The 115343-nt window shown below is 38.5% G+C and carries 134 protein-coding genes and 10 pseudogenes (1 of these 144 running past the window's edge); 126 read left to right on the forward strand and 18 right to left on the reverse strand.

What is annotated here, in order from left to right:
- Positions 1-73: 73 nt before the first annotated feature.
- The 18 genes from NDM98_RS00005 to NDM98_RS00085 all read left to right on the forward strand — a co-directional run bounded on the left by NDM98_RS00005 (position 74) and on the right by NDM98_RS00085 (position 10349).
- Positions 74-400: a hypothetical protein gene (locus NDM98_RS00005; protein ID WP_251602874.1), complete on the forward strand. Its 327-nt coding sequence runs from the start codon at positions 74-76 to the stop codon at positions 398-400.
- Positions 397-744, forward strand: a complete 348-nt coding sequence (locus NDM98_RS00010) for a hypothetical protein (RefSeq protein ID WP_251602880.1) — start codon at positions 397-399, stop codon at positions 742-744. The genes NDM98_RS00005 and NDM98_RS00010 overlap by 4 nt, the downstream gene beginning before the upstream one ends.
- Positions 745-991: 247 nt before the next feature.
- Positions 992-1231: a hypothetical protein gene (locus tag NDM98_RS00015; protein ID WP_251602882.1), complete on the forward strand. Its 240-nt coding sequence runs from the start codon at positions 992-994 to the stop codon at positions 1229-1231.
- 62 nt (positions 1232-1293) lie between these two features.
- Positions 1294-3282 carry a hypothetical protein gene (locus NDM98_RS00020; RefSeq protein WP_251602885.1) on the forward strand — a complete coding sequence of 663 codons (1989 nt, stop codon included), beginning with the start codon at positions 1294-1296 and terminating at the stop codon, positions 3280-3282.
- Position 3283: 1 nt separating this feature from the next.
- The gene (locus NDM98_RS00025) at positions 3284-4390 is read left to right on the forward strand and encodes a hypothetical protein (RefSeq protein WP_251602888.1); all 1107 of its coding nucleotides are present in this window, start codon (positions 3284-3286) and stop codon (positions 4388-4390) included.
- A complete protein-coding gene (locus NDM98_RS00030; RefSeq protein ID WP_251602891.1) occupies positions 4387-5088 on the forward strand; it encodes an MBL fold metallo-hydrolase in 702 nt (233 codons plus the stop codon). The genes NDM98_RS00025 and NDM98_RS00030 overlap by 4 nt, the downstream gene beginning before the upstream one ends.
- A gap of 9 nt (positions 5089-5097) precedes the next feature.
- Positions 5098-5271 (forward strand): hypothetical protein, encoded by a 174-nt coding sequence (locus tag NDM98_RS00035; RefSeq protein ID WP_251602894.1) that lies wholly within the window; start codon positions 5098-5100, stop codon positions 5269-5271.
- Complete coding sequence (locus NDM98_RS00040) at positions 5268-6032, forward strand: DnaD domain protein (RefSeq protein ID WP_251602897.1); 765 nt, start codon at positions 5268-5270, stop codon at positions 6030-6032. The genes NDM98_RS00035 and NDM98_RS00040 overlap by 4 nt, the downstream gene beginning before the upstream one ends.
- Positions 6032-6367 carry a replicative helicase loader/inhibitor gene (locus tag NDM98_RS00045; protein WP_251602900.1) on the forward strand — a complete coding sequence of 112 codons (336 nt, stop codon included), beginning with the start codon at positions 6032-6034 and terminating at the stop codon, positions 6365-6367. The genes NDM98_RS00040 and NDM98_RS00045 overlap by 1 nt, the downstream gene beginning before the upstream one ends.
- On the forward strand, positions 6360-7667 hold the full coding sequence (dnaB, locus tag NDM98_RS00050) for a replicative DNA helicase (RefSeq protein WP_251602904.1): 1308 nt from the start codon (positions 6360-6362) through the stop codon (positions 7665-7667). Before NDM98_RS00045 ends, dnaB begins: the two co-directional genes overlap by 8 nt.
- An 11-nt stretch (positions 7668-7678) precedes the next feature.
- Positions 7679-7879: a DUF6011 domain-containing protein gene (locus tag NDM98_RS23370; protein ID WP_285803860.1), complete on the forward strand. Its 201-nt coding sequence runs from the start codon at positions 7679-7681 to the stop codon at positions 7877-7879.
- On the forward strand, positions 7863-8042 hold the full coding sequence (locus NDM98_RS00055) for a hypothetical protein (RefSeq protein WP_251602907.1): 180 nt from the start codon (positions 7863-7865) through the stop codon (positions 8040-8042). The genes NDM98_RS23370 and NDM98_RS00055 overlap by 17 nt, the downstream gene beginning before the upstream one ends.
- Entirely contained in the window at positions 8035-8202 is a 168-nt protein-coding gene (locus NDM98_RS00060) for a hypothetical protein (RefSeq protein WP_251602910.1), read from the forward strand. Before NDM98_RS00055 ends, NDM98_RS00060 begins: the two co-directional genes overlap by 8 nt.
- A complete protein-coding gene (locus NDM98_RS00065; RefSeq protein WP_251602912.1) occupies positions 8199-8729 on the forward strand; it encodes a Holliday junction resolvase RecU in 531 nt (176 codons plus the stop codon). The genes NDM98_RS00060 and NDM98_RS00065 overlap by 4 nt, the downstream gene beginning before the upstream one ends.
- Before the next feature lie 91 nt (positions 8730-8820).
- A complete protein-coding gene (locus NDM98_RS00070) occupies positions 8821-9315 on the forward strand; it encodes a hypothetical protein (RefSeq protein ID WP_251602914.1) in 495 nt (164 codons plus the stop codon).
- 8 nt (positions 9316-9323) lie between these two features.
- Complete coding sequence (locus tag NDM98_RS00075; RefSeq protein WP_251602916.1) at positions 9324-9485, forward strand: hypothetical protein; 162 nt, start codon at positions 9324-9326, stop codon at positions 9483-9485.
- A 59-nt stretch (positions 9486-9544) separates the two neighbouring features.
- On the forward strand, positions 9545-9697 hold the full coding sequence (locus NDM98_RS00080) for a DUF3954 domain-containing protein (protein WP_251602919.1): 153 nt from the start codon (positions 9545-9547) through the stop codon (positions 9695-9697).
- Positions 9698-9776: 79 nt separating this feature from the next.
- Positions 9777-10349 (forward strand): sce7726 family protein, encoded by a 573-nt coding sequence (locus tag NDM98_RS00085; protein ID WP_251602934.1) that lies wholly within the window; start codon positions 9777-9779, stop codon positions 10347-10349.
- Here NDM98_RS00085 and NDM98_RS00090 read toward each other — a convergent pair.
- Positions 10312-11409 carry a beta family protein gene (locus NDM98_RS00090; RefSeq protein ID WP_251602937.1) on the reverse strand — a complete coding sequence of 366 codons (1098 nt, stop codon included), beginning with the start codon at positions 11407-11409 and terminating at the stop codon, positions 10312-10314. The two genes, NDM98_RS00085 and NDM98_RS00090, sit on opposite strands and share 38 nt — an antisense overlap.
- 377 nt (positions 11410-11786) lie before the next feature.
- On the opposite strand from NDM98_RS00090, the gene NDM98_RS00095 reads away from it, so the two are divergent.
- From NDM98_RS00095 to NDM98_RS00300, 43 genes and pseudogenes are all read left to right on the forward strand, one after another.
- Positions 11787-12182, forward strand: a complete 396-nt coding sequence (locus tag NDM98_RS00095) for an ArpU family phage packaging/lysis transcriptional regulator (RefSeq protein ID WP_251602940.1) — start codon at positions 11787-11789, stop codon at positions 12180-12182.
- A 452-nt stretch (positions 12183-12634) separates the two neighbouring features.
- Entirely contained in the window at positions 12635-13330 is a 696-nt protein-coding gene (locus tag NDM98_RS00100) for a hypothetical protein (protein WP_251602943.1), read from the forward strand.
- Entirely contained in the window at positions 13330-13602 is a 273-nt protein-coding gene (locus tag NDM98_RS00105; protein ID WP_251602946.1) for a hypothetical protein, read from the forward strand. The genes NDM98_RS00100 and NDM98_RS00105 overlap by 1 nt, the downstream gene beginning before the upstream one ends.
- Positions 13603-13605: 3 nt before the next feature.
- On the forward strand, positions 13606-14031 hold the full coding sequence (locus tag NDM98_RS00110; protein WP_251602949.1) for a protein-export chaperone SecB: 426 nt from the start codon (positions 13606-13608) through the stop codon (positions 14029-14031).
- A 116-nt stretch (positions 14032-14147) separates the two neighbouring features.
- Positions 14148-14573 carry a hypothetical protein gene (locus NDM98_RS00115; protein WP_251602952.1) on the forward strand — a complete coding sequence of 142 codons (426 nt, stop codon included), beginning with the start codon at positions 14148-14150 and terminating at the stop codon, positions 14571-14573.
- Positions 14574-14848: 275 nt separating this feature from the next.
- The gene (locus tag NDM98_RS00120) at positions 14849-15091 is read left to right on the forward strand and encodes a hypothetical protein (protein WP_251602967.1); all 243 of its coding nucleotides are present in this window, start codon (positions 14849-14851) and stop codon (positions 15089-15091) included.
- A 95-nt stretch (positions 15092-15186) separates the two neighbouring features.
- On the forward strand, positions 15187-15843 hold the full coding sequence (locus tag NDM98_RS00125; protein WP_251602982.1) for a hypothetical protein: 657 nt from the start codon (positions 15187-15189) through the stop codon (positions 15841-15843).
- A gap of 140 nt (positions 15844-15983) precedes the next feature.
- Complete coding sequence (locus NDM98_RS00130) at positions 15984-16280, forward strand: hypothetical protein (RefSeq protein WP_251602985.1); 297 nt, start codon at positions 15984-15986, stop codon at positions 16278-16280.
- Positions 16281-16344: 64 nt separating this feature from the next.
- Positions 16345-16860, forward strand: a complete 516-nt coding sequence (locus NDM98_RS00135; protein WP_251602988.1) for a ParB N-terminal domain-containing protein — start codon at positions 16345-16347, stop codon at positions 16858-16860.
- A gap of 8 nt (positions 16861-16868) precedes the next feature.
- Positions 16869-17897 (forward strand): DNA cytosine methyltransferase, encoded by a 1029-nt coding sequence (locus NDM98_RS00140; protein WP_251602991.1) that lies wholly within the window; start codon positions 16869-16871, stop codon positions 17895-17897.
- A 133-nt stretch (positions 17898-18030) separates the two neighbouring features.
- Positions 18031-18273: a hypothetical protein gene (locus NDM98_RS00145; RefSeq protein WP_251602994.1), complete on the forward strand. Its 243-nt coding sequence runs from the start codon at positions 18031-18033 to the stop codon at positions 18271-18273.
- Between the two features lie 45 nt (positions 18274-18318).
- Positions 18319-19188 (forward strand): phage terminase small subunit, encoded by an 870-nt coding sequence (gene terS / locus NDM98_RS00150; RefSeq protein WP_251602997.1) that lies wholly within the window; start codon positions 18319-18321, stop codon positions 19186-19188.
- Positions 19184-20476 carry a PBSX family phage terminase large subunit gene (locus NDM98_RS00155; RefSeq protein WP_251608827.1) on the forward strand — a complete coding sequence of 431 codons (1293 nt, stop codon included), beginning with the start codon at positions 19184-19186 and terminating at the stop codon, positions 20474-20476. Before terS ends, NDM98_RS00155 begins: the two co-directional genes overlap by 5 nt.
- Positions 20477-20479: 3 nt before the next feature.
- Positions 20480-22012, forward strand: a complete 1533-nt coding sequence (locus NDM98_RS00160) for a phage portal protein (protein ID WP_251603000.1) — start codon at positions 20480-20482, stop codon at positions 22010-22012.
- The gene (locus NDM98_RS00165) at positions 22005-22925 is read left to right on the forward strand and encodes a phage minor head protein (protein WP_251603004.1); all 921 of its coding nucleotides are present in this window, start codon (positions 22005-22007) and stop codon (positions 22923-22925) included. The genes NDM98_RS00160 and NDM98_RS00165 overlap by 8 nt, the downstream gene beginning before the upstream one ends.
- 25 nt (positions 22926-22950) lie before the next feature.
- Positions 22951-24048 (forward strand): XkdF-like putative serine protease domain-containing protein, encoded by a 1098-nt coding sequence (locus NDM98_RS00170; protein ID WP_251603007.1) that lies wholly within the window; start codon positions 22951-22953, stop codon positions 24046-24048.
- A gap of 30 nt (positions 24049-24078) precedes the next feature.
- Positions 24079-25011: a phage major capsid protein gene (locus tag NDM98_RS00175; protein ID WP_251608830.1), complete on the forward strand. Its 933-nt coding sequence runs from the start codon at positions 24079-24081 to the stop codon at positions 25009-25011.
- Positions 25012-25014: 3 nt separating this feature from the next.
- On the forward strand, positions 25015-25389 hold the full coding sequence (locus tag NDM98_RS00180) for a YqbF domain-containing protein (RefSeq protein ID WP_251603010.1): 375 nt from the start codon (positions 25015-25017) through the stop codon (positions 25387-25389).
- Positions 25389-25781, forward strand: a complete 393-nt coding sequence (gene yqbG, locus NDM98_RS00185) for a protein YqbG (protein ID WP_251603013.1) — start codon at positions 25389-25391, stop codon at positions 25779-25781. The genes NDM98_RS00180 and yqbG overlap by 1 nt, the downstream gene beginning before the upstream one ends.
- Positions 25778-26131 (forward strand): DUF3599 family protein, encoded by a 354-nt coding sequence (locus NDM98_RS00190; RefSeq protein WP_251603016.1) that lies wholly within the window; start codon positions 25778-25780, stop codon positions 26129-26131. Before yqbG ends, NDM98_RS00190 begins: the two co-directional genes overlap by 4 nt.
- Positions 26128-26640 carry an HK97 gp10 family phage protein gene (locus tag NDM98_RS00195; RefSeq protein WP_251603019.1) on the forward strand — a complete coding sequence of 171 codons (513 nt, stop codon included), beginning with the start codon at positions 26128-26130 and terminating at the stop codon, positions 26638-26640. The genes NDM98_RS00190 and NDM98_RS00195 overlap by 4 nt, the downstream gene beginning before the upstream one ends.
- Positions 26641-26651: 11 nt before the next feature.
- Positions 26652-27110: a phage portal protein gene (locus NDM98_RS00200; protein ID WP_251603022.1), complete on the forward strand. Its 459-nt coding sequence runs from the start codon at positions 26652-26654 to the stop codon at positions 27108-27110.
- Entirely contained in the window at positions 27107-27367 is a 261-nt protein-coding gene (locus tag NDM98_RS00205; protein WP_251603025.1) for a hypothetical protein, read from the forward strand. Before NDM98_RS00200 ends, NDM98_RS00205 begins: the two co-directional genes overlap by 4 nt.
- The gene (locus NDM98_RS00210; protein WP_251608832.1) at positions 27325-27480 is read left to right on the forward strand and encodes a YqzN/YkzM domain-containing protein; all 156 of its coding nucleotides are present in this window, start codon (positions 27325-27327) and stop codon (positions 27478-27480) included. The genes NDM98_RS00205 and NDM98_RS00210 overlap by 43 nt, the downstream gene beginning before the upstream one ends.
- Positions 27477-28824 (forward strand): annotated as a pseudogene (locus NDM98_RS00215) (phage tail sheath family protein). The gene NDM98_RS00210 and the pseudogene NDM98_RS00215 overlap by 4 nt, the downstream one beginning before the upstream one ends.
- Positions 28825-28827: 3 nt before the next feature.
- Positions 28828-29271 carry a phage tail tube protein gene (locus tag NDM98_RS00220; RefSeq protein ID WP_251603028.1) on the forward strand — a complete coding sequence of 148 codons (444 nt, stop codon included), beginning with the start codon at positions 28828-28830 and terminating at the stop codon, positions 29269-29271.
- A gap of 88 nt (positions 29272-29359) precedes the next feature.
- On the forward strand, positions 29360-29836 hold the full coding sequence (locus tag NDM98_RS00225) for a phage tail assembly chaperone (protein ID WP_251603031.1): 477 nt from the start codon (positions 29360-29362) through the stop codon (positions 29834-29836).
- 201 nt (positions 29837-30037) lie between these two features.
- Positions 30038-32599 (forward strand): tape measure protein, encoded by a 2562-nt coding sequence (locus NDM98_RS00230; RefSeq protein ID WP_251603034.1) that lies wholly within the window; start codon positions 30038-30040, stop codon positions 32597-32599.
- On the forward strand, positions 32481-35924 hold the full coding sequence (locus tag NDM98_RS00235; RefSeq protein ID WP_251603037.1) for a peptidoglycan DD-metalloendopeptidase family protein: 3444 nt from the start codon (positions 32481-32483) through the stop codon (positions 35922-35924). The genes NDM98_RS00230 and NDM98_RS00235 overlap by 119 nt, the downstream gene beginning before the upstream one ends.
- The gene (locus tag NDM98_RS00240; protein ID WP_251603052.1) at positions 35917-36588 is read left to right on the forward strand and encodes a LysM peptidoglycan-binding domain-containing protein; all 672 of its coding nucleotides are present in this window, start codon (positions 35917-35919) and stop codon (positions 36586-36588) included. Before NDM98_RS00235 ends, NDM98_RS00240 begins: the two co-directional genes overlap by 8 nt.
- A gap of 8 nt (positions 36589-36596) precedes the next feature.
- Positions 36597-37593: pseudogene (locus tag NDM98_RS00245) on the forward strand (XkdQ/YqbQ family protein).
- Positions 37590-37859 (forward strand): DUF2577 family protein, encoded by a 270-nt coding sequence (locus tag NDM98_RS00250; protein ID WP_251603055.1) that lies wholly within the window; start codon positions 37590-37592, stop codon positions 37857-37859. The pseudogene NDM98_RS00245 and the gene NDM98_RS00250 overlap by 4 nt, the downstream one beginning before the upstream one ends.
- A 14-nt stretch (positions 37860-37873) precedes the next feature.
- Positions 37874-38290 (forward strand): DUF2634 domain-containing protein, encoded by a 417-nt coding sequence (locus NDM98_RS00255; RefSeq protein WP_251603058.1) that lies wholly within the window; start codon positions 37874-37876, stop codon positions 38288-38290.
- Positions 38291-38348: 58 nt separating this feature from the next.
- Positions 38349-39355 (forward strand): annotated as a pseudogene (locus NDM98_RS00260) (baseplate J/gp47 family protein).
- Positions 39342-39920, forward strand: a complete 579-nt coding sequence (locus NDM98_RS00265; RefSeq protein ID WP_251603061.1) for a putative phage tail protein — start codon at positions 39342-39344, stop codon at positions 39918-39920. The pseudogene NDM98_RS00260 and the gene NDM98_RS00265 overlap by 14 nt, the downstream one beginning before the upstream one ends.
- A complete protein-coding gene (locus NDM98_RS00270) occupies positions 39917-40192 on the forward strand; it encodes a hypothetical protein (RefSeq protein WP_251603064.1) in 276 nt (91 codons plus the stop codon). Before NDM98_RS00265 ends, NDM98_RS00270 begins: the two co-directional genes overlap by 4 nt.
- Positions 40192-40417, forward strand: a pseudogene (locus NDM98_RS24815) (terminase); the annotation flags it as partial. The gene NDM98_RS00270 and the pseudogene NDM98_RS24815, both read left to right, overlap by 1 nt.
- Before the next feature lie 48 nt (positions 40418-40465).
- Complete coding sequence (locus tag NDM98_RS24860; protein ID WP_506324398.1) at positions 40466-41839, forward strand: XkdV family phage structural protein; 1374 nt, start codon at positions 40466-40468, stop codon at positions 41837-41839.
- A gap of 53 nt (positions 41840-41892) precedes the next feature.
- Positions 41893-42159, forward strand: coding sequence for a hypothetical protein (locus NDM98_RS00280; RefSeq protein WP_251603070.1), 267 nt, complete (start codon positions 41893-41895; stop codon positions 42157-42159).
- A gap of 21 nt (positions 42160-42180) precedes the next feature.
- The gene (locus NDM98_RS00285) at positions 42181-42633 is read left to right on the forward strand and encodes a YomQ N-terminal domain-containing protein (RefSeq protein WP_251603073.1); all 453 of its coding nucleotides are present in this window, start codon (positions 42181-42183) and stop codon (positions 42631-42633) included.
- The gene (locus NDM98_RS00290; RefSeq protein ID WP_251603076.1) at positions 42626-42766 is read left to right on the forward strand and encodes an XkdX family protein; all 141 of its coding nucleotides are present in this window, start codon (positions 42626-42628) and stop codon (positions 42764-42766) included. The genes NDM98_RS00285 and NDM98_RS00290 overlap by 8 nt, the downstream gene beginning before the upstream one ends.
- Before the next feature lie 67 nt (positions 42767-42833).
- Positions 42834-43259, forward strand: coding sequence for a phage holin family protein, TcdE/UtxA-related (locus NDM98_RS00295; protein ID WP_251603079.1), 426 nt, complete (start codon positions 42834-42836; stop codon positions 43257-43259).
- The gene (locus tag NDM98_RS00300) at positions 43256-44329 is read left to right on the forward strand and encodes an N-acetylmuramoyl-L-alanine amidase (RefSeq protein WP_251603082.1); all 1074 of its coding nucleotides are present in this window, start codon (positions 43256-43258) and stop codon (positions 44327-44329) included. Before NDM98_RS00295 ends, NDM98_RS00300 begins: the two co-directional genes overlap by 4 nt.
- Positions 44330-44466: 137 nt before the next feature.
- On the opposite strand, the gene NDM98_RS00305 is transcribed toward NDM98_RS00300, so the two are convergent.
- Positions 44467-44877 carry a DUF3997 domain-containing protein gene (locus tag NDM98_RS00305; protein WP_251603085.1) on the reverse strand — a complete coding sequence of 137 codons (411 nt, stop codon included), beginning with the start codon at positions 44875-44877 and terminating at the stop codon, positions 44467-44469.
- 79 nt (positions 44878-44956) lie between these two features.
- Between NDM98_RS00305 and NDM98_RS00310 the strand changes: the two genes are divergently transcribed.
- From NDM98_RS00310 to NDM98_RS00325, 4 genes are all read left to right on the forward strand, one after another.
- Positions 44957-45781, forward strand: coding sequence for a hypothetical protein (locus NDM98_RS00310; RefSeq protein ID WP_251603088.1), 825 nt, complete (start codon positions 44957-44959; stop codon positions 45779-45781).
- A gap of 297 nt (positions 45782-46078) precedes the next feature.
- A complete protein-coding gene (locus NDM98_RS00315) occupies positions 46079-46219 on the forward strand; it encodes a hypothetical protein (RefSeq protein WP_251603091.1) in 141 nt (46 codons plus the stop codon).
- A 71-nt stretch (positions 46220-46290) separates the two neighbouring features.
- Complete coding sequence (locus tag NDM98_RS00320) at positions 46291-46476, forward strand: hypothetical protein (protein WP_251603094.1); 186 nt, start codon at positions 46291-46293, stop codon at positions 46474-46476.
- Positions 46473-46718, forward strand: coding sequence for a helix-turn-helix domain-containing protein (locus NDM98_RS00325; RefSeq protein ID WP_251603097.1), 246 nt, complete (start codon positions 46473-46475; stop codon positions 46716-46718). Before NDM98_RS00320 ends, NDM98_RS00325 begins: the two co-directional genes overlap by 4 nt.
- Here NDM98_RS00325 and NDM98_RS00330 read toward each other — a convergent pair.
- A complete protein-coding gene (locus tag NDM98_RS00330) occupies positions 46706-47101 on the reverse strand; it encodes a hypothetical protein (protein ID WP_251603100.1) in 396 nt (131 codons plus the stop codon). The genes NDM98_RS00325 and NDM98_RS00330 overlap by 13 nt on opposite strands.
- Before the next feature lie 148 nt (positions 47102-47249).
- Here NDM98_RS00330 and NDM98_RS00335 point away from each other — a divergent pair, with 148 nt between their 5' ends.
- The 3 genes from NDM98_RS00335 (at position 47250) to NDM98_RS00345 (ending at position 48724) form a co-directional block, all read left to right on the forward strand.
- A complete protein-coding gene (locus tag NDM98_RS00335) occupies positions 47250-47588 on the forward strand; it encodes a YhjD family protein (RefSeq protein ID WP_251603103.1) in 339 nt (112 codons plus the stop codon).
- Positions 47589-47651: 63 nt separating this feature from the next.
- Complete coding sequence (locus NDM98_RS00340; protein ID WP_251603106.1) at positions 47652-47867, forward strand: LexA family protein; 216 nt, start codon at positions 47652-47654, stop codon at positions 47865-47867.
- A 638-nt stretch (positions 47868-48505) separates the two neighbouring features.
- Positions 48506-48724 carry a hypothetical protein gene (locus NDM98_RS00345; protein WP_251603108.1) on the forward strand — a complete coding sequence of 73 codons (219 nt, stop codon included), beginning with the start codon at positions 48506-48508 and terminating at the stop codon, positions 48722-48724.
- 46 nt (positions 48725-48770) lie between these two features.
- On the opposite strand, the gene NDM98_RS00350 is transcribed toward NDM98_RS00345, so the two are convergent.
- On the reverse strand, positions 48771-49112 hold the full coding sequence (locus NDM98_RS00350; RefSeq protein ID WP_251603110.1) for a DUF2606 family protein: 342 nt from the start codon (positions 49110-49112) through the stop codon (positions 48771-48773).
- Positions 49113-49264: 152 nt separating this feature from the next.
- On the opposite strand from NDM98_RS00350, the gene NDM98_RS00355 reads away from it, so the two are divergent.
- The 15 genes and pseudogenes from NDM98_RS00355 (at position 49265) to NDM98_RS00425 (ending at position 61693) form a co-directional block, all read left to right on the forward strand.
- Entirely contained in the window at positions 49265-49585 is a 321-nt protein-coding gene (locus NDM98_RS00355; protein WP_251603114.1) for a hypothetical protein, read from the forward strand.
- A 161-nt stretch (positions 49586-49746) separates the two neighbouring features.
- Complete coding sequence (locus tag NDM98_RS00360) at positions 49747-50514, forward strand: YncE family protein (protein WP_251603118.1); 768 nt, start codon at positions 49747-49749, stop codon at positions 50512-50514.
- On the forward strand, positions 50468-50707 hold the full coding sequence (locus NDM98_RS00365) for a YncE family protein (protein WP_251603120.1): 240 nt from the start codon (positions 50468-50470) through the stop codon (positions 50705-50707). The genes NDM98_RS00360 and NDM98_RS00365 overlap by 47 nt, the downstream gene beginning before the upstream one ends.
- Entirely contained in the window at positions 50704-51387 is a 684-nt protein-coding gene (locus NDM98_RS00370) for a response regulator transcription factor (RefSeq protein ID WP_251603123.1), read from the forward strand. Before NDM98_RS00365 ends, NDM98_RS00370 begins: the two co-directional genes overlap by 4 nt.
- The gene (locus NDM98_RS00375) at positions 51384-52790 is read left to right on the forward strand and encodes a sensor histidine kinase (protein ID WP_251603126.1); all 1407 of its coding nucleotides are present in this window, start codon (positions 51384-51386) and stop codon (positions 52788-52790) included. Before NDM98_RS00370 ends, NDM98_RS00375 begins: the two co-directional genes overlap by 4 nt.
- Before the next feature lie 95 nt (positions 52791-52885).
- Positions 52886-53476, forward strand: coding sequence for a copper resistance CopC family protein (locus tag NDM98_RS00380; RefSeq protein ID WP_251603129.1), 591 nt, complete (start codon positions 52886-52888; stop codon positions 53474-53476).
- A 130-nt stretch (positions 53477-53606) separates the two neighbouring features.
- Complete coding sequence (locus NDM98_RS00385) at positions 53607-54275, forward strand: GntR family transcriptional regulator (protein ID WP_251603132.1); 669 nt, start codon at positions 53607-53609, stop codon at positions 54273-54275.
- A 52-nt stretch (positions 54276-54327) separates the two neighbouring features.
- A complete protein-coding gene (locus tag NDM98_RS00390) occupies positions 54328-55335 on the forward strand; it encodes a TRAP transporter substrate-binding protein (protein WP_251603135.1) in 1008 nt (335 codons plus the stop codon).
- Positions 55332-55811: a TRAP transporter small permease gene (locus tag NDM98_RS00395; RefSeq protein ID WP_251603138.1), complete on the forward strand. Its 480-nt coding sequence runs from the start codon at positions 55332-55334 to the stop codon at positions 55809-55811. The genes NDM98_RS00390 and NDM98_RS00395 overlap by 4 nt, the downstream gene beginning before the upstream one ends.
- Positions 55808-57082: a TRAP transporter large permease gene (locus tag NDM98_RS00400; RefSeq protein WP_251603141.1), complete on the forward strand. Its 1275-nt coding sequence runs from the start codon at positions 55808-55810 to the stop codon at positions 57080-57082. Before NDM98_RS00395 ends, NDM98_RS00400 begins: the two co-directional genes overlap by 4 nt.
- 13 nt (positions 57083-57095) lie before the next feature.
- Positions 57096-58113 (forward strand): annotated as a pseudogene (locus NDM98_RS00405) (zinc-binding alcohol dehydrogenase family protein).
- 25 nt (positions 58114-58138) lie between these two features.
- A pseudogene (uxuA, locus tag NDM98_RS00410) lies at positions 58139-59216 on the forward strand (mannonate dehydratase).
- Positions 59216-60062 (forward strand): annotated as a pseudogene (locus NDM98_RS00415) (SDR family oxidoreductase). The pseudogenes uxuA and NDM98_RS00415 overlap by 1 nt, the downstream one beginning before the upstream one ends.
- Before the next feature lie 18 nt (positions 60063-60080).
- Entirely contained in the window at positions 60081-61058 is a 978-nt protein-coding gene (locus tag NDM98_RS00420) for a sugar kinase (RefSeq protein WP_251603144.1), read from the forward strand.
- Positions 61055-61693: a bifunctional 4-hydroxy-2-oxoglutarate aldolase/2-dehydro-3-deoxy-phosphogluconate aldolase gene (locus NDM98_RS00425; RefSeq protein WP_251603147.1), complete on the forward strand. Its 639-nt coding sequence runs from the start codon at positions 61055-61057 to the stop codon at positions 61691-61693. The genes NDM98_RS00420 and NDM98_RS00425 overlap by 4 nt, the downstream gene beginning before the upstream one ends.
- Before the next feature lie 123 nt (positions 61694-61816).
- Here NDM98_RS00425 and NDM98_RS00430 read toward each other — a convergent pair whose 3' ends face one another.
- Entirely contained in the window at positions 61817-62242 is a 426-nt protein-coding gene (locus NDM98_RS00430) for a MarR family winged helix-turn-helix transcriptional regulator (RefSeq protein ID WP_251603150.1), read from the reverse strand.
- Positions 62243-62360: 118 nt separating this feature from the next.
- Between NDM98_RS00430 and NDM98_RS00435 the strand changes: the two genes are divergently transcribed.
- Positions 62361-62948, forward strand: a complete 588-nt coding sequence (locus tag NDM98_RS00435; RefSeq protein WP_251603153.1) for an NAD(P)H-dependent oxidoreductase — start codon at positions 62361-62363, stop codon at positions 62946-62948.
- A gap of 195 nt (positions 62949-63143) precedes the next feature.
- Here the strand turns inward: NDM98_RS00435 and NDM98_RS00440 are convergent, their stop codons facing one another.
- Positions 63144-63440 (reverse strand): YjcZ family sporulation protein, encoded by a 297-nt coding sequence (locus tag NDM98_RS00440; protein WP_251603156.1) that lies wholly within the window; start codon positions 63438-63440, stop codon positions 63144-63146.
- Positions 63441-63620: 180 nt separating this feature from the next.
- On the reverse strand, positions 63621-64280 hold the full coding sequence (locus tag NDM98_RS00445) for a toxoflavin lyase-like VOC family protein (protein ID WP_251603159.1): 660 nt from the start codon (positions 64278-64280) through the stop codon (positions 63621-63623).
- A gap of 1006 nt (positions 64281-65286) precedes the next feature.
- Here NDM98_RS00445 and NDM98_RS00450 point away from each other — a divergent pair.
- The 7 genes from NDM98_RS00450 to NDM98_RS00480 all read left to right on the forward strand — a co-directional run bounded on the left by NDM98_RS00450 (position 65287) and on the right by NDM98_RS00480 (position 71543).
- The gene (locus tag NDM98_RS00450; RefSeq protein WP_251603163.1) at positions 65287-66189 is read left to right on the forward strand and encodes a DMT family transporter; all 903 of its coding nucleotides are present in this window, start codon (positions 65287-65289) and stop codon (positions 66187-66189) included.
- 29 nt (positions 66190-66218) lie between these two features.
- Complete coding sequence (locus NDM98_RS00455) at positions 66219-66755, forward strand: GNAT family N-acetyltransferase (protein WP_251603166.1); 537 nt, start codon at positions 66219-66221, stop codon at positions 66753-66755.
- A 123-nt stretch (positions 66756-66878) separates the two neighbouring features.
- Positions 66879-67673 carry a DUF1835 domain-containing protein gene (locus NDM98_RS00460; protein WP_251603169.1) on the forward strand — a complete coding sequence of 265 codons (795 nt, stop codon included), beginning with the start codon at positions 66879-66881 and terminating at the stop codon, positions 67671-67673.
- Complete coding sequence (locus NDM98_RS00465) at positions 67670-68122, forward strand: hypothetical protein (RefSeq protein ID WP_251603172.1); 453 nt, start codon at positions 67670-67672, stop codon at positions 68120-68122. The genes NDM98_RS00460 and NDM98_RS00465 overlap by 4 nt, the downstream gene beginning before the upstream one ends.
- Before the next feature lie 81 nt (positions 68123-68203).
- Positions 68204-68908: a sugar phosphate isomerase/epimerase family protein gene (locus NDM98_RS00470; RefSeq protein WP_251603175.1), complete on the forward strand. Its 705-nt coding sequence runs from the start codon at positions 68204-68206 to the stop codon at positions 68906-68908.
- 108 nt (positions 68909-69016) lie between these two features.
- Complete coding sequence (locus NDM98_RS00475; protein ID WP_251603178.1) at positions 69017-69736, forward strand: nucleotidyltransferase domain-containing protein; 720 nt, start codon at positions 69017-69019, stop codon at positions 69734-69736.
- 175 nt (positions 69737-69911) lie between these two features.
- Positions 69912-71543, forward strand: coding sequence for a hypothetical protein (locus NDM98_RS00480; protein ID WP_251603181.1), 1632 nt, complete (start codon positions 69912-69914; stop codon positions 71541-71543).
- A gap of 108 nt (positions 71544-71651) precedes the next feature.
- Here NDM98_RS00480 and NDM98_RS00485 read toward each other — a convergent pair whose 3' ends face one another.
- The gene (locus tag NDM98_RS00485) at positions 71652-72821 is read right to left on the reverse strand and encodes a DUF418 domain-containing protein (RefSeq protein ID WP_251603184.1); all 1170 of its coding nucleotides are present in this window, start codon (positions 72819-72821) and stop codon (positions 71652-71654) included.
- A gap of 214 nt (positions 72822-73035) precedes the next feature.
- Between NDM98_RS00485 and NDM98_RS00490 the strand changes: the two genes are divergently transcribed.
- On the forward strand, positions 73036-73917 hold the full coding sequence (locus tag NDM98_RS00490; protein WP_251603187.1) for a TetR/AcrR family transcriptional regulator: 882 nt from the start codon (positions 73036-73038) through the stop codon (positions 73915-73917).
- Between the two features lie 277 nt (positions 73918-74194).
- Here NDM98_RS00490 and NDM98_RS00495 read toward each other — a convergent pair whose 3' ends face one another.
- On the reverse strand, positions 74195-74647 hold the full coding sequence (locus NDM98_RS00495; RefSeq protein WP_251603190.1) for a DUF2188 domain-containing protein: 453 nt from the start codon (positions 74645-74647) through the stop codon (positions 74195-74197).
- Between the two features lie 128 nt (positions 74648-74775).
- On the opposite strand from NDM98_RS00495, the gene NDM98_RS00500 reads away from it, so the two are divergent.
- The 6 genes and pseudogenes from NDM98_RS00500 (at position 74776) to NDM98_RS00525 (ending at position 81572) form a co-directional block, all read left to right on the forward strand.
- On the forward strand, positions 74776-75591 hold the full coding sequence (locus NDM98_RS00500) for a methyltransferase domain-containing protein (protein ID WP_251603193.1): 816 nt from the start codon (positions 74776-74778) through the stop codon (positions 75589-75591).
- A 226-nt stretch (positions 75592-75817) separates the two neighbouring features.
- Entirely contained in the window at positions 75818-78160 is a 2343-nt protein-coding gene (gene nirB / locus NDM98_RS00505) for a nitrite reductase large subunit NirB (protein ID WP_251603196.1), read from the forward strand.
- Positions 78161-78184: 24 nt separating this feature from the next.
- A pseudogene (nasC, locus tag NDM98_RS00510) lies at positions 78185-80330 on the forward strand (assimilatory nitrate reductase catalytic subunit NasC).
- 25 nt (positions 80331-80355) lie between these two features.
- The gene (locus tag NDM98_RS00515) at positions 80356-80754 is read left to right on the forward strand and encodes an MFS transporter (RefSeq protein ID WP_251603199.1); all 399 of its coding nucleotides are present in this window, start codon (positions 80356-80358) and stop codon (positions 80752-80754) included.
- 16 nt (positions 80755-80770) lie between these two features.
- Positions 80771-81169, forward strand: coding sequence for an MFS transporter (locus NDM98_RS00520; RefSeq protein WP_251603202.1), 399 nt, complete (start codon positions 80771-80773; stop codon positions 81167-81169).
- Positions 81105-81572, forward strand: coding sequence for an MFS transporter (locus NDM98_RS00525; protein ID WP_251603205.1), 468 nt, complete (start codon positions 81105-81107; stop codon positions 81570-81572). The genes NDM98_RS00520 and NDM98_RS00525 overlap by 65 nt, the downstream gene beginning before the upstream one ends.
- 203 nt (positions 81573-81775) lie before the next feature.
- On the opposite strand, the gene NDM98_RS00530 is transcribed toward NDM98_RS00525, so the two are convergent.
- On the reverse strand, positions 81776-82660 hold the full coding sequence (locus NDM98_RS00530) for a LysR family transcriptional regulator (RefSeq protein ID WP_251603209.1): 885 nt from the start codon (positions 82658-82660) through the stop codon (positions 81776-81778).
- Between the two features lie 125 nt (positions 82661-82785).
- On the opposite strand from NDM98_RS00530, the gene NDM98_RS00535 reads away from it, so the two are divergent.
- The 7 genes from NDM98_RS00535 to NDM98_RS00565 all read left to right on the forward strand — a co-directional run bounded on the left by NDM98_RS00535 (position 82786) and on the right by NDM98_RS00565 (position 87184).
- A complete protein-coding gene (locus tag NDM98_RS00535) occupies positions 82786-83982 on the forward strand; it encodes an MFS transporter (protein ID WP_307728562.1) in 1197 nt (398 codons plus the stop codon).
- Positions 83983-84118: 136 nt separating this feature from the next.
- Positions 84119-84697, forward strand: coding sequence for a DEAD/DEAH box helicase family protein (locus NDM98_RS00540; RefSeq protein ID WP_251603212.1), 579 nt, complete (start codon positions 84119-84121; stop codon positions 84695-84697).
- 1 nt (position 84698) lies between these two features.
- Positions 84699-85145, forward strand: coding sequence for an HIT family protein (locus NDM98_RS00545; RefSeq protein WP_251603215.1), 447 nt, complete (start codon positions 84699-84701; stop codon positions 85143-85145).
- 27 nt (positions 85146-85172) lie between these two features.
- Positions 85173-85622 carry a pyridoxamine 5'-phosphate oxidase family protein gene (locus NDM98_RS00550; protein WP_251603218.1) on the forward strand — a complete coding sequence of 150 codons (450 nt, stop codon included), beginning with the start codon at positions 85173-85175 and terminating at the stop codon, positions 85620-85622.
- Positions 85623-85646: 24 nt separating this feature from the next.
- Complete coding sequence (locus NDM98_RS00555; RefSeq protein ID WP_251603221.1) at positions 85647-85976, forward strand: hypothetical protein; 330 nt, start codon at positions 85647-85649, stop codon at positions 85974-85976.
- 29 nt (positions 85977-86005) lie between these two features.
- Complete coding sequence (locus tag NDM98_RS00560) at positions 86006-86752, forward strand: phosphotransferase family protein (RefSeq protein ID WP_251603224.1); 747 nt, start codon at positions 86006-86008, stop codon at positions 86750-86752.
- A gap of 18 nt (positions 86753-86770) precedes the next feature.
- Entirely contained in the window at positions 86771-87184 is a 414-nt protein-coding gene (locus tag NDM98_RS00565; protein ID WP_251603227.1) for a hypothetical protein, read from the forward strand.
- A 15-nt stretch (positions 87185-87199) separates the two neighbouring features.
- On the opposite strand, the gene NDM98_RS00570 is transcribed toward NDM98_RS00565, so the two are convergent.
- Positions 87200-87754: a GNAT family N-acetyltransferase gene (locus tag NDM98_RS00570; protein WP_251603230.1), complete on the reverse strand. Its 555-nt coding sequence runs from the start codon at positions 87752-87754 to the stop codon at positions 87200-87202.
- A 238-nt stretch (positions 87755-87992) separates the two neighbouring features.
- Between NDM98_RS00570 and NDM98_RS00575 the strand changes: the two genes are divergently transcribed.
- Positions 87993-88436, forward strand: a complete 444-nt coding sequence (locus tag NDM98_RS00575; RefSeq protein WP_251603233.1) for a DUF4871 domain-containing protein — start codon at positions 87993-87995, stop codon at positions 88434-88436.
- A gap of 8 nt (positions 88437-88444) precedes the next feature.
- Here the strand turns inward: NDM98_RS00575 and NDM98_RS00580 are convergent, their stop codons facing one another.
- The 3 genes from NDM98_RS00580 to NDM98_RS23720 form a co-directional block, all read right to left on the reverse strand.
- Complete coding sequence (locus tag NDM98_RS00580; protein ID WP_251603236.1) at positions 88445-88693, reverse strand: hypothetical protein; 249 nt, start codon at positions 88691-88693, stop codon at positions 88445-88447.
- Between the two features lie 167 nt (positions 88694-88860).
- Positions 88861-89577: a GNAT family N-acetyltransferase gene (locus NDM98_RS23715; RefSeq protein WP_307728571.1), complete on the reverse strand. Its 717-nt coding sequence runs from the start codon at positions 89575-89577 to the stop codon at positions 88861-88863.
- The gene (locus tag NDM98_RS23720; protein ID WP_307728572.1) at positions 89565-90071 is read right to left on the reverse strand and encodes a GNAT family N-acetyltransferase; all 507 of its coding nucleotides are present in this window, start codon (positions 90069-90071) and stop codon (positions 89565-89567) included. Before NDM98_RS23720 ends, NDM98_RS23715 begins: the two co-directional genes overlap by 13 nt.
- Before the next feature lie 394 nt (positions 90072-90465).
- Between NDM98_RS23720 and NDM98_RS00590 the strand changes: the two genes are divergently transcribed.
- The 6 genes from NDM98_RS00590 to brnQ all read left to right on the forward strand — a co-directional run bounded on the left by NDM98_RS00590 (position 90466) and on the right by brnQ (position 94378).
- Entirely contained in the window at positions 90466-90912 is a 447-nt protein-coding gene (locus tag NDM98_RS00590) for a GNAT family N-acetyltransferase (RefSeq protein ID WP_251603239.1), read from the forward strand.
- Between the two features lie 15 nt (positions 90913-90927).
- Complete coding sequence (locus tag NDM98_RS00595; protein WP_251603242.1) at positions 90928-91479, forward strand: Rossmann-fold NAD(P)-binding domain-containing protein; 552 nt, start codon at positions 90928-90930, stop codon at positions 91477-91479.
- On the forward strand, positions 91479-91985 hold the full coding sequence (locus tag NDM98_RS00600; RefSeq protein WP_251603245.1) for an NUDIX domain-containing protein: 507 nt from the start codon (positions 91479-91481) through the stop codon (positions 91983-91985). Before NDM98_RS00595 ends, NDM98_RS00600 begins: the two co-directional genes overlap by 1 nt.
- 15 nt (positions 91986-92000) lie before the next feature.
- Positions 92001-92327, forward strand: coding sequence for an immunity protein CdiI family protein (locus NDM98_RS00605; RefSeq protein ID WP_251603248.1), 327 nt, complete (start codon positions 92001-92003; stop codon positions 92325-92327).
- Between the two features lie 109 nt (positions 92328-92436).
- Positions 92437-92907, forward strand: a complete 471-nt coding sequence (locus NDM98_RS00610) for an 8-oxo-dGTP diphosphatase (protein ID WP_251603251.1) — start codon at positions 92437-92439, stop codon at positions 92905-92907.
- Positions 92908-93040: 133 nt separating this feature from the next.
- Positions 93041-94378, forward strand: coding sequence for a branched-chain amino acid transport system II carrier protein (gene brnQ / locus NDM98_RS00615; protein WP_251603254.1), 1338 nt, complete (start codon positions 93041-93043; stop codon positions 94376-94378).
- Between the two features lie 543 nt (positions 94379-94921).
- On the opposite strand, the gene NDM98_RS00620 is transcribed toward brnQ, so the two are convergent.
- Entirely contained in the window at positions 94922-95242 is a 321-nt protein-coding gene (locus tag NDM98_RS00620) for a branched-chain amino acid transport AzlD family protein (RefSeq protein ID WP_251603257.1), read from the reverse strand.
- Entirely contained in the window at positions 95239-95964 is a 726-nt protein-coding gene (locus tag NDM98_RS00625; protein WP_251603260.1) for an AzlC family ABC transporter permease, read from the reverse strand. Before NDM98_RS00625 ends, NDM98_RS00620 begins: the two co-directional genes overlap by 4 nt.
- Before the next feature lie 135 nt (positions 95965-96099).
- Here NDM98_RS00625 and NDM98_RS00630 point away from each other — a divergent pair, with 135 nt between their 5' ends.
- The 7 genes from NDM98_RS00630 (at position 96100) to NDM98_RS00660 (ending at position 104818) form a co-directional block, all read left to right on the forward strand.
- Entirely contained in the window at positions 96100-96654 is a 555-nt protein-coding gene (locus NDM98_RS00630; RefSeq protein ID WP_251603275.1) for a helix-turn-helix domain-containing protein, read from the forward strand.
- 13 nt (positions 96655-96667) lie between these two features.
- Positions 96668-97447, forward strand: a complete 780-nt coding sequence (locus NDM98_RS00635) for a PhzF family protein (RefSeq protein ID WP_251603278.1) — start codon at positions 96668-96670, stop codon at positions 97445-97447.
- 188 nt (positions 97448-97635) lie between these two features.
- On the forward strand, positions 97636-99375 hold the full coding sequence (locus NDM98_RS00640; protein WP_251603281.1) for a methyl-accepting chemotaxis protein: 1740 nt from the start codon (positions 97636-97638) through the stop codon (positions 99373-99375).
- Positions 99372-99647 carry a hypothetical protein gene (locus NDM98_RS00645; RefSeq protein WP_251603284.1) on the forward strand — a complete coding sequence of 92 codons (276 nt, stop codon included), beginning with the start codon at positions 99372-99374 and terminating at the stop codon, positions 99645-99647. Before NDM98_RS00640 ends, NDM98_RS00645 begins: the two co-directional genes overlap by 4 nt.
- Before the next feature lie 186 nt (positions 99648-99833).
- A complete protein-coding gene (locus NDM98_RS00650; RefSeq protein WP_251603287.1) occupies positions 99834-101195 on the forward strand; it encodes an FAD-dependent oxidoreductase in 1362 nt (453 codons plus the stop codon).
- A 168-nt stretch (positions 101196-101363) separates the two neighbouring features.
- Complete coding sequence (locus NDM98_RS00655) at positions 101364-103397, forward strand: Na+/H+ antiporter (RefSeq protein WP_251603291.1); 2034 nt, start codon at positions 101364-101366, stop codon at positions 103395-103397.
- Positions 103398-103882: 485 nt separating this feature from the next.
- The gene (locus tag NDM98_RS00660; protein ID WP_251603294.1) at positions 103883-104818 is read left to right on the forward strand and encodes an NADP-dependent oxidoreductase; all 936 of its coding nucleotides are present in this window, start codon (positions 103883-103885) and stop codon (positions 104816-104818) included.
- A gap of 46 nt (positions 104819-104864) precedes the next feature.
- On the opposite strand, the gene NDM98_RS00665 is transcribed toward NDM98_RS00660, so the two are convergent.
- On the reverse strand, positions 104865-105827 hold the full coding sequence (locus NDM98_RS00665; RefSeq protein WP_251603297.1) for a nucleoside recognition domain-containing protein: 963 nt from the start codon (positions 105825-105827) through the stop codon (positions 104865-104867).
- Between the two features lie 133 nt (positions 105828-105960).
- Here NDM98_RS00665 and NDM98_RS00670 point away from each other — a divergent pair, with 133 nt between their 5' ends.
- Positions 105961-106266, forward strand: a complete 306-nt coding sequence (locus NDM98_RS00670) for an antibiotic biosynthesis monooxygenase family protein (RefSeq protein ID WP_251603300.1) — start codon at positions 105961-105963, stop codon at positions 106264-106266.
- Between the two features lie 150 nt (positions 106267-106416).
- Positions 106417-107487 carry a dual-specificity RNA methyltransferase RlmN gene (rlmN, locus tag NDM98_RS00675; RefSeq protein WP_251603303.1) on the forward strand — a complete coding sequence of 357 codons (1071 nt, stop codon included), beginning with the start codon at positions 106417-106419 and terminating at the stop codon, positions 107485-107487.
- Between the two features lie 45 nt (positions 107488-107532).
- Here rlmN and NDM98_RS00680 read toward each other — a convergent pair.
- Positions 107533-109028, reverse strand: a pseudogene (locus NDM98_RS00680) (peptide MFS transporter).
- Positions 109029-109256: 228 nt separating this feature from the next.
- Between NDM98_RS00680 and NDM98_RS00685 the strand changes: the two are divergent.
- The 5 genes and pseudogenes from NDM98_RS00685 to NDM98_RS00705 form a co-directional block, all read left to right on the forward strand.
- Positions 109257-111038, forward strand: coding sequence for a cache domain-containing sensor histidine kinase (locus NDM98_RS00685; RefSeq protein WP_251603306.1), 1782 nt, complete (start codon positions 109257-109259; stop codon positions 111036-111038).
- Positions 111035-111802: a response regulator gene (locus NDM98_RS00690; protein WP_251603309.1), complete on the forward strand. Its 768-nt coding sequence runs from the start codon at positions 111035-111037 to the stop codon at positions 111800-111802. Before NDM98_RS00685 ends, NDM98_RS00690 begins: the two co-directional genes overlap by 4 nt.
- Before the next feature lie 64 nt (positions 111803-111866).
- The gene (locus NDM98_RS00695; protein WP_251603312.1) at positions 111867-112559 is read left to right on the forward strand and encodes a helix-turn-helix transcriptional regulator; all 693 of its coding nucleotides are present in this window, start codon (positions 111867-111869) and stop codon (positions 112557-112559) included.
- A gap of 276 nt (positions 112560-112835) precedes the next feature.
- Positions 112836-114128: an IS110 family RNA-guided transposase gene (locus NDM98_RS00700; protein WP_251603315.1), complete on the forward strand. Its 1293-nt coding sequence runs from the start codon at positions 112836-112838 to the stop codon at positions 114126-114128.
- A gap of 580 nt (positions 114129-114708) precedes the next feature.
- A pseudogene (locus NDM98_RS00705) lies at positions 114709-115343 on the forward strand (ABC transporter permease) (it continues 327 nt past the right edge of the window).

A 115343-nucleotide genomic window follows, 5' to 3' on the forward strand; every position in this document is an offset into this window, starting at 1 on the left:
CTTATATTGCTGCAGGTGACGGGTTGACGGTTTTACAAAATGCCATGCAATTAATTACAGGAGGTTGATCGTTATGAAAAAAGGATTAGTTGAGAGTGTGTTAATGAAAGATCGTGAAAAAATTATGGCTTTAAAAGGGCAATTATTAAATTCAATGGCTTCTGCAACTTACCAATTTGCTAAAGAGGATATGGAACAAGCTAAAAAAAATTTAGATGATGTTGAACTGATCATGCAGCGTATGGAGAATATGGCAGAAGAAAAATTAGTACATGATCGTGCAGACAGAAAACTTCAATCTGACATACAGGAAGCAGTTAGAACGTACGCCAAAACAACAGGTAATGAGAACATATATGGATTTGAGATAAATCTAGCGATTGGACGTGGTAAGAAATGAAACAACGACTGCAACTAAATATTAAAGGCCAGCAAATGATCATTGAAGCAATGGAAGATATAAGACCAAAGAGGTACTCAGCAGAGCAAAAACGTTTTGATCTCATACTGAACAAGGTCGTGGAAGGTAAAAAGGATTTTGATTCAGAGGAAATGATCTATATTACGCAATCACTTAGAAAACACAGTAAATTTTTATCTTTGTGTCGTGAAGAAGAGAATTGTCTCTCCTTTAGGAAACTAGCTGACAGAGTGGAAAGAGCTCGTATTGCTCACCAGGACAAGCATCATCCATTAAAAAAAGCACTTACTGCTGTAACAGTTAGCGCTTCGGTTCTTACTTAATTCAATAACACAATCATATCAATAATTGATTGTGACGGCAAGCTCAGCTTTGCCGTGAGGTGTACAAGCCCCCCTACTTGTGCGTCTCACGGTGCAGCTGCACCAAGTTCTTAGAAAACTGTATAGGAGGTATACCCATGGCTAGATTAGATTATCAATGTCCAACTTGCAGAAATACTGATCATCCAACTGGCGCGAATTTCTGCAAAATATGTGGCACTAAAATAATTAGAGGGGGTGAAACCAAATGAAGCAATTCATGTTCAGCTTTGATTCTGTAACACAAATTGATGTAGATCAATTTAAGAAGTTAGAAAAGCATATGAGTGAGTCAGCAGACTTTTATAAGAAAACAGGTCGCATTCAAAAGATGCGTGAGGAGTTAGCAGACAAGCGTAAATTCATGATCATTCGAGTTTGTATGGAAGCTGCAGTCAAACAAAAAGCCATTCGTGGTGGAACACGAATAGCTCAGGTAAGTGCTTAAGAATTAATGGTCTCTTTAGTATATAGCGCTTGCTGTTAAAACACAAATGGAGGTTAAAGGATATGACTAAATCATTAAAATTGCTCTCGATTGAACTCACTCATTTTAAAGGGATTAAAAGTTTTCGTTTGGAGGCGAATGGAGAAGACGTTGTTGTCTATGGAGATAACGCTAGTGGAAAGACCAGTGTATTTGATGCTTTCGTTTGGTTGCTCTTTAACAAGAACAGTCAAAATAAAACAGATTTTGATATCAAAACATTAACGGAGTCAGGAGATCACCTTCATGGTTTGAGTCATGAGGTAGAAGCTAAATTTGAGATAGATGGGATTAAGAAGCTGACCTTAAAGAAAGTCTATGCCGAAAAGTGGACTAAAAAACGTGGAAGTGCAGAGAGCACTTTCTCTGGCCACACTACAGACCATTTTATTGATGAAATTCCCAAAAAGAAAAAAGAATTTGATGAAAAAGTAGCAGAGCTCATTAAGGAAGATGTCTTTAAACTGCTTACATCACCAACTTACTTTAATGAGCAATTGCATTGGCAGAAGCGTAGAGACGTTCTACTTCAAGTCGGGGGTGATATCTCGAATGATGAGGTTGTGGCAGCTAACAAAGAGCTCGCTTCATTACCAAGTATCTTAGGCGATCGATCTATTGAGGATCATCGTAAATGGCTTACTTCTCAAAAAGCAGGTGTAAATGCACAGCTTGATACGTTACCTGTCCGCATTGATGAAGTTCAAAGGTCACTTCCCGATGTTTCTGGCTTAGATGAATCACTCATTGCCCAAGAGATTAAATTCCTTCAGTCACAGTTGCAGGAAAAAGAGGATGAGCACTCACGTTTAAGAAATGGCAGTGAGGTTTCTACTAAAGAGAATGAGCTTCGGCTTATACAAGGTAGCTTAATAGATATTAAAAATCGTCTGCAGGCATCTGCTCATGACGAGGTTATGAAAACAAGACGTGAAGTTGGTCAAAAACAAGGTGATACAGATGCTTTAGAACAAAGCCTTAACAGCAAAAAACGACTTCTCGCTTCCCATGAGGAAACAGTAAATACATTAACTAAACAAGCAGATGCTTTACGGGATTTGTGGACCAAAGAAAATCAATGTGCTTTTGAGCATGAAGCCGAAACAGAATGCCCTACATGCAAGCAAGAGCTTCCTGAGGATGAAGTAGCTGCTGTCAATGAACGAGCGTTATCGGCATTTAACTTAAAGAAGGCAGAGAAGCTTGAATCCATTTCAAGTGATGGGAAACGAAAAAAAGTAACGATTGAAGAAAGTAACCAAGCAATAGAAAAGCTTGAATCTGAAATTGCCGAGATTGAACAAAATTGGCAAGATGCTAAAGAACAATTAATTGAGGTTCAAGTAAGGTATCAAACGGAACAAAAAAGTATTCCGGACCCTAATGAAAACACCGAATATCAGGAGCAATCAAAGAAAGCGGAAGAAAAACAAGCTGAGATTAATGAATTAAAACAATCATCAGCTGGAGCAATTGAAAAAGTTCTTTCTGAGATCCAAAAATTCAAGAGTGAAATCAAAGATTTAGAAGCCGATCAATCAAAATTTACATTAATTGAGAATAGCCAAACCCGTATTGCTGAACTTGAAGCAGAAGAGAAAAAGCTAGCTGCTCATTATGAGGAGTTAGAGCGACAACTATTCCTTACAGAGGAGTTCATTCGTACAAAGGTTCAGCTTTTCGAGGAAAGAATCAACTCACACTTTCAATACGCAAGATTCAAGTTATTTGATTCACAGATTAACGGCGGTTTAACAGAAACGTGCGAAACGTTATACAAAGGCGTGCCTTATGGGTCAAACCTTAATGACGCAGCTCGAATCAACGTAGGCCTAGATATTATTAACACTTTGTCTGCTCACTATGGCTTCTCTGCACCAATCTTTATTGATAACAGTGAATCCGTAACAAAGCTAATAAAAGTAGGTTCTCAGGTTATTGCTTTAGAAGTATCTGCCGATCACCCTAACTTAACTATCGGTGGCAAAAAAGCCATTAAGGAGGCTGTATAAAATGACTGAAAGTACATTTTCAACAGCATTAACAAAGGTCAATGATTCATTCTTTCCCATGATCGAAAAACAGCTTACTGGTAACGGAATCAAGATGGATAATTACTCAAAGCAATGTGTTTTGACCGCAATATCATCTATTAATAACGTTTTAGATTCAAAAGGGATTACTTGGAATGATGCGGATTTAGATAAGAACAACATTACACAAATTCTTATCTCAGTTGCTTCTCTCAAGCTAAATGCAGCTGCAAGTCCAAGAGAGGTTTACTTCCAAACAAGAAATGTATCTGTGAAGAAGCAAGGCACGGACGATGTCGTTTGGAAAAAGCAAATTGAAATGGGGATAGAGGGAGATGGAAATGATGCTATCCTCTCTAACTTTGGACGAGATGTTCAATCTGTCGCACAAATTTGGTTGGTACGTTCAGAAGATGCCTTTACTTATCCTTCATTTAGGGGATTAAAGCTGGAGCCACCCACGTGGTCTCCAACTGGAAAGGGCGAAGTCGTAAGGGTTGTATATCCTGTTATCAAAAAAAATAACACAGTCGAATATCATATTTCTGAGCGCGAGGATGTAATCAAGAACCTTGTAGCTCACATCAATAACAATATGATGAATGAAACATTTGGCATAGCTCAAAATCGCTTTAAAGCAACATTTGATGAAAAGAAGAAGATCGCCAAAAAGAAATCAGAGGTTTTATCTAAAGTAAAGGCTGTGGGATTAGCTGCCCTTGATGAAGAAGAGTTTGCCAAGTGGATCAGTCCTGCTTGGAAGGACCCTCAAAGTAGAGAGTCCATGCTTATCCGGAAGATGAGAAATAACGTAACAAAGCGCATACCTAAAGATTTTGGAAATGCTTTTGTAGAGATGAATTATGAAGCCTCTGTAGATGAGGGATTTGCTTCTGCTCGTCAGGAGATTACTGACAATGCTAATGATGAAATTATAGATGTTGATTATGAAGATTCAACAACTAATTCTTACACTGATCAACCAGAGACTGAACAATATGAGTCACAGGAAGAAGTAAAAGAAGAGTCACAATCTGAAAAAGAACCGGTGAAAACAACTCCTGCTAATGATGAGCCACCGTTTTGATTGATATACAGGTGCTTGGCTCAGGATCAGCTGGTAACTGCTATCGCATAAGCGATGGCAGCACTACCTTGCTGTTGGAGTGTGGTATTCGATACAAGGATATTCAGAAAGGCGTTCAGTTCAAAATGTCAGACGTCGCAGGTTGTCTCGTCACTCATGAACACGGAGACCATTGTAAATCATTAAAAGATGTCATGCGTGCCGGCATTGATTGCTATATGTCTTCTGGAACGGCTAGTGCATTAAATATTCATCACCATCGATTAAAACGTGTCAAAAACAAAGAGCCATTTCAGATAGGGACATGGCGTATTTTACCCTTTGATGTACAGCATGACGTTTCTGAACCGTATGGCTTCTTATTAGCCAACAAAGCCGGTGACAAGCTCTTATTCGCCACAGATACCTATTACATCAAATATCGCTTTAAAGACCTCACACACATCATGGTGGAGTGCAATTATTCGATGTCAGTGCTAAACGATAATATCTTAGCCGGCAGAACACCGTCCGTGATGAAAGGTAGGCTATTACGTTCACATTTTAGCTTAGAGAACGTCAAAGAGTTCTTTAAAGCCAATGATCTTAGCAGGCTTGAAGAGATTTGGTTGCTCCATTTAAGTGACAGTAATAGTAATGAGGCTCAATTCAAAAAAGAGATTATGCAGCTGACAGGTAAAGCTGTCTATATCGCTTAAGGAGGCCGTATGAAGGTTCCTTACAAAGTGTTACTACCCAATTGGTTGATTCAAATGTACAAGGTTGATCCTGAAGGCTTTAAAACAGAGGTCGTGAAGTTTGTGAGAACTGGTAGACCTGAATACAAAGTATTACGAGTAGAGGGACGCTATGCTCTCTGTGAAAGGAGGGGTCATTTATGAAATATCTATCAGAGATCAATGCTTTCTATGATCGGTTGGAGACCGATTCACTTTCGAAGTCCGCCATATTACTCTGGCATGCACTTATGCAAACCAATAATAAATGCGGATGGAAGGAGAATTTCTCAGCACCGATTTCAGTGCTTGCTCTCAAGAGTGGATTAAAAGAACGGATGATCTCTAATGCCAGGAATGAATTAAAAACAAAAGGCTATATTGACTTCCAATCACGTAAAGGAAATCAATCAGCTATTTATAAAATGATTAGCTTGTCGGCAACCATTGCTGACAATATTGCCGACAGTATTGCCGACAACACTTCCGACAAGAGTGCCGACAACATTGCCGACAACATTGCCGCATTCTTAGATAAGACTAGAGAAGAAGAGAGTATAAAAAAAGAAGAAGCAAAAGAGCCGGCAGAGAATGCCTACAAATTCTATGAATCTAATTTCGGAATACCAAGCTCATTTATCACCGATTCTATTTTTCAGTGGATCGACGATCTCTCAGAAGAAATTGTACTAGCTGGTATGAAACTTGGATTACAGAAAGGCGCACGTTCGTTTAGTTACATCGAGACGATCTTGAAAGAGTGGTCCAGCCAACAGTTGACTTCAATCGATCAGGTACGAGCTTACGAAGAATCAAAAAAGCAGAAAAGAAATAATACTGTACCGTTCAGAACTCGTGAAGGTGCAGAAAAAAATACAAAAGTAGAATCCTTGCTTGAGAGAGTTAGGAGGGGAGAGTTTGGCTAATGGAAAGTGAACAGGCATCAGAAATTTTGCAAATGATCAGTGAGGTTTATCCAAGATGGGAGTTAACTGAGACCAAGTTAAAAGCATTGGTTCCAGTTTTAAAAAAAATGGACTATCAAGGCGTTCTGGATAACCTCTATGAGCATATTGCCTCGAAGCCATTCGCTCCAACCATGCCCGAAATAGCAGCTTACCCGAAGCAAGTGGATCAGACTCAGGAAAAAATAAAATCTTTTGAGCGTGAAGCAGAGAAAAATCCACCCACACCGGAGCAACGTCAAGTATTAAAGGCTAGACTTGAACAGTTTATGCGTAAGGATGACAGCGATGAATGATCAGAATTTTAGAGCGCCAAACGCAGCGGAAGCAGTTCTTGGATCAATTTTATATAAACCGGATTTAATCAAAGAAAGTGTACTAGTTCCAGAAGAATTTCAAGCCACAAGGCATCAGAAAATATTTGAAACCATGCGGAAATTGGATGATGAAGGTAAGGCCATAGATATGGTCGCTTTAGCAACTGAGCTAGGAGATGAACAGTTGCAGGAAGTGGGCGGTGTTCCGTATTTTGCTGAACTAGCCAATGCGGTAGCGACTACAGCAAATTTCAAGCAACATGAAGCGGTTGTCCAGGCAGACTATAGAGTGCGAAAAGCTCGCAATAGCGCATATGCCTTCACCGAGGAATCAGGCTCAGACGACGCTATAGACGAATTAATTAAAAGCTTACAGGATATCAAAGATACTGCCACTTCTAAACTATCCAAAACTAAGAAAGAAATCTTGCAAAGTGTGGTTGAAAAGCTTCATTCAGAGGAGCAAGAGATCACTGGTGCCCAAAGTGGAATTGTTGATTTAGACCGCATGACAGGTGGATGGCAACGGTCAGACCTAATCATAGTGGCAGCAAGGCCATCTGTAGGTAAAACGGCTTTTGCGCTTAATATGGGTGGCAATCACTGCTCAAATAAAGGTGTGACCACTGTTTTTTCACTGGAGATGCCGGCAGAACAATTAGTCAATAGATGGCTCAGTGCTGCAGGTCATATAGACGGCCATAAGTGGCGTAACCCTAGCAAACTATTTACATCAAATGATTATGAGAAAGCCATTAATGCGATTGGTCTGCTAGAAAAGTGGGATTTTGAAATAGTCGATGATGCAGGCATTACCGTTCAAGAAATTCGTTCCAAGATGCGTCAGATTAAACGAAAGTACCCGAATCAAGAGCACTTGGTCATTATAGATTACCTGCAGTTGATAGCGTCTAGGGGCGGAACCAATCGGCAAGAGCAAGTTTCTGAAATATCAAGATCCTTAAAGCAATTAGCTAGAGAATTGGACATGCCTATCATCGCTCTGTCTCAGCTTTCTCGTGGTGTTGAACAACGACAAGACAAGCGACCGATGATGTCCGATATTCGAGAGTCAGGAAGTATCGAGCAGGACGCAGATGTGGTTGCGTTTCTCTACCGTGATGACTACTACGATAAGGAATCAGAGAATCAAAACATTATTGAAATCATACTAGCCAAGCAACGAAATGGTCCTATTGGTACCGCAGAAGCTGCATTCATAAAAGAATACGGTAAATTCGTGAATTTGGATCGCCGGCATAATGATCGATTAGCGTAAATACGTCATAAATGCATCAGAGAGGACAGCTCATATACCAGAAAGAGTATACGCATTGTTTGAGATGTAACAGGAGATTAAGAACAGTGGAAAGTATGCGCAGGGGATATGGTGCTGCTTGTGCAAAAAAAGCAAACCACGAACCTGATCTTATCGATCTGTTACATAAAAATTCAACTGAAGAGAGTGAACGTAATGGCATTAGAAATTAAACATGGTCTTAATCATACAGAGGTTTCTGTTAATGATGTGCTTGTGGGATTAATTCATCGATCTACCTCTGGCTTTGTAGTCAAAATGGATGGTCATGATACCCCCGTTCCAAATGAACAAGCTGCACTTAGATTAATAAAGGCGAATCTGCTTTATGCGTAAGGAGCTCATCACCTACGTTCAAGAGCAACTAGGTTTTGTGGAAAAGAGCTTTGATGCGGCAGAAAAGAAAGGCCGTGACGCTGGAGTGGCTTATATCAAAGGGCAACGTAGAGCATATGAGGATGTTCTAGCTGCGCTTAAGAGAGGGAAGGTCGTATGACTCGAGTAAAACATTTCAAGCCTAATACGGGTCAAGCGTTTGAGAATCTATTAAATATTATTAACCTGCAGTATGCAAATCAAGGCATTGCATTGATTAATAAAAGAGCCACGCCAGTAACGGTACAGCAAGTAAATGGACGTAAGATTAGCAAAGCTTATTTTGCAGAAAAATCTACGGTTGACTATGACGGCACGTACCGTGGGAAATCGATTATATTTGAAGCAAAGAGCACTCTAGAGTCACGTTTCACTTTAAAACTATTGAAGGATCACCAGTTGGAGTACCTAATCAATGCAGAGAAGCATGGAGCGGTCGCTTTCGTCCTAATTGAATTTAGCAAAGTTAGAAAGATATTTTATTGCCCAGTATCTTTTATCAATCTTTACTACACCAAAGCTAAGGTTGGAGGGCATAAGAGCATACCCCTTGCAGATTTTGATATTTACGCCTATGAAGTTGTGCGCGGCAGGTTGTCTTTGGATTATCTAGCGATCGTGGATCAGCTGCATGAGCGTGAATCATGAAATACATCGGATGGTTACTTTTTAGGATAGTGGCCAGGTTGTTTCTGAAAGCTGTAAAAGATCATGAAGATGCGTTAGAGGGTGATAAATCTTGAAAGTCCAATGCATTGATGTAGGAGAGACCACCACTCTTACCGAAGGAAATGTTTACTTTCTGTACCCTAACGGATCCGAACATGCGTATATCAGCAAATTTGATAATCCTTCCGCTCATTTCGGTTGTTATCGTAAGTCGTTATTTGAAAAGGTGTTTGAGGATGCTCCTGTGCTTCCTCTTGAGCCTCCTGAGCTTAATTGGGAGTTAGAGTCTGGACAAGTGTATAAAGCATATCTCACGTGGGTTAATATGCCAGGAGCGAAACACATGATTGATCAAAGTTATTTCGTCCGCAAACATCCAAGACATCGCCACCAGGTTTCTGTCTTTGAGGATCCGGAATGCACTAGTTTCAGAGCTATATTGTCCAGTAATTATTTTAGAGATTATGAACTGATAGAAAGTGATGCTATCGGACTGATTGAAGAAGAGTTTATGGATATAGAGGAACTTCCTGCAGAGGATTGGGAGCAAATGAGTTTATTTTAGGAGGAACAATGGCAAAGCAATATATGGATATTAGTAAAAGCGATAAAGAGATCATTAATATGACCGGCAAGCTCTTAGCCGGCAAAGGATATCATAAAGCAGATATAGCGATCTTGCTGATAGATACAATAGATAATACAGAGGGGAAATTGAATACCCCAAATAAATAAAAAAACGCCCTTCTCAGAGCGCCCGACAACGCAATTATAACATATTGGGAGGGCTAATTATGAAGGAAACTGATAATTGTATAATTATAATAAAAGATGGTCAAAGGTCTATAATAGAACCACCGTGTTCAGGATTTGGGGAATTTACAACCATATGGAAAGATGGAAGGGTCTTAGATGTAATTAAAACTGAAAGATTAAGAATCAAATAAATGCAGGAATTAGTATTTTTTTGTCTAAGTTATTTGTGGTATTATCTAAAAAGAAATTTATAGTGAGTTGGTATATCTTATGAAAATAAAAGATGCAAATATTAGAGAAGCACTTCATTCCTATTTGAATGATGTACATGAGCATGAAACTGATACAAAAATTGTAGATGAAATGGGCGTACTTCACGGTCAATCTAGAATAGACGTAGCAGTTATTAATGGTATTTTACATGGATACGAGATAAAGAGTGAAAGTGATACACTCACTAGATTACCAAGACAAATCAAAGACTATAACCTAATTTTTGATAGGATGACAATTGTAGTTCAAAAAAACTATTTAAATGAAGTTAGAAACTTAATACCTAAATGGTGGGGAATTATACTTGTTTCTAAAAAAAACGATTCTCTAATTTTAAAACAAGTTAGAAAAGGACGTCTAAATAAAGATGTGGATCCATATTCATTAACACATCTTTTGTGGAAAGATGAAGCTTTAGATTTACTAAAAAAAGAAGGCTTACACAAAGGTTATGTTAGTAAGCCAAGAAACGTTTTATACTCAAGGATTTGTTCAACAATTGAGGTTAAAGAAATTAAGAGATCAATTAACCTTAAATTGAAAAGCCGTGAAAATTGGAAAGTTCTTTAATAACAAGTGTTAAGTGATGGTTTGTACCAATAGTTCTCCAAGTCATTGCATTCCCTGTTCCAACTTCACCAAGGTGACATTTGTAAATGTATTCATCTCCAAACGAATAGTTGGGACCAGAGTAATCATCATGATTTACAATTTGCTCGCTTAATCCTTGCATTTGTTTCCACTTTCCGTGTTTTTCAGATCTCACAGAGTAACCACGGACGATTAAGTAATTTTCACAAGTAGTGTATCTTATAGCAGCAGCTTGCTGAATGAATTTAGGGTTTAGCTGCTTGTACTCGGGATTTTGTATATTGTAATCTCCGAAATTAGGGTGCCGAGTAAGGTTTCTTTTGATAATACTTTTATAAATGGTCCATTCACATCTATTTAGCGTTCCGGTTTCACCAGTTTTTATTTCGGAAAGATCCTCAGGTATCGAAGTTGTAATTAATGAAAATGAGTTCCACTCGTTTAAAAACGGAATTATTGTTATTGCCCCTGCAATCTCATTAGTGATTTGAACAATTTCTTTATCTCTGATATAACCATAATCTAAAATAATATCTATGTTTTCAGGAGAGAGTCTTGTTTTATTTAAATAACTTGTAATAAGTTCATCAATTCTCTTTAAATCAGAGGGGTAAATTCTAATGGCTAATCGGCGTATAGATTCATCTACGACTTTAAAAATTGCATTCTCGTAATTACTTCCATTTTTTGAACTTAATACAGGTGTCACTGGAAGTTCATTAAGCGTTAAATCATTAATGACATGTTCTAATGGGTGTAGGCCGGATTTCATTGTTTCATCATCGTCAATGCAGAGATGTGTTAAATCGAGCATAAATTTTTGGTTAGCAGACCATACATCTTTAATTTGCGCTGGAATTTTAACTAAGTGTTCTTCAATTGATTTTTGAGGACGTCCTTTTTCAAAATCCCAATCAATTGGTGGAATTTCGAAAAGTGGAATAATTCTTTCTTTAATGTTGGAATTTAGCTTCTTCAATGCGATTTGTTCGCCTTTCTTCCATCTTATAACAGGTGCATAGTACACGTTCTCATTCATAAATTGCCTCCTTATTAAGTTTTAACAAGATCATATACTTTATTACGGCTTATATTGCATAAAGTTTCAATAAAATCCAAAAAAGTCTTACCGAAAAACGGAGGACACTAATAGATTGCAGTCAACTGCATTCTCTTGGTGTCCTTTTCTGATTTTCAGACCTCTAATATGAAATGCAACCAATCTACAAGAATACATTAATTTTTGCAACAGAGGAGAATGATCATGAAAGAATTTCAAGACCAATTAATAGTCTGTTGTGATCAGCAAGGTATGGCCATTAAAAAACTGCCTGCTTAGAGACTTAATGGGTACGGGTCGAGATATTTATTCCCGCTGTGGCGGAGCAATTCGAAGAAAATAAGGGAGGGGAAATTATGAGTGCAGTTCAAATGACATTTTTACCAGAGGTCAACGAGAAGGAGGTTAAGAAAGAAGTTATTCGTGAGCTGCGTAAGTACCGCTCATTAAAAGTTAAATTTGATAATAGGAAAGAGCAAAAGGAATACGGGGTTGTCCTTTTTAAATCGTTTAAGCCAATCGGTTCTAAAGATATTGAAAAGATAGACGAATTACGAGTCACGCAAGTAGAAAGGTGTCTAAACATCAGTCTGGATGAATTAGAGCGAAGTATTATTGAAAAGAAATATCTATCTCCTCACAACGAGACAGATTTGGATATTTATCTTGATTTAGGATTAAAGAAGGATTCATATTACAAGATTAAAGGCTCGGCACTTATGACGATAGCCACATCTCTAGGAATGCTCTAAAAACACCGAGAAAAAACAGACAAAACAGGGGATAATTTGGGGGACTAATTAATTGAATATAATCGGTAAGCTATTGATATATTAGGAGATACGCCTTTCTCCATTATCAATGGCGTACCGGGGTTCTTACAGAATAGTGGTGATCGTCAGTAGCTGACCAGGAGGCTGACAGGAGCTTAGCATTTATTGCGTCTGAAGAATGCGCGGGCATGATAGGTGAAATGGGTCCTATCTAATTCGTCATTGGCATGTTCTCGTAGCAGAGGCTTACTCCTGGTGAAGCGAGAATTAATATGTTAGTTAAATGGCTTCAATGTATTAGTATATATTGAAGCGACTTAATTAAAAAAAATAGAATATATTTGAAGGTTTTAGATAGTTTATGTAGAATAGTTATAGTAAGTGATTGTAACACAGCTGTAATATAATTTTTGGGAAGTGTGTATATATGTATGTCGGTCAGTTATGAAGTGAAAATAAACGGGTTCCACGGCACAATTGATTATTACTCAAAAAGAATTTTACTTACAAAAGAATTTACCTATCAATACCGAGATAATCATTGGCTAGGTCAAGGGATTTACTTTTATAGAGATGATTACGATCAAGCTTATTGGTGGTCTGGAAAAACAAGGGATCTAGAACGGAAAAGAAGGAAAATTAAAGGGAAAGCTTTAAGACGAAAAGTAATAAAGTGTGATTTTACTCTCATGAGTGAGAATATGATTAACTTAGATACTGATACAGGTAAAAGGATATTTAAATCCGAACAGAGTAGAGTTCATGAAGGTATAACATTTAAGATTTCTGACCACGCTGATGCTAGTAATAAGTATCGGTGTGCATTAATTGATTTATTTGATAATAAATTTAAAGTTATTCAATATACTTTTATTGAGACTAGAGAAAAAAAGGCAAATAAAGATTCGTTATTTAAAGAATTGGGTATTGTTCAAAATGGAGTTCAGATATGTGTTCGTGATCCCGAAGTATTAAAGGGCGCAGATATTCAACTTATCGAACATAAAAGAACTGTTAATTATGGAACTTTAACTAAACAAACCGAACAAGGGAAATTCGAAGTTAAAGAAGTTAAGCATCAATCAAAAGAAAAAAGAAAAAAATTTCACTATGGGAGTGAAAACTAATGAACAACAGACCTACTCGTGAGCAAATAAAAGAAGTAGCTGAAAGGTACGGTTTTGAGATTGAATTTGATTCATTAAATCCAGGACTAGAAATTCATAAAGAAGATGGAACAATAAAACACTATTCAATCGAAGAAGCCGGGGATTATGCATTAGGACAACAAGGGTTTTTTGAGATAGGAAAAATTAAAATTAATAAAAGTGATAAAACTATCCATGTCAAAAATGAATTTAGTACGTATTCATTAAGTGATTATAAAGAGGTATCGTAAACTATGAAAGCATCATTAAATTTTGAAAATTATTTTGTGTTAGAAACTTTTTATTTTAATAACCCTTTTCCTCCTGAAACAGACGAAGAAGAATCTGATGATTTAACACCTCAATTTAAATGGAATATTCAGCATAGAGATAAGGAAAACCTTACAGATGCAGGAGTTTTCTTAGAAGTATTGATAGGTGATAAGGATGAGGGACACTTTTGTGTCGAAGCTCATGTTTTAGGTCTATTTACTATTGAAGACAATGAAATTGAAAATGATGAAAAAGAAAGGCTTTATAAAATTAATGCTATCGCCATTCTTTTTCCATACCTGCGTTCACTAGTTTCAGATTTAACAAGTAAGGGTAATAGTGCTGACCAAATTATATTACCTCCACTCAACATACATAGCATGATGGAACAAGAGCTAGAAAATTAATATTTTTTAAAGAACTGATCAAATGTTGGTCAGTTCTTTTTTTATATACCTTATATTTAATAAAAAAGGTATATATGCTGCTTTTGTCGAATTAAACATCTTAAGGGGTGAGGAAGATGGAGGAATTAAGTTTTAATGCATATTTTAATTGGTTTTATAAAGATGATGATTATATAGCAACTAATGAATTTAAAGTGTTAAAAAAGAGATTGTTAAAACAGAAGGAAATTTTAAGTGACTTTTTGTTTTTTCCAGTTAATCTACAAGGAGAGGTAACAAGTCATACATTATATTTCTTTAATGAAAAATGGTTAATAACTTTGTTGGTATCTAAGGAATATGAACTTGTAGTGACTCATCAATCTTTATTAGGAATTGATGAGATTTACTACGGTATAAACCCTTATGGCCATAGAGTTTTAAAAGTTAGAAAAGAGAATAAGGACTTGTTTGATTTAGAATATAAAGGCAGTTGGCCATCAAAATTAAAAGACGATTATCAATCTAATCTAGATGAGATTCATGATTTATTAACAAAATAAATTTTAGTGTAAGAGCTATCCTATAGGGTTGCTCTCTTTTTTCAGGAATATATTGGTTCAATGTAACTTTTATGTCACTTTCTAATGTGGATGCTGTAATAGTAGATCACGTAAACGTATCTAATTATTTAATTTTATAAGAATACGAAGGTTTTAACAGGCAGACTGATAAGTGTTCAGTTAAGACATGTAGGACAGATAACACTGTTTACCTGGATGAATATTTAGCAGGGAAATGACTTTGGCTGTCGAATAAGGTGGCAGGGGGTGAAGTGATGGCAGGATATTCATATGAGATTTACGTAACTGGAGGAAATGAACCTGTGTTCGAATCGGAGCATAGGAAAGGTAATATGGATGAAGCTAATCAATTTTTGGCTAGTAAGATGGCTCATGGTGATTTTATTCAGTTTAGACACGAAAATGGAGAGTGTGTCGTTATTCAAAAGATTAACATTACCCACATTAAGATCTATGACGAGACATATGCTTACAAAGGTCAATTTGAGGAGAAATAACACATGAAAAGAGGGCTACGCTATCTAGGTGGGAGCTCTCTTTTTGCATGTTATTCATTAAACAATCTCTGCTATAATATGGGTGGAGGGATGATATGTTAGAATTAAAGCATAAAATTGGTATATGGATAATTGAATGGATAATTAAAAATGCTCAAGTAAGTGATCTGGTTGCTTTTTTTGCTGTAATAGTTACATTTTTAGGTTTTATTGTTACGATTGTTGTTGTTATTCTAAATTTATTATCTAACAAAAAAAATTTATATGTTAATACAATAAGTACTGAAAGAATAAAGTGGTTAAATTCTTTGAGAGAAAAGTTTGCAGATTACAATAATACATCGTTCTCTATCAAACATCGTCAAGATGAAAATAGAATACTTAGAGATAATGGACTCGAAACTAAAGGCTACGACCTAAATGAAGAAAGCAGAGAATTAATACATAAAAAAAACTTAATAATTCTGTACCTTAATCCTTCTGAAATTATAAGTAAAGCTCTAAGTAATGTAATGGTAAGCGATTATTACAATATTGTTAATCCTAAAACAACTAGCGCGTCAGAAGAGACTTTACTTATACAAGATAAGATAATGGATATACAGCAAATAATTCTTAAATCTGAATGGAAACGCCTTAAACTTGAACAAGAAAAAGGTAGAGAATTAGATGAAAAAGAAGTTAAAGCGAATGTCAAAAAGATTGCCTGTGCTATTTCAACAGTAATATACCATGAATACTTTTGTGAATAAATACTTAAACAAAGAGTCATCCAACTGGGTGGCTTTCTTTTTGGTTGTATTAACTCAGGATAGGTTTAGACAGTATAAAAGGGATGAATTAGCAGGAAATTGAACCTTGCTGTCGAATATGGTGGCAGGGGGTGTTAGTTATGTCAGCATTGGAAGAAGGAAAGCATGAACTCGCAAAAGAACTGTATGAAAAACTAGATCAACTCGATGAGTATAAGCTCAAGGATGATATTGCTAAGCTTGATGCAAAAATATCTGTTGCGAAACAAGCGTATCAAACATGGCCGAAGTTTGAAGAGGCAATTACCAAAGAGTTTGTAGTGCCTTACGAAGAGAAAAGAAAACAATTGTATCAAGAAATTGAGGAAAATAAACTTAAATCAGGTTATTTATATGCCATGATTGAATGTTTACCTCATAAATACAGAAGAACATAATGCATAAAAAGGGGGCTATCCAAACGGATGGTTCTCTTTTTGGTTATATACAGGAGTGTTAAAAATGATTATTAAAGAAGTGGAAATTTCAAAGATTAACCCTGCACCATACAATCCGAGAGTAGATTTACAACCGGGTGATGAGGAATATGAAAAACTTAAGCGATCAATAAATGAATTTGGTTATGTAGAGCCACTAATATGGAATGAACAGACAGGAAATCTTGTGGGAGGACATCAAAGGTACAAGGTGTTAATGGAATCTAAACCGAAGCGCTTGCAAGTTTCAGTTGTTAATCTGACGGATGCACAAGAAAAGGCTATGAATATCGCTCTTAATAAAATTGGTGGCGATTGGGACGAGTTTAAATTACAAAGAGTCTTAGATGAGTTAAACGAAACAGATATCGATCTGACGCTTACAGGCTTTAGTGAGGAAGAACTAGAACAAGCACTTGCAGACATCGAGGGCGAAGGAGGTTCATCTATTAGAGACAACCAGGAGCTCTCATTTGATGACTATGATGAGGATGACTTTACTCATAAGTGCCCTAAATGCGGATTTCATTACAACGAGTAGGTGAGAGCATGACAGATATTACGTACCAGTGGAGATTAGAGCAGCTGAAGCACATTAAAAAGAATGACTTAAAAGTGTTTAGCATTTTCTCTTGTGGTGGTGGATCGTCCATGGGTTATAAACTAGCAGGTTATGATGTAGTAGGAAACTGCGAGATCGACCCACAGATGATGAAACTATACAAAGCGAACATTGACCCCATGTATCCTTATAAAATGGATGTGCGCCAATTTAAGAAGGCTGAGAAGTACCCAGAAGAACTCATGAATTTGGATATATTGGATGGATCACCGCCATGCAGTGTATTTTCAACCTCAGGAGATCGAGAGGAAGCGTGGGGGAAACAAAAGGTATTTCGTGAAGGGCAAGCTGAACAGATGTTGGATGATCTGTTTTTTGAGTACCTAGATGTGGTTGACCGATTAAGACCAAAAGTGTTTGTGGCCGAGAACGTAACCGGAATTATTAAAGGGGCTGCCAAAGGCTTTGTAAAACTGATTTATGAGCATGCTACACGCATTGGTTATGATGTGCAGTTGTTTAAATTGAATAGCGCAACCATGGGAGTCCCGCAAAGAAGAGAGCGGGTCTTTTTTATTGGACGTAGAAAAGATTTGAATTTGCCAAAAGTACAACTAGCGTTTGATCAGAAGCCGATACTCTATAAGGAATTTAAGTCAGGTAAAGGCCTCAAGCTCAATGAGTCTTCGGTTACGTACCGTAGATGGATCAAAAGACAGTCTAAAGATAAAAACATTGGAGATATAACAAAGCGGACTGAAGGCAAGGAGTCTAACTTTAATTCAGCTTTATTACATGACAATGATGTACCGCCAACCATCGCAAGCAATTCAGTCTTTATTCGGTTTAATGAGCCTTATCAAGTATCAGACAGAGATATCATCCATATGCAGTCATTCCCTCAGGATTATGATTTCATGAATGCTTCAGTTAAATATGTGTGTGGAATGAGCGTACCGCCTTTAATGATGAAGGGGATAGCAGAGCAAATAGCCAAGCAGATGTTTAAGAAATAAGAAAAAGAGGGTGCTGTAAACACCCCCTTCAACAGATGCCGGAAAACCGACAGAGATAGCGTGAATACTGTGCACAGTTTCTTAGATGTCGCTATCTCGCTTTCAGTATATGTGAAAGGTCGGGGGTAAGGCAATGAAAAATACAAACGAATGTTCGGTCTCGATTGAAGAGCAAGACGAACTCCTATTGAGACATCAAGCGGAGCAGATTGAGCATATCCAAGAATCAAAGGATCGCTACCGAAAAATTGTCCGCGCGGGGATATCTCGATGGGTGACAGACTTCCAGAATGGACATATACAGCTCAGCACGGTGGACGACCTTAAAAAATTAATAGAGTTAGACATAGAATTGCAGAAAGACGAAGAACTATGAAACAAACACAACTCAATTAGAAAGTGGGGGTGGGTGATGATGTAGATGGCTAGAGGCAGAAGTCCTAAGAGAGATGAAGCGCTTCGGCTTTGGCTAGACAGTAGTGGTCAAGCGAAATTAGTAGACATTGCTGAGCAAGTCGGGGTATCTGCTTCCCAGATAAGAAAGTGGAAAAATCAAGACGATTGGGAAGGTGTTCTCAATGGTAACGTAACTAATGAAACCAATGGTAACGTTACTAAACGTGGAGCGCCACAAGGTAATAAAAATGCGGTAGGTAATGAGGGAGGAGCACCGCAGGGCAACCGTAATGCTGCAGGTAACATAGGTGGCTTTGCTCCTTTAGGTAATAAGAACGCACGCACCACAGGTGAATATGAGTCAATTCTTTTCGATGAGTTAGATGATAAAGAAAAAGAATTGTTTTATGTGGTCGATGCTTCCCCCTATGCTCAGATAGATGAAAACATTCGTGTCTTAACCATAAGGGAAAAGAGGATGCTTCAACGTATTAAGCTTGCTACGGAAGGTCTTAATGAAAAAGAAATCCGTGTCTTGAAGCAACGAAGGAACGTGAAGCAATCTGTTGAGTTTGAGGACCCTAACACTTATAAGAAAACAAAGAGAATTGTTGATGGTTATAAGATGGTTCCTGTTGAAGAAGAAACGACGCAATTTAGAAAGATTGATGACATCCTAAAACTTGAGGATGCTCTTTCTCGTGTCCAAACACTTAAACAAAAGGCAATTAAGCAGTACTTTGAAATGACACATGTGTTTGATCACAAGCAGCACATTGATACTGAGAGACTAGCGCTTGATAAGAAGAAGGCTCAGAAAGAAAAAGATATCAATGAGTCCTTAAAGATAACGATTAAGCGTAAAGAAGCACGTGCAGGTGAGACAAATGATTGAAAAAGAAGTCAATCCACACTTTGAGGATTTCCTTTTCGATTGGAATCAGAAGTTCATGTTTCTTGTAGGTGGCTATGGATCTTCTAAGAGTTATCATGTGGGATTGAAAGTTATTCTAAAGCTCCTTGATGAGAAACGGACAGCACTTGTTGTTAGGGAAGTCTATGACACTCATAGGGACTCAACCTTTGCTCTGCTAGAGGAAATCGTCGAGAGCATGGATTTATCAGATTATATTAAATTCGTTAGTTCTCCTATGCAGGTTAGGTTTCCTAATGGAAGTAAGATCATTTTCAAAGGGATGGACAAGCCTGCTAAATTAAAATCAATCAACAACGTTTCTCTCATATGGGTTGAAGAAGGTTCTGAACTCAAGTACGCAGGCTATAAAGAGTTAATTGGACGATTAAGACATCCTGCTTTAAAGCTTCACATGATTGCTTCAACCAACCCGATAGGCAAGAACAACTGGACGTATAAACATTTCTTTAAAGACGAGCGCAATAAAAGAATTGTGATTGATGATGAAGAACTGTATGAGAATCGGTCCATGGTTGTCGGGAATACCTTATATCATCATTCCACAGCTGAGGATAATCTATTTTTACCAAGAGATTATATTCACCAGTTGGAAGAATTAAAAGAGTATGATCCAGACCTCTACCGCATTGCGCGTTTAGGTCGTTTTGGTGTGAACGGGGTTCGTGTCTTACCTCAGTTTGAGACAGCTCCTCACATGGAAGTAATGAAAAACATTGCAGCTATTAACCGTCCATTAAAACGAGTGGGGATGGACTTTGGTTTTGAAGAATCCTATAACGCGGTTGTGCGGCTAGCTGTCGATCATGAGAAAAGCATCCTATATATCTATTGGGAGTACTATAAAAATCAACAAACGGATGATTTTACTGCTGAGGATTTAGATGAATTTAGAGAGACACAGGAATTGATCAAAGCGGATTCGGCTGAGCCTAAGACGATCAAGTACTTTAGACAGCAACATTTCAACATGAGAGGTTCAAAGAAGTTCCCTGGCTCTCGTCTGCAGTACACAAAGAAGGTCAAGCGCTTTAAGAAGATCATCTGCTCTGATCGATGCGAGAACACCATTTATGAGTTGAAGGATCTGACCTATGCTAAGAATAAATTGGGAGAGATCATCTTGGATGAATTTGAAATTGATCCACACACCCTCTCAGCTATTTGGTACGCGTTAGATGATTATGAAGTGGCTGACCTTAAAGAGAAGCTTAAGGAACGCCAGCGACCGAATCCAGTAAGGAGGTAATGTATGAGTCAACCGAAAGTAAATGCAAGAGTTGTCAAAGCTGATACAGGTGAAAGTGCATCTAGTAAACAAATCCATCCTGACACATTCGGCGATCATTATGGTGAATTAATTCTTGAACCCCCTATAAATATGCAGGAGCTCAAGGACATTGCAGAATACTCTACGATTCTTCAGCAATGTATTGATGCCTACAAAACCAATATAGTGGGCTTTGGTTTCCATCCTGAATATACGTTTGATTTCAATGCTAAATCTGTTGAACAACCACAAAAGACGCAAGCTGAATCAGAATGGGTTAGGTTAGAGGAATTTGTGAAGTACTTCAGCTTAGATGAAGGACCTGAAACGGTCTTTGGCTATATGATTGAGGATCGCGAAAAAACAGGGAATGGATACCTTGAAGTCATTAGAAATGGCAGTGATGAGCCTGATGAGCTGAGCTATATGGACGCTCTTTACACGAGAGTTTGCAAAAAGACTGAACCAGTAGATGTTGAAACATTGATCACACGTAACGGAAATCCTGAAAAAGTAACAAGGCGACGTACATTTCGTCGCTATGCTCAGAGGATCAGTAATAAAACCATCTATTTTAAAGAATATGGTGATCCTCGAATCATGGATAGTCGCACCGGTGAGTTTGGAGACAATGTACCTGATACCTACCTAGCTAATGAAGTTATTCATTTTAAGATTGGGAGTGCAGCATACGGTAAACCCCGTTGGCTAGGACATTTATTAAATGCATATGGAGCAAGAAAAGCAGAAGAGTTGAACTATATGTATTTCAAAAATGGCCGTCATATGCCTGCAGCCATCATGGTTCAAAACGGAATGCTTTCTGAAGAATCGTATACACAAATGGAGAGTTATCTCAAAGATATGCAGGGCATTGAACAAGCACATAAATTTCTATTGCTTGAGGTTCAAGGGATGGAGACGGAGAATGACACGGGTGAAGAGAAACTATCAAATGTGAAAATTGACATTAAGAGTCTTGCTGAAATGGTGCAACAAGATGCTTTATTTCTTGAATACGATGCTACTCACCGTAGTAAGATGCGAAGTGCTTTCAGGCTTCCACCTTTATATACAGGTGAAGCGGATGAATATAACAAGGCTACAGCTGATACAGCTCGTAAAATCACTGAGGAACAAGTATTTCAGCCTGAGCGTTCTACCATTGCAGGAAAGATGAACACCTTGATTCTTCCGGATCTTGAAATGAACCTTGTACGATTAACGATGAGGGGACCTGATTTTAGGGACCCACTTGAAATAGCTAAGGTACTTACTCCGTTTGTAAATGCACAGGCTACTTCGCCAAATGATTTAAGAGATACCTTGGGCAAGGTACTTGGCAAGACGCTTGAAGAATGGCCAGAAGAAATATTCAATCGACCGATGAACAAGACCTCATCAGCTGCTGATCCGTTTAACATTCTTAAATCCAAAGAACCTGGTCATCAAGTTCAACTGGTGACCATCTTAAAAGATTTGAGAGATATTTTGGTGGATAAGAAAGATGTCTAAAGTTGATGAGCTTATTCACAGTATCAACAGCTTTATACGCAAAGAAGCTGATGGTGAGAATTCTCTTATTGATACGCTTCCTGATTTTGAAGGCAAAGAAAAAGTTGAAGATATGGTTGAAAACTTTGAAACCATTATTGCCCGGCTTCTTAGGAAACAACGTAAGTTTATTTTGGATAGTGTTAAGGCCTTTATTGCTAAAGACGATGCCGAAGTATTGGAGAACCTACTTACTTACTTGAGGGAACAGATATTCATAGAGGATTCATTCGCTACGGAATTGAGTCAAGAAGCAGTTGAATTCTTTAATCTATCGGTAACTGATTTTGCTTCAGTCATCATGGGTACAATTGATCAAGATATTCCGCTTGAGGTGCTTTCCAATCGAACGGTCACATGGATTGAAGAGTGGTCAGAACAACTGGGAGAGCTTATGAAGAATACGGCTCATGAAGCGGTTGAGAAGATACTTGTTAATGGAATCAGTGAGGGTCATGGCATTGCAAAGATAGAACTTGAATTATCTAAACTTCCTCAGTTCTCCAGAGAACGGGCTAGAGCGACGGCTATTACAGAAGTGCTAACTGCTTCCTCTGTGGCTCAACAGGAAAGCTATAGTCAATCTCCTGCAGTAACAGGTAAGCGATGGAAACATAGCGGTGCTAAGTACAGCAAGCCACGTGAGAATCATATGATGCTTGATGGAACGGTCGTTGGTGTTGATGATTATTTTGTTATCCCTGACAGTAACGAGCTTGCCCAGTATCCAAGAGATGTGAGCTTAAGCCCTAAAGAGAGAATAAACTGTCATTGCACGTCTGGTCCTGAAGTGGATCAGGCTATTTTGGGTTTAAGCAAAGAAGAAAAAGAAGAAATAAGACGTCAGGCTCTTGCTGATCTTGGTGTCATTTAATTCTTGAAGGGAGGTGAAATGAAAAATGGCTAGAGAGTTAACGAATGCACAAATTACGCATGTTTCCCTAGTGAACAAGGGAGCGAATGGAAAGAAGTTTGCCATCATGAAGTCAGACAAGCAACCTGATTTCAATAAAGAGGTTAAGATCGTTAAGTCCAATGAGGAACAGCAACTGGTCACTGGTGTTGTCTATGAACCGGATGTGCTTGATGCTCACGAGGATTACATGACGGCAACGGAGATTGAAAAAGCAGCTCATCAATTCCTTTCTGATTACCGCAACATTGATAAGCAGCATGATTTTGCTTCTAGCGTTGGTGAAGTCGTCGAGTCTTGGATTGCTAAGACTGATATGAAGCTTGGTGATGACGATATCACAGCTGGTACGTGGGTGATGACGGTCAAAGTCTCTGACGCTGATAGCTTGGAATCTATTAAAAATGGTGATGTCACAGGATTTAGCATGGTTGGTCTAGCGGAAACCATTGAAAAGAGCGAGGATGCATCTTCAACCATCGATAAAACTGAAAAAGGTCTCATGCAAGTTATTAAAAATTTCTTTCTTGGAGAACCGATCCAAAAAGGAATTGTGCGTGAAAACTACAAGCGGAATCAGAAAAGTCGTAACTTGTGGGCTGCATGGGACGCTTTAGATAGTGAGTATTATGATTCTCGTTGGGAGAACAGAACGGCAGATGTAACTGATTTTGCAAGGTTAAAAGAAGCGGCAACAGATTTTCTTGAGCTTGTTAGTGAGATTGAGACACAAGCTGACGTGCAGAAAGCACTAAATGAAAAACCTAATAAGGAGGAAGACGATTTGAAACCAGAAGATATTACAGCAGCGGTTGAGAAGGCAGTTAAGCCTTTAAATGATCGTATTGATGCATTTGAGAAGCAACAGGAGCAAGAAGGCCCTAATGAGCCAGAGGGTGGGGATGATAATCCTAACGAAGAGCTTGCAGATACAGTAATGAAAGCTGTTGAAAAAGCCATCGAGCCTGTTTCTGAACGTCTCACCAAGCTTGAAAAAGCACGTGGCATCTCTAAGCAAGATGATACAGACGGAGATGGCCAACAAGAACAAATCAAAAAATCAGTATGGGATAACTTACTTTAATCAGTAGAAGGGAGCACTTATATGTCAAGAATGAGTAATCAACAAATCATTGAGAAGGCAACAATGACACTGGCTTCTCTCCAAACGGGTGGACTTATGAATCCAACCCAAGCAAGTAAATTTATTAGAATGCTTCAAGAAACACCAACCATTTTAAAAGATTCTCGGGTTATTCCAATGGACCATGATACACAAAAGATTGAGAAGATCGGTTTTGGTCAACGAATCCTTCGCCCTGGTCAGGAAGATGTAGCATTGACCAAAGAACAAAGAGCTGTACCGACAACGAGTACAGTTAATCTAAATGCAAAAGAAGTCATTGCTGAAATCAATATCACTTATGACACGCTTGAAAACAATATCGAAGGTCAAAGCTTAAAAGATACTCTCATGCAACAAATTGTAGAACGTGCTGCGGTTGATATTGAAGAATTACTGGTTAATGGGGATAAGGACTCGAATGACCCATTCCTTGCTCAGATCAACGGTATGCGTAAGAATACAAAGTCGCACATTGTAGATGCAGAATTACAGCCAATTAGCCGTGGGTTATTCAAGCGTGGTTATAAAGCCATTCCTGCTAAATACATTCGTGTACCACAAGACTATCGTTTCTATACTTCACCAGGTAACCAAATTGAATGGATGGATAGTGTTGCTGATCGTCAAACAGGTCTAGGAGATTCTGCTGTTCAAGGTGGTCGTTCTTCTGCATTTGGTGTGCCGGTTACAGGTATTGCGAATATGCAGCCTTACGAGCATAGCGATGGTGAGACTGATGTATCAGAGATCATCTTGACTCATCCTAAAAACATCATCACTGGTTTCTCTCGTAACATTCGTATTGAAGTCGACAAGGACATTCGCGCTCGTAAGTTCATCATCGTTCTAACTGCTAAGCTAGACAGTGTTTACGAGGAAGAGGATGCTGTTTCTAAAATCATTAACGTGAAGGAGATGTAATGAATGTACAAAGTCACGTTAAAGCCTAAAAAAGGGAAGTCCTATGACGTTGGAGGGACGATTTTTAAAGCAGCCGTTCCTCGCACGGTGTCAGAAAAACTAGGTGAGTACCTTAAGAATAATGATTCATTTGAGGTTGTTCAGCAGCTGGGTGAATCTGAGGACGATTTCGTTAATCATGAGGTTATTGAACCTGAGGAGCAAGAGAAGCTAGCTAAGATTTATTCTGAGAAAGAGCTCGAGAAATTAAGCAAAAGCGAGCAAGAGGATATAATTTTTATGCTTGCCGGTGATGCTTCTACTGTTAAAAACGGACCAGAGCGAATTGCTCTTATCTTGCAACTGCAGGAGGAAGTCACAAAACCGGAGGGAGAATAATGCTGATTACTCCAAGCGATGTGAAAGCATACACTACTTTCAAAAAAGTAAAGAATCGTCCTGAACCTCAATTAGAGATGGACATCTTAGAAGCGACAACTGAAGCGGAGCGATATGTTGGTCATGACTTTAGTGATACTGACATATATGATCCGCTTCCAACTAAGGTCAGACTAGCTCTCCTGAAGCTGGCTCAATTTTATGCCTTGATCAATTCAGATGAATCTATAGCAAAAGGATATAAATCCGAGAAATTCGAGAATTATTCATACACTCTTGCTGATGGTGAATCTGTTCGTAAGCCTGATGTATCCGTTCTGCTTAGAGATTATGTTGTGTTACCTGTTCCTAAAGAGACAGGCAACGTCAAGATGAGGATGAGACCTTTATGAGTTTTGAGGATATGTTGAACGATGAGTGTGATATTTACCGTTTAGAGTCAACTAGCTCAGGTTCCATGTATAATGTGCCTTCTCATCATAATCAAGTGAAGCATGGCTATCCGGCTAAGCCAATTGCGGAGGCGATCCCTTGTCACTTTGAAGAACAGAATCAAAACATTGTTCAAGGCGACCCTGCCAATGCGTTCTCACAGGTTATGCGGATAACGTTTCTCTCAGATGCGGATATCCAGATGCATGATGCGGTTGAATGGGAAGGGACAAGGTACATTCTACAAAAGCCTAAGAATGTTCGTGACCATCACCAAATTGTTATTGGCATAAGGAGTGAAAACCTTTGAGATTTGAGGGGTTAGATCAATTGCGTAAGCAACTAAGCGATGCAACCAAAACAGGTAGCGGAAGCTTAAGAAACGAAATGGCACTATGGCTTGAGGGGATCGGAATGGATTTCATTGATGTTGTTCAAGATGAAATCATCCGAACTCGTACCGTAGATACAAGCAGACTCCTTAATTCCTTTGGTAAAGGGGATGGAGACAATGTTTGGAATTTAACAAAGGGCTCTCTTACATTAGAGATAGGATCGAACGTCGAATATGCTTCTTTTGTTAATGATGGTCACTTTACCGTTGATCTGAAGAGTGGCAAAGATCGTCGTTGGGTACCAGGACGATGGAAGGGAAGCCGCTTTGAGTATGACCCTACTTCTAAAGAGGGCATGTTGTTAAAAGTGAAATGGGTTGATGGCTCAAACTACTGGGATAATGCTAAGTTTATCTATGAGCGAATGTTTGAAAAAGATTTAGAGATAAAGCTGAACCAGTGGATGAATACAAAATTTACATGAGGTGACCTGCTATGAGTGAAATTAAAATTCACCCTGAAGTTGCCTCGATTGGCAGCTACTTATACCAGCTGCATTCAGTAAGTGTATTTTGGCAGGAAAGCAAAGAAGGATTCGGTGAGAAAGCACTATATGTTCAACAACCAACCACCTTTGATGCGCCAGATACGCTTACTTCATTTAAAAAATCATACAATCTCAGTGTAAAAGTGTTTGACGTGGATTCTAGCACAGCATTTTACCATGCTGAACGCCTTGCTGATGAGGTTCGTATGAAAAGGGGTATTATTCCCCTAATCACTCCTGAGGGCGATGAAACGGGCGATTATGTGAGAATTAACCGTATAGAAGCCCGTAAGTCTGAGATAGGTGCAGCCATCCTTCAACTCACTTGGGATAGCCGCTACTTGTATGAGCGTGCTGAGTATGTGGCGTTAGAGGATGTTCAGTTTATAAGTGAGGTGAGAGAATGAGCAAGAAAGCTGAAGAGATAAAAGATAGCGAACCAAAAGAAAAGGTTTCGCAGACCCAAAAGACTAAAGAAAAAGTGTACGATAGTCCTTTTGCGGTTACTAAAAACCAAGTAGATTTAGAGGTAACCAAAGACATTCCGGTTAAAGAGAAGATTGTAAAAGCGAAGGTCGAACCAGTCATCGCACAGGCAAGACAGCAGAATCTTCTTTTTATATTTATGAGCTTAGAGAGCACAGTCGACAAATTTTTGGCGTAAGGCCAGAGATTCTAGATGGTGCTCTTTTTGATTACCCCGAAACACAAATTACTAAATCAGAAGCTGAAAAGCGCATTCGTGCGTTTATGGCTCAGGAGGTCAAAAAACTATGAATGGTGGAACGTTCACTGAAGGTATTGAAAAGCAACGTGCTGGTATTTATTTTAATTTCAAGACACGAGCACAGCAAAGAGTTGGGCTTGGTATTCGTGGAATTGTGGCGTTGCCAGTTCTGCTTAGTTGGGGAGAAGCAAAGAAGTTTATTCCTATCTCAAGCGTAGAAGATCTGAACAAGCGCATTGGTTTGAATGTTGATGATAAATCCTTGCTGCTATATCGTGAAGCTGCTAAAAAAGCATCTACGGTTCTTCTCTATCGCTTAAATGCAGGGGAGAAGGCAAGAGCTCAATTGGGTGAGAATCTCCGTGTTTCAGCTAAGTATGGCGGAGAGAAAGGAAATGAAATCTCTGTCCGTATCTCTGAAAACGTACTAGAAGCTGACAAACGCGATGTTTTAACATTTGTTGGAACAGATGAAGTGGATCGTCAGACGGTTTCTAACTCTGAGGAACTTATAAACAATGCGTATATTGAGTTTGACGGAGAAGGCCAAATGGAACCAACTGCAGGTACATTCCTGTTAGGTGGTGAGAATGGTTCAGCCAATGTTGCAGACTACACTGCTTTTCTTGAAGCGGCTGAAAATGAGTATTTCGATACCATCGCATTACCTGTAAATGAAAATGAGCAGCTGAAAGCAACGTTCATTGCTTTTGTGAAACGTTTGCGTGATCGTCAAGGAGTTAAAATCCAAGGTGTTATAGCAAACGGACGTGGTGATCATGAAGGAATTATTAACGTGACTGAGGGTGTTGTCCTTGAAGACGGCACAGAAGTTACGCCTGATCTTGCCACGGCGTGGGTTGCAGGTGCTTCGGCTTGGAGCTACGTTCAACCAGTCTTTAACCTTTGTTGAATACGAGGGAGCGGTAGATGTTATCAATCGCTTAGAGAATGATGCAATTGTTGATCGAATGAATAAAGGTGAATTCTTATTTACTTACGATCCACGTGATAAGACGGTCACAGTTGAGAAAGACATCAACTCACTGACAAGCTTCACTTCTGATAAGAATAAGAAATTCAGCAAGAACAAGATTGTTCGAGTGTTAGATGCGATCAACAACGATCTGACCCGTGAGATTAAAACGTTGATTAAGAACCGAAAAGAAGCCGGGAATGACATTCCTGCTTCAGATGATGGCATTCAACTTGTCATGACATTAATTACTCAGTACATGACAGCTCTCCAAGATGGAGGCGGTATTACAAACTTTGATTCTGAAACAGACATCACTATTGCTCTGAATGAGGATAAAGATGGTTTCCTAATCAACTTAGCTGCAGAACCCGTGGACGCAGCAGAAAAATTCTATTTCAGTGTGGGGGTGAGATAACCTATGTTTAAAGGACAAAATACGATCAGTGGTAAAGAGGGGCGTTTATTCCTTGATGGAGTAGAAATGGCGCATATTAAAACTTTTGAAGCTAATGTGGAAAAGAATAAAAACGAAGTAAGCATCATGGGTCGTCGCATGACGACTCATAAAACAACTGGAGCAACTGGTACTGGAACTGCTACTTTCTACAAAGTAACATCCAAATTCGTTTTGCTTATGCGTGACTATGTGAAAAAAGGTGAAGATCCTTATTTTACTATTCAAGCAGTGCTTGATGATAAAGCTTCAGGTCGTGGCGTTGAACGTGTGACGCTCTTTGATGTGAACTTCGACAGTGCTAAGATTGCAGGTCTTGATGTTGATTCAGAATCTCTTGAGGAAGAAGCACCATTTACATTCGAGGACTTTGATGTACCTTCTCGTTTAAGTGATTCATTTAACTAATAAAAAGCAATACGAGTAGACACCTTCAAAGATGAGGGTGTCTATTTTTATTTAAAACTAAACCCACATACAAAGGAGCCCATTAACCATGAGCGAAAACAAAACAAACCAAGAAGAAGTAAAAGAAGAATCACACGAAGAGCAAATCCAAGACTTATCTATTTTTCTTCCAGGCAAGGTAGAGGAAGCGGAAGAGGTCAAAGTCCTAATTAGCAAGCGATTTACGAAAGATGGAAAGATTGTGCCTTTCATCTTCAAACCTATCTCGACTGATCGTGTAGATGAATTAGAGAAAGATAATACAACGTATAAAAATGTACGTGGCACTGGTCGTGTTCGTAACTTTGATAACCAACGTTTTATGCAACGTATTGCTGTAGAGTCCACTGTCTTTCCAGACTTCACATCAGAGAAACTCCGTAAAGCGTACAAAACCGAAGATCCTGTTGAAGTAGCACGTAAGATTTTAAGTGTAGCTGGAGAATTCTCGAAATGGTTGGAAGAAACGCAACGTGTCAATGGATTCTTAGAAGAAGATGATCTTGAGGAACTGGCAAAAAACTAATTACAGGTGGGGATCTCTCGCCGGCTAGTCGAGACGCGGTGTATCTCCACTATCTATTACATGAGTGCAATCAGCCTTTATCAGAGTTAGTCGCTTTGATGGAAGGTTCTAAAAACTGGCGGACGTTTGTATTTGCTTCAGTTGAGGTTAAATTAGAAGCGTTAGCCAAACAAGCTAAGAAATAAGAGAGGAGGATGACTAATGGGAGTCAAAACGATTTTTGAATTAGAGGACCGAATTACCAAACGTTTGAAGCGAATTAATGGTGAGTTAGGCCACACTGAGAAAATTCGTAAGCGCATTGAAAAACCTATGATTATTAGTGCGGAAGACCGTGCCAGTCGTCAGATGAAGCGTATTGAGCGATTTTTTCTGCGTAAGGCTGTAAAAGCTCATAATATTAATGTCGGGCTACATGATCGAGCCACAAAAGGTATGCAACGTATGAATCGGTACCTTAAACGAAATATGCCACGTTCACATGAAATCACAATGAGAGCAGTTGATCGTCTCACGCCAATGGCAAGCTCATTAAAACGAAATTTACAACGTAAATTCGGTAAACAATATGAGTACGTTATTCAAGCGAAAGACCAGGTATCAACAACAATTCGTAAAGTCGCTTCATTCACTCGCAAACAGTTAGAGCGGGGCTACACTGTTAGCCTTAGAGCCACTGATCTCATTAGTCGAACAGTTGGTCGAATCTCTTCTTTTGCTCGAACTAGCTTACGTGATCAAAACTTAAGAGTAAGAGCCGTTGATCTCTTTACAGGAACGGCTAGAAGAATCTCTCATTTCGCTAACACTCATTTAAACCGAACAGTAACTATGACGGTCAAAGTAGCTGATTTAGCAACAAAACCTATTAGAGCTATTGCTGGGATGGCAAGTAGCACTGGTGCCATGCTAGGTGTTGGAGCTGGTACCTATGGCGGGGTTGTTAAACCCCTTCAGATGGTAGCTAGTCGCCAAAATATGACGAGTGCTTTTGAGACATTACTAGGTGATGCTGAAAAAGCTCAAGAAAGATTAGATGAACTAGTCACATTTGCAGGACAAACTCCTTTTAAACGGGACGATATATTCGAAGCCTCACGAGTCCTACAAGTCTTTACAGGTAACGCTCTTTCAACCGCAGATGGCTTACGGTTGGTGGGGGACGTTGCAGCTGGTACTCAAACGGATTTCGGAGAAACGGCCATGTGGTTTGGTCGTTTGTATGATGGAATGGCTTCGGGTCGTCCGATTGGTGATGCAACAGCTCGTCTACAAGAGATGGGGGCTATTTCAGGTGAAGCTAGAGCTCGCTTAGAAGAGCTTGCTGAAAGTGGTCGTGATATTAAATCAATATGGTCAGAAGCTACAAAAGAATTCGAACGTTTTAACGGTCAAATGGAGAAGATGTCTAACAACTTAGGTAACCTGTGGTTAGGTGTTACCTCTATGATTAATGAGCGAATCTTAAGGGCATGGGGAACTGGACTTAGCGATGCGTTTCAACCGATGCTAGTGGCTTTTAGAGAATGGAGAGGCGAGTATTCATTCATTCTTGATGAGATGGAGAATTTCTTTAAACGTTCAGGAAAAGCGGCAGCAGCATCTTTCTTAAATCCCTTGCAATCCATTGGATCTTTTGCGAAAGATCAACTGCAGATTCTATTCCCAGGTGGAGATCTTACCGAAGATCAACAGGTAAAACTTAAAGAGAAATTTGAACAAGATCCTGAATTTGAGAAACGGTACAACCAACTTGAAAAATACCGTGATATGGATTTTCAAACCAGATGGAATATCGTCTGGCCAAATATTCAAAGTGAATTTACAAATTGGTGGAATGAAAAAGGTGCACCAGGTCTTATAGCTGGTTCCGAAGCTATTGGATCTACTTACGGAAATATTTTAGGAGGACTAATTCGAGGCGTACTGGGTCTTGAAAATGAATCGGATAACGAATTTGTTACAGCTGGTGCAATGGTTGGACGCTCGTTTGTTAATAGTTTTGTAGAAGCAATAGATCCAATAGATTTATCTTTAAGACTTGGTAAAAAGCTTTTGGATGTTAACTGGACAGCTCTAAAATCAAATTTCGGTAGACTTATTGGGAAAGATGATTGGGTAGTTGAAGGAGCAAACACAGGAGCACTCTTTGCAAATGCTTTAACACTTGCTTTTATAGGTGTAATAGCTAAAGGTCCATTAGGTAGAGGCGCTGAATTATTTGGTAGAGGTGTTTCTAAATTATGGGGTGTCACTTTTGGAAAGAAAGGTCCTAAAGGTCCTCTTGGTCCATCTGGAATGCCTAAAGGAGCATCTCAAGATGGGCAAGGTAGATGGAGAGATTCTAAAGGTAGATATATCTCAAAAGATCGAGTGGATGAATATCAAAGACAACACCAAGAAAGATATTCTCAACCTAAAGGACCAAAAGACCCAACAACAAGCAAATTTAAAGGGTTAGGAAAGTTGGGTACCTTATTTGGCTTACCATCATTTACTACTACCAACTCGCCGACTATTGGTGGGGGATGGTCGAAATTCGGGAAAGGCATACCTCTTTTAGGAACTGCGCTAGGGGCTGCAAGCATAGCCACTGCTCCTGAAGGGGAAAAAGCTTGGTGCTGCTGGTGGAGTACTTGGCGGTATGGCAGGTGGAGCTGCGACTGGAGCCTTAGTTGGTTCAGTCTTTCCTGGAGTTGGAACCATTGTAGGTGGAATTGTTGGCTCGATCGCAGGGGCTATCGGTGGAACAGCGATTGGTAAGTGGTTAGGAGATCTTGACTGGTCAGGTATTGGCGATGGCATTAGTGAAAGTTGGACTAATGGCATTGAAAAGACGAAGGAATTGTGGTCGTCGTTTGCGACATGGTTTGATGAAACAGTATGGCAGCCAGTTCAGAACGGAGCAAGTGCAGCGGCGGATTGGATCTCAGATACATGGTCCTCGTTCACCTCATGGTTTGATGAGACCATTTGGAGCCCGATCACTGACGGAGCAAATGCTGCATCAGATTTTATTAGTGAAACTTGGAACGGTGCATATGACTGGGTAACTGATAAGTGGTCATCTTTTTCCACGTGGTTTGATGAAGAGGTATGGACTCCTTACAAAGATTCATTTATTAACGTAATGAACTTCTGGGTCGGTCTATGGACGAAGATCGAGGAGGGAGTTAAAGAATTATGGGCTCCTTTTTCTGAGTGGTTTGATGAAGTAATCTGGACACCCATTACAGAAGGCGTTGAATCCTTTCAAACATCCGTTTCTGAGAACTTTGATAATGCAGTAGCCGGGGCAAAATTTGCGTGGGCTTATTTATCGTTTTGGTTTGATGAAGTAGTCTGGACACCCATTAAAGATGCATTAACAACCGTTAAAGACTATTTTATCGACGAATTTGAAAAAGGAATGACAGGTATTAAGCTTGCCTGGTCACTCTTCTCGTATTGGTTTGATGAGGTTGTTTGGACTCCTATTAAGGATGCAGCAACTTCAGTAAAAGAGTATTTTGTAGATGAGTTTGAAAAAGGTGTCACCGGTATTAAGCTAGCTTGGGCATTTCTATCATATTGGTTTGATGAGATTATATGGTCGCCAATTAAAGATGATGTAGAAGCTATCAAAACGTTCTTCGTGGATGAGTTTGAAAAAGCAATCACGGGGATCAAGGTTGCCTGGTTTGTTTTATCTTATTGGTTTGATGAGTACGTTTGGACGCCAATTGTAGATGGGGTTACAAATTTAAAAACATCTATGACTGAGGAATTTGATGATGCTATTGCAGGAGTCAAATTTGCTTGGATGTTTATTTCTAATTGGTTTGATGAAGTCGTTTGGGACCCCATTGCGGATAGTGTATCTGATATCAAAGATTCCATTGTAGAAGCGTTTGAAGATGCATGGGGCATTGTTTCAGATATTTGGGACAATATTACAGGTGCATGGAATGCCGTCACTGGTTGGTTCTCTGACACAACCAATGTGGGGGAACAGCGCACAGGTGTCAGCACTTCCGCATCTAAGAAAGAACAAGAAAGACAAAATGGTCCACACGCTGCTGCATATGCAAATGGTGGGATTATTACCCGACCGCATTTAGGTTTGGTTGGTGAAGCAGGGCATGAGGCTATTATTCCTCTATCTGCATCTCGTAGAAGTCGAGCTCTTGATTTATATGAACAAACCGGTAAAGCACTCGGCGTACAACCTTATGCAAATGGCGGTCTTGTCGGAGGTTCAGCGAGCGCAAGTGGATCTCAATCAGCAACCGTTCATGCGACAGTTGGCATTGGTCAGGTTCAAGCAAAAGGAATCGAAAAAGAGGCAGGACTTTACGGAAAAGCCTTTTCGGAATCCGTTGCTGCAGGTATAAACGGTACGGTCGTTTCAATGGATGCATGGAAACATAAGAATGTCCAACAGCCTATGACCAATGTGATGCAAGAAGCGGTTGGATTCGGTTCAAGTACTGTGAACTCATTCTCTACTGGTCAGAATGCCACACCAACGAACACCGGCACTCATTTAGATAAGCAAGTGAAACAGCCATTCCGAGTCATCGAGGGTGGAGCATCTAAATGGGGTACCGATACGGTCACTAATTTCCGTGCAGGTCAGAATGGTACACCGACGGGAACACAGCCATATCTACAGTCGCAGGTTCATAAACCTTTTGATGAGACAAAAGGAAAAGGAAACGGCTTGGGAACGGGAACCATGACCGAGTTTGTTTCGGGCATGCGCTCACAGAGTTCTCAAGTACAAGAAGCAGCTCAATTCTTAGCTGATACAGTTGAGAAAACGTTTAAAGAGCGGTTAGGTATCCACTCGCCGTCTCGTGTCATGGCTGGACTTGGAGAATGGGCTTCCTTAGGCATTATAAAAGGTCTTGATTCCGTTGACCTTCAAAGATTCGCTAACAAGCAAGTGGATGGCTTAATCAGTGCGTACACAGGCATGGCTCCTGACTTCGGATCACCATTTACCATGACATCTGGATTCGGACCACGAAAATCACCGGGTGGAATTGGCTCGACTAATCATAAAGGGTTAGACTTTGCAGCACCTATGGGTACACCAATCCCGGCACAAGCACCTGGTCAGGTAACGTTTAGTGGCTGGCAGGGCGGATACGGAAACTTGGTTAAAATATTAGGTGCTGATGGCATTGAATATTTATATGGCCATAACTCAAGAAACCTTGTGAAAAAAGGAGATCTTGTTTCTGGTGGTCAAACGATTGGACTTGTCGGATCAACAGGTAATAGTACGGGTCCACACGTCCACTATGAGACACGAAGAAACGGACAAGCCTTTAACCCTGTGGGTGGTGGAAACAGTCTGTTTGGTGGCTCCGGTGCATCGACACGAAGTGCTATTGCACAAGCTGCATTGGCAACGGGTGTAGGCAAGGACTGGATTGAACCACTCGTGACGATGGCCATGAAAGAAAGTGGCGGAAACGCGAGAGCGGTCAATAATTGGGATAGCAACGCACGACGTGGCACCCCATCTAAAGGTCTGATGCAAACCATTGACCCTACCTTTAATGCTCACAAGCTGTCTGGAATGGATGACATCTATAACCCTGTTCATAACGCAGCTGCAGCCATTAAATACATTCAATCTCGTTACGGCGATATTTCAAATGTACCAGGTATTCGTTCCATGCGTAATGGTGGCGCATACCGAGGCTATGCAAATGGTGGATTAATCACCAATGAACAGATTGCTCGAATTGGTGAAGGTGGTCAACGTGAGTGGATCATTCCGGAAGAGCGTGGCATCCGTGGACGCTATCTTTTAGGTCGAGCTGCACAAGCACTTGGGATGGAAGTCTACGATCCTGAAGATGATGCAGGACATTCCGATTCGTTTAAAGAACAAGCAGCCATTGCGACGGGGCAGAATCAGCAAAAGGTCATTACCTCGTCTGGTGGCATTTCGATCACAATCGAGATGAACGGAGATCAACACTTCCATACACCACAAGACGAAGAAGCTTTCCTACAAAAGATGGAACGCAGATTAATCGATATACTACAAGAAGACGTAGATAATGGATCGGGAGGTGCGCAGGGTGCCTAAGAGTGTATATGAGATCTGGTTAAGCCAGGGGAAAGACAAACTGCGACTCCCTGTGTTGCCGGAAACGATTGATTTTGCAAGCAATGTTCAAAATGAAAGTGTGAAGGTGAGTCGGTTCGGTGAATTGACTTTCATAGATGATCCGGGCGCAAGGGAAATTTCCTTTGCGTCTTATTTTCCAAAAAGACATACCTCTCAGTGTGAATATAGTAATTTCCCTTCACCGGAGAACTGCATCGATAAAATTGAGAAATGGTTGAAAAACAAAGAGCCAGTTCGATTAATCGTGACAGGTACAAAGATTAATATCCTTTGTAGCATTGAAGACTTTCCATATGGTGAGGGCGAGATGGACATAGGGGATCGAACCTACTCTGTCCGATTAAAAGAATACAAAGTAGCCACACCTAGAAAAATTAAGCAAGCACGTCCGGTGCAAAAGAAACGACCTTCGCCTGTTAAAACAGCAAAGGTCACGATGTATACAGTCAAGAAAGGCGATACACTTTGGGCTATTGCTGGTCGTAAATACGGCAACAACCTTCAATGGCGTAAGATATGGAATGAAAACAAAGCTCAAATCATCAAACGCGATGCAAGAAATAATCGTCAACAAGGTCACTGGATTCATATTGGTTTCAAATTACGAATACCGCCTAAGTAGGTGAGAGAATGATTGAATTATGGAAAGTCGTTGAGACAGCTAGTAAGATCGAACAATTTGAATTGGTTACGTCAATGGTGAAGTGGGAAGGCGAGCGATACAAGGCAGCGCGAAAGATTACAGCTGATATTATCGTCAAGCAAGGTTCTGAAACGTATTACGGTGTAGAAGAGGGGGATATGGTCATTTTCAAGTGGAAAGGAAAAGAGCTCTTTCGTGGGACGGTATTCGGTCGAGTGCCCAAAGATGGAAAGCTCTTTTTTGTTGCATACGATATGCTGCACTATCTCGTTAAAAACAAAGATGTCTATGTCTTTAGTAATCAACGCGCCGATCAAATACTAAGGCGTATGTGCAACGATTTTCAAATTCCCATGACTACTCTAGCAAACACAGGATATACGCTAAAATCATTAGTCTTCGCGAATGATACAAGTCTCTATGATATGACCTTGCGAGCTTTGAAAGAAACGCGAGGACAAACTTCACGAAACTATCAGCTGTATTCGGAAAAGGGAAAGCTCGGACTACGACGTTGGCCGGATCCGGATGAGGTCTGGGTCATTGAAGATGGAGACAAAGGAAACCTACTTAATTATGAATACAGCACAAGTATTGAAGAGTCGGCTACTCGAGTAAAAGTAAGAATGCAAAAAGATGATAAGGTATTTACTGCTACAGCTCGTGATGATGCTTGGAGCCCGCAAATTCGGGGTGCTACAGCATGTGGAGACGGTCACAGATGAGTTGAATCAGGCTCAGTTGCAACAACGTGCTAATGTCCGTCAATCGCAGATGAAAGGCGTTAAAAGTAAACTTGATTCGGTTCAAGCAGTCGGGATTCCGGATCTTCAAAGTGGCTTACCAGTTCATATCCGAATCAGTGAACTAAACATTAAGAAGAATTACTGGATCGATGTTGATAGCCATACATTCAGTGGATCTTCGCATCAGATGCAGCTAAACCTTGTTGAAGTGAACACAATTCCGGAGGGAGAATCATGAGTCGTTTTGCCAATCTTATAAAAGAAATAGCCAATAACGCTAATGATGCAAAGCAACCAATGGCTATCATTCCAGGGCGCGTGATGAGTACGACCCCTTTAAGCATTCGTTTAAAGGGTCAGGACAAATTGCAAATCCCTGCAGATTTGATTGTATTACCCAACCGATTGAAATCACATCGAGAGGGTGCGTTAGAGACTGGAAACAATGTCATGATAATTGTGATGACGGGTGGCCAGTCTTTTTATGTGCTCGATAAAATATAAAGCGAGGTGAGGGCGTGTCTTTATCACCTGAACTAACGATTAATGATGAGGATCAAGACGTAGTTGATCCTTCACGAACCTTTACGATTGATTTCGAGAAGGGTCGTATCCTAAGCACGATCATAGAAGGACCAGCTGCAGTAGAACAGTTCATTCATATGGCATTACGCACAGACCGCTTTGCACATGCCATATATTCAGATGAAGTAGGCAACGAATTACAGGAAACCCTATCAGATTCTGAAACGTCTGATGCATATAAAGAAATGGAAATTCCAAGGCTCATCACGGAAGCCATCGAGTTTGATGAGCGCATTCTTTCGGTGGGAGAGTTTGAGATTGAGAAGCGTGAGGATGCGTTTCACGTTTCGTTCGTTGTTGAAATTGATGAGGGAACGTTGGAACTGGAAGAGGTGTTGAACAGTGTTTGAAGGACTTTCATATTCACAAGCGATTGAGAGAATTCGAGAGCAGAGTTTTGACACAATTATGGAGCGTATGATGGATGGTGTTCCTCCTGACTTAGATAAGAGAGAAGGAGGAATTATTTGGAATGCTCTAGCTCCTGCAGCTGCGGAGATCACGCAATCGTATATCTGGTTAGAAGCGATGTTTGATCTCGTGTTTGCAGATACCGCATCGGGCGAGTTCCTTGAAAAGAGAGCTCAAGAAGCAGGAATTGAACGTCAACCCGCTACGAGAGCTGTCTGGCAAGGTGTATTCAATCGCACGGTACCCGTTGGGACTCGGTTCTATTTAGATCCGCTCTACTTCATCACACTTGAAGGAGATCAACTCCAAAGTGAAACGCCAGGTGATGAGGGAAATGCTAATTTAACTGGTCAAACGCTCCAAGCGCTTGATACCATCCCAGGGCTAGAAACCGCAACAATGGGTGCTCAATTGATTCCTGCTCGAGCAGAAGAGACCGATCCTGAATTATATCAACGCTATTTAGTTCGGGTGCGACGTGAGGCGGTAAGTGGCAATGCTGCACACTATAAGACGTGGGCTGAGAGTTATGATGGGGTCGGACGTGCTAAAGTATTTTCACTTTGGAATGGTCCAGGTACGGTCAAGATCGTGATCACTGACTCTAATATGCAGCCAGCAACGCCTGAACTATTAAATAAAGTAAAACAATTTATTGATCCGGTACCAGGTAGGGGGAGGGTCAAGCACCCATTGGGGCTGTGGCCACAATTGAAAGTGCTGTTTATAAAGTGATAAATGTTCAAGTTGATGTATTGCCAGAACCAGGGAGAACGTTAGAGGATGTGAGATTGGAGCTTAGGAGAGAATTTGAAAAGCTGTTTAACCGAATCTCTTTTCAAGAACCAATCGTTCGATTGTCTCAAGTGATTAACATCATCTTTAATGCTCATTCCGTTAGTGATTACAGTGATGTTCGTCTAAACAACACATCAGAAAACTTGGACTTAGCAGACGAAGAAATCCCGCAATTAGGGGAGGTCACGATCAATGAGCAAGTTTGATGAAATGTCCGACTATCTACCGGAATATTTTTCGAGACTCCTTGAAATGCAAGAGATTCTAAAAACACAAGCGCCTGAGTTTGAACAGCAGAACGAAGCGATCTTTTCCATTACCGATCAATTGTTTATTACTTCGGCTACATGGGGTTTAGATCGATGGGAAGGGTTGCTGAATATACAGCGTGACGGGTCTGAGGATATAGAAATGAGAAGAGCGCGGTTAATCAACAAAGTTTCCAACATTCCGCCGGCAACGTATCGATCGCTAGAACATGCGATTAATCGTTTCTTACGTAATCCATCTGCGCTTGTACGGTTGCTACCAAAGCAGTATGAATTTACTGTGGATGTGAATATTGATGACCTGCAGCATGTGCGACAAATTGTTGAGACATTAGAACTCATGAAGCCGGCGCACTTAGCTTATGTGCTTAGAGCCGGTTTAAATGAACGATTGCAGATTATTGATACAGTTACGGTCAATTACCGTCGTTATCGAAGAGTCAAAGAATTAAGAGTCGGTCTTTCTGTAACAAGGGATCTAAATGAGGTGGTTTTACGATGATTTCAGCCTATTATTTGGAGCGAACAGCAAAAGATTTGTTTGAGCGTATTTCATCGATCAAATTAAATGGCCAAGAAGTGGAGATTATTGATAAGCAAAGAGACGGTACTAAAATCTCTTTGCTTTCAAGACGAGCAGAGGGTCATAAGAGGATAGAGCACATTGCATTATATGATGAATTAGGCCGAGTTATTACTGAGCGTCGATCACAAATTGATGTGAGTGAAAATAGGTCTCTAGATTTTCGATTTACTTTTGAGGTGGTGAGTTAATGGCAGATTATAAAGCCAAAACTAATTGGCTTCCGGATGATCCGATCAATGAGGATGATTTAAATCGCTTGGGAGCAAGGAATTAAAGATGCAAATGAAGAAGGGGACGAGCATCGCAACAATAAGGAAAATCCTCATGAAGTGACAAAAAAACAAATAGGTTTAGGAAACGTAACAAATGAAAGACAAGCCAAAAAAGATGATTTTGATGCACACAAGGGAGATAAGAAGAATCCTCACGAAGTAACGACTGAACAGGTTAATATTTCAACTATTTTTGAAGCGAGTGAACCAGGTTCGTCGTATCCAAATGGAATTTCAATGTTTCAAACTGCTAACGGTGTGAGTTTAGGTTTTCCAGTCAATCAAATCATTGTCCACACCATTCGTCAGGGTTCACATCGATGCTTTCAGTACATCTATGATGCATCAACCAATGTAGATACGGTTTGGTACCGTACTTGGCGTTTAGATTCAGGGTGGAGAGGTCTTTCTGAGAATGAGACGGTCGTAGGTGCTCAGCTTAAAGCAGATGATGCAGCTACTTTAAAAGTGAAAGAGCATGCTGATCAGGATGATAATCCTCACAAAGTAACAAAAGCGCAAGTCGAATTAGGAAATGTACAAGACTACCCTGTTGCGACTAAAGCTCAAGCAGAGTTAGGGAATCATACTGCCAGTTACATGACTCCGCATCGAACGAAAGAAGCGATTCAGACATTAGCGACGAGTAATTTGGTAAATACTATTAGCCGTAAATTGGCTAGTGATTTACCTAGAACATATCCGATGGGTGTAACAAGTTTTTCAACTGGTAATGATAGCAGTTGGCCAACAACGTATGGAACTGTAATGACCATCCGTAATGCAGATAATTCTACACTTCAATATCATATTAGGTGGAACAACTCTGGCAGTACAATGAGGATTCGATCTTCGAGAGACATTGATAATGTCTGGCAGGATTGGGTCGAAATCGAAACGGTTGCTGGCGCTGAAGCAAGAATAAACAAAGCAATTGAGGACAATGCTCAATCACCTATCGTTACTAAAGACGGGACACCAAAGATTAATTTAACATCGGGTGATTTTCTTGATCATATGTCGAAATTAAGTAATGGTGTGTATACCTTTTATGCTTCAAATGATGTAAAGAATATACCAAATCCAAACCAATCTTACAGAGGAATCTTCCATAAAGTATCTGCCAATTTTGGGTGGTTAGTTGGTCAAGATTGGGACGGTAACAATTACAGTAACTTTTTGAATACTGGTAACTGGAGAGGTTGGAAAGACTCTGAGACAACCTCAGGGGCGCAAGCTAAAGTAAATGCACATGCAAATAACAAAAATAACCCTCACAATGTGACCTCGGAGCAAGTTAATAACATTAACTTTAAACTTGCTGCAGATCTAGTTGGCACCTATCCTACAGGGTTAAGTATATTCGCCATTTCATCTCATAATAACGATGTCACAGGATACCCTTTCGGATACGGTACTGTTTTAACGGTTCGTGTACACAACAGCCGAACTTATCAGACTTTATACGGTAATGGGGACACGGTGAATGGTCGTCGTTATTGGACTGCTGGGCTTTCGAAGGTGTATGGACAGATTGGTATGAAGAGGGGCAGAGCCCATTAAGGTGGACTCGTCCAGTATTACTGAATCGCTTGGAACAAAACGGAACTAGACCTGTGGAATTTACGAAAGATTCAGCAGGGAACGTTCATATTGAAGGGGCAATGAGGAACGGTATATTTGGTAATCCAGATATATCAGCTTTTATTTTACCTGAAGGGTTTAGACCTAAAAAGACTCGAGTCATTAATGTTGCATCTGCTTCAGGAACCATCTCTTACACTCGTGTTGTAATTCGAGAAAATGGTACTGTCTGGATTGAAGACGTGTCACGTGCAGGGGCTGAAAGTTATGTGGATATGTCGTTATCATTCCCAAGCTGACAGATAAGAAAGGAGCAACCTATGAAACAGGTTTATCGGATTTCTGAAGAAGGCTTTTATATAGAGCCGAAAATTATTGATCCAATTGATTTTGAGAACTCAGTACCTATATATGAGATTCCTAGTGATTGCACAGAGATCACGCCAATCGATGGACTCTTTCAAGCGAAACTGGTTAATGGTGAATGGGTAGAGGGTTTGTCTAAAGAAAAAATAGATGAACTACTGAACGTTCCAATACCTGTTGATCCATTAACAAGGTTGGAACAGCAAAACGGAGAGCTTGGTCAGATGATTACTGACAGTGAGCTAGAAAGTATGATGCAAGGTCAATCTGTAACAGAACTCGAAATTCAATCAATGATACAGGGGCAGCAGCTCACTGAAATGGAAATAGAACAAATGATGCAAGGTCAGCAGAACACGGAGTTTGAATTAAGACTAATGATGGTGGAGGCGAAGATGAATGTTTGAATCCTTAAAAGAAAGATATGAGAAGAATTGGTGCAGAAAGGACCAGTTGAGACGCTTCGTGCAGCTTGGAGCCATTTCAGAAGAAGAGTATGAGCTAATAACAGAAGAATCGTTTCATCCTAAAGCCGACTAGAAGGCTTTTTTATTTTGGGTGAAATTTATAAAAATCAATCTTTTATAAAATAGAAAAGGGTGTAGTGATGGAAACAATTTCAGTATTTTTTAATTTGGAAAGTTTAGAGGTAGCAAAATTTTATTTATTTGGACCCGTTAAGTTTTTAGATTTGTTAGTAGTGCTTATGCTAGTGGATGTACTAACGGGCATCTTCAAAGCTATTAAGAACAAGGACTTACGAAGCCGATCTGCACTGTTCGGTTATGCTCGTAAGATTGCGATCTTTGCGATTATCATTGTCGCTAACATCGTGGACAGAATACTGGATTTGAATGGCATGGTTGCGACAGCGACTGTGCTTTTTTATATGGCCAATGAAATCTTATCAATTACAGAGAATGCAGCTCACATTGGTTTAAAAGTTCCACCAGTCATTATGGAGAAACTACGTGGTTTTAATCAGCATGGACCAGAAGAACAACCAAAATCAGAGGAGAGTGAAGAGAAATGAACATTAAACAAGATCTAATCCCAACATCAGCAAGCAATCGACCAGGTAAAAAAATTGGCGCAACTTATATTACGGTGCATGAAACAGCTAACACGAATAGAGGAGCGAATGCTGAAATGCATTCCCGCTATATCAAAGGTGCAGATGCACGGTCACGTTCTGTTTCATGGCATTTTACAGTAGATGATACAGAGATCATTCAGCACTTACCAGTTAATGAGATGGGTTGGCACGCGGGCTCACAAGGAAATCGTCAATCAGTTGGTATTGAGCTTTGCGTCAACTCTGACGGTAATTATGAAAAAGCAAAGGCAAATGCCGTATGGCTTGTTCAACGTTTGATGAATCAATTGAACATTCCATTGTCTCGAGTCGTTTCTCATAAGCATTGGACAGGAAAGAATTGCCCTGCTCAACTTCTTAATCAATGGAGCACATTTAAAGCTCTTGTAGGTGGATCTTATTATGAAGCACCTCAAACGGGAGGTACGGATGTCAAAGGCGGAACTTACACCGTCAAGAGCGGTGATACACTCACATCTATCGCTAAAGCCCATAACACAACAGTGGATGCATTAAAGAAGGCGAACCCTTCAATTAACCCTGACGAAATTCAAGTCGGGCAGATCCTTAATCTTAGTGGAGCAAAACCGGTTGAATCTGAACCATCAAAACCAGTGAATGCGTTCATTGCTGCCGCTCAGGAGTTTTTAAACAGTCGAAGCTACCCAACTAAAGGGAAATTCGAGAAGTTGGTTGTGGATGGACTAGCAGGTCGTTTAACGATGGATGCCTTAGTTCGTGTCTATCAATATTTTGCAGGTGTTGGGATCGACGGTAAATTCGGACCTCAGAGCAAAGCCGCAGCCAACACGTTGCGTCGCGGATCAACTCATCAATGGTGGGTACGCCTTTTACAATCAGCGTTAAATGTAAAAGGATACAAACTTGCGGTTGATGGTGTTTTTGGGGCAGGTACTGAAAAGGCTGTACGTGATTTCCAAGCAACTCAAAGAATCACCTCTGATGGTATCGCTGGAGCCAACACGTGGGAGCGGTTGTTTAAGTAAAGAAAAATATTGTTATCATGAGAGCTACGCAATGCTACTAAGATATAAATAAAAAATACCACCCTAGAAAGGGCGGTAAGGGTAATTCGGAGTTCTTCCATTTTTAAATGAGCAGAACTCCTTTTTATCAATTACTATTAATCTATTTCAGGGAACTCTGTAACCTTTAAAAGTTCTAACTCAATACCAAGTTCACTTTTTAGTCTGTTAAATTCATCCTCAGTCAACCTAGCACCTTCTAAACTACGATTACTTTTATCTTCAATGAAATATGTGAAGGTTCCATTCGGTTTACCATCGCTATCCAATTTCTCCTGTTCAGCGATAATATAATTTTCATCTTGATTAACTCTTATAACTTTAGCTGGCACTATAATTTCACCACTAGTATTTTCTCCAGTCTCGTCATAAATAATCTTTGCTTGATGAGCAGATGTATACATAACTGAATAACCATCTGATAAATCATATGATGAATTTTGCATACCAGCACACCCTGAAATTATCATTAAAAATAAAATAATTATAAAGAATCTAATTTTATCCAAATAAATCTACCTTTCTATGTAATTATATGTTATATTTTTTCTGTTATTAACAACATTATATCACTAGAGGAGAGAATTTATGAAAAGAATTTATCTTGCTTTACTTGCTGTTAGTGTAGCTTTACCATTAAGTATTGCACCAAAGGGCTTTGCAGTAGCTTCTGAGGAAGTAACTGATATCGAAGGCTCTTATGAGATTTTTACAGAATACAGTTTAAGTGAGGAAGATATTGAAAACCTTACTGAAGAAGAATTGCTAGATTATACAGAAGAACAAGAGGATAACTTTTGGTCTGATGTTGATGTTAATACTGAGGATGAATGGATTGAACTAACTGAAGAATTGGAGCAAGATCTCTTAGCTGAACTCGATCAAGAAGAAGATGAAGATGTTATTAGACCATTTGTTTTAATTTCTAAACCAAAAGATATTTGGGAAGCTGCAGCTATAACTGTTGTAAAGAATAAATATAATCATCCAACTACGGCTAGTTTTATCATTAATAGTGTCAATAAAGCTAATAATCTAACTTTAGGTTCGGATTCACCTTTATCTAAAAAGGTAGTAGCAAGTACCGCTTGGAAAAATATGATTAAAAAAGAAATTGATAAAAAGAAAAATAGTGGAGGATTTGGAGTCGGTGGCTCAGTAACTTTACCTAGTGGAGAAACTCATACCGCTCTAAATAAAGTTGATTATTTCATTAATGCTACAAAAGGTAAAAATGGAAAATGGACGTATTCCGCAACGATTAATGATACTTGGGATTTCACTTACAATAGATACAAAAATAATTATAAGAGTTTCCCTGTTACACTTGCTAATAATGCCGCTTATGCTTCACAAATGACTGGTGTAATGAAACCATTTAAAATTAAAATGTCTCTTAAAGGGACAAACTAATTAATATAATAAATTGAAGAAAGCCCTCCGTTACATGTAGGGCTTTTTATAATTTCACTGTGACGTTCTTTTGTTAACTCCTCTAACTCCACAAGATCCTCAAAAGTCATTTGATTTGTTACAAATCCCCTTGTTACTGAGCGGTTGCGCAAATACCTAGTTCACTTAAGTTTCTTCTCTTGCCAACGTTTATTATTTCATAAGAAAAAGCCTATTATAGAAGGCTTTGTTTACGTTTTAACTATTTACTTATGTAAACAGTTATGGTATAATAAAGATAGAAAGGGAGGTGATAAAGTGGAACTTAAAGAATGGGCGATCATCCTAGGCTCGATAGCCGGAACTACAAAGATCGTATACGACATAGCGGAAAATGAGAGAAAGAAAAGAGAGGAGAAGAAAAGAAAAAATAAAAAGCGCCCCAGGAAGAGACGCTAAAAACTCGGAGGTAGGAATTAACGGTTCCTGCCTCTCCCTATAGTTTACCACAATCTAAGGAGGTTAATCATATGACACGCTTTTTCAAATCTTTTAATACAGTTGATTATCTGTTCATGTTCATATACATTGCGTATCTTAGCTTGGCTAATTGGTATGATGGCAGCTTATTAACATCTGTTGCAGCTATAGCATGTACAATTGGATTAGTAGGACTGGTGTTTAAAGGAATCTACTTTTCAGGTGAAAAGAAATGAAGCGAACTTTTAGTAATAGAAGTGAATTAGAATTGTTCATACAAAATGAGCTATTAACGACAAATGAAGCCATGCAGATACTTGGAGTCTCACGAGCACGAATGAACAGTATGCAAAAAGAAGGGAAGCTAACTCCTGTTAAGAATGTGGGCAAAACTGTTTTATATTTGTTATCAGATATTGAAGAGAGAAAAAAAGAACAAGACATACTGCGAAAAAAATACCGCCCTTACGATGAGTAATCGTTGGGCGGTATTTTTATTTCATCTTCATATGTTCTTAATTGCTGTAATTGTGTTAAATATGTATAGTTGAAAAAACTAATTAAACCTATAATTGCACCAAATAATAGTCCAAATAAAATACCGCTAATTCCTCCTATTATCCCTATAAAAGGAAGAGGAACTGAGAATATAAAGTACATTATTTTCCGAGCCTTATGTGGAATACATAAAATTAACATAATTATAGTTACTACTGTTCCAATTATTGGACCCAAACCACCGAAAGAAGCTAGTGATATTGATAAGGGTATCATCCAAAAGAAACTTGCTAAAAATCTTAACCCTTTAAAATCTTCTACATCCTTAATTTCTTTTACCGTTTTTATTGCATCTCTATCCAAAGATAAACCTCCTTAAGAAGTATAGGAATAGTATATCTAACACTGGTCTTAAGTGCCAGTAATTTCTTATTATAAAATATCAATTTGTTAATATTTTCTTGTTGTATAAGAACGTTAGTTCGCATAAAATGTATTTGAGGTGAAGATCGTGGCTCTTAATGATGATGATCTTGTAATTAAATATATAAAGTATGCAACAGCCAGAAATATTCTAAGCAGAAAACTGAAAAAGTCAGGTACAGAGCGTTTAATTAAAATGTCTAATATGATTGGTTCAGATATTCACGATTTAAAAAAGGAGTTACATTATAAGAATATAACTGTAACAAGATCAGAATCAAAAACAGCATTATTCTATGGTTATACAGTTTATAAAAATGGATGGAGATCAGAGCATCAAATGTTAAAATCAATCATTCAAACAGATGTAGATATTCTTTTAAAAGAAACGGCACAAATTGTAGATAAAAATATAACAAAAAAATAGTTTATTTTTTTGTTTGGAATAAGAACAAACGTTTGCTGAAATAAAAGGAAAAGGGTGTTTTTAATGGGTTTAACAAATAAACAAGAGAGAGTTTTTGGGGCAATTAAATCTTTTATTGAAGAAAATGAGTTACCTCCGACAAGCAGAGAATTATGTGTTATTTTAGGAATCAAATCAAGCTCAACTATACATGGTCATTTCGTTAAACTTAAGGATAAAGGATACATTGACTGGGAAGAAGCAAAGCCAAGAACTTTGAAAGTTTTAAAAGGTGCATGATATGGAAGGCATCTTAAGGCGTGCAGCTGAGACCAAACAAAAAATACAAATCATCTACATGGACAAGAATCAAAAGATAACTCAAAGATTTGTTACAATCCGATCCATGGATGAATTTAATATTGATTGTTATTGCCATCTAAAGAAGCAAAGGAGGATCTTTAAACGAGAGAATATTTTATCCGCCTTTGAGAAATTTAAAAAACAAGCATAAGAGCCTTTGAGGGCTCTTTTTATATTAGTTGAAAAACTGACCTCTAACATAGGTTTGATGTATAATGATGCTATACATAGCTTGTACAATTTAACGTGTGTGTTTATAGGAACATTAGGCAACTCATGGCCGGACCCCAACTCCTCGCACACTTTGTGCAAATGGATTATTGGCTGAAAGAATACAATGTGAAAATTGAAGATAAATAAGTAGGAGACCTTTCTGGTGAGTGTGCTGGGAAGGTTTTTTTGGGGGTGGGTTTGAATGCAATAAATTAATATGATACATAATGGTAATATTGTTTTAGTTGCGACTGAGGACGTGAGGTAGTGTACTATATTCTAGTTTCTTTTTGACTCACTCCTCACCAAAACGTTATGCTGTCTATAATGGAAGAAAAGATATGATTGGAAGGTGTGATTATTTGAAATTAAATAAGCATGCAATCGTAATGTTGATTTCATTATTTTTAGCTATTAATGTGGTTCTAGGAGCAATAGATTATTTTTCTGGTGACAGAGAAAAAATTACATGGTTACAAAATGCACTCTTTGCACTGTTTTTTACTGGTTTTTATAGTTTGAGATACTTAGTTATAAAGAAAAGCAACCCGTGGCACAAAGACTATAAAAAGAAAAATTGATTTTGTCTCCACTAAAGCCCAATGACAGCTTGTAAGGACATCTATGTTATTCAGGGATTTTACTAGTGTCGATTTGAATTGTTTTTACAGTGTCTCGATCTTCTTCAGTAACATCAAATGTTATATCTAATCCAATCACTTCGTAAGTTCTCGCTTCAACAGTTCGATTTGATATCAATCCTTGATGGTCTGTAGTTCCAAGTGTGTTACCTATATCTTGAGTACCCTGTCTTATATTATTATCAATATAAACATTAAAATTAGGAACAGGCATATGATCTTGATCTATAAATAAAAAACTGACATCTTCTATTAAAGTAACTTCATCTTCTGAACGACAACCAGTTATCATTAGTAATATACTGATAATCAACAAGATTTTCTTCATATTCATCTCCATGTATTTGTCGTGTGAAATTAGAAATTGTTCAATTTTAAAGATTTTCTATAATATACTATATAATGTAAGATAACTAATGAGATTTACAAAAAGCTAACATTCATAAAATAAACGCATAATGAAAGGCTGTGATATCACGAATGTATAGACTTTTAATTTGCCTACTATCAGTACTAATCCTCTCAGCTTGCAATAATCATCCCACTACAAAAAATACAACTGAAAACATTGAACAAACGCAAAATGAAATTATACAAACGAACATCCCTGATTTTTCAAACACTCACACCCAGATACTTGAGCCCTTAGATGATTTTAACTTTGATTATTCATTAATTGACGAACAGCCTCATGCTGAAATTCTGTTGAGTTGTGATGATGATACCATCAATCCCGAAGATCTTGTTTATGACAAAGACGGTGAATGTATCGATGCTGTGATGATTCTTGAAGAAGGCTGATGAACATTCGCAGATCTATTATTATAAGATGAATGCCTTGTTGGCTTTAGCTGAGAAGGTTTTTTGCTTGTTCACGTCGATTTCACAAATAGATGGTATAAGGGTTTGGTATACTACTTGTACAAAAAAATAAGAGGGGGTGCATGATGAGGCGTGCTTGGATGCTGAGTTCAATTGTTTGTTTTGTTTTTTTAACTGGATGTAATGAGCAGAGTATTGAAGTGCCTGAGTCTGGTGAACCGATGCTTCTTATAACGCATGTAAAGGAACCAACTTTATCGTTTTTTGATACAAATTCAGATGAGGATGTAGGTTCTACAACGCTGCCATATACAATGACGGATATGACATATATATCTGATCAAACCATGGTTGGGCTTAATTCAAATGAGCAGAGCATTCTTGAAATTGATCTAGAACAAGAAGTGGCTCGCCCCTTTATGGAGCTGGAATCTGGGATGACAAACCTTACATATGATACAAATTCGGATCAATTATTTTTATCAAGTAATTCAAGTCATGAGGTTCATGTGGTTGACGTAAGTTCAAAAGAAGAACTGACCCCGATTACGGTTGATTCTATTCCAAATGAACTCAGCTTAAATGATCAAGGCCTTCTTTTTGTTTTAATGACTGATACAAATGAGGTAAGTATGATTGATATACAAAGAGGGGAAGTTGTTCGTACATTTCCGGTTAATGATACTCCGGTTGGTATGCACTTTGATGGGCAATGGTTGTGGGTTGGTGGGCACGGATCAAATACCGAGCTTAATCGATCGGTCTATGCCTACGATCCACAAACAGGTGAGAACGTCATGACTGTTGATGTTGGACTTATGCCCATTGCGATGGTTGGTAGTGAGAATTCAGAGGAGCTCTTTGTGCTTTGCCATGGTGATCATTCCTTATATAAAAGTAAATACTGAAACAGAAGAAGTTGTAGGAAAAGTAGAAGTAGGTCAAAATCCAAACGATGTTAAACTCTCAGGAGACAAGCTGTTTGTTGCAAATTTGGATAGTGATAGCATTTCTGTTGTACAGCAGTCAGACCTTCGTTTGATTAAAACGGTACCAGTTGCAACAGGTCCGTATCTTTTGCTTCAGGAGGTGGGATCATGAAGCAGACACCAATTATTTTAGTCGTAGATGATGAAAAGGAATTGCTGCAACTAGTTGTGAGCTATTTAGAAAATGAGAAGTACGTTGTCTATACCGCAACAGACGGATATGAGGCATTACAAACACTTGAAACGGAATCGATTGATTTGGTGATCCTCGATATTATGATGGAAGGTATTGATGGGTTTGAGTTATGTAAACGAATAAGAGAAAGCTCCTCAATTCCTGTTGTCATGCTGACAGCCAAAAGTAGTGAGGATGATCGCATTCGTGGACTTAAGCTAGGTGCAGATGACTATGTGATTAAACCATTTAGCCCAAGAGAATTGATGGCAAGAGTGGAAGCGGTTTTAAGACGAATGCATGTTGGTCAGACAAACCTACACACAATTGAGATTGCGGAATTGTTGATTGATAAAAATGGGCGGAAGGTATTTGTTGATGATCAAGTAGTCAACCTCACTCGAAAAGAGTATGACCTTCTTGTTTTTCTGTATGAATCGTCTGGGAAAGTATTCACGCGGGATCATCTTTTAGTTCGTCTTTGGGACGTTGACCATAATAAAACGGCTCGAACAGTTGATACTCATATTAAAACACTGAGATTAAAGCTACAATCAGCCGGACGTTTTATCCAAACCGTATGGGGAGTTGGCTATAAATTTGAGGACCCATCATGAAGCATTGGTCGATTAAACATAAGGTGTGGGTCACAATATTTGGTGTCATCCTCACAATTGTTACAGCTGCTGTGGTCCTGATCTTTTTTCTATATGACCGATTATATGTGGAAAAACAAGTTGAGACATTGACATTGCAAGGAGAACAACTTACGGAAGTCTTTAATGATCAAGGTAGTAATGAGTACTTTCTAGATCGAGTCAACTGGGCAAATGAGAGTACAGATGCTGATATTTTATTTACGGATAACCCAATGTTGCTCGCTAGTGGAGATCCACTTGATCCAAACTCTCAATATAACTTGATTACATTTGAGGAACGGCAGCAGTTACTTGCGGGTCAAACTGTCGTGATGCAGCGGCCACACCCAAGGTTTGATCAGGATATTTTGGGGGTAGCCATTCCATTGTTTGATGGTGGTAATTTAACTGGAGCCATCTTTTTATCACAGCCCCTATCAGATATGTATGAGCCGTTTGCGGAGATCCAATGGCTTTTAATTGCGATCCTTATTGTTCTGGTTCTTTTTGTCTTGTTTATGGGAAGCAAAATGGTACGTGATGTGGTCAATCCATTGATTACGATGAAAAATGTAGCTCAAAACATTGAGCAAGGGGATTACAGCCAACAACTGACTCTTTCTCATAACAAGGATGAATTAGGCCAGCTTGCTCGTTCCTTTAACAGTTTGTCAACGTCACTCGATGAAGTTGAGCAAAATCGTAAAGAATTTCTTGCTAATGTCGCACACGAGCTTCGCACCCCTTTAAGCTATATGAAAGGTTATGCAGAAGGGGTAGAAGAGGGCATTATTTCAAAGGAAAAAGGTCTAGGCATTATTCAAAAAGAAGCAAATCGTTTAGATCGGCTTGTGCATGATTTGCTAGATTTGGCTCAACTTGAAGGCGATTCATATCAAATGGTGAATGAACCAATTGCTTTTGCGGAGTTAATTGATGATGTTGTGGACCAGTTCAGCCTGGCAGCAGATAAAAAGCAAGTATCGTTTGAGCGTCATTTGGATGATGACTGTATTGTCATAGGGGATTCAGATCGTCTTGAGCAGGTGGTAAGGAATCTGCTAGACAATGCACTTTCCTACACAGCATCCGGTAAGCGGATATTCGTTTCACTTTTCGGTGATGAAGAAGAAGTTACACTTGAAATAAGAGATGAGGGTATTGGAATTCCAGAGGAAGATCTTGTGGCTGTGAAGCAACGATTTTATCGTGTGAAAAAGGCGAGGGAACGTAAAGATGGTGGAACTGGTCTCGGACTGTCGATTGTCTTGCAAATCATCCAAAAACACGAGGGCACATTTTTACTTGAATCAACTGAAAATAAAGGAACAACCGCAACAATTAGGTTAAAAAGCTTTAGAGAAAATGTGTTTAATTCTTGAACTTTAGCAGATCTCGTTTGATTTCACCGTAATTTCACTTTTATTCGATAGAGTAATGGTGAAAGTCATTATAGAGATTATGTGGGAGTGTTACGATGAAAGCAAAAGTAGCTAGTTTATTTTTAGTGGTTGGACTTATTATTGGGGGAGCACCTGCAGTGACTTATGCTCACTCACATCTTGAATCAACGGTTCCTGAAGATGGACAAACGGTTGATGAAGCAGTTGAAACGATTGAACTGTCATTTGATGGAGGAATTGAGCAAGCAAGCGATGTACAAGTTTTCACAGAGGCAGGCGATGAAATTGAGCCAGCAGCTGTAACAATTACTAGTCCTGAAATTGAAGTTGAATTAACAGAACCACTTGAGAATGGTGAATATAGAGTTACGTATAATATAATAAGCGCAGACACACATCCAGTTGAAGGTGAATTTACATTTACAGTAGATGCTGAAGAGGTTGCTGAGCCTGCAGAAGAGGCGACAGAAGAAGAAGCAACAGAAGAAGATACAACTTCTGAAGAGCCAGCTGAAGCTGAATCAGAAGAAACCGATCAATCACAAGTTTCAGATGAGCAGCAAGAAGATAATGAAGAGAGTTCTTCTATGCTTTGGATTATTGGTGGAATTGTCTTAGTTGTTATTGTTATTGGGGCAGTTGTTGCAACAAGAAAAAAGAAATAATTAAGTGTAGAATAAAAAACATCCGTGATTGCGCGGGTGTTTTTTTGCATTAGCAGAATAATGTCGAAAAAACACTACCATACTTGTATGGTAGTGTGGTAGTATTGAAAACGAAAAGGAGGATAACTCATTGAATTCTACATTTACAGGTTCATCAAGAGTTTATGTCTATCAAACTCTGCGAGATAGTATTACCTCATTAAACCTCAAGCCAGGTGCTGCCATCTCTGAAAAAGAAATTGCTGCTGAATTGAATGTCAGTAGGACTCCTGTTAGAGAGGCTTTTTTACAACTTGCTCATGATCAACTACTAGAGGTATTGCCACAACGAGGATCATTTGTGACACTTATCGATTTGGAACAAGTCGAGGACGCTAGGTTTATAAGAGAACAGCTTGAAGTCGGTATTGTACGACTAGCCTGTTCGACATTTACTGAAGCTGTGCGTCAAGATATGGAAACAAATCTCATGCTTCAAGGTCAGATGATGAAAAATCAAAAGTATGATGAGTTATTTAAACTGGATGGAGCCTTTCATCGACTAATTGCCTCAAGTTGTGGGAAATTGAAAGTGGCTGAAATGATTCAGCATATGAATGTCCATTTTGATCGATTAAGAATGCTCAGTTTGTCTTCTAATTTAAATTGGCCGGCTATCTATAAGCATCATCAGGAAATTCTCTCTGCAATAATTGATCAAGATGCTAATCGCGCAGAAAAAGTTATGAAAGAACACCTCTCATTGATTACAGTTGATCAAGTGGCATTAAAAGAACAGTTTCCGATTTATTTCAAATAGCCAGTGCTATTTGGCAAATGAATGTAAGCGTATTCTAGGTTGGGGGATTAGTATGATTAAAAGAACAATAGTGGTTGCTTCCTCAGTTATGTTTTTATTAGCCGGATGCCAAACACAAGCTCAAGAAAACGATATTACTCATTGGAAGATGACACATATTTCAGATGCTAGTCATTTATGGCACAAGACCGCTCTTGAATTTTCAAGAAATGTTGAAGAAAAGACGGACGGAAAAGTACAAATTGAGGTATTCCCAAATAGTCAATTAGGTAATGAAGTGGATAGTATTAATAGTATTAAGTTTGGGGCAACCGATTTAACGATTACTGGAGAAACACTGGAAGTATGGACACCTAACGCTATTTTGTTAGCGGTACCATATGCATTTGAAGATGAAGAGCACATGAGGAATGTAGTTGAAGGGGATATTGGTCAAACAATTGAAAACGATATCAAAGAAGATGTTGGATTAACTCCATTATTTTATATGGAGCGAGCTCCACGGAATCTCACTTCAAATGTGCCAATCTCAGATCCAGATGATCTAAGAGGATTTAGTATGAGAGTACCTAATGTTCCGTTGTTCCTTGACACGTGGGCAGAAGCAGGGGCGAAACCTCAGGTTATTAACTTAAATGAAGTATTTACTGGACTTCAGCAGGGTGTTATAGCCGGTCAAGAGAATCCAAATGATTTGATTTATAGTAATGGATTTTATGAAGTGCAAGATTATTTAAACGTAACCGAGCATGTGCGTTCTTGGATCTATGTCGTTGTTGGAAATGAACAACTTGAGAAGTTACCTGAGGATCAGCGATTAGCTGTTGAAGAAGCAGCATTAGAAGCTCAGGAATTTGCTCGCGATCTACAAGAAGAGGAGCAAGAAGCCTTATCGGATCTTTTAAAGGAACGTGGAATGACTTTTAATGAAGATGTCGATCAGGAGGCTTTTCGTGAAGCTATGCTACCTGCTTTAGAAGAAAATCTTGGTGAAGAACAGTACGAGCTGTACCTAGAAATGGTTGAGCAAGGAACGGAAATTGAGGCGGACAGTGAATGAGAACAGCAGCGAAGTTAGATAAACTATTAAATTATTTAACTATTATTCTTTTTACTAGCTTACTACTTGTAGTGGTTATTCAAATCATGAGTCGTTATCTTCCTTATAGTGCGATTTGGACAGAAGAACTTTCAAGGTACTTATTTGTATACTCTATCACCGCAGCGGCACCTCTTGCGATTCGGAAGAACGAATTTATTAAAGTAGATATGTTGTTAATGATGCTACCAGAAAAAACAAGAAGAATGTACGAGTGTGCGACGTATGCAATTGTAGCGGTATTTGGAATCGTTCTCTTTATTACAGGTATACAATTCTTTCAATTAGGGTTGGAATTCTCATCTCCTACGATTGGATTTCAAATGAGTTATGTATATATATCTGTACCGATCCTTGCGTTTTTAATCGTTCTTTACTCTATTTTATTTATCATTGATCAATTTACTTTACCAAAGTCAGAAGGTGAACAACTATGATGTCACTCCTTTTAGTGGGCACGTTTTTACTATTAATTATGATTGGTATTCCCATTGCGTTTAGTCTTGCGCTTGCATCGCTATTGTATCTATTCATTGCAGGTATTCCTTTAACGATTATTCCGCAGACGATGTTTTCAGGAATTAATTCCTTTGTTCTATTGGCTATTCCTGCTTTTATTCTTGCTGGTAATTTAATGAATGCTGGTGGGATCACAGAGAGAATTATTAACTTTGCAAACGCAGTTGTTGGACACATACGAGGTGGACTTGCACTAACAAATGTTGCATCTTCTCTTGGATTTGCAGGTATTTCTGGAACAGCTTTATCTGATACAGCAAGTATTGGTTCAGTTATGATTCCAGCAATGAAAAAACAAGGGTATGGTTCAGGATTCTCCGCTGCTGTAACTTCTATATCATCAACAGTTGGACCAATGTTACCACCATCTCTTCCAATGATCATTATTGGTACACTTGCAAGCGTCTCCATTGGTGATTTGTTTTTAGCTGGTGCCATTCCTGGTCTATTACTTGCAACTGGATTCTTAATCGTGACGTACATTATTTCGGTGAAACGAGGATATCCAAAAGGAGAGCGTCAATCTCTTTCAGTGGTTGGTAAGTCGTTTTTAGGCGCATTCTGGGCATTAATTATGGTTGTGATTATTCTATGGGGGATCCTAGGCGGATACTTTACGCCAACAGAAGCGGCTGTCGTATGTGTAATCTATGCTTTAATCATTGGTGGTTTTGTTTATAGAGAATTAAAGCTAAAGGATATTCCAGTGTTGTTGACTAACACTCTTAGTTCAACTGCTTCGATCCTATTACTAGTTGGATTTGCCAACTTGTTTGGTTGGATCCTGGTAAGTGAGGGAGTTCCTATTTTAGTTGCTGATGGCATTCTTTCGTTAACGGATAATCCATTTTTCGTCATCTTATTAATGGTTATCTTATTAATGTTTGTTGGTATGTTTATGGAAACAATCGCTGCACTAGTAATACTGTTCCCGGTTTTACTTCCGGTCGCGACAAGTGTTGGAATGGACCCAGTTCATTTTGGAGTGGTAATGGTCTTAACCTTAATGATCGGGCTGTCGACACCCCCAGTAGGAGTATGCTTATTTGTAGCTTCTAGTTTTGCAAAGGTCCGGATTGGACAAACCGTAAAAGAATTGATTCCATTCTTTGCAGTAGCAGTCATTGTTTTATTATTAGTGAGCTACATTCCACAATTGTCACTATTTTTACCAAGCTTATTTGAATAAGGAGCTGTTATAAATGCAAGCCATTACAGTACAAGAGCCAGGAAAGCTAGTCTTAGAAACAAGAAATAAACCTGAATTGAACAATACGACGGATGTATTAGTAAAAGTAAAAGCAGCCGGTATCTGTGGTTCAGATATACACATTTATCACGGAAGCAACCCATTTACAGTTTATCCAAGAGTCATTGGCCATGAAGTGGCAGGAGAAGTAGAGGCAGTTGGTGAAGAGGTAACAGAACTAAAAGTAGGAGACACGGTTGCACTTGAACCTATTTCATTTTGTGGAGATTGTTACGCTTGTAGGAAGGGTCGTCAAAATGTTTGTGATAAGCTAGAAGTGTATGGAGTTCATCAAGATGGTGGTATGAGAGAATGGATGGTGGCACCATCTAAAAAATGGCATAAACTTCATCCATCTATTTCATTTGAATCAGCAGCGCTTATTGAGCCATTAACAATTGGTGCACAGGCAACAACACGTGGAGGTGTTGAGTCTGGTGATACGGTTTTAATCATGGGAGCGGGGCCAACAGGCTTAAGTTGCTTATTAATGGCGAAACAAAAAGGAGCCAAGGTTTTTATCTCAGATTTTAATCAATCAAGGCTTGACTATGCACAAAGCATTGGTGCAGACTTTGTTTTGAATGCTGGAGAACAAGAAGTAGAAGATGTAATTAAACAAGAGACAAACGGTGAAATGGTAAATGTGGTAATAGATGCTGTAGGTACAGCAGAAACCTTTGCTCAAGCGGTTACATTAGCTTCTGTTGCTTGGTTCAATTGTAGCACTTGGATTTAATGAAACCCCGTCTCCGATCGCTTCATTGATGATCACTAAAAAGGAATTAACCATTGTAGGGTCTCGTCTGCAAGCGAACAAATTTCAAGAAATTGTCGAGAAGGTGAATCATGGTGAGCTAAAACCGGAGGAAATGATCTCGCATCGTTTTCACGCATCTGAGATACATGAAGCCTTTGAATTACTCGAACAACAACCTAACAACGTTCGTAAAGTGGTCCTAACATTCTAAAAAACAAAGAGAGGATGAGTTTACTATGAAAATGACATTTAGATGGTATGGAGAAAATAATGATTCAGTTACATTAGAGCAGATAAAACAGATTCCAGGAGTAGAAGGCCTTGTATGGGCTTTGCATGACTTACCAGCTTGGTGAGGTATGGCCAGTTGATAAGATTAAGGAAATAAAACGTCAGGCCGATGAGTACGGTTTCCATCTTGACGTTGTAGAAAGTGTCAATGTACATGAGGATATCAAATTAGGTCTTCCTTCAAGAGAACAGTATATTGAGAACTATAAACAAACCATTGTTAATCTGGCAGAAGTGAACGTTAAGGTAATCTGCTATAATTTTATGCCTGTCTTTGACTGGACAAGAACGGATCTCTTTAAAGAGATGGGGGATGGTTCCACGGCCTTATTCTATGAAAAGAGTAAAGTAGACTCAATGGATCCTAAAGAACTAATTCGCCAAACAACTAGTAACTCTGCATTTACAATGCCTGGTTGGGAACCTGAACGTCTAGCTGGAATTGAACAGTCCTTTGATCAATACAAAGGCATGACTGAGGATCAGCTTTGGGACAATCTACAGTATTTCCTTGAACAGATTCTACCAATTTGTGAGCAGCATGATATCAAAATGGCGATTCACCCGGATGATCCACCGTGGTCTGTATTTGGACTTCCACGAATTATTACAAGTGAGAAGAACATTGAAAGATTAATTTCTCTTTCTGATAGCCCATCTCATAATATTACGCTTTGTAGTGGATCACTTGGAGCAAACCCGGCAAATGATATACCAAAAATTATTCGTCGTTTTCACGACCGGATTCCATTTGCCCATATTCGTAATGTAAAAGTGTATGATAATGGAGACTTTATTGAAACGTCTCATCGTTCGCAGGATGGATCGGTTGATATAGCAGATGTTGTCAAGGCCTATCATGAGAATGATTTTACTGGTTATGTTCGTCCAGATCATGGGAGACATATTTGGAATGAAGAATGTCGCCCTGGCTATGGCTTATATGATCGTGCTCTTGGTATAATGCATTTGTGGGGACTTTGGGATGCATATGAGAACGTGAAGACCGGAGGCAAATCATAATGCTACCAAACTATAAATCATTGGCTGGAAAAGTAGCTGTTGTAACTGGTGGAAGCGGTGTCTTGTGTAGTGAGATGGCAAGAGAGCTTGCTAGACAAGGAATGAAAGTAGCGATCTTAAATCGTTCTGCGGAAAAAGGAAAAGCACTTGAATCAGAAATTCGCGAATCAGAGGGAACGGCCTTAGCTGTTTCCTGTGATGTTTTAGATGAAGCTAGTATTCTCGCAGCAAGTGAGGAGATTCTTGCGACACTTGGACCTTGTCATGTGTTAGTTAATGGAGCTGGTGAATCACCCTGATGCAATCACAAGTAAGGAAACGTTCTCAAGCGAAGACATAACAGATCCAGAAGTGAAAAGTTTTTTTGATATGACCATGACTGGATTTGACCATGTCTTTAAGTTGAATTTACTTGGAACCGTTTTACCTACGCAGGTTTTTGCCAAACAGATGATTAATCAAGAGGGTGCAACCATTATTAACATCTCATCAATGAGTGCACCTTCACCGATGACTAAAGTTCCTGCCTACAGCGCAGCAAAAGCCGGAATTGATAATTTCACTCAATGGCTGGCTGTCCACTTTGCAGGTGCTGGCATTCGTGTAAATGCAATTGCACCAGGTTTCTTTTTAACAGAACAGAATCGAAATCTTTTAACGAATCCAGATGGTAGCTTAACGGAACGTGCGGAGAAAATCATTGCTCACACGCCAGTAGGACGCTTTGGAAAGCCAGAGGATCTATTAGGTACTCTACTTTGGTTAGCTGATTCAGAAAGCTCAAAATTTGTAACCGGTATTATCGTTCCGGTAGATGGTGGATTTATGTCTTATTCAGGTGTATAGAGAGGAGAGGTATAGAAGATGGGTGCAGATGTCGTAACATTTGGGGAAACGATGGTTTTGCTTGAAGCAGGAACCAGTGGTCCTCTAAGGTATGTCGATACATTTACCAAACGATTTGGTGGAGCTGAATCCAATGTTGCAATTGGATTAGCTAAGCTTGGACACCAGTCGCTCTGGATGAGTAAGGTTGGACAGGATGAATTTGGTGAATTCCTCATTCAGAAAATTAGAGGAGAAGGTGTAAATACTGACTATGTTAAATCATACTCAGGTGCACCAACCGGCCTTTATTTTAAAGAAATGCGCAGACCAGGTGATCAGCGCGTAGCTTACTATCGAAGTGGCTCTGCTGCGAGCTTTTTTAATGCAGATGATTTAGATGAAACACAAATTGCCAGTGCAAAAATTCTCCACTTAACCGGCATTACAGCACTACTAAGTGAATCATGTCGCCAAGCAATGTTTAAAGCGATTGAAGTTGCGAAGGCAAATGGTGTCCTTGTATCCTTTGATCCTAATTTACGTTTTACTTTGATGGGTCAACTGGGTGAAGAAGGAGCTCGTCAAGTTATGCGTGACATTGCATCAAAAGCTGATCTTGTTATGCCAGGGCTCGATGAAGCAGAATGGTTATACGGGACAAGTGATGAAATGGAAATTGCTAATCTATTATTTGAATCTGGCGTGAAGAAAGTCGTTATTAAAAACGGTGGAGAGTATTCGTTTTTTGCAGAAGCAGGTGGTGATTCAGGGCGAATTCCAAGCTTTGAAATCAAACAAATTGTTGATGCAATTGGAGCTGGAGATGGTTTTGCCGCAGGTGTTTTATCAGGCATTCTAGAAGAGAAAAGTCTCGAACAGGCCGTTCATTTTGCTGCTGCAGTTGGCGCTCTTGTCATCAGTTCTCCAGGTGATGTTGAAGGATTACCAACTCGTATGGAAGTAGTAGAATTTATCGAGCAAAAAGAAGGAAATTCAGGAGGTGTATTACGATGAGTAGATTTGATACATTAATTAGTTCGGGTGTTGTGGCTGTTATTCGTAAACAGCCTAGAGAACACATCGTGTCTATTTCAAAAGCCTTGGTCAATGGCGGTGTTTCAGGATTAGAAGTTACGATGGATTCAGACGACGCACTAGGGGCAATTGCTGAGCTTCGTACACAGTTTGGTGAAGAAGTAGTTATTGGTGCAGGAACAGTAATAGATGCTGAGCAAGCAGTAGCAGCTATTCAAGCCGGAGCAGAATTTATCTTTGCTCCAATTCTTAATGAGCCAACTATTCGCGCAGCTAAACGCCATGGCAAGATCATGATTCCAGGAATCTTTACACCAACCGAAGCTCAACAAGCTGTTGAGTGGGGAGCTGACATGGTTAAAGCCTTCCCAGCAGATGTGTTAGGTGCAGCATTTATCAAAGCGGTAAAAGGCCCACTTTCTCATATTCAAATCATGCCTACAGGCGGAGTGAATTTAGACACAATCGATGAATTTATCAAAGCCGGAGCAACAGCAGTTGGCGCAGGCGGACCATTGTTACGCAAAGATTTAATTGAAGCGCAAGATTGGCAAGGACTAGAGCAACACGCCGCTGCATTTGTTGGACAAGCAAAGAAAAGTTTAGGTAAATAATCTAGATAATACATAACCTTTTGTTTGGAGAAATCCAAGCGAAAGGTTTTTTTGATACGTTAAAAAGTCGGAGGAGATAGGAGAGGAGATCTAATTGATAAGCCGTATCGTAACATATCAGCTTTAATAGAATACCTTCTTTTCGAGCACGTCCAATGCTTTCTTGATTTCTTCTAAGTCCTGAGCGGAGGCGTGTTCAATTTTTTTATTAAAAAGCAGTTCGATCTCGCTAAATATTTCTGACATCATCCTTTTGCCTTCCACAGATAAAACGATCGTATGTTTACGACCATCTTGTTTATCCATCACTTTTTCAATTAAATTCATAGCATGCAATTTCTTAAGTTCTCGGCTCGTATTAGGTAGAGAGATATGCTGACAATCGCTGATTTCACTCGGATTCACAGGTTGTGAAACAAATACATATTCCATAATCCCATATTGTACTGACGTTAAGGACCGGCTGCGGACATTTTTAGTAATCTCATGTTTTACTTCATGTACAGATGCTGTAAATGCAATAAAACGGTTAAAAAGAGTGCTACTCATAAAAATCACCTCATAAAAAATGTATCAAATTAAATATCAAAAAACAATTATCAATTGACAACTAAAATGCAGGTAGGATATGATCTAGTTATCAAATGACAACTAATTGAGGTGAGCTATGAATTTATTAATTATATATACCCATCCGAATCACAAAAGCCTATGCTACTCTTTCTTAGAGAATGTTCTTAAAGGTGCGGAGGAAAATTCAAACATTAATCATGTTCATGTTCTTGATTTATATGAGGAGCAATTTGATCCTATTTTACGTTTTAATGAAAAGAAAAGGCGCAGGGATATGCATAGAGATCCTAATCTTGAAACGTATCGGCTTCAGCTTCTATGGGCAGACAAAATCATTTTCATTTACCCCATATGGTGGGGACGCCCTCCTGCAATGCTATTAGGGTTTATTGATCAGATGTTTGCTTCAAATTTTGCATACAAAGATATAGGGAAGATACTTCCGGAAGGTCTCCTGAAAGGAAAATCAGTTATCTGTATTTCTACGATGAAAGGTCCAAAACACTACCCGCTATTTCTTTTAAATAATGCTCATAAAGTATTGATGAAAAAAGCACTTTTTAACTACGTTGGAATTAAGAAGGTTAAATTCATTGAATTCGGTAATATGGAGGGAGCAAATAAAGGACAGAACAAGAAGTTACAACTTGTTTATCAACATGTTAAAAAGCTTGTTATATAAGATTTAAATTTTAAAATGAAGAAAGTGCTTTATTAAACGCCCGTTGAGAATAAAGGGGCCATGTTTGTTCCGTTTCTACTTATCATACACCAATTTCTTACTATCTAACGTTTACACTATCTAAAACGATGAACAGTTTTAGTGCATGAGTATGTAATGGAGGATCCAAGAATATGAATCCACCAAGTAAACTAATTAACAACGATTGTTGTTATAGTTATTATTGTTGTAATAGCCATTACCATTACTATATCCATTGCCATTACCATTTCCGTTGCTATAACCTTTTTCTACAAATCCTGCACCAACGATGATTAATAGGATAAACAGGATTAAGACAAGTGCGAAACCAGGGTCTTTCTTTTTGTCATCATGTTTTTTGCATTTATCATGTTTATCATCATGTTTATCATCATGTTTATGACATTTGTCGTGCTTGTCTTTGCCGTTTCCTCCCCATTTATCATCATGTTTATATTCATTAAATTCCATTGTGATTGCCCCTTTCGAAGTTGTATTGATGGTACACTTCTATACTATGAGCATGGAAATAAGATGACTGGGGAAATCTACTGAGGGTTTCACACAATTTAGTAGGACTTTAATTTTCTTTTTGCCGTTAGTAGACGATAATCTATTTGGTGGAGTGAACTCTCGACCTCAAGAACTAGTTTATATACTAACCTTATCAACCTTGTTAAAAATGAATGTTCCAAAGTCTTTTACCTTTATTTCAACAGGAAAAAAGCTAGCAGGTTGATCAGAGAAAAACCAGATCCGATTGCTTTTAACAATAATGAATAAACCTTCTACATCACCAAGCGGAGAAAAATCCTCAGTGCCTTGTCGCGAATTTTCAATACCTATTTTATTAATTTGTTTTGCAATTGTTTGGACTTGATTTGTTACAATGCCTATTTCACTAATATTAATGATTTGATCTGAGTTAAAATGGGAGTGACTTTTTTGAATGGAGTCATGTTGCCTAGCAATAAACTCTACAATATTACCAGCCGGGTCTGTGAAATAAACAGCATATGCATTCCAATTCTTGAAGAAGACTTCGTCCGTTTCATTATGTGTGTTTAGATTTGTAATAGACCTAATCCATGATTTGGCTTCGCGAAATTTATTTCTAGGGATGTTCATCGCGAAATGATAAAAAGGATCTGTATCATCATTATTCTTTTTGAACTCCAGAATAGAGGCTCCTATTTGGACAGAAAAAGATTTGGCTCGGTCACCCCGTAATGGTAGTTGTAATCTCTCGTGATAAAATTCCTTCATCTCTTTTAGGTTATTCGTTAACAATGTTAGTGTTTGTATTTTCATATGAAGATCTCCTTATTTATATTGATATCACTAGTATAAGTATGTTGGGTTGAAACGAAATCAGTCATAGAGATGGTTGGGTCTACATCTTTTGAATGAACATCTGTAAAATATAAAGACGTAAATTGGTAAATGTAGTAATATAAATAGTGTATACGCCTCTGTAGCTCTAGAAGGGAAGAGCGCCGGAAAACAATTGTGAAGCCGGGTCGCAAGGTAAGGGTTTCAGAAGCACCGAAAAGCAAATCAGCTGAGGCAGGTGAAATTCCTAGCCGGTGAAAGTCCGTAGGGAAGCGTGTTCCCCCTAGCCTATGCTTACGAGAGGAGTGCGGGTTCGAATCCCGCCGGAGGCATTTATAGGTACTGAAGTGGAACGAAGAGGTAGTGTTCGTTCCTTTTTTTGTTGTATAGTTTAGAGTAGCGATAGAAGGCCAAATTGGAGCGATGGAGAAGAAAGTGAAACGATAGAAGGCCAAATTGGAGCGATGGAGAAGAAAGTGAAACGATAGAAGGCCAAATTGGAGCGATGGAGCCAGAAGTGAAGCGATAGAAGGCCAAATTGGAGTGATGGAGCCGAAAGTGAAACGATAGAAGGCCAAATTGGAGCGATGGAGCCAGAAGTGAAGCGATAGAAGGCCAAATTGGAGTGATGGAGCCGAAAGTGAAGCGATAGAAGGCCAAATTGGAGCGATGGAGAAGAAAGTGAAACGATAGAAGGCCAAATTGGAGCGATGGAGAAGAAAGTGAAACGATAGAAGGCCAAATTGGAGCGATGGAGCCAGAAGTGAAGCGATAGAAGGCCAAATTGGAGTGATGGAGCCGAAAGTGAAGCGATAGAAGGCCAAATTGGAGCGATGGAGCCAGAAGTGAAGCGATAGAAGGCCAAATTAAAACGATGGAGCCGAAAGTGAAGCGATAGAAAGCCAAATTGAAACGATGGAGCCAGAAGTGAAACAATAGAAAATAAAATTTACTTAATATGAACACGTTCTAAGCAGGAGGGGTTATGTCTACATTAAAAGCATACATATATACAATTTTAGGTGCGTCATGCTGGGGCTTGATAGGGCTCTTTGTTGATCCTCTTTATCAAGAAGGGTTTACTGCATGGGAAGTGGTGGCCATTCGAGGTATTTTTACGTTTGTTTTTTTAATTATATTCATGGCCATTTGGTTTAGATCTCATCTGAAAACAAGAATACGTGATCATTGGATCTTTGCTGCTTCAGGAATTTGCAGCATTGCATTTTTTAATTATTTTTACTTTGAAGTATTTGCTCGCTCAAATTTATCTCTCGCCGTAACTCTTTTATATACTGGGCCGATGTTTGTGGCATTGCTTTCCAGAGTTTTCTTTAAAGAACTGCTAACAAAGAATAAAATAGCAGCACTTGTCTTATCTCTAATGGGCTGTGCGTTTGTTGTACAACTATTGCCATCTGGAACATCAAGTATTCCAGGCACAGTCATTTTAATGGGTGTTCTTTCAGGGTTCTTCTATGCTCTATATAGCATTTTTACTAAACCTATTACAAAACGGTATTCACCGTTAACGATTACGACCTATACTTTTTTATATACAAGCGTGTTTATGTTACTTGCAAGTCCTATTACTGAAAAAGCCTCACTATTCGTGAGTCCATCTGTATTAGTACCGGCTATTCTCCTTGCACTCGTATCAACAGTGGGTGGGTATGTATTTTATACAACGGGACTTAAGCATCTTGAGGCAAGCAAAGCCTCAATTCTTGCAACGATTGAACCAGTTGTAGCAGTTATTTCAAGCGTTCTATTTCTTAATGATTACTTAGATGTATGGCAGCTTGCTGGAATTTTGGCTGTGCTATACTCTGCTGTGCTTGTAAGTAGGAGAGGACGAAGGGTAGTTGCAGGAGAAAAGGTAGCTTAGGATTTACTGATAAGAAGTGAGGGTTCAATTTGGAAAGAGTTAAAATAAGACGACCGCTAAACTCTGATAGACAAGAAATTCATAATCTTTTTAAAGATGTCATCAAAGACACGTTTGCAAGAGAGGGCCTTTCCAAACTTGTTGATGATCAACAAGGAGAACTAAAAACAAAAATTCAATATCTAAAAAGCGATTTAGAAAATTGCAAAGAAAAGCGTCAATTTCTACTTGCCATAGATAATGCAGAAGATAAAATCATCGGAACGATAGAATATGGAAAACCGAATGAACTCATCCAAAATATAATAAATGAAGATCTGGTCAAATACCCTGAGATTGGCACTATATTCGTTCTTCCCACATATCAAGGAAATCATATAGGGTCTAAATTAATTGAAACTTTACTCAAAGACATAAATAATCATGATTTCCACGGGTATTGTTTAGACAGTGGATATAGACGATCACAACTCATTTGGACAAAAAAATTTGGAGCTCCTAATTATGTTTTGAATAATTATTGGGGAGAAGCAAATCACCACATGGTATGGAAGAAAGACTTGTAGTGATTCTAGAAGAAAATCTACAAACTCATGTGGTGAGTTGTGGAACCATCCCTACCAAATAAGGAGACAACATCATGCCACAACCAACTAGTCATACTTACCATATTGCTATGACAGAGACCATTGCTTGGAAGTCTTAGATACGGATTTAAAGGAGCAGGTCGAGCAAATCATACATTTATTGCTTTTGATGATTATTTTGCTTATGGTCCGATTTGGAATCTTCATGAAAAAGCAGGTGTCATAGCACGTTACAAATGGATGGAACGAATGCGACATAGTACTAGCTATAAGCAGGGCTACACAAGGTTTTATGAAACTCAGAACGATATTCAACAAATTCCAGCAGGTTCAGATGTAATGATTTGGACAGGAAATAATGCAACGGAGCAGGTTGGTTATTTGTTTGCCATGTATCTATTAAAAAATCATACTTCAAATGTTAGAAGTATAAATACATCAGATTATTATCACGAGCTTTTTCCGCAAATGCGTGATGAGCAATTTTATCCACAAATAAGCTCAGAAATATTGCCTGAGCAGCTGCGAATGATGTTTGCAGAGCATAAATTAGATTCAATCGCTATAGAAATCAGGAAGAAACTTGAAGATGAATGGCTGAGGAGATCTGAATCAGAAGATGTACTCAGAGTCTGGAGAGAAAATTCATTGTTGAATGTACCAGAAGATGCACTGGACGAAGACATCTTAAACATAGCTTGGTTATTACATCATGAAAATGATCAGGATGAATTTATGAAAGCAATTAAATTAATTGCTCATGCGGTAGGTGAATTCGATCAATTACCTAGTGATACATTTATCGAATATCGGATAAAAGCGCTTATTCATCAAGGTAAGCTGTTAATGAGAGGAACATATCATCAAATGTGGACGTACGAAGTGATGCCTTTATGACTGAACTGGAGAGATCTATTTTATCTGCCAATTATGATTCAGCTGAGTTACTTTATCGTGAGATGAGCTTTGATACGTTTTCGAGTACAATGATTGTGGGTGCATTTGATCAACCATCATTTAGTTATTATACTTTTCTTGCTAGTTTACTTATCAAACAAGAAGAGGTAAGGATTCACCATTTGGCAGTAGAATTGCTTATTCTTCCTCTATGCCACATAGAAGGAGCCTACTTTTCAGCACTTTACCATGTGAGAAAAATCCTATATTTAACGAATGGTAAGGATTTAGCAGGCATGGAAATGTTACTTTTCTTAAGTGAAGTTCCTGATCAGGTAGTGGCGAAAGAAGAAGCTTCTCAAGTTGCGCAGGTACTTCTTACGTTGGATCATTCAAATCAAATAGCACGTGAGTATGTAAAAAATTTAAAGGCACAAGAAAAAGAATAGAAGGCGACCATTTTAAAAACAGTAAATGAACTGACCATACTATCTGAATTTTGTTAATCTATGATAAAGGAGATGTTCAAATTGATCAAAACTGGTGTATGTTCCGTGACCTTCCGAAAAGAGTCAGTTGATACAATTATAAAGAGAACAAAGCAGGCGAATTTAGATGGCATTGAATGGGCTGCTGATGTACATGTTCAGCCTGGAGATAGCCAGCAAGCAGAATGTGTAGCTAGAAAGATGAAGGAAGCTGGTCTAGAGGTGTTGTCTTACGGTTCGTATTATCGTGCGAGAGCTACGGAGAATGGCAACTCGTTTGAAACGATTCTTCAAACAGCTAAACAGCTTGGAGCCCCATCTATTAGAATATGGGCGGGAATAAAGGGGTCTGAAGAAGCATCTGAGAAAGATCGACAACAAGTAACAGCTGACATTCAACGTATTGCTGAGCTAGCTCAAGCACAAAAAATTGCTGTACATATTGAGTATCATGGTGGAACACTTACCGATACAAGTGAAAGTGCCAAACAATTAGTAGAGGATATTAATCATAATAACGTTAAGTTGTATTGGCAACCAGCTGTTGGTATAGAAGTATCAGAACGAGTAAAAGACATCCAAATAGTAAAACCATTCTTAAAGCATGTTCATGTTTTTTATTGGCAAGAACAGGATAGGCTTCCTTTAGCAGAGGGAGTGGGGGCCTGGAGACAATACTTGCATCATCTTCACTTAAAAGATCCTCATGAAGACCAAGCATTTTCTATTAGAGTTTGTCCAGGATGAAGATCCCGAGCAGTTTCAAGAGGATGCACAGGTGCTCTTAGAGCTTATGTCAGAATTCGAATTGAGAGCGCATTCATAAAATTTGATGTGTAAGAAGAGGTGAATGTAATGAGTGAACTGAATAAGCTGAGCCCGATCAAGGCAGCAGAACAATTTATCAATGACTATTTTCGAGATTGTCAAGGAGCTTTGTTAGCAGGTAGTGTTGTTAGAGGTGAGGCAACAGAAACCTCGGATCTTGATATCGTGATATTTGATAAACATCTTACATCATCTTACAGACAGTCGTTAGTGAAATATGATTGGGCGATAGAGATCTTTGTTCATAGTCCAACCTCTTATAAACATTTTTTTAAATTGGATTTTGAACTAGCGAGACCATCTATGCAAAGAATGGTTTCGGAAGGAATAATCATAAAAGATGATGAAATCCTTGCATCCATAAAACAAGAAGCTACGGATCAATTAAATAAGGGACCTGAAGAATGGTCAATAGAAACAATAGATACAAAACGTTACTTTATTACGGATGCATTAGATGATTTTATAGGTTGCTCTAATCGAGCTGAGGAATTATTTATAGCAAATACACTTGCTGAGTTAGTAAGCGAATTTGTTCTAAGAACTAACAAACAATGGACTGGTGCATCAAAATGGGTGATTCGTTCATTGAGAAACTATGATGAGGTGTTCACTGATCAATTTGTCAAGGCGTTTGATATGTTTTATAAAAACGGAGACAAAAATCTAGTAATCCATCTAGTCGATGAAACATTGGAGCCATTTGGAGGTCGATTGTTTGATGGCTTTTCACTAGGTAAAAACTAAATTAAAAGCGGGCAATAACTGTGATTAAACGGCTATGATAAGGTAGTCGTTTTTAAATGATCTGAAAAATATAAGCTGAAACGCTCTGCTAGCTTCGCACGTATACTACTTTGACCATTTGATTCGTTTTTATAAGATCAGTTAATTGGAAAATAATCGTTTAGGAGATTAGTTGATGAGGCAATTAAAACCACAAAAAGGGAAATCAATTGTGATTCCTTTAGGCGGCATTCTGGTTATGATCCCTGTAATTATTATAAGTGTCATACTTATTATTGGTTTGGTTCAATACAATCCAAATCTTGAGCAAGCGGATGCATTAATGGAAGAGGCTCAGCTATCACAACAACAAGCAGAATCGATTGATCAATATTTTCTCTTACCTAATGGTCATGCGCTTTCAGTCTCGTATGAGCATGAAGAGATGATGCTTCATGAGATTGATCCAAAGACAAGTGCGCTCATTCATTCTGAAAAATTAGATACTGATATCTTTAATCGTTTATTTACTTCTTATCAACAGGATGGATTAGTTTTGATCACAAAAGCAGCAAAGGATCATAGACTATTAGCCTATTATTATGAAAGTGGGCAAGGCTTGGTTACATTAGATATTCCAGAAACAAAAGTAGATGGTTTTCTAGAAAATCATGTTCTTGTATCGGGAAATTCAATATACATAACAGGTCTCGATGATTCAAATACCCATCTTGCTTTTATGATTAATGATACTACATTCGAGAACATCCCACTTATGGATGATGAACGAATAGTTGATCTAGTGGAGGTTGGTTTCTATAAAATTGGTTCGTTTAAGAACTTACAGCCAGCATTGGAGCTGACACTTTATGATCGATCTTCATACATCATGAGCTTATCAGATAATGTAGATGAAAGGTTTCTAGTCTCTGCCTCTAATTCACAGTGGGAAACGGAGCAGAAGCTGTGGTCTCATTATTACCAATCAGGTGATGCTGCCATGCGATTGGATGGTGAGAAATTTGCTCAATTTGATTTACTAACTGGTCGTTATATAAATGATATTGAAACACCACAGCTTATCTATTATCCAGAGTTGTTTCAGCTTGGTGAGGACCAAACGCTAGCTCTTGGTCGAGAGACGGTGAATGAAACAGCTCCAATGATTGGATACCTTTATAATCGATCTGGTGAAAAGCTTCAAGCAGATCTAACACCACAGCTACAAGAGGTTACCTCACAGATTCTTTTCACAGAGCCGGTCTTCTCAGCTCAACTAGTAGATGATAACCTGTATCTTTCTTCATCGGACCAAGCTAGTGTCATCAACATCAAAGAGCAAAAGATAAACTACGTAACAGATTTCACATTTCAACAAACATTTTCGAATGTAGCTTATGAAAAAGAAAAGCAGGCAGAACAGCTAATAAACGAAGGTAGCACATTTTCACTAGACAAAGTGGTACCGTACGTAAAAGATGATGAAGCTGTTCAGGTAATGGGAATTTTTATGGTGATTTGGATTGCCGTCCCATTAGCTATTATTCTTATCATTACTCATTTGATGAAACGCAAGTCCCGTAAAATACAAAAAATTTATGATAATGGGGGCGTGGTGGTGCAAGCGACAATCCTTCAATTAAGACAAACTGGTCTATTTATTAATGAACAGCCTCAGGTCCTCATGCGTGTTCAATTTGTTCATCTAAACAAGAAAATGGAACAAGAAATAAAAAAAGTTGTTAATCTCATCTCACCACCTAAACCAGGAGATACAATTGAATTGTTATATGACCCAAGGAATGAGAAGGTTTATGTGATTGATTAATGTATAGTTGTTGCACTTGGCATTCTAGTTTGGAGAATAAAAAGAGAAAAAGCTATAGCTATCTAACAAGAAAAAACCATACTAATCTCAGTATGGTTTTTCCTGTATTTAAGCAATTCCTTGCTTCTCTTCCCGAGGTTTACGATGAACAAGTTTTCGAAATAGGTGATCCATCGGTCCGTTTAATTGCTTTTTCTCAAGTATAGTGGCAATTAACAGAGCCAACAGCCAGATACCAAAAGCAATGGACCAGCTTACAGTTAATCCAAATGTCTCACCTAAATTCAGTGTATAGGTAGAGAGGAATACAACTAATAAGGCTTCATTTAGCATGAAAAAGGTGAGAGAGCGTTTGCCGAGGGCTGTGATTGGTCGAACAAAGAGTTCCTTCTGTATTAGCTTTGGACCAATTAAGCCAAATATAGCTGCATAACTTACCCCGCCAATAATGCCAGTAATCATATGCAAGGAAAAAATTAATCCGCTAAATAGTGGACCGAGTTCAATGATTCCATTGCTGTAAAGGGCTTGAGGGATTGCGCCTAAAATGGACACGGTTATGCCTATAATCGCTACTTTTTTCAATAATGGCTTGTGATCAGGTTGTTCATTTAAGAGCTTTTTCCTTCCTGCCCATATGCCAAGTAGGAGGGAGACAACTATAGGTAAGGCAAGGTTCCCAAGAAAGGGTCCACCAGTTATAAATTGCATGAATTGGCTGCTTAGATTCTCACTATACGAGGTGTAAGTGAGTTGAAGTGCATTTTCTTCTTGTAGCATGACCGCCATACTTCCCCACATGACTGGTAAGATGACCACAAAGAGTGCTGAAATAATCGCAATCGCTCGCTTAAGTACTTTATCGCTTTTAAAAATGAGCCAGGTAATACAGAGTAGAGCCGCTCCGTAGATTGCTAGAATATCTTGGCCACCAACGATTACAGATAAAAAGAATCCAAAAATCATCAAATATAAAGCCCTTCTATATAGAGACATTTTGGCATCACGTATGGTTCTATTTCTTTTAAGGTAGCTTGCTACGATTAGGGTCAATCCATAACCAAAAAGAAACGCAAACATAGGTCTTGCACGATTATCAACAACAAAAACGGAGATGTAATTTAAGATTGTATCCATCGAATGCATGCTTTCAGGTCGACTGAGTAAAGTGCTACCTGCATACAAAGAAGCATGAGCTAACGCAACTAAAAGCAGCATCATACCGCGAGCTAAGTCTAATGAGATAAAACGTTTTGTATGTAATGAGTTATGTGTCATCTTGAGTGGACATTCCTTCCTTTTCGACTAGTAATAAAGACCAATGATAAGAAACCAATGGTAGCATCAATTAGATTCTACAGTCAAAAACTTTGTGGTACTACTGATATAAATGATCTGAATGAACTTAGTACTCTTTAGTACTATTATCATATAAGACATTTTTTTGTATCATGTTAAAATGACCAAAGGAAGAATGAAGGAGAGATACAGGATGAAAAAAACTCAAATTATTCATACAGCATTTCAACTTTTTACTGAAAAAGGGTACGCGGCAACGAGCATCCAAGAAATTGTTAGTATATGCAAAATGTCAAAAGCGACTTTTTATCATTATTTTTCTTCTAAAAAAGAATTATTTTATGAACTTTTGCAGTTTCGCGATGAATTATTTGAAAGTCAGTTGCAGGTATTAGATCAAGAAACATCTCCAAATGTCCGTTTTCGAAAACAAACGGAGTTATATATAGAAAGTCTTCATACGAATAGAACTCTTTTTCTTTTGGCTCCTTTTGTTGTGGAACAGGAGGAATTTATTGAGCTAGAAAAAGGGATTAAGCGATTTAAAATCAAAACCTATAAACGGTTAGATTTCATGCTATCTAGTGTATTTAAATTGAATCAACAATCTAATAGATGGGATATTGTTTTGCTGTATGATGCCTTAATTAGGGAATATGTTGAGATTGGATCTTATCATTCTGAGTATCTTGATATTCCGTATGCAGCTCAATGTGTGGAACAGTATCTGGATTTGCTAGTTGAAAATGAAATGGAACCGATGTTATCCTCGGAGCTTATGGAGAAGTTGACTGAATCAAATCACTTTGAAGAAAAAGCATGTGTAGGTGAAAGTCGATTAGCTTATATTCTAATTTCACTTGAAGAAAAATTGAATCAAATCTATCTATCAGAAATTGAACGAACAGCTTTTATCGGGAATTTGGATATGTTAAAAGAGAAATTAGAAGAAGAGCAACCACAACTTGTCATCATGAACTCAATTCTTGGTTTATTTGAGCATAAAAGTGAGCTCGTTGATATAGTCAATCAAATAAAAAAAGTGATTGGAGAAGAGAAGGGCCTATCTATTTAAATAAGGATGTTTAAGAGTAGGGTGATTTAAGTGAGTGCATTTAAATTAGCATCAGAAATTCTATTGTTCCTGATGGTGGTTGTCCTAATGGTCGCTATTATTAGAGTGATTGTATCAAGATATCTTACTGGTTTTTATGAGGGGGTTTTTCGTAAATCACACAGTTTATATAAAAAGATATTCAAGGATTCTAAATAAGAGGCAGCATCGATAAATCGTTAGCTCATTACACGGAACGAAGTGAACAAAAGTCATTGTTCACTTCGTTTTTATTTCGTTATGAATCATACTGAATTTTTTCATCCACACTTCCATCTTGTTTGTGTATGATTAGCTGGGTTCCTTTATTTTTTGCGATTTCTTTTCCACGTGTTATTGCTTCCTCTTTTGTGTCTAACACTTCTGAAGGCTGATCGGCTCCTTCTGCTTGGACCGCCCAACCACCGTTAGAATGAGGAGTAACAAATTGAGGCACTTCGTTTAATTCTGGACGAGAAGAGCTTGAGCGGTTAGGGTTTGGTTTTACATGTCCGTTTTTTATAAATGAATCGATTTCATTATTACTTGCATTAGCATGCCATTCTTTAGCTTGCTTTGTTGCTATAGGAAGGGCATCGCCTTCTTTATATCCGTCATCTAGCATACTGTTTGCAATCTCAATGGCTTTTTTTCGAGTGGCCTTATCAAGGTTCTTTAATGAACTAGGATAATCGTTAAGTGTCCAAGGCATGGCGAATCCTCCTTAGTTAATTATGTTTATCATCTATTTCCGTTTTTAATTTAAATAAAACCAATTCATCTTTTCAAGAAGGAAAAGTAAGAATTAAGTTGAACTTAGTACAAAAGGAATCGAGGTGAATGGTATTGGAATTAAACAAAGCAAAATTGAGAGCTGAAATGCCTGATAAAGCATCAACTATTCTAGATTCTCGAACGCTTCATGCATCACACAAAAGATTAGCCCAATTGTTAACAAAAGGAATGACTGTCCTTGATATTGGATGTGGTACGGGAGCAATAACAAAGGATATTGCGGAGGTAGTTGGGGAAACTGGTCGTGTAGTTGGAGTTGATAGTAATCCATTGTTAATAGAAAAGGCAGTTGAGTTGTATAATGAAGTCCCTAACTTAACATTTGAAATAGGAGATATTTATAACCTGAGTTATGCAGATGAATTTGATATTGTAACTTCAGCACGCGTCCTACAATGGTTATCAGAGCCAAAGGAAGCATTGCGTAAGATGATTCATGCAGCAAAAACAGGTGGAAACATTATTGTGCTTGATTACAATCACGAAAAATTAATGCTGAAACCGCAGGCCCCAGAAAGCTTTTACACTTTTTATAAAGCTTTCTTACAGTGGCGAACTGATGCAGGCATGAATAATATGATTGCTGATCAGCTTGAGGATATGTTTACAGAACTAGGTATTCACAAAACGAATGTTATCTCTCAACATGAATCAGTATCTAGGGTGGATAGTAATTTTCATCATCAAATTACGATTTGGGCTGACGTCATGGCAAGTAGAGGTGTACAAATGGTGAGGGACGGTTTTTTCTTAGAGGATACCCTTATCTCTACTGAGAAAGAGTATAGAAAATGGATCGATCAAGATGCAGAAACACAAATTATGTACTTATTATCGGTAGAAGGTATTAAAACGGAATGAATGGATCCAACCACATCTTAATTAGGTGTGGTTCTTTTTTTCTACATATCAACCTCATACTTTTATCCTGCTCACTCAATCATAGTAAAGGACTAAAGTTTTACGATAATCGCAGTTTTTATTAAAAACTATGTCACGTTTTATCACATAAATCACCAAGTTTTGAGAATGTCTCGTTATGATTGGAGAAGATTGAATAGATTCTGAATATTTAAGGAGTTTACTCATGCCAACAGAGACTAAGAGACAGAGAATTGTGTGGATAGGAAATGGAATGGCTGGAATGCGCTCTGTAGAAGAGTTGTTGAAGATATGTCCAGACTCCTTTGATCTAACTATTATTGGGGAAGAGCCAGTCAGGAGCTATAATCGGATTCTACTTTCTTCTGTTTTACAGGGGGAAGAATCAATAGACGGAATTCACACTCAGACAAATGAGTGGTTCTCAGATCGTGATATAACACTACTCACTGGTGTTAAGGTGGATCTAATTAATACACATGAAAAGATCATTCGCACAAATCAAGGTGAGTGTATGACTTATGACAAGCTAGTCATTGCAACAGGATCTACACCTTTTATCTTGCCTGTGCCTGGAATTGAGAAGGAAGGAGTCACTGCATTTCGAACAATGCAGGATTGTAAAGAGCTAGTTAAAACTGCGTCTTCGTATAAAAAAGCATTGGTAATTGGCGGCGGATTGTTAGGACTTGAAGCAGCTAAGGGCTTAATACATCTTGGTATGGACGTTGATGTGGTTCACCGTTCTACCTGTATTATGGAACGGCAATTAGATGAACAGGCTGCCGAGCTTCTTCAAAATGAATTGCAAGCACAGGGGATGAATTTTCATTTAGGTAAGGAGACAACAGAATTATCAGGTGGTGAGCGAGTAAATAGAATCCATTTTTCGGATGGTACCTCCATTGAGACTGATTTAGTTGTGATGTCTGCTGGTATTCGTCCGAATATCGATTTGGCTAGTACAAGTGGTATTAGCACAAATCGTGGCATCGTGGTGGACGATCGATTACGTACTTCAGCTGAGGACGTTTACGCAGTTGGAGAGTGTGTAGAACATCGAGGCATTGTTTATGGCATGGTTAAGCCACTTTATGAGCAAACCAGGGTTCTTGCTCAAGAACTTTGTGGGAGACAAGGGTTAGTGTTTAGAGGAAGTACCCTTGCAACTCAGTTAAAAATATCAGGTGTTGACCTATTTTCAGTTGGCGATATTACGCTAAAAGACGAGAGTAAAACCATATCTGTGATGGATGAATTAAATGGACATTATCGAAAGTTGATTTTTGAAGCAGATCGTTTAAAAGGTGCAATTTTATATGGCAATATCGTTGATGGCGCAAAGCTTACTGAACTTGTGATAAAAGAAACAGAGTTGTTAGAAGAGGAAAAGCAACAGTTGCTTATTTCGCAAGGAAGTCAGGCTGGTCAAATAGCTGAGATGACAGCTGCCACTTTAGTTTGCCAGTGCAATGCCGTATCAAAAGGAGAAATAATAAAGGCCGTACAAATAGAAAGCTTAAATACGGTTGAGGAAGTCAAAACCTTTACAAAAGCAGCTAGCTCATGTGGAGGCTGCAAACCCATCGTGGCAGATCTTCTAAGCTACATTCAAAGTGATGAGTTTGACGAAGAGATTGAGGTTACACCCTCTTTATGTGGCTGTACTAGCCTAACAGAAGCTGAAGTAGTAGAGAGAATGTATGAAAAAGAGCTTCTCTCCTTAGCTGAAATCATGACGTCCTTATCGTGGAAAACAGCGGAGGGCTGTGGAACCTGTCGAGAAACTCTCTCTTATTACTTAGGTATGATGTATCCAGAATACCATTTGAAACAACATATTCAAGGAAATGCGATCAGGCATTCAGATGGATTTTTTTCCGTATTAGTTGATGTAGGGGAGGCAAATCAACAAGCAGAGTTTTTTAAAAATCTATCTCAATTATTACAGCAATTCACTGAATTAAGAGTTATGCAGACCAAACATTCCGAGATGCAAATTTTAGGAATTAAAGAAGATGAGCTAGACGCAGTGAGAGGCAAGCTAGGAGTTGCTCAAACCACCCATTCTGGAAGCCGAGTTTGGATGAATAAGCAAGCAGATCTAAGTAGATGTGATTGCACGCAGGATGAAGCGTGGTCATTGTCTTTAGAGCTACATGACCTTTTCCGGTTTGTGCAAATGCCTGCTGAAACGGTTATAGACATTCAAGCCTGTACACATGGAAATGCGGAAGGAGATTTGCAGCTCATTAAATCAGTTGTTGGATGGGAGGTATTGATCGGAGGGCAAGCAGATAGCCAGCTCTTTTACTTAATGCCAAACAAAATAGAGTTAATGGAAGCTGTTCCAATCCTATTGCAGTATTATCGTCAAACGGCGATGTATCGTGAGTCAATGCTGAACTGGATAAACCGTGTAGGCCTTGTTCATGTAAGAGAAATCGTATTTGATGCAGGCTGTCGATTTGATCTAAATCAAGAGTTAGAGGCAACAAGAAAAAGAAATGAAAAGCAATTTAACTCAGATCATAAAGAGTTCGTTTAATAGAAAAGAGTGGGAGTGTTTAGAGTGGCCGATATGCTATTAAGCTACTTTCGAGAAAAACAGAGACAGACACAAAAAGAAAAAGTACGTAATACCCAATGCCCGTTTTGTAGTGTGCAATGTAAGATGCAATTAGTGGAGCAAACAAGTGTTACGAGAAAAACGTATCGAACAATAGGACTTGATAATCCAACCTCAAAAGGACGACTATGCATAAAAGGCTTGAATGCCCACCAACATGCTTTCCATAAAGATCGTCTAATGCAACCGCTTATTAAAAAGAATGATGAATTTGTTCCTGTAAGCTTGGGACGAAGCTCTTTCTTATATAGCTGAACAAATTCATCTTATTCAAAACGAAGACGGCAAGAATGCTATGTCTGTCTATGGAAGTGCATCCATTACCAATGAAGAGGCTTATCTTATGGGTAAATTTGCAAGAGTTGGGCTTCAAACCAAATACATCGATTACAACGGACGTTTATGTATGTCTGCTGCCGCTTCAGCTGGAACCCTGACATTTGGGATGGATCGAGGACTCACAAATACCTTAGAGGAAATTTCCTATTCTGAATGTATCATTCTCGCTGGTACGAATATTGCTGAATGTCAGCCAACGATTATGCCTTATTTTGAGCAAGCAAAGGAGAATGGCGCTTTTATCATTGCTATTGATCCACGCGAAACCGCAACAACCAAACTAGCAGACCTACATTTAAAGCTTAAGCCAGGAACGGATGCGGCATTAGCAAATGGTCTCTTAAAAGTAATTATTGATGAAAAACTGATTGATGAAGTTTTTATTCAAGATAGAGCTAATGGATTTGAAGAAGTGAAGCAGCATGTGGCGGGCTTGTCACTTGATGAGATTGCTGAGAAAACAGGTGTAGCCCTTCGAGATATTCAGAGAGCAGCCACAGTTTTTGGTAAAAGAGCAGCAGGTATGATCCTGACTGCGCGTGGAGTTGAGCAACAGACGGATGGCTCCATTGCTGTGCGTAATTTCCTTAATATTCTGATTGCAACAGGGAAGATTGGCAAAACAGGCTGTGGTTATGGCGCTATTACTGGCCAAAGTAACGGTCAAGGTGCTAGAGAGCACGGACAAAAAGCGGATCAATTGCCAGGTTATCGATCGATCGAAAACGAAGAGCACCGCGCCTATGTAGCGAATGTATGGGGAGTCGATCCCAATCAGCTTCCAAGAAAAGGTGTATCAGCTTTTGAGATGATTCAGAAAATGGATCAAGGAGAAATCACTGGTTTGTTTCTCCTATGTTCAAATCCAATCGTTTCAAATCCAAATGCTCGATTTGTAAAAAAGGCATTAAAAAAGCTGAAATTTCTTGTAGCAGTTGACTTATTTGTCTCAGAGACAGCTAAGCTTGCGGATGTCATCCTACCGACGACATCATACTTAGAAGACGAAGGAACCATGACCAATTTAGAAGGCAGAGTGACGTTACGTGAAGCAAGTAAATCGGCACCGGGTGAAGCAAGGCATGATTGGCAAATTATCTGTGATGTTGCAAAGGCGTTAGGCAAAGAACAGTACTTTTCCTATACATGTGCAGAAGATGTTTTTAATGAACTACGACAGGCAAGTAAGGGAGGAGTCGCTGATTATTACGGAATAACGTATGATCGACTTCGTGGTAAAGACGGCCTGCTTTGGCCATGCCCAACACTTGATCATCCAGGAACCGGTCGATTATTTGAGGATCGTTTTGCCCATCCAGATGGGCGTGCTGTCATGGCTGTCGTTCCGAACGAACCAGTCATTCCAAAAGAACAGCCATGTGTTGAGTATCCACTATTTCTAACAACAGGTAGGGTAATGGCCCATTACTTAACAGGTGTTCAAACAAGAAAAAGTTCATCTTTATCAGCAAGACATTTTGAATCATTTATGGAGATCCATCCTGAAACGGCCAAACAACTCGGAATCACCGATCAGACTCTTGTTCGTATTACCTCAAGACGTGGATCGATTGTGGTAAGAAGCAAATGGTCCACTCAGATAAGGGCAGACACTGTCTTTGTGCCATTTCATTGGGATGAAACACAAAATGTAAATAGGCTTGTAGAAGACAAACTGGATCCAACCTGTAGAATGCCTGGATTTAAAGTAAGTGCAGTTCAAGTGTCTCCACTAGTTCATATACGCTAAATTTATTAATAGGAGTGAGAGAGAGATGAAACTATCAGACTTACGAAAAAGTGGTCATGCTCCATCATTGTTTTCTGCGTTTTTATACTTTGATATTAGTTTTATGATTTGGGTTATGCTTGGCGCATTAGGTGTATATATTACAAATGACTTTGGCTTAACTGCTTCACAAATCGGCTTGATTGTGGCAATCCCAATCCTCGCCGGGTCCATTTTTAGAATCATTATGGGGGTTCTAACTGATCGTTTTGGACCAAAGAAAACAAGTGTTGGTGGAATGATTGTCACGATGATTCCACTCTTATGGGGTTGGCTACTCGGTACATCGGTAGCCGAACTCTATATGATTGGAATTCTATTAGGTGTAGCTGGAGCAAGTTTCTCCGCGTCGCTGCCAATGGCAAGTCGCTTCGTACCCACCTGAATTACAAGGACTAGCTATGGGTATAGCCGGAGCTGGGAATAGCGGGACACTGCTTGCGACCTTATTTGGTCCAAGGCTTGCCGAAGTAGTTGGTTGGAACGGAGTGATGGGTCTTGCTTTAATTCCACTCTCTCTTGTTTTGCTTTCCTATACGCTTATGGCAAAGGAGCCGCCCAATCAACCTAAACCAAAACCGATTAAAGAATATTTTGCCGTCTTTAAAGAACGAGACACCTGGTTTTTCTGTTTGCTCTATAGTGTAACCTTTGGTGGATTTGTTGGATTGTCGAGCTTTCTTAGTTATTTCTTTGTTAGCCAATATACACTATCACCTATCAGAGCAGGCGAGTTTGTCACCATTGTTGTGGCAGCTTGGAAGTTTTCTACGTCCAGTAGGTGGTTTGATCTCGGATAAAATTGGTGGAGCCAAGTTGCTTTATTTCTTATTCATTGGTATGACGATTTGTATGCTAACGGTCAGTATGCTCCCACCATTACTTTTTGTGACAATAGCCTTGTTTATTGGAATGGGATGTTTAGGTATGGGCAACGGTGCTGTATTCCAGTTGGTACCGCAGCGTTTTCAAAAAGAAATTGGGATGGTAACAGGAATCGTCGGGGCCGCAGGAGGAATTGGCGGATTTTTTCTTCCAAATATCTTGGGAATCCTACGAGATTGGACAGGAACCTATGCAAGTGGATTTATTGTTTTTGCAATGATTACACTGATGGCTGTAGGACTATTAGCATTTGCCCAAGCTTCATGGAGAAAGGAATGGAAGTTGGCTAAGTCATCTAAAAAGGCTGTTCAACTATAATAATAAAACTAAAACGAGGTGGGCAATCATTGTCCACCTCGTTTGCTTTTGAAAAGAATTATTACAGTGAATAGAGCAATAAAAGGAAATTAATGTTTCTAAATATTGAGGTGAATCATTGTTCTATACAATGTTAATCTTTTTCCACTCATCTTCTCATTAAAAAGAAAATCAAAATCGAAGAAGGCTTAGGAAAATCATAACTAAGTCCTATGCTTGTACATGTCTAAGATATGAGTAATCAGGTTTTGTGAAGCGGCTGAAAGATAGCTGTCTTCATTCCAACAGACCCCAATGAGTCGATTACATTCTATTGAATGCACAGGGATTTGGACGATTTTATTTTCTTTTGCTTCTGCAATTTTAGGCAACAACGAGATTCCAAGACCAGAAGCAATTAATCCGGCAATTGTTTGAACTTCTTCACCTTCAAACGTTATGTTTGGCATTATTCCAAGTTCTGAAAAAATCTCATCTGTTGTGTGACGTAACGAATAGCCACTTTTTAAGAAGATAAAGGAATCATGTTCCACTTGATCTAATCTCAATTCTGATAGATGAGCAAGTCGATGAGTGGTCGGTAATGTTATAAACAATTCTTCACTTTTAATGAGTGTCCATTTCGTTCTTTTTTGAAGATGTACTTCTGGTACTAGACATAAATCAATGTCTCCTGAATTGAGCTGTTTCATTAAAGCATGTGAATTATTTTGTACGAGGTTTAATTTAATTTTTGGAAACTGAACCATAAAGGATCGTATCAGCTCAGGTATAAAGCTCGGTCCTAACGTATGTAAAAAGCCTAATGTCACTTCTCCGCTGTTTGGTTCTATCATTTCTGATAGTTCTTTTTTTGCCTCGCTTAGTTCAAAGGTAATGCGATTGACTCTTTCCAAAAATATCTTTCCGTATTTATTTAACACAATAGATCTGCCTTTACGATCAAATAATGGAACGCCTAATTCTTGTTCAAGTCGTTTGATGGATCGACTTAATGCTGGTTGGGAAACGGATAATAATTCAGCTGACTTTATCATATGTTCAGTGCGTGCTAGTGTTTGGAAATATTCAAAATGATGCCATTCCACATGTATTCCTCCATTTATTCATTACATATATGCATTGATTCTATATTTATAATTCATTATACAGCATCAAGAAGGGCTGATACGATAAAGGTGAAACGAAAACAAAACATAAAAGGATGTTTTATTTGGAAAATGACGAATCTAGTATGGAAAGGCGCTACATTCATAAAGGAACAAAGCAATACCTGAAAACGAACATTGCTTTTTTTGTTGCTGGTTTTAATACATTCACCATATTGTATTGTGTGCAGCCTTTACTTCCAAACTTCTCGCAACACTATGAACTCAGTCCAACTGTAGCGAGTTTAGCCCTTTCATTAACAACAATTGCATTAGCAATAGCTATGTTGTTTTTTGGGTCACTTTCGGATGCTGTAGGTCGAAAGAATGTCATGCTTTATTCAATGATTGCAGCTTCTGTCATCTGTCTTTTCATCCCACTAAGTCCTACATTTACATGGCTACTTGTTTTACGAACGATCCAAGGCATTGCACTTGCTGGTTTGCCATCGGTTGCAATGGCTTATTTAAGCGAAGAGATATCTCCCAAAAGTCTCGGCGCAGCCATGGGATTATATATTTGTGGTAATGCTTTAGGAGCAACATTTGGACGAATGTTCTCTGGTATTGTGACAGAAGCCGCAAATTGGCAATCTGCTTTATTTTTGGTTGGGGTTATTAGTTTAGCAGCAAGTATTTTGTTTGCATTCTTTTTGCCTATTTCATCTAATTTCCGTCCAACAAAACGACAAGTGCCAGAGATGATTTATTCATTAAAAAGTCATCTAGGTAATACTCGGCTTCTGTGTTTGTTTGGTTTAGGGTTTATTTTGCTCGGAACGAATGTTGCTTTATTTAATTACATGGGTTTTACACTATTAAATGAACCATATTCAGTCAGCCAAACGATTGTTAGTTCGATTTTTCTTTTATTTATCATTGGCATGTTTAGCTCAGTTATAGCAGGTAAATTGGTAGATTCCGTTGGAAAAGAAAAGACCGTTCTATTAAGTTTACTAATTATTTTAGTAGGTATCTTATTAACACTGATTCCAAATCTAGCATTCAAAATATGTGGTACAGCGATGTCTGTGTACGGTTTTTTTAGTAGTCATTCTGTTGCGAGCAGTTGGGTTGGCTCGATTGTTAGTAAAAATAAGGCGCAAGCAGCTTCCTTATATTTGTTTTTCTATTATGCTTGGGTCAAGTGTAATCGGCACACTTGGCGGTATTCTATGGGCTACGTTAGATTGGACTGGTGTGGCTTGGATGAATATCATCTTTATTTTAATTGGATTCCTATTGATGTACGTTTTAATTAGTCAGAGTAATAGTGGAATAAAAAAGTCGAATCTTTAAGGGGTTTGGCTTTTTTATTTTAGAGAAGGTATCAAACAAATTGTATTGAATGGTAATATATAGAGAAAGTAGTAGTCATAATGCGGAGGTGGATAGCGCATGAACGTTCTTTTTTTATTTGGGCCACAAGCTGTAGGAAAAATGACAATAGGTGAAATTCTTTCAGAGAAGTTGGACATTCCTTTATTGTTTAACCATATGACATTGGATATCATTTCACCTTTTATTGGTTGGACACAAAAGACATTTGAATTGTCCACGCAATTGCGAAAGGATATTTTCCAAGCCATGGTTGACCAACCAGAGAACAAAGGGCTAATCTTTACTTTTGTCTGGGCATTAGATGTTGAAGAAGATCGAAAAGAGGTAGAGAACTTCAAACAGATTTTTACAACTGCGGGCATAGATGTGTATTTTATAGAATTAGAAGCGGAACTAGAGGAGCGCTTAAGACGTAATAAAACAGAGAATCGACTTGCTAAAAAACCATCTAAAAGAGATATAGAGTCAAGTGAACAAGAACTACAGACTAGTCATCAAAAACATCGACTAAACTCTAAGCAAGGAGAGATTCAAGAACCTCTTTATTTGCGTTTGAATGTAACAAATTTGACGGCGGAGGAAGCAGCAGAGAGAATTTTTGATTTCCAACAGTTCGGTGAACGGAGATACAACTGATATGACACTAAATAAGCAAGCACCCTGTTGTTTAGGCTGTAACCTAGCAAATCTAAAAGAGCCAGTTCATCTAATCTATGAAAATGACTTACTTACCTGCATCTTAGATCATGATCCATTTAACAATGGTCATACATTAATATTGCCAAAAAAGCATTATGAAGACGTTGATGATTTAGACGAAGAAACCGCACATGCTATCATACAATGCTCGATGGTGATTTCTAAGGCATTAAAGTCGATATATAGACCAGACGGGATCACGATTTGTCAAAATGGAGGGATTTTTAGTGAGCTTACACATTTTCATATGCATGTAGTACCAAGATACAAGGATCAATCATTTGCGTCCTTCTATCTTGATGAACCATTCAACAATGAACATCTTAAGAAAAGGATAGCGGATGCTAAGACTGAAATGTATCAAGCATTAAGAAAGTATGTGTAAGGAATAAGCGAATGTGGAGGTATGCCTATGAACATTATAGATGAAAACAAAAACTCGCGAATTTTACTTGAAGACATTCTTTCACGCCCGCTTTTTGCACACCTATCAACAGCTGATGAAAACGGACCACGTGAGTCTCCGCTTTGGTTTTTGTGGGATGAGGGTTCAATTTGGATGCTCGGTAGTTACCAGTCTAACTCGTTTACTAAACGAATTGAAACAGAACCACGTTGCGCAATTGGAATCGTGGACTTTAAAGTTGAAACGGGACTTGTGCATCATGTAGGCTTACGTGGCAAAGCAGTTCTTGAAGCTCAGCAGGAAGACCGTGTCAGAAAACTCTTAAGCAAATATATGGGGGATTTTGAACGATGGGATCCAAGATTTCATGGCGTATTAGGTGATTTAGATTGGTTATTTGTTCGATTTAACCCGGAAACGGTTGTAGTGAGAGATCAATCTTATCAGTTGCGATAAGATGATATAAAGAAAGGAAAAAGCATGGAGTATATTGATATAATTTTACCAGCAATTGTTACATTATTATATTTAAAAGTTATTAAAAGGAGCATTCATCCACTTGTAAAAATGGAGATTGTGATCGAAATAAAAGCAATGCTTATATTTGTCGTTTTAACAGTTTTGTCTTTTCTAGTTTTGTGGTTACCACTACGAGAGGGCATTCATACATATTTTGCAAAAGGTGGTTTAATTGTTTCATTTGTATTGCCTTTATATGTAATCTGGTTGTTAGTAATTATGAAAATGAAGCGTGCATATTATGATAAATCTGTTCTACTTTTAGAAAAGTTTATGGGGAATATCATTTAAGCATAGTACACCAGAAGGAGAGATAACCGATGGATTTAGGTTCACCCATTGCATCTGGAAACACCGCCTCGATCTATCTAAGTGAAGGAAACGTGATTAAGCTTTTTAATGATGGTATGGATCGTTCTTATGTATTATATGAAGCAAATAAGCAAAAATCTGTACATAACTCGGGACTTTTTGTTCCAGAAGTATTAGAAGTTAAGCAAATTGAAGGAAAACAAGCTATTTTGATGGAATATATAGAAGGTAGCACATTAGGTGACCTCTGCCATCATAATATGGAAAAAGTGGAGCGTTACTTAAGGATATCAGTAGATGTGCAGCAAAAAGTTCATATGATCTCAACAGTGTATTCACTTGAGAAGATGACTACTAAATTAACTCGCCAGATCGAATCAGTAAATAAACTATCCAGTCTTCAAAAAAGAGATTTAATTGAGAAAATGAATTCATTTTCATTTGAACAAAAACTGTGTCATGGAGATTTTCATCTTTTTAATCTGATTTTATCAAATGAGGAAGTAGCGATAATCGATTGGGTTGATGCTAGTTTGGGGGATATTCGTGCTGATGTGTATCGCACGTATTTATTGTACACTCAACATTCAGACGACATAGCAGAAACGTACCTCCGCTTATATTGTGAGAGCAGTGGCTTGTCAAAAGAGGAAATTTTTCAATGGGCACCAATCATTGCTGGAGCCAGATTATCAGAGAATGTCGCAACCGAAGACTCAGACCGACTTTTAGAGATTGTCAATCAGTACAGCTGAACGTGTGAGGTGGAAAAAGTGGACCTTTTAATAGACGAATACGAAGGTACAAAGTTTATATCTCCTAGAGATTGTGGAAATTCCCCAAAAATCATTCGCTTAAATGAGTTAAACGAAGCATTTTTCAGAAGAGATTGGACGTTTATAGAAGAGAACCTAGATGTTGATATACAATGGCTTATTATTGGAATGAAACAAATAGAAGGAAAAACGAACGTTAGGGATCAACTAGAGACATTTAGAAATGAAGAAATAACAGAAATCAGAATAAAAAACACCATTACACATGGAAAAGTAGGCTCAGTGAACGGCACTCTAATAATGGAAAAAGGAAGAAACATTGATTTTTGCAACATGTACACCTTTTCTAGTGCAGGGAATAAAGCAAAAATGAAAGAAATGACCTCTTATGTGATTGAAACGATGGAATAAGTAGAATTCCATTTATTATTTATGTACATTATTTATTCTTCCCATTAAAACAGTGTGGTGATAAACACCATCAGCTAGAAGTTTTTCATGTCGAAGTAATCCTTCTTCAATAAAATTAAATTTCTTGTATAGTTTAATGGCGTTAACATTGTTTTCTGTTACATTTAATGTAATCTTCTTTATATTAGCTGAATCTGCCCAATGTACTGATTCTTTCAAAAGGTTATACCCAATACTAAATCCCCAGTAATCTTGAAGAACTGCTAATCCAAATTCTACTTTATGTGCAAATCGAGCTAAAGAAATCCCTTCACATCTTGAAAAACCTACAATTTGATCGTCGATAAGTGCAACTAAAAATAAGTTATGAGCACTTTGTTCATCTATTTTAATGATGGAGATAAAATCAGATGTACTTAAATAATTCTCACCTTGAACTCGATCCATGTTTTCTGTTTCGCCATCAATGATATATCTAACCTCAGAAAGTCTTTCTGCATCACTCTTTATCGCTGATCTTATAGTGAATTGAATACCTTTATAACTGTAGTTCTTATTTTCAATGAACAATGGATGTCACCTCCGAATGTGAATATATCTAAAGCTCAATCATTTGAAAAGTCTGTTAAACCGTATTAATAAAAGGAGGTGCTAGTAATGATAAAGAAAGAAGCAGTAAATAAGGGAAGCTTATTAATAATAGCAGTTGTAGCAGCATCAATTGGCGCTGTGCTTGGTATTGTAGCATATAATCAACAGTGGCTTGGTTAAATGAACATTTTTCAACTCAAATTTGAGGAGGAATCACATGAATCGCTACTTTAAACAAACTATCTTTTTAATGGGTGTCTCTGCATTCCTTTTAGCTGGTTGCTCCGAATCAGAATGGAATGAAAGTGAGATCTTTGAATCGGGTGATTTTCAAATGCTCGGTGAAGAAAATCTCATTGGATTTATTTATGATGATTCTGAGGTTACAAGGTTTTACCCAAATAAAGAACAGAAATACATGTGGCATCTTTGGGGAGATGATTTGAATGGAGCTTTTAATGTGATTGCAACAAAAGAAGGAACTGACGAGGAAATTGAGATCTTTCAATCTACCTCTTCAAGTGGGGAACACAATGGAGCGGATGCATCCCTTCCTTCTACGATGTCTTTACCTGAAACTGGAATGTGGAAGTTAGATGCCTATGTAAATGACAGTCTACACGGATCCGTTTTTGTAAAAGTGCATGAAGAAGCCGGATGATTAAAAAATCAACCGGTTGTTTTAGTTGATGATCTTTTTAGATAGAAAAAAGCAGCCATACAAATTAGAATCACGCTTGCAAAACTAGAGGTAATGAACATAAAGGGATATGGGAAGAAGTGTTGATCAAACGAGTAAGTAATATACTCAGAGTGCGTAATGTCACTAGGGGAGATGATTCCACCTAAAGGTTCTCTTTCACCACGTAAATCCGTACCAACATACCAAGTCATTACTAGGGAAAAAGCCATTGTCATTATACAAAGTCCAATAGGAATGGAGAACTTGAAAAAGACGGTCATCACCTCTTTATATGGGATTAAAAGGAACTTATTATTAGCTTATGAAAACGTGCATGGCTTGTCAATTCAAACTCAAAATAAAAAAGCAATGAAGAGAGTGTCTCTTCAATGCTTTGTAGAATTTAAAAGTAGTCCGAAAACCAAGGATCATTATTGGGAACGATTTGTTCCAGATATTGAATCGTTTCTTCAGATGCTTTAAGGCGTCCAACTTCCTTTAGATTCGATGCTTTTTTATAATTAAGCAGCATCGTGCATAAGGTTTGTATATCTGTTTCAATCACATGAGGTTGAGTAGAATCAACCTGTGAGATCTTTTTCTCTTTTGTCCATTCAAATGAAAAGGTTCCATTGTTCCATTCTAGAATGGGATCGGTCAGATGGATAGTAAGGCCATCGCTGACATGCTCAGTGAACGGGAAGTCTAATAAAAAGCGCACTGCATCAACAATTCTCGCCATATAATAAGGTGAGATTTTTTCTTCGATTTCTCCATCATCCAGGAAAAAGGAAAGTGGTTCATTTTGAAAAATCTTTCCTTCAACATAATAAACCATCGAAAAGTGTGCACCAATAAAATTCCAAAGTCCTCTTCGTGCATCCTCATTATTGAAAATCATCTCGCGAACATAAAATGTTTCATTTTCAACCTTGTAATACATATATCCTGTAGGGTGGTGATCTTCATTGTAATAAACACATGCAGAAAGATCGTCTCGTTCCCAGCGGAAATGTTCATCCCACGCGAGCTCATTCCGGATCATCGCCCCGTTTTCTTTCTTTGAGAAATCGGAGTAGGTTAATTTAATGTCAGGGTGATCCCACTTCACTCGTTCCATTCTTCCAGACACTTCATAAGATTTCGGAATCTGTGTATCTCGAACTTTATAAGTGATGACATCTGAGATGATCTCCAGCCTTTTTTGCGATAATAAGGAATGGAGTACGGATAGAGATACGAGATGGTTTGGCCTGAATCTCTCATCTTTTGTAAGCTTTGTTTCATTAGGTCATTCATAAGTCCGAGGCCAACGTACTCCGGATATGTGCCTACACCAGTCACTCCACCCATTTTAAATGCCTTGCCGTGGATATTGACGTTAAACGGGTAAACAACCAATTGTGACACTAGCTTATCACCAGAAAACCACCCAAGACCTTCACACTGCTCAAGAACGGGTTTTTTCCATTGCATTGGATGTTGTCCGCGAATTTGAGCTAAGTCTTGATTTGTTACTTGAAATACATATGTTAATAACTCTGCAGACTGGTCCACGTGTTGAATTCCGATTGGGCGTATATCCAACGACCGCTTAATCTCCTGCTTTGACATACTTTTCACTGTCCTTTTTAATCCGTTTAACTAAATGTAACACAAATAGAGACAAAAATCCTTTTGTTTGGGTGTAGAACCAGTTCATTTAATTTAATTCTCTTATGTGAAGGATGAGAGTAACTTGCAATAATTAGCAGGGGTTTTGAGGATTTTGTCGAAATGAGAATATAGAGACATATTATGCATCGCAGGAGAGTTTTTATGAAAAACATGCCTAAATTCAAATTCTATTTAATTGGTTCGGTAGTTATGAGTATGGTGGGGGCGCTGCTTTGCGTCATTCTGAGTCCATTCGATCTAAATTTAATGCCTACTATTATGATTTTCAGTATCTTAACGTTTACTTATTTGGTGCGTGGAATTTATTGTTGGAAAGTTGGAGTGAAAACAAGTGAGTAGTATTAGTATTGAATTAGAGGATATCAATAAACCAGATGCTTGGCAGTTAATACATGAACTTTCTACGGTTCTTGAAGGAATTACCGGAAGTAGTGGAAAAAACTCATTTAACCTAGATGAAATGTTGAGCCCACGCTCTATTTTTGTTTTGGCTAGAGCGGAAGGAAAAGCGGTTGGGTGTGTAGCAATACGTCCATTAGATGAAAAAACAGGAGAAATGAAACGGATGTATGCGAAGGAAAAAGGTGTAGGAGCAAAATTACTCGCCTTTATAGAGGGTCAAGCAAAGCGTTTGGATTATTCTACAATAGTTCTAGAAACGCGCATGATCAATCAACAAGCTGTTCGATTTTATGAGAAACACGGATATACTCGTATTGAAAATTACGGAAAATATATTGGTCGAACGGAAGCGATTTGTTTTGAGAAAAAAATATAGGGAAGGAGTGGTGGGATGAAAAATGTGCTAATCTTTGGTGGGACAGGTATGCTTTTGCAAACAACAAAATGGTTGGATAGGCAAACTGAAAATGTTGTTGTATTTGGAAGAACTCAATCTAAAAATGCGTGGCTCGTTGAGAGAAAAAATAAGGTAGGGTTTGAATTTTATAAATTAGATTATCAAGAGACAGATAAGCTCAAACTGGCAATTCATGAAATTGTGAGCAATGTCGGGGTTATTGATTGTGTAGTAGCTTGGATACATAGTGGAGCAGCGCCAAAAGCACTATCAACGATATTAGATGAATTACAAGTAGTTCAGCAAGAGCCATATCATTTGTTTCATATAAAAGGAAGTAGTGAATCAATAAAATCCATTCAAACTAAAATGGACGTACCAGCAAATTGTTTGTATCGAGAAGTTTTATTAGGTTTTTATTATGACGGACAGCAATCTAGATGGCTCACTCATCATGAAATATCTACGGGAGTTATTGAAGCAATTAGTGAAGATGTGAAAACAAAAACTATTGGCGTACTCACTCCCTGGGAGAAGAGACCATAATGGAACTAAGACATATGGCCGTTGCATTCCTAATAAATGAGAAAAATGAAGCTCTATTCCTGCAAAAAAAGAAAGACGCCGCTTTTCTGCCGGGTTACCTAGTACCAATAGGCGGACATTTGGAGCAAAATGAAATGTCTGACCCAAAGCAAGCCTGTTACAGAGAGATCGAGGAGGAAACAGGAATAGACCGAGATGATATAAAAGATCTATCGCTAAAATATATTGTACATAGATTAAAAGGATTGGAAGAAATTCGTATTCAATATGTATTCTTCGGGACTGTTCATAAGGGAATGACATTAAAACAAAGTGATGAAGGCACTTTAAATTGGGTTGATTTAACCTATGTAGATACGTACTTTGTTTCTGAAACAACAAGTGAAATCGTTCATCATTATTTGGCTGATAGACCACGTTCGAATGATATCTATATTGGAACAATGTATCAAGATAAGGCAGTGCCAGTGATGAATTGGAGTGTGTTGCAGGATTGGGAGAAATGAGAGGACGTTTAAAGTATGATTTGTCTATGCGAAGAGCAAGAGATCTTTGATCTGAAATTAGAGGGTGATTTTGGCGCGGATCCAATTTGGTGCATTAGTTGCGGTTGTAATATCGATCTAGAAGAAATGCCTCTATCTGATGAACTAAAAAATGAATTACTGAACTGGGTACTTGATTTTGGAAAGTGGATAGACATAGTACACGAGAAATGGCTGCCTAATGGGAGTTACTTAGAAAACGCTCATAATACTCGAGGTCGGAGTCTAGTTGAGAAAATACAAGGTGAACTTGGAAAGGCTTATACGATAACATTTATTTCATCTAATATGAGTAATTCCTGAGTAGTGCTTTTGTGAAATCAAGAAAGAAACTACATATCCAAAAAGAGTATGAACCATTTTATTTGTACATAATCATGAATTGAAATTTAACAACGTTGCAGGTGATCAAATGTCAGCAGTAAAGCTATATACGATGTGTATTGTTCAAAATGAAAAGAATGAGATCCTCCTTATTAATCGTCCCGATAAGCTAGGTTTCCCCGGATATATCGGTCCAGGTGGAAAAGTGGATTTCCCTGAAAGTCTTACGGAAGGAGCCATTCGTGAGGTATGGGAGGAGACAGGATTGCGCGTTGGTGACCTTGAATATAAGGGGTTAGATGAAAACATAGATCCAAATGAGAATGAGCGGTATATGGTGTTTAACTATCTAGCAAAAACGTATGAGGGTGAGTTATTAGATGATGCACCTGAAGGAGAGCCTCGTTGGGTTTCTGTAGAGCAGGCGCTTAAGTTACCAATGCAATGGTGGTTTAAACGAAGACTGCCACTGTTTTTTGAGCCAGGTACGTTTGAAATATACACTTTATATGATAATAAGTCAGAGCAAACGTTAAAAGAAACAATTAAGGAATTGTAGTTCTGAATGTCTTTGGAACCACTGTTTTGGAAGTTTTTAAATGTAGCAATTAATCAGACTTTCTTTTATACTGAGTGGCGGACTTACTTTCGTTAAGTCGTCGAAAACCGTATATTTAGGGAGTTTTTTTAACGTGTCTAACAGAGTTCCAGCTTCATTTACAGTTGTTATTGGGTTAATGTTATTTGCTTTGTTTTTTGGAGCGGGAAATTTAATTTTTCCTGCGATGCTTGGACAGTCTGCTGGAGAATCAGTATGGGTAGCTAACGCAGGCTTTTTAGTTACAGGAGTTGGGTTACCACTACTCGGTGTCTTGGCATTTGGCTTTTCCGGGAAAGAGGATTTACAGGCATTAGCTAGTCGAATTCATCCAACCTTTGCGCTAATTTTTACAACAATTCTGTACTTATCAATTGGTCCATTTTTTGCGATTCCAAGGACCGGAGGCGTTTCTTTTGAGGTAGGGGTAAAACCGTATCTTCCCGAAAATATGGATAATGTTGGATTACTAGTGTTTACGATTCTATTCTTTGCCTTAACATGTTTGATTTCACTAAATCCAGATAAAATAATTGATATTGTAGGAAAAATATTGACACCAATAAAATTACTTTTTATAGGAATTTTAGTTGTTATTGCGATTGTAAATCCACTTGGTGATTTTCAATCTCCAGTAGGTCCTTATGTAACGCAACCGTTCTTTAAGGGATTCCAAGAGGGTTACTTGACGATGGATACATTAGCCTCTTTTGTTTTTGGCATTATGATCATCCAGGCTATTAAACAAAAGGGAGCTAATACAAAAAAACAATTGATGAGTGTTTGTTTAAAAGCCGCAGGTATCGCTGCAATTATTCTGGTTATTCTCTACACTTCTTTTTCCTATTTGGGAGCATCAAGTGTAGAAAATATAGGCTATGCAGATAATGGAGGAACAGTACTTGCTCAGGTTTCTGCCATTTATTTTGGGCAATATGGCTCCCTACTGTTAGGCCTCATGATTACAATTGCGTGCTTAACAACAAGTGTAGGGTTAATTACTTCATGTGCAACGTATTTTCATAAATTAATGCCGCGTTTGTCTTATAAAATGTTTGCCATTTTACTTTCAGCTTTTAGCGTGATTGTCGCTAACGTAGGCTTAACACAATTAATTTCGATTTCTGTTCCGGTTATGACGGTTATTTATCCAGTAGCGATCGTATTGATTTTCTTAACATTTTTGCATCCATTGTTTAAAGGAAGTAGATTTGTCTACCAGGGAACAATTGTGATGACTTTGATTGTTAGTTTCTTTGAAGGCCTGGAAGAGGCAGGACTATCCATTTCGTTTATCCATCAATTCTTCGGCAGCTTTCTTCCTTTTTATGATATTGGCTTAGGCTGGATTCTTCCAGCAATTGTTGGAGGATGTCTCGGCTATTTGGTAAGTATAATGGTTAATGAACAAGAAAAAGTAGTAGAGTCATAAGATTAATAAAGAACCTATTCCATGTTGGATAGGTTCTTTTTGTTGCAGGAAAATGTGGAAATGTATTGAAAGGGTAAATAAGCATTAGAAGGAAGTGCAGGTGACCAGGTATCATAAAACAATTGAGTTTAGAAGATCATCAAAAGGTTACATCCTTATTTGATGACAGACAAAAAGAGTATGGATTTTTATATAACAGATGAATTCAATAAAGTGCTGCCTACAGACAAAGACTCATATGTGTCAAATCAGTATCATTTAATAATGGAAACATGAAAGTACAACCCGAATATGTTATTACAGATTAATGGTCAAATGATTGCGACAGCCCAGACGGTCTCTGAATATAAAAATAGTGTCATTATTACGGGTGTATATACGAGTCCACACCATCGAGATAAGGGGTAGGGAATGGATTTATTAATAAGGCTTTGCTCTCAGCTATTGATTGAGGGCAAAACGCCATACTTTTTTTACAATAACCCTAAAGCACGTTCTATTTATTTGAAAATAGGTGTCTTTGAAACGACAAATTGGCGTGTGCTATATAAATAAACGAAGAAGCGCCATCGTCACAACCCCTGTAATCACTGTGAAAGATAAGCTTTTTGTCCAAAAGGCCACAACAATTGTTGGTATACTTGCAAGCAATGCGGTCACATTTATTTCAATTGTGCCAAACTCACTCTCAAGCAAAAGTTCGTCCATAACAAGCGCAGTTAAAATACAAACGGGAATATATGTGAGCCATTTTAAAAATGGTTTTGGCAATTCAACCTGACGTACTAAAATAAATGGCAGTATTCTTGGAATGAACGTGACCAGTGCACAACCAACTAAAATCCAAAAGAAATAAGCGCTCATGATGGCTCAGTCACCACCCCAACGGTCGCAGCAATCACAGTTGATAAAAGAACGGCAATGTGAGACGGAATGAATAAGCTTAGTACAATCATAAGGACGACCACACAAAGAACGATTTTAAGGTAATGTTTAACTTTGGATGCTGCAACGTTATCCAACTGAAGAATTAATAGTGCAACAAACATCGCTGCAAGTGCATAGTCAAGCCCTAGTGCATCAGGGTTTGTAATCCATTTGCCAAAAACAGCGCCAATGATTGTGACGATAAGCCAGCATAAGTAGGCAGTAAGGTTTAGTCCATTTATCCACCTGTCATGTAAATAATGTTGTTTGACTGCTTTGGTCGTTGCGACTCCAAAGGTCTCATCTGTAACCAGTGCGCCAACTCCAATATTCTTAAGTAATGAGTATTCTTTAAAATAGGGAGCAAGTGTTAGACAAAGCAGTAGGTGTCTGAGGTTCACGACAAATGTTGTTAATATAATGGCGGATATCGGTGCTTGGGCTACCATAAGTGCACAAATAATAAATTGAGCTGCACCAGCGTAGACAAAAATGGATAACAATGCAATTTCTAAAATGCTAAGCCCTGATGCCATTCCTACAATTCCAAAAGCAAAGCCGACACTCATATAACCAAATAGTGTGGGGATACAATCTTTTATACCTTGTAGGTAGGAATCTTGTACGTTTGTGAATACCGTTGCTTTTTCCATTGACATATCTATGTTCCTTTCTTGTCTATGTTTTAAAAAAACGAAAGAAGTATAGTATAATGACTAAAAAGGTCCTTATAACGTCCGTGCTTTATATAATACATAATGATCTTTATATTGTATATAGGGAAAGGAGAAACGATGGAAGAAATTCAATTAATCCTCGCTCGAAATTTGAAGCAGTTACGTGAAAAGGAAAAATTAAGTCTTGAAAAGCTCTCACAACTAAGTGGAGTAAGTAAAACGATGATTGGTCAGATTGAGCGGGGGGAATCAAGTCCAACGATTACAACGATTTGGAAAATAGCAAATGGCTTAAAGGTTTCATTTTCTTCGTTAATTGATCATCCGCAACCCGAAAGTAAGGTGATTTTGCGGGAAGATGTAGGTGTTGTTATTGGAGATAGTGGCCGATATAAGGTATTTCCGTTGTTTCCTTTTGATGAGGAGAAGCGTTTTGAAATTTATTCAGTAGAAATTGAAAAAGAGGGTAAAACCGAATCACCGCCACATAAGGAAGGAACGGAAGAATATATTACTGTTTATGAAGGGGAAGTAACGATTTCTTTGAATGAAGAGATCTACCTGTTAAAGACGGGGGACTCTATGCGTTTTAAAGCAGACCGACATCATACATATTTTAATTCTGGAGATATTTTGACTAAATTAAGTATGGCGATTTATTACCCAACCTGAGGAGTGAAAGCTAGTGAACCTACCTATATACCAAGTGGATGCATTTACGAATGAACGATTTAAAGGGAATCCGGCAGCTGTTTGTCCCTTAACGGAGTGGCTAGAAGAGCAAACAATGCAAAAAATTGCTGCGGAAAATAACTTATCTGAGACAGCATTTTATGTAAAGAATGATGATACGTATGAAATAAGATGGTTTACGCCAACCGGTGAAGTGGATCTTTGTGGTCATGCAACACTTGCTACGGCTTTTGTATTATTTACTTTTTATGAAACAGATTTATCAAAGGTCACGTTTCATTCAAAAAGTGGTCCACTTCATGTAACGAAAGAGGACGAGCGTTTAACATTAACGTTCCCGTCACGTGTTGGGGAAAGGTGTGTAGCTCCAGAAGCACTGATAAAAGGACTTGGAAAAGCACCAAAAGAAGTGTATGCCGCAAGAGATTATATGGCTGTTTTTGATTCTGAAGATGACATCAATCAACTTCAATTAGATATGAATGAACTGAAGAAACTAGACCAATTTGCAGTAATCGTGACGGCAAAGGGAAATGATGTAGATTTTGTTTCTAGATTCTTTGCCCCTAAAGCAGGTGTTGATGAAGACCCTGTAACGGGTTCTGCACATTGTACATTAATTCCTTATTGGAGCAAGACTCTAAAAAAGGATACGTTAGTTGCAAAACAAATTTCAACTCGAGGTGGAACGTTATATTGCGAGAACCTTGGAGATGTTGTAAAGATTTCAGGCGAAGCTGTTTTGTATTTAAAAGGAGAAATTACATTTTAATCTAGATTTTGAAACTCTACCATTTGATTTGGTAGAGTTTTTTTGTATTGAAAGCACTTTAACTGTTAAAAGTTACTCGAGTTGAGTCGATATTAGTATTGTTGCAATATACATATGTTTAACCCGGGTATTTAAACATATAAATGAATGTTGCGAAATTAAACAAATGGGGCAGGGGTTTCGACTAGATGAAAACCAAAAAAGAAAAACAAACAAAAGGCAAAACAATGACTTTACGTTCAAAGTTAATACTGGCTTTTTCTATTGTATTAATTTTACCTAGTCTAATTATTGGACTAAGCTCATACCAAAGTGCGAGCTCAAACATTAATGATCAACTACTTAATTCTACTTCAGAAAGCTTATCCATTATTGATAATACAATAGGCAATTTTATTAATACACAAAAGGAAAATATCGCTTATATTGCGGATGCAAGTGATGTTGAGAATGGTTTTCTTGAAGAAGAGACGGATGAACAACGAGTTCTACTCGACACATTCCAAAATACAAAAGCAGATGTAGAGCAGACCTTTGTTGGCACAGAAGAAGGGAATTTCATGAATTCTCCTACTTCCTTTCAAAATCCTCCAGATTATGATCCACGTGAAAGACCTTGGTACCTAACTGCAATGGAGGCAGGTCAAGATATTATCATTACACCTCCATACATATCAGCATCCTCTGGTGAACCTGTAACAACAGTTGCCAGAACAACTGCTGATGGACTTGGAGTTGCTGCGCTTAATTTAAAACTTAGTGTTATTACTGATATGTTAAACGAGATCTCAATTGGAGAGAAAGGCTATGTCTTTCTATTAGATCAGAATAATATGTATGTGTCACACCCATCTGAAGAACTTGGTGAACCTGCGGAGGATGAGTATTTAAAATTTCAGGATGCTGTCAGTGGGCAAACGAATTTTACGTATGGGGAAACCGAACAGACATTAAGCTATTTAACCAATGAAGAAACTGGGTGGAAGATTGTTGCGGCAATGGACAAAGAAGAGAGCCAAGAAGCATCGTCTAGCATTTTTCAGACAATGATTATCGTAGTTGTTCTTTCAATTGTTGGGGGAGCTACTTTAATTTACTTCTTACTTCGCTCAATTATTGGTCCAATTTCAACATTAACAAAAGCGGCAGAAAGTATGAGTCAAGGTGATCTTGGAACTGAATTTTATGTTCATCCTAGTCGGAATGATGAAATTGGTCGTTTAGGAAAAGCATTTGAACATATGAGATTTGCCTTATCAACGATGCTTTCAAACGTGCAAGATAAAGCTCAGCATTTAGCTGCCTCTTCAGAAGAATTATCTGCGAGTACAGAAGAAAATACTCGAGCTACTGAACAGATATCCTCTGAAATGCAGGAAATGGCATCTGGTGTTGATGCACAAAGAGATAGCATTGGACAAGGAAAACTCGTATCTAAACAAATGGCTGAATCTGTACACACTGTGTCACAGCGTACAGAACAAGTACAAAAAACAGCTTCCAATGCTTCTCACCTTGTTGAGGATGGAAATGAAGCTATTCAGACAAGTATAGAACAAATGACACAGATTAAGGATACAGTTCTTGAATTATCAAGTAGTGTAGAGGGACTTGGCAAAAGCTCAGATGAAATTAGCAAAGTAGTTGATGCAATCAAAAGCATTGCGGAACAGACAAATTTATTGGCATTAAATGCAGCGATTGAAGCAGCTCGCGCTGGTGAACAAGGTAAAGGCTTTGCAGTCGTAGCCGAGCAAGTTCGAACGTTAGCTGAACAATCTGCAGAATCTACGCAAGTTATTGGCGGCATTATTCAATCTATTCAAACGGAAACAGCGAAAACTGTTAAGAAGATGGGCGAAAGCACAAACCAAGTAGAAAAAGGAATCGAAGTCGTGAACGTGGCTGAAGATCCTTTACAGAGATGAAGAAATTTGTAGATGAGGTTGTAAGTGAAGTCTCTGAAGTGAGTGAGCACACAAAATCAATGGCTACTGGTACCGATCAATTTGTTCAAACCTTTACAGAAATTTCTGCAATCTCCGAAACGACAGCGGCAAGCACTGAGACAATTTCTGCTTCAACAGAAGAACAGCTGGCTTCAATGGAGGAGATCTCAACCTCTGTAGGTACGCTGACATTGTTGGCAGAAGAATTACAAAACTTAGTATTGCAGTTTGAAGTAAAAGATCAGAAATAATGGATAAAAATACTTGGAGTACGACTTCAAGTATTTTTTTATAAATACACTTGCTCAATGATTCACAATATGTTATTCTACAATCAGAATCAGAAACACAGAAGAGAGAGATTAAATCTCTTTTGTGAAATGTTGAACAAAAATATGTGAATTATTTCACAAATATAAAATATGGAGGAATACAAAATGAAAGTACTAGTTATTGGTTGCACACATGCTGGAACAGCTGCTGTTACAAATATAGCGAAACTTCATCCTAATGCGGAGGTAACTGTGTATGAACGAAATGACAATGTATCGTTCTTATCATGTGGGATCGCCCTTCATGTTGGCGGTGTTGTAAAGAAAGCAGATGACCTTTTTTATTCTTCTCCAACTCAACTAGAACAACTTGGTGCAACAATGAAAATGGAGCACGAGGTATTGGACATTGATACTCATTCAAAAACTGTGCAGGTTCGTGACCTGAAGACTGGAATTGAGTTCATTGATCATTTTGATAAATTGGTCATGGCGACAGGTTCTTCTCCAATCATTCCACCAATCACGGGAGTAGGCTTACAAAACATACAGCTAGCAAAAAACTATCATCAAGCAAAGGATATTATTACAAAAGCTACGGAAGCCAAAAATATAGCAGTTATTGGTGCTGGTTATATTGGAGTAGAATTAGTAGAAGCGTTTGAAGCATACGGAAAACATGTGACTTTTATAGAGGGTGCAGATCGAGTTTTAAATAAGTATTTAGATGAAGAATTTACAGAGGTAGTTGAACAGGAATTAAGTGAGCATGGTGTTCAACTTGCACTTAATGAAACAGTAAATCAATTTGTAGGAGACGAAACTGGTCGAGTTCAGAAAGTGGTTACATCTGAATCAACCTATGATGCAGATCTTGTTCTATTATGTGTTGGGTTTAAACCACAGACCGGTCTCTTAAAAGATAAGGTTGATATGCTACCAAATGGAGCATTAATTGTGAATGAGTATATGCAGACAAGTCACCCTGATATCTACGGTGCGGGTGATAGCTGCGCAGTTTATTATAACCCAGCTCAGACTCGCGCGTACATTCCACTTGCTACAAATGCCGTCCGTATGGGAACCTTAGTGGCTCATAACTTGGTTGAGCAAAAGGTTAAATATAGAGGAACACAGGGAACATCAGGATTGAAATTATATGACTTAAATATGGCTTCTACAGGTGTAACAGAAGCAAATGCTTTCTTTTTCGGATTGAATGTGAAAACAATCACAATCGATGAAGCGTATCGACCAGATTTTATGCCTACAGCTGAAAATGTGAAATTAAAGCTTGTATATGAGGTCGAGACAAATCGTTTAGTTGGCGCGCAGATTATGTCTAAGGTTGATCTAACACAAGCAATGAACACATTGTCTGCTTGCATTCAACAGAACATGACCATTGAAGATCTCGCATTTGTCGATTTCTTCTTCCAACCACACTATAATCAGCCTTGGAATTACTTGAATAAGGCTGCATTAAAAGCGATGGATCAAGAACAAGTGCAAACGGTTTTAGTTTAAGGGTTTGTAAATAGGGAGCATGGTTTTCCAGAGGGAGAGCCATACTCTTTTTTTATTTAGTTAAGACTCCGTATATGAATATGGAATATCATTTATGATAAAATTGTTTTTGTCTCATACTACATAGATGGAAAGCTCGTTTTTTTATAAGTGAAGGGTTGGTTCAGCATGGATGTCATGTATACTGTGTTATTATTATTTTTTATTATTGGGTTATCTAATGTTATTCAACGGTTTGTCCCCTTTGTACCATTACCGTTAGTTCAAATTGCAATAGGAGTTGTTATTTCTATTAGTCCTTCGGGATTACATATACCACTTGAGCCAGAATTGTTTTTCGTTCTGTTTATTGCACCTCTCTTATTTAACGATGGTAAGGTTACGCCACGTGATGAATTGTGGAAGTTAAGAAGACCAATCCTACTTCTCGCTTTAGGTCTTGTTTTTGCGACTGTTGTAGTTGGTGGTACGTTTATTCATTTTTTAATTCCATCCATACCACTTCCAGCCGCATTTGCCTTAGCAGCCATTCTTTCACCAACTGATGTAGTAGCTGTTGGTTCGATCGCAAGTAGAATGCATATGCCAAAAGGAATTATGCGTTTGCTTGAAGGTGAAGGATTAATGAATGATGCTTCTGGCCTTGTAGCGTTTAAGTTTGCAGTCGCTGCAACGGTTACGGGGTTCTTTTCTATCTATCAGGCAACAGGCAGCTTTTTATTAATTGCAATTGGTGGCTTAGTATCAGGTGCGTTGTTAGCGCTTTTTATAATCTGGATAAAAGTGCTATTACGTCGATTTGGGTTAGAAGATATTACGGTTCATATGCTCATTCAAATCATGACACCTTTTGTAATATACATATTAGCTGAGGAGTTAGGATTCTCGGGTATCTTAGCTGTTGTTGCGGCAGGAGTTGTTCATGCAATTGAACGAGAACGATCGGAATCTCGCACGTTAGAGCTACAAAAGGTATCAGATAATACATGGTCCGTGATTCTGTATATTCTGAATGGGCTTGTATTTGTTCTTTTAGGCTTACAAGTGCCAGATGCAAGTCGAGTAGTCCTTGAAGATCCAACATTCGGAAATGGAGCAGTGATCGCCTATATTTTTGCGATTACATTGGTTCTACTAGCTCTTCGTTTTGTTTGGTTAACTCTTTTCTGGAAAAAGATTAAGCCTCTGATGACCTTTAAGGAATCTGATTTGCCTAAATTTAGAGCGATTACCACACTAACCGTTTCAGGTGTGCGTGGAGCAGTAACATTAGCAGGGGCCTTCTCGATTCCTTATGTTATTTCAGGTGGCTCGCCATTCCCTGAGAGGGATTTGATTATCTTTTTAGCGGCGGGAACTATTTTGCTTACATTAATCATAGCAAGTATTTTCCTACCGATTTTAGCTAAGCAAACAGCAGGTGAGAGTGGAGATCAAAAGTTACTTACCTTTGAACAAGCAGCCGATCGAACGTGGCAAGAAGGAAGATCTTATTTACAAAAGCTACGAACAGCAGATAATCGCCTAGCAATACGTAGATTAGCTAAGGAATATTCGCAAGCCTCCGGAGATGTTGTTTATGGAGGTGGAACGAGTTGGGACTTCGCTAAAAGACGGAAAGAACAGGCAGTTCGACTCAAAGCCATGCAAACAGAACATCGTCTTTTAATAGAAGAACTTAAAACAAATAAAGAAGAGCTGGCTGAGTCAGTGGTCGACTATCTTCAGCTTCGATTGCAAATGATCGAAGAGGTGCTTAGTAATAAAACAAGGTTTTCTCTATTTGCCATTCGATTAAAACGTCTAGCACAAAAAGTGTTTCCAGGAACAAAACATAATAAATTAAATCAAGAGGATGGAAAAAAAGTACGAGAGATTTTGGCCAGAGTGTATGTTCAAATCATTGGTGAATTGCAAAAAGGGTTAAAAACAGAGGAGAATCATGCTGCTTGTATGAATCTGATTCCTCTATACGAAAGAGTATTACATCGTATAAGCGAAACTGACCTTGATGTAGACCCTGTGCTAGAGCATCAAGTATTGGACCTCCACTATCAAGTCATGGAGGAAATGCGCCGCGTCACACAGCAGTTATTCCAAGAAAACAGCACTTCAAGGGAAACAACACAAAATTTAAGAAGATATCTAAACTATGTCGAATCAGCAGTAGCAGAGAATGCTCAGACACCAGTAGATCATTAACACAAACCCTCCACATTGTGGAGGGTTTTTTTGAGGAAATGGGATGCTCATGGGAGGAGGTCGATACCGGCGAAAAGAGCCACATTACCCGCGAGAGGAAGTCGATACCGGCGAGAAGAGCTCCATTACCCGCGATAGGAGGTGGATACCCGCGAGAAGAGCCACTATACCCGCGAGAGGAAGTCGATACCGGCGAGAAGAGCTGCTTTACCCGCGATAGGAGGTCGATACCGGCGAAAAGAGCCACATTACCCGTGAGAGAAGAAGGATACCCGTGAAAAGAGCCACATTACCCGCGAGAGGAAGTCGATACCCGCAAGAACAGACGCTTTACCAGCAAGAAGAACCAACTCCCCTCCAAACACCTTCTTAAAAACAGTCCCTTTTCTCATAACTTTGTACATTAAAATAGAATATTCCATGCTTGACTCTATCTATAAAGGGAATAGTACATATAGTGCTAAAAGAATAAAGGAGTGTTAGATATGAAGGCTGTAGTTATTCAACAATATGGAAGCAAAGAAGAGTTGGTCGAACAAGAAGTGAATACTCCTACTGCCGGACCAGACCAGGTAGTTTTGAAATTGGAAGCTACCTCAATTAATCCGATTGATTGGAAGCTGAGAGAAGGCTATTTAAAAGGAATGTTTGATTGGGATTTTCCGATTATTCTTGGTTGGGATGCTGCGGGGACCATTTCTGAGGTTGGATCAAATGTAACGAAGTGGAAGGTAGGAGATCGGGTTTTTAGTCGACCTGATACGACGCGTTTTGGCACGTACGCTGAATATACGGCTGTAGACGAGCATTTGCTTGCGAAAGTGCCAGATTCGATTTCGTTTGAGGAAGCCGCAGCAGTTCCATTAGCTGGATTGACTGCATGGCAAGCGTTGTTTACTCATGGTGACCTAAAAGAAGGAGAATCGGTTCTTATTCACGCGGGTGCTGGTGGTGTAGGGATCTTTGCCATTCAGTTAGCTAAGCATGCTGGTGCACATGTCATTACAACAGCAAGTGAGAAGAACCATGAGCTTTTATATTCACTTGGTGCAGATCAAGTGATTGATTATAAGAATGAAGACTTTACAGAAGTTCTATCTAATATTGATGTGGTGTTCGATACAATGGGAGGCCAGGTTGGTGATGACAGCTTTAAAGTAGTAAAGAAAGATTCTGGTAGGGTGATTTCAATCGTAGGAGAACCAAATCAGGACCTAGCGAAGACAAATAATGTTACTGCAAAAGGTATCTGGCTTGAGCCAAATGGGGAACAGCTTCAGAAATTTGCTGATCTTTTGGAAGAGAAAAAAGTGAAAGCTGTTGTAGGAGCAACCTTTCCTTTCAGTAGGCAAGGAATTTATGATGCGCATGCTTTAAGTGAGACTCATCATGCAGTAGGTAAAATTGTCATTGCCTTTTAATTGAAAAAAGGGTGGAGCGATATAAAAATCACTCCACCCTTTTTTGTTAATGTGCATACGTTTCTTCAGCTCGATTTGAATGCTTCTTCTCATATTGATTCCAAAGTCGAGAGATAACGATCGTAAGCAATAAAGCAACGGTCAAACGAATGACCAACAGTGGCCAAACTGGAATACCTAAGATTAAAAATACTAATGTATCCTCAACTACTGCATGGCAAGCGACTAAAAAGATAAATACAATGTAAAGGTCTTTCTTTTTAACCTTATCCTCTTTTACTGCATCAATCATCACACCTGCTCCATAGGCTAAACCTATGGATAATCCTGAAGCGAGTGTAATCGATGTATTCTTCTCAACACCAATTAATTTAGTTAGTGGTGCAAGACTATTTGCAATAACCTTTAGCCAGTTTTTTTCACGCATGATTTGTACAATGATCATAAGTGGAATGACAATGATGGCTAGTTGCAGGATGCCTGTCACACCAGCCATTATTCCTTCGCCTAAAATAGCAAGCCAACCGGAGGGAACAGACGCCACCGGTGCAGCTTCTGAATTTGAACCGAATCCGTAAACAGCTTGCACACCACCGCCCTGCCAGACCAAATTTATGACGAAAGCAGAAATAAGTGCTAATCCTATACGAACAGCAAGAATAACGGAGATACGTAATCCTACCTTTGCAGCAACGGCTGATTCAATAAACAAATTATGAGAAAATGAAAGCATAATAGCCAGTATAAAAACTTCTTTTACTGTTAAGTCCAAACTGAGAATGGCACCGATCCCAGCATAGAGGTTTAAGGCATTCCCGATTACTAATGGGATGGCAGCTTCCCCAGATAAACCGATAAGTTTCATTAAAGGAGAGATAAATGAAGCAATCCAATGTAATACGGGTGTGTAACCGAGAATGGTAATAAATAAGGTTATTGGAAAAATCACTTTACTTAAGGTCCATGTAGTTGAAAGACCTGAGAGGAGACCTCTTTTTAACATAAACATCCTATCCTTCCGTACGTTAATCTACCAAAATCATTATACATGAAACACCAAGTAAAAATCACAAGACATTCACTTTTCTTTTTTAGTCCGAACCGTTTATAGTAGAAGTATAGATCATGAGAGGGTGGATAGAATGTATGTAGTCATGAATGAATTACATGTGCCTAGTGAGCGAAAGGCAGTTTTAACCGAACGATTTTCACGCTCAGCGGAGAATATGAGCCATGTGCCAGGCTGTATTGAATTTCTTTTCTTAGATAATGAAAACGAAGATGGAAAACAAGTTGTCTTCACTAAATGGGAATCAAAGAAAGATTATGAGAACTGGTTAGAGAGTGATGCATTTAAAAACGCGCACAAACAAAAAGGGAACTCGGAGAAACAAGCTGCACAGACTAACGAATTGCAGGCATACACAGTAGCCCATCAGAGCTCATAAAATGAATAAATCATCACGTCCAGGGGCACGATTGTTTGCTTCTGGATTTTTAACTATAACCATGCTATAATACATGGTTGTTGCGATTACTACTAAAAAGACATTTTATAATGGAAAAATAGAAAGAAACATCTGAAATGAGGGTATGTCATGAATAAGCCATCCATTTATGGATTAACATTAGACCAGCTGTCTGCTTGGTTAATGGAACATGGTCATAAAAAATTCCGTGCGTCACAAGTATGGGATTGGTTATATAGAAAACGTGTAACAAGCTTTTCTGAAATGAACAACGTGAACAAAGAGTGTATTGAAGTATTAGAGGAGAATTTCTCGATCCAAACACTAACGGAGCACGTGCGTCAAGAATCAAAAGACGGTACGATTAAATTTTTATTCCGCTTGCAGGATGGAAATTTAATTGAAACAGTGTTGATGAGACACAAATACGGTTTATCTGTATGTGTAACAACACAGGTTGGCTGTAATATCGGCTGTAGCTTCTGTGCCAGTGGTTTGTTAACAAAGAACCGTGATTTAACAAGCGGTGAAATTGTTGAGCAAATTATGAACGTACAGCTACACCTTGATACAAGAGGACAAGAAGAACGTGTTAGTCACATCGTAGTCATGGGTATTGGTGAACCGTTTGATAACTTCCAAAACACGGTTGATTTCCTTGAAGTCATTAAGGACCATAAAGGACTAGCTATCGGCGCTCGTCACATCACTGTTTCAACAAGTGGTCTGGCTAACAAAATTTACGAATTTGCTGATCTGAAACTTCAAGTGAACTTGGCTGTTTCTCTTCATGCACCAAACAATGAGCTTCGTACTCGTATTATGAAGATTAACAAAGCTTTCCCAATTGAGAAGCTAATGGATTCAATTGAGTATTATCTAGAGAAAACCAACCGACGCGTGACGTATGAGTACATTCTAATTAGAGATGTGAATGATCATAAAGCAGAGGCCCTTCAATTAGCTGAATTAATTGGGGATAAGCGCCATCTTTCTTATGTGAATCTCATTCCTTATAATCCAGTTGATGAGCACGGGGATTACCAACGTAGTACGCCTGAAGCCATCTCTGAATTCTTTGATACACTTAAGAAAAAAGGCATCAACTGCGGAGTTCGTTTAGAACAAGGTGCGGATATTGATGCTGCTTGTGGTCAGTTGAGAAGTAAACAAGAGAAGAAAAAAGAAAAAGTAAACTAAAGACATAAAAAAGCGCCGTCCTCATTGGATGGCGCTTTTTTGCATCTACTCAATACCTTGCATGAATTTCCGGATGAATGGTGTAAAGAGATAAAGAAGCAATCCAAGTGCAATCGCTGATCCTCCAATAATACCAAAGTACATTATTTCATTATCAACGCTATAATACTGAACTACTTGTGCGTTAATCGCTTGACCCGCGGCATTAGATAAAAACCAAAGACTCATCGTTTGTGCAGAGAATGCGGCTTGGCGCTAATTTTGTAGTAGCCGAAAGTCCAACTGGAGATAGGCAAAGTTCACCTAATACAACGATGAAGTAACTCAGAACTAACCATAGTGGGTTTACTAGACCTGTACCACCAGACATATAGGCTGGAAATAGCATGACAAGAAAAGATAAACCAGCAAACAAAAGCCCGATTGAAAATTTCTTAGGTATAGATGGCTGTCTAGCTCCTAGCTTCACCCAAAACCAAGCGAACACTGGTGCTAAAATTATAATAAACAATGGATTCATTGATTGAAACCATGCTGGAGAAATTTCGATCCCAAGCAAAATTTAGTTGTGTTCGTTTATCTGCATAGTTAGCAAGAATCGTTGATCCCTGTTCTTGAATAGCCCAAAACATAACTGATGCAAGAAACAGTGGAATGTAAGCAAGAACTCTGGATTTCTCTTTAGGGGTTGTCTTAGAGCTACGATACATTACAACAAAATAGATTGTAGGAATGAGAAAACCTAAAATTCCAATAATGCCTACAAATACATCAAAAGTAAGAAAGCCATAAGAAAGACCAGAAACAACAAACAAAGCAATAATAACAGCAGCTAAACTAAAGATTAAGCCTGTCCGCTTTTTCTCTGATGCATTTAATGGATTAGAAGGAAATGTTCAGCAAGACCAAGGTTTTTAGAACGAGTAAATAGAAACGTGATGAGTCCAATCAGCATTCCAATCGCAGCTAATGCGAACCCAAGGTGAAAATCTACTTCTGTTCCCACGGTACCAACAATAAATGGTGAGAGAAACCCACCAAGGTTAATCCCCATATAAAAGATACTAAAACCAAGCGTCTCGTCGATTATCTGTCTCACTATATAAATCGCCAACTACACTCGATACATTGGGTTTTAACAAACCTGTTCCTAATACTATTAAAACCATCGAAACGAAAAACATGGGTACACTGCCTGGTATGGCTAATACGATGTGACCAAACATGATGAATACACCACCGTAAAAAACCGCCTTTGATGTACCAAAAATTCGATCGGCAAGCCATCCACCGATGATTCCAGACATATAGACTAGCGAACCATAGATCGACATAATGGCAAGTGCGGTGCTCTCAGGAAGTCCAAGTCCGCCTTTAGATACCTCATAATACATATAAAAAACCAGGATCGCTCTCATTCCATAATATGAGAATCGTTCCCAGAATTCTGTGAAGAACAATGTGAATAGGCCTTTAGGGTGACCAAAAAAACCTTTCTGAGGAACACTTTCAACTATTTTTTGTTTATCAATTTCTGACATGAAAATAACACTCCTTTAATAGTTAGAAATAATACTCTTTAACACTTTAGTTGTCAAAAGTGTTAATAATCAAATGATTTTAAAGACTTTTATACCGTGGAAAAATGTCGTAAATGATATGAAAATGTAAAAAATTAATGTCTATGGTGGTGAAATAAAGGTTTTTACTTAATGAGAAATACGGTATAATCAAATGAAAACGCTTACTCGTAAGGGAGTTATGACGTATTGCTAAAACAAAAGCTTCTCAAATGGATGAATCACTTAAAACTTAGAGACAAATTAATGCTGACTTTTATAGTGGTTGTTTTAGTTCCAATTTCTTTAGTGGGAATGATGTTAACCCAGGAACTAAGGTCTATTGCTTTGGATGAGATGAATAAACAATCTCAGGCTAATATCGAAAGGGTTAAGGAAAGAACCTACGACCTTCTTAAGATTCCCACGTTCATTTCAAATAGCCTTGAATTTGATAAGGAATTAGATGATCTTGTGAACACGTCTTATAACTCAACCTATGAGGTTTTTCAAAGCTATTATCAATATCAGAACTTTCAATCCTACCTGTATACTCAACGAGAGATAAACGGTATTCGATTTTATTTTGATAATCCTACTCTTATCAATAATTGGGAATTCATACCTGTTGATGATGATTTGAGGAAAAAAAGTTGGTTTCAGCAAGTAGAAGATGAAGTAGGTTTTAATCAATGGCGGTTATTATCAGATGAGACAAATCAAAATCAAACCTATCTTAGTTTAATTAAACGGATTAATTTCTTAGAGAATCAAACGTATGGAGTCGTTGTTATAACAATCGATCCTACCCAGTTAAATGCTATTTTAAATCAAGAGTCTCTATTAACATTCATTACAGATGAAGAAGGTCATATTATTTCAACGAATAAAAAGGAATATATGGATGGAGTGTTGAGTGATTTTATCGATCCGAACATTTTAAGAGAAACTGGGACACATGAATCCGCTTTTGAGGGTGATCAAGCTCAGGTAACAGTAGATCATATTAATCCCATGTTAAGTCAGAGCGAACTGAAAATCGTATCTGTAACCTTAGATAATCTGGTTGTAGAGCGGGCAGATCGACTTGGCGTTACAGGAATTATGATCACACTAATTGGGGTAACGGTGGCAGTTGTTTTAATTGCTATTTTTTCGAACCTTCTTTCTCAACGCCTCTCTAACTTAAGTCGAAAGATTGAACGTGTTGCTGCAGGGGACTTAACAACTAAAATTACGATTGATGGCACAGATGAAATTGGACAGCTTTCGCATCAATTTAATGATATGGTTGAGAATTTAAAAGGAATGATCGAACAAGTTCTCGAAACCAATCGTCAAAAGAACTTAATGGAAGTCACACAAAATGAAATGAAGTTTAAAATGCTTGCGAGTCAAATAAACCCTCATTTTTTATTTAATACTCTTGAATCGATTCGTATGAAAGCTCACATCGAGCAAGAGAAAGAAATTGCTAATGTAGTTAAGCAATTAGGCATTATTATTCGTAAGAGCCTTGATACGGAAGGAAAGCCGCTTCCATTAGAAGATGAAATGGAACTTGTAAAAACGTACTTAGAAATTCAGACATTTAGATATGGAGATAGACTCCAGTATCAATTAAAGATTGCACCAGAATCTAAACACATACTTATTCAACCGTTAACCATTCAACCAATTGTAGAGAATGCTGTCTATCATGGACTTGAAGCGAAAGAAAATGGGGGAGAAGTCGTTGTCTCTACCTATATTCAGGACAGTGACATGATTATTTCAGTTAAAGACAATGGTGTGGGAATTAGCGAAGCTCGGTTGGGTCAAATCCAGGATATGTTTGAGGAAAAAGAAAGTAATGGACAAAATCGGATTGGATTGAGGAACGTACATCAAAGACTTCAGATCATGTATGGGCCGAACGCAGGACTTAAGATTTCAAGTAAAGAGGGAGAAGGTACACACATTCAATTTAGCATACCATGGGAGGGGACATGATGAATCAGGTTATCATTGTTGATGATGAACCCATGATCCGAGAGGGATTACGTTCATTAATACCTTGGGAGCAATATGGGTTTAGTGTAATTGACATCGCTAAGAATGGAAAAGAAGCATTTGAACTATATCAGCGAGTAAAACCAGATCTAATGATCGTAGATATTCGTATGCCAGAAATGGGTGGGTTAGCATTAATAGATCTTATTAGGGAGCATGATACAAAAATTCATTTTATCATATTAACAGGGCATGCAGACTTTAGTTATGCTCAAAAAGCATTGTCTTCTAGAGTAGACGGGTATTTGTTAAAACCATTAGATGAGGATGAACTCATAGACTTGCTTATTCAAATTCGGACTGAGCTACAGAGACATAATGCAATCAACTTATTACAGGAAAAAGATCAACTTTGGCAAAGAGATCTTCTTATTAAAGAGACATTGTCTGAACCAATCGACGCAAAGAACCTAATGACTTTTTATGATAAGTGGAAGGACCATGGTCTTCAAGAAGACAGGTATCGAATTATATTGGTAACCGTTCCTGAATCCATGGATAAAGTTCATGCAGCACTTAGTTCTATTGCTAATGAAAAGAAGGATGCCATTCCTTTTTCAATATGTACTTTTAATGGAGTCATTCTTTTTAATGAAGCGATACACACTGAAAAAAAGGTAGCTGCTTACATTCAAACAACAAAAGGGTATGGTGCTATAGGAGCAACAGTAACAGATCCAAGCCGACCTGTATCAATCCTATGAAGAAGCACAATTCTTATTAAAACAAACGTTTTTATTCGAAGAAGCAACATTTATAACGAAGGATTTGATAGCAGATCTTCAAGAGCATGAGTTAGAAATAGTAACGGAGCTTTCAATGGATGACTATGTAGAAAGTCTTTCCATTACGATTACTCTTGGTCAGACGGAATCATGTCAATCTCAACTACAGGAGTTCACAAATGAATTGATAAGACGCAAATATGATTCACAGCAAATCAAAAAAAATATTGTCCATCTATATTCAATGGTTATAAACCGGCTTGTACTAAATGATTCTAGAAAATTAAAATCAATAGAGTCTACGCAATTTAGTACGAGTCAGATTTATGATCAGCATCATGTGCATGCCATTACTGAGGCTGTAAGTGATCGGTTTACAGAGTTAATTCATCATGTTTACTCGGGAGGTAAGGAGACTACGATTAAAAAAATGGTAGATTTGATTAAACAGCAATATGATCAAAATCTTCGTCTCGAGTCGTTAGCCGATCTTCTTAATTATAATTCCGCTTATTTAGGCAAGCTCTTTCGTGAACACACAGGGGAATACTTTAATACGTACCTTGATAAGGTCAGAATTGAGAATGGAAAAAAACTATTAGTAAACGGATATAAAGTATATGAAGTATCAGAAAAAATTGGATACAAAGATGTGGATTATTTTCATCGTAAATTTAAGAAATATGTAGGGATCTCACCAAGAACGTTTCAGAAAGAGCAGGCAGCGATTAAATGAAGATGAAAAACTGGAGATTGAGACATAACTAAAAGTAAAAGTTATAAAGACGAAAAATATAAAATATGCTGAGTTGCACCGCTACAGGCGAATCCTTAGCACCCGGAGGGCACGGCCTCAGCCTCCTCCGTGGAAAACCACCACTCCAGAGTCGGTCTGCCACGTGCTGGTCCCCCAGGAGCATTCCTGTGGGATTTCTTTTCGTCCTATTTACACAAAAAAAGCCCTCCGTTAAGATGCAATTGTACCCAAACAACACATCGAGGAGGACTTACTATGAATCATACGCGCAATGATCGATTAGATCAAGTTCAAGAGGATACATTGGTGATTGGCATTGATATCGCCAAATTCAAGCACTACGCATGTGCTGTGAATGATCGCAGCCGTGAACTTAGTGATGCCTTTCCGTTTCATCAATCAAGAAATGGGTTTCACCACCTCTATGACGAGCTTGAACAACTAAAGAAGGCTCATCAAAAAACAAACATCCTCATTGGCTTTGAACCAACCGGTCATTACTGGATGAATCTTGCGCAATTTTTAAACCATCATGGCATTCCTTTTGTCTTGGTAAGCCCGCTGCACGTCAATCGAGCCAAAGAGTTTGATGATAACCTACAAACGAAGAATGACCGTAAAGACGCTCGTGTGATTGCGAAAATGGTCACTCAGGGATATTTTAGCTATCCGCGTTTCTTGACGGGCGTAGATGCAGAACTGCGTAATGGCGCAACCCTTCGAGACCGGTTAAAAAAAGATAGGGCGCGTGTGACCAACCAGATCATCCGTTGGATGGATCGGTATTTCCCAGAATTACATGGAGCCTTTAAAGCCATGGGGAAAACCCTTGTCTGCATCTTAAAGTACCGTCCCTTACCTGAGGAGTGGCATGATCTTGAGGTAGAGTCTTTTCTATCCGAGATCAAAGAAAAAGAAGCGATCAGGAACCCCTCTAGAAAGAGATTGCACAACGTTCAAGTATTAGCGTCTCAATCCATTGGGTTAACCGAAGGGAACGAGTTTGCGAGACAAGATATTCGTTCGCTCATTGAGCAATATGAACGAACTTGTGCGGAGTTAGAAGAAACGAAAGAGACGATGCGAGAGCTCGCTCGACAAGTAGACGCCTATGAGAGTTTAATCTCTATCCCTGGTATTAGTGAAGAGACCGTTTGTGAATTACTCGCTGAAACGGGACCACTCACCAACTACAGTCATCCACGCCAACTGACAAAATTAGCGGGATTGACGCTACGTGAGAATTCTTCCGGCCAACATCAAGGACGAAAGAGGCTCTCTAAACGAGGAAGACGCCGCTTGCGTTCTCTGCTCTTTCGAGCGGTTCTCCCGCTCATCCGGAATAACCAAGCTTTCTTAGATCTCTATACGTACTACATTTCAAGAAGTCAAAATCCGCTTCAAAAGAAGGATGCCTTGGTGGTTCTCTGTAGTAAGCTATTGAAGATCTTTTGGGGGTTAAGCCATCACCAGATGGCGTTTGATGCTGAAAAGATGAGGAGTGATAGCCCTCCTCTTCAAAAAGCACGATCCTCGCTCGCTTCATAAGGAAGCCTAAAGGAATATGAAAAATGGTGACTTGGAGAATCGGTAATAAAGACGACTTTTGACCTCGAGTCCATACAGGAGCATAAATCCGACTCTGCCTTATGAAGAGACCCAACGAAGGAATGTGAGCGCACGACGCTAAGAGACATGGGAGGGTATGTCCACATAAGTTGAGCAGAGCTCATTGAAGCACCCATATCGTTATAATTGGATGAGATTCCCTACATCTATTAGCGTAGCGTACGCTCATATTCCTTTAATAAACATTATTGGAATGAATAACTTAGCGTAATCATAAAAAATATTTTTTAACCTGTTAATATAGCCTTTAAAACACTGATACATTAGGTTTTTCGGAGGGAGTCTGCGGATTCGCTTTCCGCTAATTTCTCTTTAAAAAGATAAGATGAGAGTTCACTGTTTACACCCTGAAAGTTAGAGTCGAAATCTAACATTCAGGGTGTTTTTCTTTGAAGACATAGGATGTAAATCACTGATTTTTATCTGATATCTTGTGAAATTTATCATGTATTTCCGTCCACTAATCTCGTTTATGATGAGATAAGGAAGGAGAGAAGAGATGAAAACAGAAAAAATGAAAACGCATTCAAAGTTAAGTGGCTTGTCTCAGAAAAAGAGTTTCTGGACTGTTTTTAAACAACAAAAATATCTTTATTTAATGTCTTTGCCTTTTGTTGCTTGGGTTTTTGTCTTTAACTATCTCCCATTAGGCGGCTGGGTCATGGCTTTTCAGAACTATCGACCTGGTTGGGTTTCTTTGAGCAGGAGTGGGTAGGGCTTCAACAGTTTATTGAGTTGTTTCAGGATGATCGCTTTTATCTCGTCTTGAGAAACACCATTGTCATGAGCCTTATGGGATTAACGGTTGGTTTTACCGTACCCATTTTCTTTGCAGTTTTGTTGAATGAAATTCGAGTTAAAACATTTAAGCGTACAGTACAAACAGTATCTTATCTACCTCACTTTGTATCTTGGGTTATAGTAGCAGGAATTGTTACAAAAATGCTTTCAGTTGATGGTGGAGTAATTAATGATTTACTTGTAGCTGCAGGCTTACTTGATCAACCTGTGCAATTTATGACTAAGGGAGAATATTTTTGGGTGATTGTTACACTGGCTGATTTATGGAAAGAGATGGGTTGGAATTCCATTATCTTTCTAGCGGCAATTGCAGGGATAGATCCTCAACTTTAT

The organism is Alkalicoccobacillus plakortidis (assembly GCF_023703085.1).
GTDB lineage: Bacteria > Bacillota > Bacilli > Bacillales > Bacillaceae_D > Alkalicoccobacillus > Alkalicoccobacillus plakortidis.

Coding starts and splice junctions, on each gene's coding strand:
- NDM98_RS00005 (WP_251602874.1), top strand. CDS start 74: ATGAAAAAAGGATTAGTTGAGAGTGTGTTAATGAAAGATCGTGAAAAA.
- NDM98_RS00010 (WP_251602880.1), top strand. CDS start 397: ATGAAACAACGACTGCAACTAAATATTAAAGGCCAGCAAATGATCATT.
- NDM98_RS00015 (WP_251602882.1), top strand. CDS start 992: ATGAAGCAATTCATGTTCAGCTTTGATTCTGTAACACAAATTGATGTA.
- NDM98_RS00020 (WP_251602885.1), top strand. CDS start 1,294: ATGACTAAATCATTAAAATTGCTCTCGATTGAACTCACTCATTTTAAA.
- NDM98_RS00025 (WP_251602888.1), top strand. CDS start 3,284: ATGACTGAAAGTACATTTTCAACAGCATTAACAAAGGTCAATGATTCA.
- NDM98_RS00035 (WP_251602894.1), top strand. CDS start 5,098: ATGAAGGTTCCTTACAAAGTGTTACTACCCAATTGGTTGATTCAAATG.
- NDM98_RS00040 (WP_251602897.1), top strand. CDS start 5,268: ATGAAATATCTATCAGAGATCAATGCTTTCTATGATCGGTTGGAGACC.
- NDM98_RS00045 (WP_251602900.1), top strand. CDS start 6,032: ATGGAAAGTGAACAGGCATCAGAAATTTTGCAAATGATCAGTGAGGTT.
- dnaB (WP_251602904.1), top strand. CDS start 6,360: ATGAATGATCAGAATTTTAGAGCGCCAAACGCAGCGGAAGCAGTTCTT.
- NDM98_RS23370 (WP_285803860.1), top strand. CDS start 7,679: ATGCATCAGAGAGGACAGCTCATATACCAGAAAGAGTATACGCATTGT.
- NDM98_RS00055 (WP_251602907.1), top strand. CDS start 7,863: ATGGCATTAGAAATTAAACATGGTCTTAATCATACAGAGGTTTCTGTT.
- NDM98_RS00060 (WP_251602910.1), top strand. CDS start 8,035: ATGCGTAAGGAGCTCATCACCTACGTTCAAGAGCAACTAGGTTTTGTG.
- NDM98_RS00065 (WP_251602912.1), top strand. CDS start 8,199: ATGACTCGAGTAAAACATTTCAAGCCTAATACGGGTCAAGCGTTTGAG.
- NDM98_RS00075 (WP_251602916.1), top strand. CDS start 9,324: ATGGCAAAGCAATATATGGATATTAGTAAAAGCGATAAAGAGATCATT.
- NDM98_RS00080 (WP_251602919.1), top strand. CDS start 9,545: ATGAAGGAAACTGATAATTGTATAATTATAATAAAAGATGGTCAAAGG.
- NDM98_RS00085 (WP_251602934.1), top strand. CDS start 9,777: ATGAAAATAAAAGATGCAAATATTAGAGAAGCACTTCATTCCTATTTG.
- NDM98_RS00090 (WP_251602937.1), bottom strand. CDS start 11,409: ATGAATGAGAACGTGTACTATGCACCTGTTATAAGATGGAAGAAAGGC.
- NDM98_RS00095 (WP_251602940.1), top strand. CDS start 11,787: ATGAGTGCAGTTCAAATGACATTTTTACCAGAGGTCAACGAGAAGGAG.
- NDM98_RS00100 (WP_251602943.1), top strand. CDS start 12,635: ATGTCGGTCAGTTATGAAGTGAAAATAAACGGGTTCCACGGCACAATT.
- NDM98_RS00105 (WP_251602946.1), top strand. CDS start 13,330: ATGAACAACAGACCTACTCGTGAGCAAATAAAAGAAGTAGCTGAAAGG.
- NDM98_RS00110 (WP_251602949.1), top strand. CDS start 13,606: ATGAAAGCATCATTAAATTTTGAAAATTATTTTGTGTTAGAAACTTTT.
- NDM98_RS00115 (WP_251602952.1), top strand. CDS start 14,148: ATGGAGGAATTAAGTTTTAATGCATATTTTAATTGGTTTTATAAAGAT.
- NDM98_RS00120 (WP_251602967.1), top strand. CDS start 14,849: ATGGCAGGATATTCATATGAGATTTACGTAACTGGAGGAAATGAACCT.
- NDM98_RS00125 (WP_251602982.1), top strand. CDS start 15,187: ATGTTAGAATTAAAGCATAAAATTGGTATATGGATAATTGAATGGATA.
- NDM98_RS00130 (WP_251602985.1), top strand. CDS start 15,984: ATGTCAGCATTGGAAGAAGGAAAGCATGAACTCGCAAAAGAACTGTAT.
- NDM98_RS00135 (WP_251602988.1), top strand. CDS start 16,345: ATGATTATTAAAGAAGTGGAAATTTCAAAGATTAACCCTGCACCATAC.
- NDM98_RS00140 (WP_251602991.1), top strand. CDS start 16,869: ATGACAGATATTACGTACCAGTGGAGATTAGAGCAGCTGAAGCACATT.
- NDM98_RS00145 (WP_251602994.1), top strand. CDS start 18,031: ATGAAAAATACAAACGAATGTTCGGTCTCGATTGAAGAGCAAGACGAA.
- terS (WP_251602997.1), top strand. CDS start 18,319: ATGGCTAGAGGCAGAAGTCCTAAGAGAGATGAAGCGCTTCGGCTTTGG.
- NDM98_RS00160 (WP_251603000.1), top strand. CDS start 20,480: ATGAGTCAACCGAAAGTAAATGCAAGAGTTGTCAAAGCTGATACAGGT.
- NDM98_RS00165 (WP_251603004.1), top strand. CDS start 22,005: ATGTCTAAAGTTGATGAGCTTATTCACAGTATCAACAGCTTTATACGC.
- NDM98_RS00170 (WP_251603007.1), top strand. CDS start 22,951: ATGGCTAGAGAGTTAACGAATGCACAAATTACGCATGTTTCCCTAGTG.
- NDM98_RS00175 (WP_251608830.1), top strand. CDS start 24,079: ATGAGTAATCAACAAATCATTGAGAAGGCAACAATGACACTGGCTTCT.
- NDM98_RS00180 (WP_251603010.1), top strand. CDS start 25,015: ATGTACAAAGTCACGTTAAAGCCTAAAAAAGGGAAGTCCTATGACGTT.
- yqbG (WP_251603013.1), top strand. CDS start 25,389: ATGCTGATTACTCCAAGCGATGTGAAAGCATACACTACTTTCAAAAAA.
- NDM98_RS00190 (WP_251603016.1), top strand. CDS start 25,778: ATGAGTTTTGAGGATATGTTGAACGATGAGTGTGATATTTACCGTTTA.
- NDM98_RS00200 (WP_251603022.1), top strand. CDS start 26,652: ATGAGTGAAATTAAAATTCACCCTGAAGTTGCCTCGATTGGCAGCTAC.
- NDM98_RS00205 (WP_251603025.1), top strand. CDS start 27,107: ATGAGCAAGAAAGCTGAAGAGATAAAAGATAGCGAACCAAAAGAAAAG.
- NDM98_RS00220 (WP_251603028.1), top strand. CDS start 28,828: ATGTTTAAAGGACAAAATACGATCAGTGGTAAAGAGGGGCGTTTATTC.
- NDM98_RS00225 (WP_251603031.1), top strand. CDS start 29,360: ATGAGCGAAAACAAAACAAACCAAGAAGAAGTAAAAGAAGAATCACAC.
- NDM98_RS00230 (WP_251603034.1), top strand. CDS start 30,038: ATGGGAGTCAAAACGATTTTTGAATTAGAGGACCGAATTACCAAACGT.
- NDM98_RS00235 (WP_251603037.1), top strand. CDS start 32,481: ATGGCAGGTGGAGCTGCGACTGGAGCCTTAGTTGGTTCAGTCTTTCCT.
- NDM98_RS00250 (WP_251603055.1), top strand. CDS start 37,590: ATGAGTCGTTTTGCCAATCTTATAAAAGAAATAGCCAATAACGCTAAT.
- NDM98_RS00265 (WP_251603061.1), top strand. CDS start 39,342: ATGAGCAAGTTTGATGAAATGTCCGACTATCTACCGGAATATTTTTCG.
- NDM98_RS00270 (WP_251603064.1), top strand. CDS start 39,917: ATGATTTCAGCCTATTATTTGGAGCGAACAGCAAAAGATTTGTTTGAG.
- NDM98_RS00285 (WP_251603073.1), top strand. CDS start 42,181: ATGAAACAGGTTTATCGGATTTCTGAAGAAGGCTTTTATATAGAGCCG.
- NDM98_RS00290 (WP_251603076.1), top strand. CDS start 42,626: ATGTTTGAATCCTTAAAAGAAAGATATGAGAAGAATTGGTGCAGAAAG.
- NDM98_RS00295 (WP_251603079.1), top strand. CDS start 42,834: ATGGAAACAATTTCAGTATTTTTTAATTTGGAAAGTTTAGAGGTAGCA.
- NDM98_RS00300 (WP_251603082.1), top strand. CDS start 43,256: ATGAACATTAAACAAGATCTAATCCCAACATCAGCAAGCAATCGACCA.
- NDM98_RS00310 (WP_251603088.1), top strand. CDS start 44,957: ATGAAAAGAATTTATCTTGCTTTACTTGCTGTTAGTGTAGCTTTACCA.
- NDM98_RS00320 (WP_251603094.1), top strand. CDS start 46,291: ATGACACGCTTTTTCAAATCTTTTAATACAGTTGATTATCTGTTCATG.
- NDM98_RS00325 (WP_251603097.1), top strand. CDS start 46,473: ATGAAGCGAACTTTTAGTAATAGAAGTGAATTAGAATTGTTCATACAA.
- NDM98_RS00340 (WP_251603106.1), top strand. CDS start 47,652: ATGGGTTTAACAAATAAACAAGAGAGAGTTTTTGGGGCAATTAAATCT.
- NDM98_RS00350 (WP_251603110.1), bottom strand. CDS start 49,112: ATGAAGAAAATCTTGTTGATTATCAGTATATTACTAATGATAACTGGT.
- NDM98_RS00355 (WP_251603114.1), top strand. CDS start 49,265: ATGTATAGACTTTTAATTTGCCTACTATCAGTACTAATCCTCTCAGCT.
- NDM98_RS00360 (WP_251603118.1), top strand. CDS start 49,747: ATGCTGAGTTCAATTGTTTGTTTTGTTTTTTTAACTGGATGTAATGAG.
- NDM98_RS00370 (WP_251603123.1), top strand. CDS start 50,704: ATGAAGCAGACACCAATTATTTTAGTCGTAGATGATGAAAAGGAATTG.
- NDM98_RS00375 (WP_251603126.1), top strand. CDS start 51,384: ATGAAGCATTGGTCGATTAAACATAAGGTGTGGGTCACAATATTTGGT.
- NDM98_RS00380 (WP_251603129.1), top strand. CDS start 52,886: ATGAAAGCAAAAGTAGCTAGTTTATTTTTAGTGGTTGGACTTATTATT.
- NDM98_RS00390 (WP_251603135.1), top strand. CDS start 54,328: ATGATTAAAAGAACAATAGTGGTTGCTTCCTCAGTTATGTTTTTATTA.
- NDM98_RS00395 (WP_251603138.1), top strand. CDS start 55,332: ATGAGAACAGCAGCGAAGTTAGATAAACTATTAAATTATTTAACTATT.
- NDM98_RS00400 (WP_251603141.1), top strand. CDS start 55,808: ATGATGTCACTCCTTTTAGTGGGCACGTTTTTACTATTAATTATGATT.
- NDM98_RS00420 (WP_251603144.1), top strand. CDS start 60,081: ATGGGTGCAGATGTCGTAACATTTGGGGAAACGATGGTTTTGCTTGAA.
- NDM98_RS00425 (WP_251603147.1), top strand. CDS start 61,055: ATGAGTAGATTTGATACATTAATTAGTTCGGGTGTTGTGGCTGTTATT.
- NDM98_RS00430 (WP_251603150.1), bottom strand. CDS start 62,242: ATGAGTAGCACTCTTTTTAACCGTTTTATTGCATTTACAGCATCTGTA.
- NDM98_RS00435 (WP_251603153.1), top strand. CDS start 62,361: ATGAATTTATTAATTATATATACCCATCCGAATCACAAAAGCCTATGC.
- NDM98_RS00440 (WP_251603156.1), bottom strand. CDS start 63,440: ATGGAATTTAATGAATATAAACATGATGATAAATGGGGAGGAAACGGC.
- NDM98_RS00445 (WP_251603159.1), bottom strand. CDS start 64,280: ATGAAAATACAAACACTAACATTGTTAACGAATAACCTAAAAGAGATG.
- NDM98_RS00450 (WP_251603163.1), top strand. CDS start 65,287: ATGTCTACATTAAAAGCATACATATATACAATTTTAGGTGCGTCATGC.
- NDM98_RS00465 (WP_251603172.1), top strand. CDS start 67,670: ATGACTGAACTGGAGAGATCTATTTTATCTGCCAATTATGATTCAGCT.
- NDM98_RS00475 (WP_251603178.1), top strand. CDS start 69,017: ATGAGTGAACTGAATAAGCTGAGCCCGATCAAGGCAGCAGAACAATTT.
- NDM98_RS00480 (WP_251603181.1), top strand. CDS start 69,912: ATGAGGCAATTAAAACCACAAAAAGGGAAATCAATTGTGATTCCTTTA.
- NDM98_RS00485 (WP_251603184.1), bottom strand. CDS start 72,821: ATGACACATAACTCATTACATACAAAACGTTTTATCTCATTAGACTTA.
- NDM98_RS00490 (WP_251603187.1), top strand. CDS start 73,036: ATGAAAAAAACTCAAATTATTCATACAGCATTTCAACTTTTTACTGAA.
- NDM98_RS00495 (WP_251603190.1), bottom strand. CDS start 74,647: ATGCCTTGGACACTTAACGATTATCCTAGTTCATTAAAGAACCTTGAT.
- NDM98_RS00500 (WP_251603193.1), top strand. CDS start 74,776: ATGGTATTGGAATTAAACAAAGCAAAATTGAGAGCTGAAATGCCTGAT.
- nirB (WP_251603196.1), top strand. CDS start 75,818: ATGCCAACAGAGACTAAGAGACAGAGAATTGTGTGGATAGGAAATGGA.
- NDM98_RS00515 (WP_251603199.1), top strand. CDS start 80,356: ATGAAACTATCAGACTTACGAAAAAGTGGTCATGCTCCATCATTGTTT.
- NDM98_RS00520 (WP_251603202.1), top strand. CDS start 80,771: ATGGGTATAGCCGGAGCTGGGAATAGCGGGACACTGCTTGCGACCTTA.
- NDM98_RS00540 (WP_251603212.1), top strand. CDS start 84,119: ATGAACGTTCTTTTTTTATTTGGGCCACAAGCTGTAGGAAAAATGACA.
- NDM98_RS00545 (WP_251603215.1), top strand. CDS start 84,699: ATGACACTAAATAAGCAAGCACCCTGTTGTTTAGGCTGTAACCTAGCA.
- NDM98_RS00550 (WP_251603218.1), top strand. CDS start 85,173: ATGAACATTATAGATGAAAACAAAAACTCGCGAATTTTACTTGAAGAC.
- NDM98_RS00555 (WP_251603221.1), top strand. CDS start 85,647: ATGGAGTATATTGATATAATTTTACCAGCAATTGTTACATTATTATAT.
- NDM98_RS00560 (WP_251603224.1), top strand. CDS start 86,006: ATGGATTTAGGTTCACCCATTGCATCTGGAAACACCGCCTCGATCTAT.
- NDM98_RS00575 (WP_251603233.1), top strand. CDS start 87,993: ATGAATCGCTACTTTAAACAAACTATCTTTTTAATGGGTGTCTCTGCA.
- NDM98_RS00580 (WP_251603236.1), bottom strand. CDS start 88,693: ATGACAATGGCTTTTTCCCTAGTAATGACTTGGTATGTTGGTACGGAT.
- NDM98_RS23715 (WP_307728571.1), bottom strand. CDS start 89,577: ATGGAACGAGTGAAGTGGGATCACCCTGACATTAAATTAACCTACTCC.
- NDM98_RS23720 (WP_307728572.1), bottom strand. CDS start 90,071: ATGTCAAAGCAGGAGATTAAGCGGTCGTTGGATATACGCCCAATCGGA.
- NDM98_RS00595 (WP_251603242.1), top strand. CDS start 90,928: ATGAAAAATGTGCTAATCTTTGGTGGGACAGGTATGCTTTTGCAAACA.
- NDM98_RS00600 (WP_251603245.1), top strand. CDS start 91,479: ATGGAACTAAGACATATGGCCGTTGCATTCCTAATAAATGAGAAAAAT.
- NDM98_RS00605 (WP_251603248.1), top strand. CDS start 92,001: ATGATTTGTCTATGCGAAGAGCAAGAGATCTTTGATCTGAAATTAGAG.
- NDM98_RS00610 (WP_251603251.1), top strand. CDS start 92,437: ATGTCAGCAGTAAAGCTATATACGATGTGTATTGTTCAAAATGAAAAG.
- NDM98_RS00620 (WP_251603257.1), bottom strand. CDS start 95,242: ATGAGCGCTTATTTCTTTTGGATTTTAGTTGGTTGTGCACTGGTCACG.
- NDM98_RS00625 (WP_251603260.1), bottom strand. CDS start 95,964: ATGTCAATGGAAAAAGCAACGGTATTCACAAACGTACAAGATTCCTAC.
- NDM98_RS00630 (WP_251603275.1), top strand. CDS start 96,100: ATGGAAGAAATTCAATTAATCCTCGCTCGAAATTTGAAGCAGTTACGT.
- NDM98_RS00640 (WP_251603281.1), top strand. CDS start 97,636: ATGAAAACCAAAAAAGAAAAACAAACAAAAGGCAAAACAATGACTTTA.
- NDM98_RS00645 (WP_251603284.1), top strand. CDS start 99,372: ATGAAGAAATTTGTAGATGAGGTTGTAAGTGAAGTCTCTGAAGTGAGT.
- NDM98_RS00650 (WP_251603287.1), top strand. CDS start 99,834: ATGAAAGTACTAGTTATTGGTTGCACACATGCTGGAACAGCTGCTGTT.
- NDM98_RS00655 (WP_251603291.1), top strand. CDS start 101,364: ATGGATGTCATGTATACTGTGTTATTATTATTTTTTATTATTGGGTTA.
- NDM98_RS00660 (WP_251603294.1), top strand. CDS start 103,883: ATGAAGGCTGTAGTTATTCAACAATATGGAAGCAAAGAAGAGTTGGTC.
- NDM98_RS00665 (WP_251603297.1), bottom strand. CDS start 105,827: ATGTTTATGTTAAAAAGAGGTCTCCTCTCAGGTCTTTCAACTACATGG.
- NDM98_RS00670 (WP_251603300.1), top strand. CDS start 105,961: ATGTATGTAGTCATGAATGAATTACATGTGCCTAGTGAGCGAAAGGCA.
- rlmN (WP_251603303.1), top strand. CDS start 106,417: ATGAATAAGCCATCCATTTATGGATTAACATTAGACCAGCTGTCTGCT.
- NDM98_RS00690 (WP_251603309.1), top strand. CDS start 111,035: ATGATGAATCAGGTTATCATTGTTGATGATGAACCCATGATCCGAGAG.
- NDM98_RS00700 (WP_251603315.1), top strand. CDS start 112,836: ATGAATCATACGCGCAATGATCGATTAGATCAAGTTCAAGAGGATACA.